General features: G+C 50.6%; 103 protein-coding genes (1 of these 103 cut by a window edge). 44 read left to right on the top strand and 59 right to left on the bottom strand.

The window, feature by feature from the left end:
* Both zapD and yacG read left to right on the top strand, forming a co-directional pair.
* Positions 1-482: the 3' portion of a cell division protein ZapD gene (gene zapD, locus EJN92_RS13610; RefSeq protein ID WP_126128330.1), read on the top strand. The gene continues 274 nt to the left of window position 1, outside the view; 482 of the gene's 756 nt are visible here — the last part of the coding sequence; the start codon falls outside the window, past its left edge; it ends in the stop codon at positions 480-482.
* A 31-nt stretch (positions 483-513) separates the two neighbouring features.
* A complete protein-coding gene (yacG, locus tag EJN92_RS13605) occupies positions 514-705 on the top strand; it encodes a DNA gyrase inhibitor YacG (RefSeq protein ID WP_126128329.1) in 192 nt (63 codons plus the stop codon).
* Positions 706-735: 30 nt separating this feature from the next.
* Here yacG and EJN92_RS13600 read toward each other — a convergent pair whose 3' ends face one another.
* From EJN92_RS13600 to EJN92_RS13535, 13 genes are all read right to left on the bottom strand, one after another.
* Positions 736-2,295: a sigma-54-dependent transcriptional regulator gene (locus tag EJN92_RS13600; RefSeq protein ID WP_126128328.1), complete on the bottom strand. Its 1,560-nt coding sequence runs from the start codon at positions 2,293-2,295 to the stop codon at positions 736-738.
* Positions 2,296-2,310: 15 nt separating this feature from the next.
* Complete coding sequence (locus EJN92_RS13595; protein ID WP_126128327.1) at positions 2,311-2,910, bottom strand: hypothetical protein; 600 nt, start codon at positions 2,908-2,910, stop codon at positions 2,311-2,313.
* Positions 2,907-4,202, bottom strand: coding sequence for a D-amino acid dehydrogenase (locus EJN92_RS13590; RefSeq protein ID WP_126128326.1), 1,296 nt, complete (start codon positions 4,200-4,202; stop codon positions 2,907-2,909). The genes EJN92_RS13595 and EJN92_RS13590 overlap by 4 nt, the downstream gene beginning before the upstream one ends.
* Before the next feature lie 97 nt (positions 4,203-4,299).
* Positions 4,300-5,454 carry an alanine racemase gene (gene alr / locus EJN92_RS13585; RefSeq protein WP_227869539.1) on the bottom strand — a complete coding sequence of 385 codons (1,155 nt, stop codon included), beginning with the start codon at positions 5,452-5,454 and terminating at the stop codon, positions 4,300-4,302.
* Positions 5,455-5,918: 464 nt separating this feature from the next.
* The gene (locus tag EJN92_RS13580) at positions 5,919-6,674 is read right to left on the bottom strand and encodes a substrate-binding periplasmic protein (RefSeq protein WP_126128325.1); all 756 of its coding nucleotides are present in this window, start codon (positions 6,672-6,674) and stop codon (positions 5,919-5,921) included.
* A gap of 657 nt (positions 6,675-7,331) precedes the next feature.
* Positions 7,332-7,718, bottom strand: a complete 387-nt coding sequence (locus EJN92_RS13575; RefSeq protein WP_126128324.1) for a VOC family protein — start codon at positions 7,716-7,718, stop codon at positions 7,332-7,334.
* Between the two features lie 40 nt (positions 7,719-7,758).
* Positions 7,759-8,076 carry a YdeI/OmpD-associated family protein gene (locus EJN92_RS13570; RefSeq protein WP_126128323.1) on the bottom strand — a complete coding sequence of 106 codons (318 nt, stop codon included), beginning with the start codon at positions 8,074-8,076 and terminating at the stop codon, positions 7,759-7,761.
* A gap of 751 nt (positions 8,077-8,827) precedes the next feature.
* Positions 8,828-11,503, bottom strand: a complete 2,676-nt coding sequence (locus EJN92_RS13565; RefSeq protein WP_126128322.1) for a bifunctional diguanylate cyclase/phosphodiesterase — start codon at positions 11,501-11,503, stop codon at positions 8,828-8,830.
* A gap of 1,049 nt (positions 11,504-12,552) precedes the next feature.
* Positions 12,553-13,173 (bottom strand): tyrosine-type recombinase/integrase, encoded by a 621-nt coding sequence (locus tag EJN92_RS13555; protein WP_126128321.1) that lies wholly within the window; start codon positions 13,171-13,173, stop codon positions 12,553-12,555.
* 432 nt (positions 13,174-13,605) lie between these two features.
* The gene (locus tag EJN92_RS13550; protein ID WP_227869538.1) at positions 13,606-14,283 is read right to left on the bottom strand and encodes a peroxiredoxin-like family protein; all 678 of its coding nucleotides are present in this window, start codon (positions 14,281-14,283) and stop codon (positions 13,606-13,608) included.
* Between the two features lie 41 nt (positions 14,284-14,324).
* On the bottom strand, positions 14,325-15,263 hold the full coding sequence (locus tag EJN92_RS13545) for a DMT family transporter (RefSeq protein ID WP_126128320.1): 939 nt from the start codon (positions 15,261-15,263) through the stop codon (positions 14,325-14,327).
* Positions 15,264-15,302: 39 nt separating this feature from the next.
* Positions 15,303-15,839, bottom strand: a complete 537-nt coding sequence (locus tag EJN92_RS13540) for a carboxymuconolactone decarboxylase family protein (RefSeq protein ID WP_126128319.1) — start codon at positions 15,837-15,839, stop codon at positions 15,303-15,305.
* 53 nt (positions 15,840-15,892) lie between these two features.
* Complete coding sequence (locus EJN92_RS13535) at positions 15,893-16,642, bottom strand: SDR family NAD(P)-dependent oxidoreductase (protein ID WP_126128318.1); 750 nt, start codon at positions 16,640-16,642, stop codon at positions 15,893-15,895.
* 117 nt (positions 16,643-16,759) lie between these two features.
* Between EJN92_RS13535 and EJN92_RS13530 the strand changes: the two genes are divergently transcribed.
* Positions 16,760-17,686 carry a LysR family transcriptional regulator gene (locus EJN92_RS13530; RefSeq protein ID WP_126128317.1) on the top strand — a complete coding sequence of 309 codons (927 nt, stop codon included), beginning with the start codon at positions 16,760-16,762 and terminating at the stop codon, positions 17,684-17,686.
* A gap of 75 nt (positions 17,687-17,761) precedes the next feature.
* Complete coding sequence (locus EJN92_RS13525; protein WP_126128316.1) at positions 17,762-18,313, top strand: chlorite dismutase family protein; 552 nt, start codon at positions 17,762-17,764, stop codon at positions 18,311-18,313.
* A gap of 521 nt (positions 18,314-18,834) precedes the next feature.
* On the opposite strand, the gene tnpC is transcribed toward EJN92_RS13525, so the two are convergent.
* From tnpC to tnpA, 3 genes are read right to left on the bottom strand one after another with little or no spacing between them, the layout of a single operon-like run.
* On the bottom strand, positions 18,835-20,400 hold the full coding sequence (gene tnpC, locus EJN92_RS13520) for an IS66 family transposase (protein ID WP_126126216.1): 1,566 nt from the start codon (positions 20,398-20,400) through the stop codon (positions 18,835-18,837).
* Positions 20,401-20,453: 53 nt separating this feature from the next.
* Positions 20,454-20,801 (bottom strand): IS66 family insertion sequence element accessory protein TnpB, encoded by a 348-nt coding sequence (gene tnpB, locus EJN92_RS13515; protein ID WP_126126595.1) that lies wholly within the window; start codon positions 20,799-20,801, stop codon positions 20,454-20,456.
* Positions 20,798-21,199 (bottom strand): IS66 family insertion sequence element accessory protein TnpA, encoded by a 402-nt coding sequence (tnpA, locus tag EJN92_RS13510; RefSeq protein ID WP_126126596.1) that lies wholly within the window; start codon positions 21,197-21,199, stop codon positions 20,798-20,800. Before tnpA ends, tnpB begins: the two co-directional genes overlap by 4 nt.
* Positions 21,200-21,408: 209 nt before the next feature.
* Between tnpA and EJN92_RS13505 the strand changes: the two genes are divergently transcribed.
* Together EJN92_RS13505 and EJN92_RS13500 are read left to right on the top strand one after the other, a co-directional pair.
* Entirely contained in the window at positions 21,409-21,813 is a 405-nt protein-coding gene (locus tag EJN92_RS13505) for a thioredoxin family protein (protein WP_126128315.1), read from the top strand.
* Positions 21,814-21,817: 4 nt separating this feature from the next.
* Positions 21,818-22,522 (top strand): cytochrome c biogenesis CcdA family protein, encoded by a 705-nt coding sequence (locus tag EJN92_RS13500; RefSeq protein WP_126128314.1) that lies wholly within the window; start codon positions 21,818-21,820, stop codon positions 22,520-22,522.
* Positions 22,523-22,607: 85 nt separating this feature from the next.
* Here EJN92_RS13500 and EJN92_RS13495 read toward each other — a convergent pair whose 3' ends face one another.
* Positions 22,608-23,438, bottom strand: coding sequence for an AraC family transcriptional regulator (locus tag EJN92_RS13495; protein ID WP_126128313.1), 831 nt, complete (start codon positions 23,436-23,438; stop codon positions 22,608-22,610).
* Positions 23,439-23,550: 112 nt separating this feature from the next.
* Here EJN92_RS13495 and EJN92_RS13490 point away from each other — a divergent pair, with 112 nt between their 5' ends.
* The 3 genes from EJN92_RS13490 to EJN92_RS13480 all read left to right on the top strand — a co-directional run bounded on the left by EJN92_RS13490 (position 23,551) and on the right by EJN92_RS13480 (position 25,312).
* Positions 23,551-24,096 (top strand): carboxymuconolactone decarboxylase family protein, encoded by a 546-nt coding sequence (locus EJN92_RS13490; RefSeq protein ID WP_126128312.1) that lies wholly within the window; start codon positions 23,551-23,553, stop codon positions 24,094-24,096.
* 51 nt (positions 24,097-24,147) lie between these two features.
* Positions 24,148-24,609: a YHS domain-containing (seleno)protein gene (locus tag EJN92_RS13485; protein WP_126128311.1), complete on the top strand. Its 462-nt coding sequence runs from the start codon at positions 24,148-24,150 to the stop codon at positions 24,607-24,609.
* An 82-nt stretch (positions 24,610-24,691) separates the two neighbouring features.
* The gene (locus EJN92_RS13480; RefSeq protein ID WP_126128310.1) at positions 24,692-25,312 is read left to right on the top strand and encodes a uracil-DNA glycosylase family protein; all 621 of its coding nucleotides are present in this window, start codon (positions 24,692-24,694) and stop codon (positions 25,310-25,312) included.
* Positions 25,313-25,871: 559 nt separating this feature from the next.
* On the opposite strand, the gene EJN92_RS13475 is transcribed toward EJN92_RS13480, so the two are convergent.
* From EJN92_RS13475 to queA, 11 genes are all read right to left on the bottom strand, one after another.
* Positions 25,872-26,324 carry a GNAT family N-acetyltransferase gene (locus tag EJN92_RS13475; RefSeq protein WP_126128309.1) on the bottom strand — a complete coding sequence of 151 codons (453 nt, stop codon included), beginning with the start codon at positions 26,322-26,324 and terminating at the stop codon, positions 25,872-25,874.
* Positions 26,325-26,337: 13 nt separating this feature from the next.
* Positions 26,338-26,766, bottom strand: a complete 429-nt coding sequence (locus EJN92_RS13470; RefSeq protein ID WP_126128308.1) for an NUDIX domain-containing protein — start codon at positions 26,764-26,766, stop codon at positions 26,338-26,340.
* Between the two features lie 117 nt (positions 26,767-26,883).
* Positions 26,884-27,759 (bottom strand): ATP-binding protein, encoded by an 876-nt coding sequence (locus EJN92_RS13465; protein ID WP_126128307.1) that lies wholly within the window; start codon positions 27,757-27,759, stop codon positions 26,884-26,886.
* Between the two features lie 33 nt (positions 27,760-27,792).
* Positions 27,793-29,031, bottom strand: coding sequence for a bifunctional glutamate N-acetyltransferase/amino-acid acetyltransferase ArgJ (gene argJ, locus EJN92_RS13460; protein ID WP_126128306.1), 1,239 nt, complete (start codon positions 29,029-29,031; stop codon positions 27,793-27,795).
* A 153-nt stretch (positions 29,032-29,184) separates the two neighbouring features.
* Complete coding sequence (locus tag EJN92_RS13455) at positions 29,185-32,271, bottom strand: efflux RND transporter permease subunit (protein WP_126128305.1); 3,087 nt, start codon at positions 32,269-32,271, stop codon at positions 29,185-29,187.
* Complete coding sequence (locus EJN92_RS13450; protein ID WP_126128304.1) at positions 32,268-33,506, bottom strand: efflux RND transporter periplasmic adaptor subunit; 1,239 nt, start codon at positions 33,504-33,506, stop codon at positions 32,268-32,270. Before EJN92_RS13450 ends, EJN92_RS13455 begins: the two co-directional genes overlap by 4 nt.
* Positions 33,507-33,676: 170 nt before the next feature.
* Positions 33,677-34,615 carry a protein translocase subunit SecF gene (secF, locus tag EJN92_RS13445; protein ID WP_126128303.1) on the bottom strand — a complete coding sequence of 313 codons (939 nt, stop codon included), beginning with the start codon at positions 34,613-34,615 and terminating at the stop codon, positions 33,677-33,679.
* Between the two features lie 14 nt (positions 34,616-34,629).
* Entirely contained in the window at positions 34,630-36,531 is a 1,902-nt protein-coding gene (gene secD, locus EJN92_RS13440; protein ID WP_126128302.1) for a protein translocase subunit SecD, read from the bottom strand.
* 133 nt (positions 36,532-36,664) lie between these two features.
* On the bottom strand, positions 36,665-36,988 hold the full coding sequence (yajC, locus tag EJN92_RS13435) for a preprotein translocase subunit YajC (RefSeq protein ID WP_126128301.1): 324 nt from the start codon (positions 36,986-36,988) through the stop codon (positions 36,665-36,667).
* A 139-nt stretch (positions 36,989-37,127) separates the two neighbouring features.
* The gene (tgt, locus tag EJN92_RS13430) at positions 37,128-38,261 is read right to left on the bottom strand and encodes a tRNA guanosine(34) transglycosylase Tgt (protein ID WP_126128300.1); all 1,134 of its coding nucleotides are present in this window, start codon (positions 38,259-38,261) and stop codon (positions 37,128-37,130) included.
* Position 38,262: 1 nt separating this feature from the next.
* Positions 38,263-39,342 carry a tRNA preQ1(34) S-adenosylmethionine ribosyltransferase-isomerase QueA gene (gene queA / locus EJN92_RS13425; RefSeq protein ID WP_126128299.1) on the bottom strand — a complete coding sequence of 360 codons (1,080 nt, stop codon included), beginning with the start codon at positions 39,340-39,342 and terminating at the stop codon, positions 38,263-38,265.
* 311 nt (positions 39,343-39,653) lie between these two features.
* Between queA and recG the strand changes: the two genes are divergently transcribed.
* The 9 genes from recG (at position 39,654) to EJN92_RS13380 (ending at position 48,486) form a co-directional block, all read left to right on the top strand.
* Complete coding sequence (gene recG / locus EJN92_RS13420) at positions 39,654-41,726, top strand: ATP-dependent DNA helicase RecG (protein ID WP_126128298.1); 2,073 nt, start codon at positions 39,654-39,656, stop codon at positions 41,724-41,726.
* A 63-nt stretch (positions 41,727-41,789) separates the two neighbouring features.
* Complete coding sequence (locus EJN92_RS13415; protein ID WP_126128297.1) at positions 41,790-42,287, top strand: GNAT family N-acetyltransferase; 498 nt, start codon at positions 41,790-41,792, stop codon at positions 42,285-42,287.
* A 109-nt stretch (positions 42,288-42,396) separates the two neighbouring features.
* The gene (locus EJN92_RS13410; protein ID WP_126128296.1) at positions 42,397-43,320 is read left to right on the top strand and encodes an SDR family NAD(P)-dependent oxidoreductase; all 924 of its coding nucleotides are present in this window, start codon (positions 42,397-42,399) and stop codon (positions 43,318-43,320) included.
* 272 nt (positions 43,321-43,592) lie between these two features.
* Positions 43,593-45,221, top strand: a complete 1,629-nt coding sequence (locus EJN92_RS13405) for an ATP-binding protein (protein WP_170174903.1) — start codon at positions 43,593-43,595, stop codon at positions 45,219-45,221.
* A 178-nt stretch (positions 45,222-45,399) separates the two neighbouring features.
* Positions 45,400-46,344: a LysR substrate-binding domain-containing protein gene (locus tag EJN92_RS13400; protein ID WP_126128294.1), complete on the top strand. Its 945-nt coding sequence runs from the start codon at positions 45,400-45,402 to the stop codon at positions 46,342-46,344.
* A gap of 116 nt (positions 46,345-46,460) precedes the next feature.
* Positions 46,461-47,327 (top strand): 4-hydroxybenzoate octaprenyltransferase, encoded by an 867-nt coding sequence (gene ubiA / locus EJN92_RS13395; RefSeq protein ID WP_126128293.1) that lies wholly within the window; start codon positions 46,461-46,463, stop codon positions 47,325-47,327.
* Between the two features lie 145 nt (positions 47,328-47,472).
* Complete coding sequence (locus EJN92_RS13390; RefSeq protein WP_126128292.1) at positions 47,473-47,781, top strand: ElaB/YgaM/YqjD family protein; 309 nt, start codon at positions 47,473-47,475, stop codon at positions 47,779-47,781.
* Between the two features lie 3 nt (positions 47,782-47,784).
* Positions 47,785-48,162, top strand: coding sequence for a phage holin family protein (locus tag EJN92_RS13385; RefSeq protein WP_126128291.1), 378 nt, complete (start codon positions 47,785-47,787; stop codon positions 48,160-48,162).
* A gap of 3 nt (positions 48,163-48,165) precedes the next feature.
* Complete coding sequence (locus EJN92_RS13380) at positions 48,166-48,486, top strand: YqjK family protein (RefSeq protein WP_126128290.1); 321 nt, start codon at positions 48,166-48,168, stop codon at positions 48,484-48,486.
* Positions 48,487-48,552: 66 nt separating this feature from the next.
* Here the strand turns inward: EJN92_RS13380 and proC are convergent, their stop codons facing one another.
* Positions 48,553-49,380, bottom strand: a complete 828-nt coding sequence (proC, locus tag EJN92_RS13375; protein WP_126128289.1) for a pyrroline-5-carboxylate reductase — start codon at positions 49,378-49,380, stop codon at positions 48,553-48,555.
* Positions 49,370-50,074, bottom strand: coding sequence for a YggS family pyridoxal phosphate-dependent enzyme (locus EJN92_RS13370; RefSeq protein WP_126128288.1), 705 nt, complete (start codon positions 50,072-50,074; stop codon positions 49,370-49,372). The genes proC and EJN92_RS13370 overlap by 11 nt, the downstream gene beginning before the upstream one ends.
* Positions 50,075-50,121: 47 nt before the next feature.
* Here EJN92_RS13370 and EJN92_RS13365 point away from each other — a divergent pair, with 47 nt between their 5' ends.
* The 3 genes from EJN92_RS13365 (at position 50,122) to EJN92_RS13355 (ending at position 52,875) form a co-directional block, all read left to right on the top strand.
* Positions 50,122-51,165: a type IV pilus twitching motility protein PilT gene (locus EJN92_RS13365; protein WP_126128287.1), complete on the top strand. Its 1,044-nt coding sequence runs from the start codon at positions 50,122-50,124 to the stop codon at positions 51,163-51,165.
* Positions 51,166-51,259: 94 nt separating this feature from the next.
* Positions 51,260-52,396 carry a PilT/PilU family type 4a pilus ATPase gene (locus EJN92_RS13360; RefSeq protein ID WP_126128286.1) on the top strand — a complete coding sequence of 379 codons (1,137 nt, stop codon included), beginning with the start codon at positions 51,260-51,262 and terminating at the stop codon, positions 52,394-52,396.
* The gene (locus EJN92_RS13355; RefSeq protein WP_126128285.1) at positions 52,393-52,875 is read left to right on the top strand and encodes a glutathione peroxidase; all 483 of its coding nucleotides are present in this window, start codon (positions 52,393-52,395) and stop codon (positions 52,873-52,875) included. The genes EJN92_RS13360 and EJN92_RS13355 overlap by 4 nt, the downstream gene beginning before the upstream one ends.
* 249 nt (positions 52,876-53,124) lie before the next feature.
* Here EJN92_RS13355 and EJN92_RS22010 read toward each other — a convergent pair whose 3' ends face one another.
* Positions 53,125-53,259 carry a hypothetical protein gene (locus EJN92_RS22010; protein WP_265415630.1) on the bottom strand — a complete coding sequence of 45 codons (135 nt, stop codon included), beginning with the start codon at positions 53,257-53,259 and terminating at the stop codon, positions 53,125-53,127.
* Here EJN92_RS22010 and EJN92_RS13350 point away from each other — a divergent pair.
* Positions 53,195-53,896 carry a ZIP family metal transporter gene (locus EJN92_RS13350; protein WP_407701558.1) on the top strand — a complete coding sequence of 234 codons (702 nt, stop codon included), beginning with the start codon at positions 53,195-53,197 and terminating at the stop codon, positions 53,894-53,896. The genes EJN92_RS22010 and EJN92_RS13350 overlap by 65 nt on opposite strands.
* 45 nt (positions 53,897-53,941) lie before the next feature.
* On the opposite strand, the gene EJN92_RS13345 is transcribed toward EJN92_RS13350, so the two are convergent.
* From EJN92_RS13345 to EJN92_RS13335, 3 genes are all read right to left on the bottom strand, one after another.
* The gene (locus tag EJN92_RS13345) at positions 53,942-54,793 is read right to left on the bottom strand and encodes a sulfurtransferase (protein WP_126128283.1); all 852 of its coding nucleotides are present in this window, start codon (positions 54,791-54,793) and stop codon (positions 53,942-53,944) included.
* A 161-nt stretch (positions 54,794-54,954) separates the two neighbouring features.
* Positions 54,955-55,875 carry a DMT family transporter gene (locus tag EJN92_RS13340; protein ID WP_126128282.1) on the bottom strand — a complete coding sequence of 307 codons (921 nt, stop codon included), beginning with the start codon at positions 55,873-55,875 and terminating at the stop codon, positions 54,955-54,957.
* A 45-nt stretch (positions 55,876-55,920) separates the two neighbouring features.
* A complete protein-coding gene (locus EJN92_RS13335) occupies positions 55,921-57,036 on the bottom strand; it encodes an aromatic ring-hydroxylating oxygenase subunit alpha (RefSeq protein ID WP_126128281.1) in 1,116 nt (371 codons plus the stop codon).
* A 640-nt stretch (positions 57,037-57,676) separates the two neighbouring features.
* Here EJN92_RS13335 and EJN92_RS13330 point away from each other — a divergent pair.
* Together EJN92_RS13330 and EJN92_RS13325 are read left to right on the top strand one after the other, a co-directional pair.
* Positions 57,677-58,609, top strand: a complete 933-nt coding sequence (locus EJN92_RS13330; RefSeq protein ID WP_126128280.1) for a lipase family alpha/beta hydrolase — start codon at positions 57,677-57,679, stop codon at positions 58,607-58,609.
* Between the two features lie 59 nt (positions 58,610-58,668).
* Positions 58,669-59,628, top strand: a complete 960-nt coding sequence (locus EJN92_RS13325) for a lipase secretion chaperone (RefSeq protein WP_126128279.1) — start codon at positions 58,669-58,671, stop codon at positions 59,626-59,628.
* A gap of 110 nt (positions 59,629-59,738) precedes the next feature.
* Here the strand turns inward: EJN92_RS13325 and EJN92_RS13320 are convergent, their stop codons facing one another.
* Complete coding sequence (locus tag EJN92_RS13320) at positions 59,739-61,952, bottom strand: DUF1631 family protein (protein ID WP_126128278.1); 2,214 nt, start codon at positions 61,950-61,952, stop codon at positions 59,739-59,741.
* Between the two features lie 496 nt (positions 61,953-62,448).
* Here EJN92_RS13320 and EJN92_RS13315 point away from each other — a divergent pair, with 496 nt between their 5' ends.
* From EJN92_RS13315 to dxs, 3 genes are read left to right on the top strand one after another with little or no spacing between them, the layout of a single operon-like run.
* Positions 62,449-62,703, top strand: a complete 255-nt coding sequence (locus EJN92_RS13315) for an exodeoxyribonuclease VII small subunit (RefSeq protein ID WP_126128277.1) — start codon at positions 62,449-62,451, stop codon at positions 62,701-62,703.
* Entirely contained in the window at positions 62,700-63,596 is an 897-nt protein-coding gene (locus EJN92_RS13310; protein WP_126128276.1) for a polyprenyl synthetase family protein, read from the top strand. The genes EJN92_RS13315 and EJN92_RS13310 overlap by 4 nt, the downstream gene beginning before the upstream one ends.
* A gap of 3 nt (positions 63,597-63,599) precedes the next feature.
* Positions 63,600-65,489 (top strand): 1-deoxy-D-xylulose-5-phosphate synthase, encoded by a 1,890-nt coding sequence (gene dxs / locus EJN92_RS13305; protein WP_126128275.1) that lies wholly within the window; start codon positions 63,600-63,602, stop codon positions 65,487-65,489.
* Positions 65,490-65,682: 193 nt separating this feature from the next.
* On the opposite strand, the gene EJN92_RS13300 is transcribed toward dxs, so the two are convergent.
* Positions 65,683-66,234 (bottom strand): cob(I)yrinic acid a,c-diamide adenosyltransferase, encoded by a 552-nt coding sequence (locus EJN92_RS13300; RefSeq protein ID WP_126128274.1) that lies wholly within the window; start codon positions 66,232-66,234, stop codon positions 65,683-65,685.
* 193 nt (positions 66,235-66,427) lie between these two features.
* Between EJN92_RS13300 and EJN92_RS13295 the strand changes: the two genes are divergently transcribed.
* Positions 66,428-67,315 (top strand): LysR substrate-binding domain-containing protein, encoded by an 888-nt coding sequence (locus EJN92_RS13295; protein WP_126128273.1) that lies wholly within the window; start codon positions 66,428-66,430, stop codon positions 67,313-67,315.
* On the opposite strand, the gene EJN92_RS13290 is transcribed toward EJN92_RS13295, so the two are convergent.
* The 6 genes from EJN92_RS13290 to EJN92_RS13265 all read right to left on the bottom strand — a co-directional run bounded on the left by EJN92_RS13290 (position 67,296) and on the right by EJN92_RS13265 (position 75,701).
* A complete protein-coding gene (locus EJN92_RS13290) occupies positions 67,296-69,638 on the bottom strand; it encodes a putative bifunctional diguanylate cyclase/phosphodiesterase (RefSeq protein WP_227869537.1) in 2,343 nt (780 codons plus the stop codon). The genes EJN92_RS13295 and EJN92_RS13290 overlap by 20 nt on opposite strands.
* Before the next feature lie 115 nt (positions 69,639-69,753).
* Positions 69,754-70,656, bottom strand: coding sequence for an aldo/keto reductase (locus EJN92_RS13285; protein ID WP_126128271.1), 903 nt, complete (start codon positions 70,654-70,656; stop codon positions 69,754-69,756).
* A gap of 173 nt (positions 70,657-70,829) precedes the next feature.
* Complete coding sequence (gene alaC / locus EJN92_RS13280; RefSeq protein WP_126128270.1) at positions 70,830-72,167, bottom strand: alanine transaminase; 1,338 nt, start codon at positions 72,165-72,167, stop codon at positions 70,830-70,832.
* 228 nt (positions 72,168-72,395) lie between these two features.
* Positions 72,396-73,049: a DsbA family protein gene (locus tag EJN92_RS13275; protein WP_126128269.1), complete on the bottom strand. Its 654-nt coding sequence runs from the start codon at positions 73,047-73,049 to the stop codon at positions 72,396-72,398.
* A gap of 76 nt (positions 73,050-73,125) precedes the next feature.
* Entirely contained in the window at positions 73,126-74,256 is a 1,131-nt protein-coding gene (locus EJN92_RS13270; protein ID WP_126128268.1) for an anhydro-N-acetylmuramic acid kinase, read from the bottom strand.
* A 77-nt stretch (positions 74,257-74,333) separates the two neighbouring features.
* Positions 74,334-75,701 carry a M23 family metallopeptidase gene (locus EJN92_RS13265; RefSeq protein WP_126128267.1) on the bottom strand — a complete coding sequence of 456 codons (1,368 nt, stop codon included), beginning with the start codon at positions 75,699-75,701 and terminating at the stop codon, positions 74,334-74,336.
* Between the two features lie 253 nt (positions 75,702-75,954).
* Between EJN92_RS13265 and tyrS the strand changes: the two genes are divergently transcribed.
* Genes tyrS through EJN92_RS13250 form a run of 3 tightly spaced genes read left to right on the top strand, consistent with a single transcriptional unit; the run spans position 75,955 to position 78,340 of the window.
* Positions 75,955-77,214, top strand: coding sequence for a tyrosine--tRNA ligase (gene tyrS, locus EJN92_RS13260; protein ID WP_126128266.1), 1,260 nt, complete (start codon positions 75,955-75,957; stop codon positions 77,212-77,214).
* The gene (dtd, locus tag EJN92_RS13255; protein ID WP_126128265.1) at positions 77,211-77,678 is read left to right on the top strand and encodes a D-aminoacyl-tRNA deacylase; all 468 of its coding nucleotides are present in this window, start codon (positions 77,211-77,213) and stop codon (positions 77,676-77,678) included. The genes tyrS and dtd overlap by 4 nt, the downstream gene beginning before the upstream one ends.
* A complete protein-coding gene (locus EJN92_RS13250; RefSeq protein ID WP_126128264.1) occupies positions 77,675-78,340 on the top strand; it encodes a histidine phosphatase family protein in 666 nt (221 codons plus the stop codon). Before dtd ends, EJN92_RS13250 begins: the two co-directional genes overlap by 4 nt.
* A 73-nt stretch (positions 78,341-78,413) precedes the next feature.
* Here the strand turns inward: EJN92_RS13250 and EJN92_RS13245 are convergent, their stop codons facing one another.
* A complete protein-coding gene (locus tag EJN92_RS13245) occupies positions 78,414-79,265 on the bottom strand; it encodes a response regulator (protein WP_126128263.1) in 852 nt (283 codons plus the stop codon).
* 308 nt (positions 79,266-79,573) lie between these two features.
* Entirely contained in the window at positions 79,574-80,902 is a 1,329-nt protein-coding gene (locus EJN92_RS13240) for an NAD(P)/FAD-dependent oxidoreductase (protein WP_227869536.1), read from the bottom strand.
* A 439-nt stretch (positions 80,903-81,341) separates the two neighbouring features.
* Here EJN92_RS13240 and dusB point away from each other — a divergent pair, with 439 nt between their 5' ends.
* The 5 genes from dusB (at position 81,342) to EJN92_RS13215 (ending at position 85,767) form a co-directional block, all read left to right on the top strand.
* The gene (gene dusB, locus EJN92_RS13235) at positions 81,342-82,352 is read left to right on the top strand and encodes a tRNA dihydrouridine synthase DusB (protein WP_126128262.1); all 1,011 of its coding nucleotides are present in this window, start codon (positions 81,342-81,344) and stop codon (positions 82,350-82,352) included.
* A 141-nt stretch (positions 82,353-82,493) separates the two neighbouring features.
* A complete protein-coding gene (locus EJN92_RS13230) occupies positions 82,494-82,727 on the top strand; it encodes a Fis family transcriptional regulator (RefSeq protein ID WP_126128261.1) in 234 nt (77 codons plus the stop codon).
* A 33-nt stretch (positions 82,728-82,760) separates the two neighbouring features.
* Positions 82,761-84,326 carry a bifunctional phosphoribosylaminoimidazolecarboxamide formyltransferase/IMP cyclohydrolase gene (gene purH / locus EJN92_RS13225; RefSeq protein WP_126128260.1) on the top strand — a complete coding sequence of 522 codons (1,566 nt, stop codon included), beginning with the start codon at positions 82,761-82,763 and terminating at the stop codon, positions 84,324-84,326.
* Between the two features lie 147 nt (positions 84,327-84,473).
* The gene (gene ruvC / locus EJN92_RS13220) at positions 84,474-85,016 is read left to right on the top strand and encodes a crossover junction endodeoxyribonuclease RuvC (protein ID WP_126128259.1); all 543 of its coding nucleotides are present in this window, start codon (positions 84,474-84,476) and stop codon (positions 85,014-85,016) included.
* Positions 85,017-85,218: 202 nt separating this feature from the next.
* On the top strand, positions 85,219-85,767 hold the full coding sequence (locus EJN92_RS13215; protein ID WP_126128258.1) for a carboxymuconolactone decarboxylase family protein: 549 nt from the start codon (positions 85,219-85,221) through the stop codon (positions 85,765-85,767).
* A gap of 108 nt (positions 85,768-85,875) precedes the next feature.
* On the opposite strand, the gene EJN92_RS13210 is transcribed toward EJN92_RS13215, so the two are convergent.
* A complete protein-coding gene (locus EJN92_RS13210) occupies positions 85,876-87,045 on the bottom strand; it encodes a cupin domain-containing protein (protein WP_126128257.1) in 1,170 nt (389 codons plus the stop codon).
* Positions 87,046-87,491: 446 nt separating this feature from the next.
* On the opposite strand from EJN92_RS13210, the gene EJN92_RS13205 reads away from it, so the two are divergent.
* Entirely contained in the window at positions 87,492-88,061 is a 570-nt protein-coding gene (locus tag EJN92_RS13205; protein WP_126128256.1) for a recombinase family protein, read from the top strand.
* 233 nt (positions 88,062-88,294) lie between these two features.
* On the opposite strand, the gene EJN92_RS13200 is transcribed toward EJN92_RS13205, so the two are convergent.
* Positions 88,295-88,771 carry an Lrp/AsnC family transcriptional regulator gene (locus EJN92_RS13200; RefSeq protein ID WP_126128255.1) on the bottom strand — a complete coding sequence of 159 codons (477 nt, stop codon included), beginning with the start codon at positions 88,769-88,771 and terminating at the stop codon, positions 88,295-88,297.
* Between the two features lie 150 nt (positions 88,772-88,921).
* Between EJN92_RS13200 and kynB the strand changes: the two genes are divergently transcribed.
* The 3 genes from kynB to kynA all read left to right on the top strand — a co-directional run bounded on the left by kynB (position 88,922) and on the right by kynA (position 91,822).
* Positions 88,922-89,584, top strand: coding sequence for an arylformamidase (gene kynB, locus EJN92_RS13195; protein ID WP_126128254.1), 663 nt, complete (start codon positions 88,922-88,924; stop codon positions 89,582-89,584).
* 65 nt (positions 89,585-89,649) lie between these two features.
* Entirely contained in the window at positions 89,650-90,906 is a 1,257-nt protein-coding gene (gene kynU, locus EJN92_RS13190) for a kynureninase (RefSeq protein ID WP_126128253.1), read from the top strand.
* 55 nt (positions 90,907-90,961) lie between these two features.
* Positions 90,962-91,822 (top strand): tryptophan 2,3-dioxygenase, encoded by an 861-nt coding sequence (kynA, locus tag EJN92_RS13185; protein ID WP_126128252.1) that lies wholly within the window; start codon positions 90,962-90,964, stop codon positions 91,820-91,822.
* Between the two features lie 334 nt (positions 91,823-92,156).
* Here the strand turns inward: kynA and EJN92_RS13180 are convergent, their stop codons facing one another.
* The gene (locus EJN92_RS13180) at positions 92,157-93,113 is read right to left on the bottom strand and encodes a hypothetical protein (protein WP_227869535.1); all 957 of its coding nucleotides are present in this window, start codon (positions 93,111-93,113) and stop codon (positions 92,157-92,159) included.
* Between the two features lie 211 nt (positions 93,114-93,324).
* Positions 93,325-95,529 (bottom strand): OsmC domain/YcaO domain-containing protein, encoded by a 2,205-nt coding sequence (locus EJN92_RS13175; RefSeq protein WP_126128251.1) that lies wholly within the window; start codon positions 95,527-95,529, stop codon positions 93,325-93,327.
* 626 nt (positions 95,530-96,155) lie between these two features.
* Here EJN92_RS13175 and EJN92_RS13170 point away from each other — a divergent pair.
* On the top strand, positions 96,156-96,737 hold the full coding sequence (locus tag EJN92_RS13170; protein WP_126128250.1) for a PEP-CTERM sorting domain-containing protein: 582 nt from the start codon (positions 96,156-96,158) through the stop codon (positions 96,735-96,737).
* 123 nt (positions 96,738-96,860) lie between these two features.
* Here the strand turns inward: EJN92_RS13170 and EJN92_RS13165 are convergent, their stop codons facing one another.
* The 5 genes from EJN92_RS13165 to EJN92_RS13145 all read right to left on the bottom strand — a co-directional run bounded on the left by EJN92_RS13165 (position 96,861) and on the right by EJN92_RS13145 (position 102,391).
* Entirely contained in the window at positions 96,861-97,397 is a 537-nt protein-coding gene (locus EJN92_RS13165) for a DUF2058 domain-containing protein (RefSeq protein ID WP_126128249.1), read from the bottom strand.
* A gap of 188 nt (positions 97,398-97,585) precedes the next feature.
* On the bottom strand, positions 97,586-98,275 hold the full coding sequence (locus EJN92_RS13160) for a GNAT family N-acetyltransferase (RefSeq protein WP_126128248.1): 690 nt from the start codon (positions 98,273-98,275) through the stop codon (positions 97,586-97,588).
* 79 nt (positions 98,276-98,354) lie between these two features.
* Complete coding sequence (locus EJN92_RS13155) at positions 98,355-99,599, bottom strand: multifunctional CCA addition/repair protein (protein WP_126128247.1); 1,245 nt, start codon at positions 99,597-99,599, stop codon at positions 98,355-98,357.
* 24 nt (positions 99,600-99,623) lie between these two features.
* Positions 99,624-100,340 carry a glutathione S-transferase family protein gene (locus EJN92_RS13150; protein ID WP_126128246.1) on the bottom strand — a complete coding sequence of 239 codons (717 nt, stop codon included), beginning with the start codon at positions 100,338-100,340 and terminating at the stop codon, positions 99,624-99,626.
* 59 nt (positions 100,341-100,399) lie between these two features.
* Complete coding sequence (locus EJN92_RS13145; protein WP_126128245.1) at positions 100,400-102,391, bottom strand: lytic transglycosylase domain-containing protein; 1,992 nt, start codon at positions 102,389-102,391, stop codon at positions 100,400-100,402.
* Positions 102,392-102,426: 35 nt separating this feature from the next.
* Between EJN92_RS13145 and EJN92_RS13140 the strand changes: the two genes are divergently transcribed.
* Both EJN92_RS13140 and EJN92_RS13135 read left to right on the top strand, forming a co-directional pair.
* Positions 102,427-102,999: a 5-formyltetrahydrofolate cyclo-ligase gene (locus tag EJN92_RS13140; RefSeq protein ID WP_126128244.1), complete on the top strand. Its 573-nt coding sequence runs from the start codon at positions 102,427-102,429 to the stop codon at positions 102,997-102,999.
* Positions 103,000-103,515: 516 nt separating this feature from the next.
* Positions 103,516-106,335 carry a M16 family metallopeptidase gene (locus EJN92_RS13135; protein ID WP_126128243.1) on the top strand — a complete coding sequence of 940 codons (2,820 nt, stop codon included), beginning with the start codon at positions 103,516-103,518 and terminating at the stop codon, positions 106,333-106,335.
* A gap of 167 nt (positions 106,336-106,502) precedes the next feature.
* On the opposite strand, the gene EJN92_RS13130 is transcribed toward EJN92_RS13135, so the two are convergent.
* From EJN92_RS13130 to EJN92_RS13105, 6 genes are all read right to left on the bottom strand, one after another.
* Entirely contained in the window at positions 106,503-106,919 is a 417-nt protein-coding gene (locus tag EJN92_RS13130) for a rhodanese-like domain-containing protein (protein WP_227869534.1), read from the bottom strand.
* A gap of 331 nt (positions 106,920-107,250) precedes the next feature.
* Positions 107,251-107,829 carry a 1,6-anhydro-N-acetylmuramyl-L-alanine amidase AmpD gene (gene ampD / locus EJN92_RS13125; protein WP_126129914.1) on the bottom strand — a complete coding sequence of 193 codons (579 nt, stop codon included), beginning with the start codon at positions 107,827-107,829 and terminating at the stop codon, positions 107,251-107,253.
* Complete coding sequence (locus EJN92_RS13120; RefSeq protein ID WP_227869533.1) at positions 107,819-109,324, bottom strand: sigma-54-dependent transcriptional regulator; 1,506 nt, start codon at positions 109,322-109,324, stop codon at positions 107,819-107,821. The genes ampD and EJN92_RS13120 overlap by 11 nt, the downstream gene beginning before the upstream one ends.
* A 6-nt stretch (positions 109,325-109,330) precedes the next feature.
* Positions 109,331-111,079, bottom strand: a complete 1,749-nt coding sequence (locus EJN92_RS13115; protein ID WP_126128242.1) for a two-component system sensor histidine kinase NtrB — start codon at positions 111,077-111,079, stop codon at positions 109,331-109,333.
* Positions 111,080-111,090: 11 nt separating this feature from the next.
* Positions 111,091-111,351 (bottom strand): PP0621 family protein, encoded by a 261-nt coding sequence (locus tag EJN92_RS13110; RefSeq protein WP_126128241.1) that lies wholly within the window; start codon positions 111,349-111,351, stop codon positions 111,091-111,093.
* Entirely contained in the window at positions 111,348-112,157 is an 810-nt protein-coding gene (locus EJN92_RS13105; protein WP_126128240.1) for a cytochrome C assembly family protein, read from the bottom strand. The genes EJN92_RS13110 and EJN92_RS13105 overlap by 4 nt, the downstream gene beginning before the upstream one ends.
* 296 nt (positions 112,158-112,453) lie before the next feature.
* Here EJN92_RS13105 and EJN92_RS13100 point away from each other — a divergent pair, with 296 nt between their 5' ends.
* Positions 112,454-115,273 carry a valine--tRNA ligase gene (locus EJN92_RS13100; protein ID WP_126128239.1) on the top strand — a complete coding sequence of 940 codons (2,820 nt, stop codon included), beginning with the start codon at positions 112,454-112,456 and terminating at the stop codon, positions 115,271-115,273.
* Positions 115,274-115,343 lie beyond the last annotated feature (70 nt).

Here is a 115,343-nt window from a genome sequence, read left to right as displayed (position 1 = left end):
TAGACAGGGTCAGTAGCGCATTGATGGCCTGCACAGGAAAAACTGGGCAGAGCATACGCGACAATGAATGGCTGATGAGCATACGTGGTCGCACCATCATTCCTGGCGGCGCTTGCGAATTTGACCTGCCTAGCTATCACGCTTGGCAAAAAAACTCGGCAGAAAAGCGTTTTGCCGACATTTCTATGTGGTTTGCGCCGATAGCTCCCTTATTTGATGCCATCAATGTAGTGCTGCGCTTGCTGCGTGAGTCTGGTGTTACCACTAAAGTATTTGCACAATCAGGTAGTTACCAGCAAATGTTACAGGGAAAAATGTATCAATTATTACGCGTAACCCTACAACAAGAGCTCAATGTCATTCCTGAAATTTCAGCGAATAAATACATGCTCTGGATACGTTACATGTCGCAAGGCGGCGATATGAAGCCAAAAGCCTTTGACGGTGATATTGCGTTTGATCTTACTCTGTGTAATTTCTAATTTTCATTCTTATTTTTGATTTTTTATTTTCATGGCTACCATCGTTGATTGCCCGACTTGCGGCGCTAAAGTTACCTGGGGCGAAGTAAGCCCGTTCCGTCCGTTTTGTTCGAATCGCTGCAAGCAAATTGACTTAGGCGCTTGGGCGGAAGAAAAATACACAATACCGGCAGTGAACCTACCAGAAGATCCAGAATCAGGAATTGATGGCGATCCTGCCTAAGCGGCAGCGCTAACGCAGCGATCTGGCTGATTAGCGCTTTTGCGGTATCCCGTGTTTGCGCAATTTGGCCGCAATCATAGAGTGGGAGGTGTCTAGGCGTGACGCCAATTTTCTGCTCGAAGGAAACTGCGGATACAGTTTTTCTAGCAAAGCTGATTCAAAAGCGTTCACCGACAATTCCCAACTTTCGGCGGCATCCAGATGCACCTCTTCGGCACTAATACTCCCCTCGGCCCAGTCTAAATCTGCGGCATCGAGTATGCGCTGATCCGACATAGTAATCGCTCGGAATACCACGTTTTGCAACTGCCTTACATTGCCAGGCCAGCGATTCGAAACCAGCGCAGCACAAGCAGAAGAATTGAGTCTGCAAATCGGTTTTTGTGCCTGAGTACAAGCACGCGCTATAAAATGTCTGGCAAGCAGCAAAATGTCATCTGGGCGCTCGCGTAGTGCCGGCATTTCAAGATGCAAGACATTCAGGCGATAAAACAAATCCTCCCTGAACGCACCTTCTTGCACCATCTTGCGCAGGTTACGGTGAGTGGCGCTGATGATGCGCACATTCACCTTGACCTCCTTATCACCGCCGATACGCCGGAATTTTCCATCATTTAGAAAGCGCAGCAATTTCGCCTGCAGATACATGGACATCTCGCCAATTTCATCCAGAAACACAGTGCCGCCATCGGCCATTTCTATCAAGCCTGGCTTACCACCGCGCTGCGCACCGGTAAACGCTCCCGCCATATATCCAAACAATTCGCTCTCGGCCAAACTCTCGGGTAAGGCCGCGCAATTTAGCTCCAGAAACGGCGCAGCACTGCGACTACTACTGCCATGACAGGCCTGCGCCAGCAATTCTTTTCCGGTGCCAGTCTCACCAGTGATCAGCAAGGGTGCATCGACCACCGCGACGCGCGCAGCACGTATTTTTAAAGAACGAATTTGTTCGGATTCACCAATAATCAAGTGAAAACCGCTACCCTCAGAATGCTGGATCGCATGTAAACGCTCGCCTATGCGCTTAGGCGCGTGCAAGGTCAGCAGCGCACCGACGGCCTGTCCCAGACTCGCCTGACCATCTGAAAACGGCTCGGATACGGCAGTCACATCCATTAAGAAGGGTTCGCCATTCATGATGACTTCGCGCGAGGCGACCCGAAAGCCATTGCTGATCAATTCGTCTTGGATAGCGCCATCTTCCAGCAATTCTTTCAGGGTTTTGCGGCACAAGGCCTCTTCGCTGATACCCACGACCGCGGCGGCGGCGGCGTTGGCGATCACCACGCGGCCCAGCGCATCAATCGCGATCACCGGGTCTTCCATGACGGCCATCATGGTGTCGAGATTTAAACGCCTGCGTATGCCGGGTAAAATATCCAAGACCTCGATTTGACCAACTCCAGCCAATTGATCGCAGTCTTGCTGCAATGACGGCAGCATGGCCACACTCAACTCTGGGATGTCGATATAGATGTTCGGTGGATCGACTTCAACCGCCAACACATTCAATCCACGCCGCGCCAATACTGCCAAAATTTCATGCGCGATCCCGACCCTATCGGTGAATTGTATGTTGACGCGCATCGCTAGGCTTTCAAATCAAAATGACTCAGGCATGTACGCACGCGGTCGCGCGTTATGACTACGAAAACTAGTCACTGATGCCAAGCCCCGTAAGCGGCTCAAATCAAATTGCTCTAGCTGTTGCAAGACCGCACGATTGACCGTCATTTTGACCTGCATCATGAGCAAATCCACACTGTTTTGGCTAGCACTACGGATTTTAGCCGCCAACTGAGGACTAGACTCAAACTCAGCACCAGCGGCCGATGCAAGAGCTGCGGCTTGCTCCGCCGCAGCAGCTACAGCCTTGGCTAAAGCACGCTCCTCTGCCAGACAAAAACAGCGATAGATATCAGCCAGAGTAATGATTCCGTTACAGCCACGGCAGTGCCAGGCATCTTTTTCCTTGGCGTCACGCGCCACCAAGCCATCCTTGCTCAGGGTCGCCAGTATCGAACGTATCAGTCGCGGGGTTTTACCGGTAGCCTGCACCAGACTTGCGATGTTGGCAGTGCGCGGCATCACCATCACGATCTGCGCCAGCAATTCTATGGCGGTATAAAACCGCATATTCAAACTAGGATCGGCAAAAATCTCTGTGCTTGAAAGTAATTGCTCGCGCTCGATCAGCTTCATGCTTGCAACTCGCTGGAAAGGATAATCGGACGGTTCACACTACCATATCTATCCATGAACAAGCCTTCGGTAGAAATCGCCGGGCGTTTGCCAGAGACCACGTCGGCGATAAACTGGCCAGAGCCGCAAGCCATGGTCCAACCCAAGGTGCCGTGTCCGGTATTCAGGAACAAATTACGGTATGGTGTAGGTCCTACGATAGGTGTACCATCTGGCGTCATAGGCCGTAAGCCAGTCCAGAATTCGGCTTTTTCTATATCACCGCCATTCGGGAATAAATCAGTCACAGAATGCACCAGCGTTTCTTTGCGAGCGGCACGCAGATCGAGGTTGTAGCCAGTAATTTCAGCGGTTCCACCGACCCGTATGCGGTCACCGAGGCGGGTGATCGCCACTTTATAGGTTTCGTCCATGACAGTCGATTCTGGTGCACAATCAGCATCAATAATCGGCACCGTGATCGAATATCCCTTGATCGGATACACAGGGATTTTAATGCCTAATTCACGCAGCAAGATAGGCGAATAACTGCCCAGGGCCAGCACAAAACTGTCGGCAGTCACATCACCAATCGAGGTTTTCACTGAACTGATTTTATCGCCGTTGGCGACTAATTTTTCTATGCTGACGCCATATTTAAACTTGACGCCCAAGCCCTCGGCCAACTGCGCCAGACTTTGGGTAAATTTAAAACAATCGCCAGTCTCGTCGCCAGGCAAACGCAAGGCGCCGACAAACTTATGCTGCACATGTTTTAACGCTGGCTCGACCTTTAAGCAAGCCGCTTTATCTAATAATTCGTAAGGTACGCCGTAACGTTCCAGAATCGCGATATCGGTCGCTGCCGCATCGAGCTGCTTTTGATCGCGGAATAATTGCAGCGTGCCCTGAGTGCGCTCATCGTAATGAATGCCGGTATCGCTACGCAATTGCTGCAACACATCGCGGCTGTATTCAGCCATGCGCAACATGCGGCCCTTGTTGATCTCGTAGCGTTTGGTGGTGCAATTCATCAGCATCTGCGTCACCCAACGCCACATCTGCGGATCCAGACTAGGGCGTATCGCTAAAGGGCTGTGGCGCATCATCAGCCACTTGATCGCTTTCAGAGGGATGCCAGGGCCGGCCCATGGTGCAGAATAACCGGGCGAGACTTCACCCGCATTGGCGTAACTGGTTTCCAGACCAGGTGCCGGTTGGCGCTCCAGCACCGTGACTTCATGCCCCGTCTTGGCCAAATAATAAGCCGATGCTGTACCAATCACGCCTGCGCCTAAAATAACGATCTTCATTTTTCTTGCTCCTAAGAACGACTTAAAGTCGTGGTATTTTTATTCTTAATTAATTTAATATTTGTGCTGGCTAAAACCAAATCGCGCTTACGCCACCTCAAGTAACTTCGCCCACATAGCGACGCTGATAACGCGCCCCCAGACTAGTCAAGATCTCATAGCCTATGGTGCCAGCGCGTGCCGCCACCTGATCCACAGTATTGTTGGCGGAGATCAGATCAACCAAACTACCTGCCTGCAAGTGTTCCAGCGGCACCTGGCTAACATCTAAGGTGATCGTATCCATAGAGACATTGCCCACCATAGGAGCCTCAACACCAGCAATATGCGCCACCCCGCGGTTACTCAGACTACGCAACCAACCATCGGCATAACCGACCGCCACCGTTGCAATCCGGCTAGGCTGGGCACTTTGCCAGGTCAGGCTATAGCCAACCCCGGTTCCAGGCGCCAGCTCACGGGTTTGTATGATGGCACCTTGCAAACGCACTACCGCTTGCATAGGATTGGCAGCACCAGCCACTGGCGCTACGCCATACAAAGCGGCACCAGGGCGCGCCAGATCAAAATGAAACTCGGCACCTAAAAATATACCCGAAGAATTCGCCAGGCTGGCACCGCAACCAGGAAATTGTGCGCGCAGCGCCTTGAACGCTGCTAATTGCTTTTGATTCATAGGATGCGCCTGATCTTCCGCGCAGGCCAAGTGACTCATCAAATAACGCACATCTATACCACGTAAAGCATCCGTATCAGCCAGCAATCCCTGTACTTCCTGACCCGACAAACCCATGCGCGACATTCCGGTATCGAATTGCATGATGGCAGGCAAAGCGCTCTGGCGCGCAGCCGCTAAAGAGCTCCAAGCAGCAATTTGTTCGCGGCTGTTTAACACCGGAATACAACGGTGCTCGATAAATTCAGGTTCATAACCACGCGGAGCGCCATGCATCACATAAATCGCAACCGTTTCTGGCACATGCGGGCGCACAGCAATCGCCTCCTCCAGATGCGCCACGAACAAATGTCGACAGCCCTCAGCCACCAAGGCCTGCGACACCGGTAGCACACCCAGGCCATACGCATCCGCTTTGACCGCCGCACCACATAGTGCGCCATCGAGCTTATTCTGTAGCAGGCGATAATTACTTCTGATCGCCCCTAAATCTATCGTTAACAGTGCTCCGGCACGCCCCGCATCTTGCTGCATCTTCGCTCCCCCCATGGTGATCAAGCGCTCAAATTTTTTCATTGTAAAAACTCGCAATAAACAGCGAGTTTGCCTATTCATAGCAAGCAACGTGCCAACAAAATAATAATGAAGCAATTCAAGCACTTAAAAAAAACATGTCGTTTTAGAGTGCATCCTCTGTATTGTTTTCAATACAGAATCCCAAAAAGAACCACGTACCCCCAGAGTATATGTCTATGTCGTCATAAAAACAGTACACTGTATCAATATCATTACAGTGTATTGATATTGATACGAAATAGACCGCTATAGCATCCATCCTATGTAGCGAAAAAATAGCTAGCTCGTTTCCACGAGTATCTGCTCGCCACCCAAAACAGGCATATTAGCCCGCCAAATATTGTCAAAAAAGATGCACATATTACGGACTTGCCCCAGCACGTCCACTGTGGACAACCCGTATTGCTTTATCTATTTATATCGGGAAGCAGACATGACCGCATCCCTGGATGAATCGGCAGGTTTTAAGGCATGCGCAGCTTAAAAGTTTGTGCCATTTTAGATAATTCGCCGCTTTCTCTGAGTCGCGTGAATAAGCTATCGAAGCGCACACGGAGCTGATCGCAGCTAACTTGCTTACAATAGGCAAAATATCCATCCTGACTATCGATGACGTTGGCGACGGCACTAATCTCTCCTGCCAACTCCAGGCTATTTAGCAGTGCCTCGGTATTGCGCACATTGCTTGCTAATACATCGATATGCTTAGCTTTTAGCATTAAGAGGGCATTGCGCAGAGAATTTGCCGACTCTATCTTCAGCGTTTTGCGCTGCTCCTCAAACTGAGCGCCGTATGCCCAGCCATTGATGACACCAACACGCTTGTCCTGCAAGGAAGAATAGCGCCCATCCCATTGAAACTTAGCCAGTTTTAGCGCGTAAAACACCATATCATCACGATAGAATGGCTTCTCGGCAAACACAAAACGAGTCTCCCGTTGCGTCGTTTTATACGGTCCAACCAGTATCTGAGCCTGATTAGCCTCAACCATTTTTTGTGCCCTGGCCCAGGGAAGAATCTGAAAACTGAGCGTATCGCCATTTTGCCTGGCTATGCTACGTAGTATCTCCACGTCTAAACCGGTAAACTCACCGGTCTCATTGCGCTCATAAATCTGTGCGAACTCAGCCCCCACAACTAAAATATCGGCAGCCGAACTAGGCTGAACACCCCAGATCCAACAGGCGACGATGACAAAAGCCTGAAAAGCTACGCGCATATTTCACTCGCTATTTAAGCTAAACATCTGGTTTAGTAGGCTCGCTCCAGCGTCGTGCTGAGTGGGTTTCCGCAAGAGTCATAAACCGCAGTCTATCGGCATTTACCAATTTACAATAGCAGCATTTTCCAGCCAGAAGCGGCGCTTTCAATGCGCACCAGAATCTCGCCGACTTCAAGCCCGCAAGCTTTTAGTGTGGTTCTAGAGAAAGCCTGGTAAGGGAAGGCCTAAATATATAGCCCTAAATGGGGAGTATCTGCATCAATCAAGCGCTTACGCACAGAGAACGTGCGCAATGTAAAAAAAAAGGCGATACTCTCCCCTAGTGTGTATTCGCATCAAATAAGCCACCGACGTGCATAATAAACCTGCCACTTTTCTGCATTTAAAGCGGCCAGCGAATGGCATTTCAAAACAGCCACCAAGTTGCATCAAAAAACCATGCATTTACATTCCAAACCAGCATTTAAATTGAAGATGGCGTCCGATGGGCAACAACAGACTGAAAGGAGACGGTCGCGGCTCGAAAATCTGGTGTCTTAACGTTCGAGCTAAGCTGGCGCCACCCAGCGTGACACGCCGTTGGTGCTCAGCTTGAGCGAGGCGTAAGGCCGCAATTCGCGGAGTTGACATGCATGTGAAGCGTTCTTATCACGCTCAGTATGGACCATTGATCAGGCGCTGCGATAGCCACCAAAGATTGCCGAATTGATCTTTGATGCCGCCTTGTCTGTCCTGGTATGGCATGTTGGCTACGTCCATGATCTTCGTACCCCCAGCGGCGATTGCTCTCTGCATGGATTCATCCGCGTTCTCGACGTAGAGATAGTAGGAAGCTGGCATGGCTGGGAAGCCGTTTGATGCTTCGCTGACCATCACTGTGGAAGTGCCGAGACGAACCTGTGCATTTGCTATTCGATCGCCATTCATGTGGCGGCCAATTTCGATGCCTCCAAGCCCGTGAACGAGGAACTCAATGAAGCGATCTGCACCTTCAACGAAGAAGTAGGGCGTTACGGTATTGAAACCTGGTGGGATAAGCATAGGACCTCCAGTCGAGATATGTGTTGGTGTTGGTTTAATTTTACTTTGCCCCTGACTTATAGGGCTTTTTATCCATTAAAACGTCCTGCTGCCACTTGCTAGGCTTCTTGTCCGTCCGATGAATACACCCTACCCAACAGCATGGCCGCTTCTTTCCGTCGAGCAATTCCTCGACAGCACGAACAATTCGTTTTGTTCTAGTTTTTTCTTGTTTGGCGTCTTCAACCCAGCAAATAAATTCGTTTCGGCCGATTGGTGTCAACTCTTCCCAGATATTTATTACATCTTTTTCAGTTAACGTTCTGGCAAAATCAAAAGGTAATTCGTGTACAAGCCCCCCAGAAATTTTTGATTTCATAAATAAAACCTATCATCAACAGTTTAAAATTTTTTGCTACAAGCTTCCATTCCAGAAAAGCCAAAACTTCAATTTTCAAATTTATAGATTCTGCTTTTGTGATTTTTCCTTTGTGTTTTTACGCTAAGAGTTGACTGCTTAATCCAGACTGTTTGCTGCCGGTCGGCGATGTCCTGTCAACAGCAGGCCAGTGCCCTGAAGAGACATTCGCGATGGCGTAGAAAGGTCAGGCCGCGGGCCGTTACCTACCAACTGACGCATTGGCGCAAGTTTGGAGGGTAATTGTTGGCGCTCGCCAACACCGGCTCACTTTCTCAATTTCCTTCGTACGCGGAACGAACGCGACAAGCAGCTTATGGTTAAGACCCAAGACGAATCTGCAGCACCCTGCAAGGCGCGTAAGACCAGAAATGCCTCGGAGAACCGCGCTATTGTGAAAACCTCGCCGCGAATCCTGTTGTTGGTGGATGACGAATGTGGAATCTTCGCAGCCTTGCAATGCCTGTTACTCCGTGATGGCTATTGCCTCTGACGGCACACTGTACCAAGACGGTCAAAAGATGTTGGGGCGCTGAGAAAACCGGAGACTCTGAAATTTTCGTGGATTAGGGCTTACAATGTGCGGTAGGTTACACCTATCAGGGGTGACGAATAATCCCATCAGCAATTTCATTGTCCAAATTAATTCTATTGCAATTATTCGTTTTTTAGAAGTGCTTTATCGGAAAGCTAATTGCCACAAAATTTAAACTCAAATCGCAACAGACGGCATCAAATATCGTTGCAGCATTAGTTCCGACATTGTTTCAGGTGTTACGGGACGAGAAATAAAATACCCTTGTATTTCATCGCAACACAATGTGCGTAGTATTCCAAGTTGCTCCAACGTTTCCACGCCCTCTGCGACCACTCCCATGTTCAAGGCATGCGCCATTGAGACTATCGCCTTAAAGAAAATTTCACCTTCCCGTGATTTTCCCAGTTCACTAGTAAATACACGATCAATCTTTAATACATCCATTTCTAGTCTCTGCAGTTGCGAGAGCGAAGAATAGCCAGTGCCAAAATCATCGACTAATAGTTTTATACCTAGAGACCTGATGGCGGCTAGCTCTGCAATAATCGCATTGTCCTCGCCCATCATGGCTGATTCAGTAATTTCTACCTCAAGTAATGTCGCATCGATCTCATATTTTTTTAAACAAACATTGAGTTTTTTTTGTAGATCTCCAGCGTGAAATTGTCGAGCAGAGACATTAATCGAGACCGGGACTAATGGTAATTGTTGATTCTTCCAGTCCGATATTTGGGAGCATGCTTTTTCCATAACCATGTCACCAAGAGCAAGGATTAGTCCGGTACTTTCCGCTATTGGGATAAATTCTATTGGAGAAATGAGTCCACGCTCTGGGTGTATCCAGCGGATTAATGCTTCCATGCTGATCATTTCGCCACTTATCGTATTGACGCGTGGTTGGTAATGCAATACGAACTGATTCAACTCAATTGCCTGCACCAGCGCTTGTTCCATTGCAAAACGCGCTTTAATATTTGCATACAATTCAGGTTTGAAAAAATTGTAATGTCCTTTACCAGCTGCCTTGACCGAATACATTGCGATGTCCGCATTCTTCAGTAACGTATCGGTATCGTCGCCATCTCTAGGATAAAGACTGATGCCGATAGACGCACCAATATTATGCTTTTCTCCGCCCAACCAAAAAGGTTGAGAAAACGCTTCGGCTATCCGTTCAGCGACACGTGCTGGCTTACTTTCTCTTTGTACAGGCTCCAAGATGACAACAAATTCATCACCTCCGATACGAATCACGTTGTCGCTTGGACGTAATACCGATTGTAGCCGCGATGCCACCGACTTTAATAGATGGTCGCCCGCTTCGTGTCCTTGCGTGTCGTTTATATTTTTGAACCCATCCAAATCGATAAATAGCAGCGCCAACATATGCTGGGCCGTCTTGGCTCGCGAAATGGCGTGTGGTAGAAAATTCAATAGCCAATGACGGTTGTAAAGCCCAGTGAGCCCATCACTATTGGCTAAGCGCTCGAGATCACGCTCGGATTCTTTCTTTGCACTGATATCTTGTATCGTTACTGCCAATCCAGTACCGGAACGCGCTAGGCGTCGTCTTGCCCACACCATATTCAGAGAACTTTCATCCGGCAATTCGTATTCATCTTCATAAAACCCTGTTTCCATGGCCTTAGAGTAAATATTTAACAATACTTTGAAATAGTTTTCGCCGTTTAGGGAGGATAAGTTGACGCCAATCAATTCTTCGCGATTGAAGCCAAAAAACAATGCACCTCTCGCATTGCAGTCAACTACTTGAAAATCGATGATTTTGCCGCGTAAATCACGTAAGGCATTCATCATATAAAAGCCGTCATCAGTTCCCTCGGTCGCAAGTCGGTATGTATCACTGATTTCTCTGGCTTGATATTTCCTCAATGCAAGTCGGGTAGCCATGGTGGTCGCCACCACGGCGAACAAAAGTAGAAATAAACTGCCCACGATCGCATAGTTTTTACTAACGATCCATCCAGAGCGATTCGCGTCGAGTAATTCTGCTTCAGACAAACCAACCAATGCCTTTAAGGAATAACTTGATAGTTCCTGCCAACCAAGAATGCGGGACTGCTGATCAACGAAAGTGCTCAGGCCGGAGAAAAATTTTGCTCCAGACGATGCACTTGTATTTAATTCTGAGACAAACGCCTGGCCACTGCCTGAATATAAAGTGTCTCCAATCCGGGAAGTCCCTATCTGATCATCGCTGCTAAGCAATGCTAACAAACCCATTTTGCCCAAACTTTGCTGATCGTAGAAAGTCAAAAAATAGGAAGGGTCGATGGATATCACGACTACGCCATCAAACGACTCATCTTGAGCTTCAATTCTTCTGGTAAATTGAATGACTAGCCTGCCAGAGCTATCGATAACTGCAGGTAGCCCTATCTGCATCGCACTTGAATTATTGTTTTTATGAAAATAAAATTGACCGCGTAAAGTTGTATCTTGCCATTTTTCCATAGGAGCTGTTGATGTTACGGGTCGACCTAATTTATCGAGAATTGCCACCACAGCAAACTGCGGTGCGACGAACATTCCCCTTTGCCTTAAGTTCTCTAGACGCAATTTTCCGTGAGAACTTTCCCAATCATATTTGACATTCATACTAATTTGGTCAATTTGCTCGACTGCGCGATTAAGATATTGCGCATAGGCGCGGGACGATAATGTGACGTCCTTTAGCGCATTGGCACGCAAGATTTTTTTGTCTTCATCGATTTTTGAATACAGAACTCCCCACAGTGTTACGGTCAGAATGCCGCAAATCAGTGGCCAGACAATAATAGAGCCTAAGCTCTTTTGTAAAAAATGATAACTTTTTACTTGTATCGACATTTGTACGGTCTACGCAGATAGCAATGAAATTTCATCAGCAAAATTGAATATAAGCTTAGAGAAAAAGTCACCATATCATAGTTCCGTAGGAGATTAGCTCAAAAAAATTCCACTAATTTTAGTATTTAAGCGTTGTAATAGTAAGAATTTTACATGTACACATTTGTAAATTATTATGTGCAAAGTAATACGTCTGTTTCTAGAGGGAAGATTAACAATAAAAATTGTTGATTTTATTTGATCCACAGTGAAGAAAATATATGACCAATGACTATCAGCGCTTTGGAGTACCAACTATTAACATATATGCAGCAAAAAAAATGGCAAAAACCAAATCTTACAAAGTGCACAGTTACGTGCCTAGTCGCAAAGAAGTAGCAAGTTTGAACATAAAAGAACTTACGGAAATTTTGACCGGATGGATGTGTAACAGTCCTACAGAAATAATTCCCAGTCGGACGCAAATTGCGGAAGTGAAGGACATTTTACTAACGAGGCCAGATTTATCTCAATTAACAGGCCTGATCACCATGTGTAATTATTACATAAATGGGGAGTGATCTATATTAGACAGTTTTCCTCTGCCTCCATAAAACCACCGGCACGCTAATCGAGCTGCTAGTTGTTTTTTCCTGTTTTGCGGTTCCCCTCAATACTTCAGGTCTGGAACGATTGTTACTAAACGACCGTGTTCTTAGTATCAAGGTCTGCGACCTGAGCCGGAAGAGCCAGTTGACAGTTAATCGAATGGTTACTTGCTGGCGGACGCGGTCGGTCAGGTGACCGCCCCGACAGTCGCCTTCCGCCCCATATCCGCATTCGAATCAAATCATTGTAATTCCCGAGGAGAGCATTCGGGATCATTCACAGAGTATATGATTGGTCACATAGTCGTTGTGCATCGCATTATTATCTCTTTGCAACAAGACAGAAAATATTGACGTTACAAGTGCGCCGTATTTGCGCGTTTTTACGCAGCAACTAACACCTTAGGCGACCGGAGCGCGCACCGTGCGGCAATATCTTTGAAAATATTGCCGCACAGATGTTTACACCTCTGTTTGTTCCGCAATCTCAAGGGCATCATCAACCTCAATGCCCAAATAACGCACGGTGCTTTCGAGTTTAGTATGGCCAAGCAAAAGCTGCACCGCACGTAAATTTTTTGTCCGGCGATAAATCAAGGTCGCTTTGGTTCGACGCATCGTATGTGTGCCATACGCGACTGGATTTAATCCTATGGAAGTGACCCAAGATTGAACGATCCTTGCATATTGTCGCGTTGAAATATGAACTGATTTTTTTAGCCTACTTTGAAATAGACATTGATCCGGCGTCAGGTGTGCCTTGTTGATCAAAGCTAAAAGTGAGTCCCTGGTCGATTCCGTAATTTCGAATTGAACTGGTACTTTGGTTTTCTTTTGCATGACAATAGCGCGCGACATGATTCTTTGCCCTTGGGCGACATCACAGACGCGTAAATTGACCAGATCACAACCACGCAACTTACTATCGATCGCCAAATTGAACATCGCCAATTCCCGGGTGCGTAGAGCAAGCTGAAGGCGAATTCGGATTGCCCAGATTTCTTTCAGTTTTAAGGGCAATTTTTGACCGACTAATTTTCCTTTGTTCCAAGATGTTTTATGTTCAACTGTGTTTGAGTTCATGACGATTCTCCTTCTTCAAAATAGAGATGATCATTTTGAACTTATTTTGCGATACGAGTGAACGCGCTAAAAAATTAACTCCACCATGGCATGACTTGAAGGCTACCCTAACCGACAAAACAGATTGAAAGAAGTCAGTCACGACTGGATTGAAAAAACTTAAGGACTGAAAGGAAATTGCCCGCCCTTCAAAAATTAAGCGAACACGCCCCTTTTAATTGATGGGTATGTTTTCCGGCATTGCTGCCGTTTGCTTCTCTGGCGCTACTTCGAAGACATTGCTTTAATACGCCGGCCGACACCTCCTGCTAGTTGCGCCGCCTAACTTAACGTAACACCTAGTCAGGAATGAAGACAGTGAATTCTGCTGAGTATGGTAGCAAAATTGTCGATGATTTTATCTCGACAAATTAGCACTAAAAAACTGGTCTATCAATCTGGCAAAGCACTTGATACCAGTAACCGAACCAGGCTGATTACCTCTGCTGGTTCTGCACGACTGCGATAGTCGGCATCCACGTGAGCGAATTGAATGATGCCCGATTGGTCAATTACAAACGTCGCGGGGATCGGCAGTACCCATTGACCATTGCCATTGAGCTCAGGGAGGTTATTTTCAACAGAACCATACAACTCCACCAGTTCTGGTGGCAGCGTGAATTCAATGCCAAAACCCCTTGCTGCTTCCATTGCGGAATCACTCAGAACAGAAAACGCAAGTTCATTTTTTTCTGCCGTGCTCATAGAATTATCCGGCGTTTGGGGCGAGATTGCCACCAATGTTGCACCGAGCTTTCTCAGTTCGGCGGTGTGCTTTTGCCAAGCGCGCAGCTCCAGATTGCAATATGGGCACCATGCTCCCCGATAGAATATAGCAACCAGCGGGCCGCTTTTCCATAAGTTTTCAAGATTGATCAATTTGCCTTTCGCGTCGGGTAGGGTCGCATTAGGAGCCCTATCGCCAACTTTTTTTGCGCTCAATTCAATGCCAGTGTTTTTGAGTTTGGTCGTTGCGCCTTCCATCATCGCGAGGCGTTCTGGCGCGACACGGCTAGCGAAGCCTGCTTTATAGGCTGCGAGTTCAGTTGAGAGAAATGTGTCGGTTTGCATATTGAATTCCTAAAAGTTGAATAAAGTAAAAATTGCCAAAACTAGCTCTTACGAACGCCAGTGACAGCAAAGAGGAGCCCTGCGATGACGATGATCAATCCTAAGATTTCAAAGGTGCCTGGCTTGTGCCCTAGAATGGGCCACGCAATGAGCGCCGCGATACCCGGTGCCAGTGCAGGGAATACAGCAGCACGCGTTGGCCCTAGGATGGATACCATCTTGGCGTAGGTGAAGAGTGTGCCGGTTCCGGCAATGACACCCTGGATCAACGCTTCGGTCCAGAATACCTCACTGCTTGCTTCGATCAGACCTTTTGCCCCTGTTGCCCACAAGTAAACGGGAACATAAGTGACAAGTGCTGAAAACGCGATGACTGATGTGGCAAGCAAAGGATCAAGGCTATGCTTTCTCAGAAGAACGCCAAAGTATGCCCACAAGGTTCCGGCTGCGATGAACATCGCATCACCCATCAACGTTTGATTTGTAAAACTTGCTTGATCAATTCCCGACACCAGCACCAGACCAAATACCACAACAGCAATGCCCAATGCCTTTCTATGAGTAATGCGGTCGCGCAGGACTAAAGCGCCAATCAACATTCCCATTACGCTCATCGCAGCAAAGGGAAATACTGCGGCATGACTAGACGGCGTGAACTGAAGGGCGCCAAACATAAGCAAGCCAAATGGCGTTCCAGCCAACATTGACACTGCAATCCAGACACGCCATTTTTTGGACAAAACAGTGCGTTGTTTGATCAATGCCGTCAATAGCACGGGCAAGAGGACAAGTCCTGCAATTCCAAAGCGCAGTGCTGTCAAATCGGGCGACGAGAGCCCTCGTGCAATTCCCCATCTGGCATAAACCGTGTAGAGCGCGCCAATGCTGGCTGCCAACAACCCAACGGCAATCCCTGTGGCAAGTCTTGCCGCGTCACCCGATAGTGATACCGCTGAAGGTGTGAGTGTTGTGTTGTTCATGCTGCGCTCCGATAATAGGTCGATGGGTCGATGGGTTGATTAGGCGAGCTCAGGAGCGGCAGGAAAATCCACAGGAACTTGGGTTGTCGAGTGCAAATAGTTGCTCACGATTTTGTCACCGATGATGACGATGGCATCGACCAGGTTTTCTTTCGTCCAACCAGCGGCAAAGAATTCGAGGACTAGAGCTTGATCGACGTGGCCACGGCTTTCAGTGATTCCTTTTGCCAGGCGTGCAAGTGCGTCGAATTTGGTGTCGAAACTGGCGCGACCATGACGGATTTCGAGAATTTGTTCATCTGTGAAACCGGCCATTTTGCTGAGCATGGTGTGTGCGGCCAAACAGTAACGGCATTCATTGACCTGACTTACAACGAGATTGACAACCTCACGCGCTTTGCCAGACACGCTACTTTTGGCATTCTGGAAAGTCATATAGCTTGCCAAGGCTGTTTCGGAATGGGCAAACGTGGCATAGAGATTGGGCACCATGCCTATCGCACTTTTGAGGTTATCAAAAATAGCTTGATTGGTGGCAGATACTTCTTCACGGGTCGGTACATTGATGATAGTCATGATGATTTCCTGTTGGGTAGTGAAAATGCTAGAGTGAAATTTATAAGTCTGGTTTATTGAATGGTGAAGCCACCGTCAACCGCGATCGATTGGCCGGTCAGGTAAGTGGCCTTGGATGACGCCACGAAGAGGATCGTCTCAGCAATTTCATCGACAGTTGCGGCACGCTTTAATGGAATGCCTGACAAGAAACCGGCTTTCTGGCTTTCATCCCGACCGACAAATCGGTCGAGCATGTCGGTTTGGACTGGTCCTGGCGCAACTGCGTTGACACGAACGCCAAACGCGGCGCCTTCCAATGCGGCACTTTTGGTCAAGCCTTCCACTGCATGCTTGCTTGCAACATAGACCGATGCACCTGCCACGCCGACCTTTCCGGCAATGGAAGAGAGGTTGACGATAGAGCCGTGTCCCTGCGCCTGCATTGCGCGCATCTCGTGTTTCATAGACAGCAGCGTACCGAGAACATTGGTCGAAAATGTCGCATGTACGTTTTCTGCCGTTTGTCCGGTGATTGGACCTAATTCACCTTCGGTGCCAGCATTGTTCACGGCAATGTCTAGTTGACCAAAAAGGCTGACTGCCTTTTCGATAAGCTTGCTGACATCGGCTTCGTTAGCGACATCGGCTTTGACGAATTCTGCGTTTGCACCAAGCGTTCGTAATTCGGCTGCCAGCGATTGGCCCGCCACTTCATGCCGGCCGCTGACGACCACATTGGCACCTTGTTTTGCAAAAGCGATGGCAGTTGCTCGGCCGATGCCTGTAAGCGCACCTGTAATTAGTACTGTAGGTTGTTTCATATTGATTCCTTGTCGGGTTTGGTTGTTAAGAGCATGAACTATGACTCATTTCAAAAAGTTGATATAGACTGTGTTTTGTCATATCAATTAGTCGATAATGGAATAAATGGAGACGTCATGGATAAGCTTTCGGCAATGAAAACTTTTGTGCGTGTGGTTGAAGCGGGCAGCTTTACGGCGGTAGCAGACGAGATGCGGTCGACTCAAAGCGCGATCAGCAAGCAGGTTGCGGCTCTGGAAAAAGAATTGGGCACCAAGCTGTTAATCAGAACAACGCGATCGCTCTCGTTATCAGAAGAGGGCACCCGCTATTTCGAGCAGGCACGCAGGCTTGTGGGAGAGATCAATGAGGCTGAATCCGATTTGCGCCAAGGCGAAGGTCAACTAAGCGGCTGGTTACGAGTAGCCGCCTCGGTAGGATTTGGCCGTCTCAAACTCATGCCTTTAGTGAGTACATTCATGAATACCCACCCGGGTGTAAAAATCGACTTGCGACTCAATGACGGGTTTATCGATTTGGTTGAGCAAGGAATTGATGTCTCGGTACGTATCGGCGATTTGCCTGACAGTGGGTTGATCGCTCGCCGCATAGGCACTTCGCAACGTATGCTATTGGCGCATCGTGACTACTCAAAAACCTTGCCAAAAGGGCTCAATGTACCAATGAATCCGGAAGACTTATCCAGCCACAATTGTATTGTCTATACCGAACTGGCCACACGCAATCTGTGGACTTTCGAAGCCGTTGCGGGAGCTTCAGAGCCTACTGGCACTCGCAAGACACTTCGCGTGGGGGGGCGTCTGCAAACGAATAGTAGTGAGGTGATCCGTTATGCAGTTAGCACCGGGATGGGCATTGGCTATTCGCCGACATGGCTTTTTGAGTCTGAGTTGGCGAGTGGCGAGGTGATACGTGTTATGCCTGGTTGGCAATCTCCGCCAGCGCCGATCCACATGGTGAGTCCACCTGAACGTAAGCACTCGGCAAAGGTTAAAGCGTTTGTCGAGCACGTTGCCTCTGCATTGGTGACGAATCGCGATTGACGTTTTCTCGTTTCGTTAATATTATCGTGCCACGATCCCGTCGCCTCTGCACTGGTCATACAAGGAGAACCATCGATGAAAAATTTTTATTCATTTGTCGGAAGTGATGTCGGCCTGTGGAATGTCACCAACCAAAATACTATTGTAGGGTCAGCACTTGAATCGGTGCAGAGGATTGAAGTCATCAATTCGCCACTGAATAAATTGACCGAACAAGGTGTTTGGGCATTGCAGGGTTTTACCAGCAATGTCCGTTACGCAAATCGAAATGAAATTGTAAAACTTCAAGCAGCACAAGAAGGTTTAAACAGAAATGCATCTGTGTGCGCTGCGCTTATTCCTATCAAGAAAAATGCTCAATGGTGGGCTATGTCTCAGGATGAACGACGATCCATTTTTGAAGAGCAATCGCATCACACCGAAATTGGGCTAGGCTATCTTCCCGAAATCGCTCGGCAATTACATCATTCGCGTGATCTTGGGGAACAATTTGATTTTATAACCTGGTTTGAATTTGCCCCGGAACATACAGAACTATTCAATCAATTACTTGCGCAATTGCGAGCGACAAAAGAATGGCAATTTGTTGATCGTGAAATTGATATTCGTCTGGAGAAAAAGGCGTGATCATTCACAATTGTGCCCCCAAACGCACGCCAAGTTTTGTAAAACATCGGCCACATTTCGAACTGTCTAAGGAACCGCCAATTCAGTCGGCATTTGCTTTACAACGACATTGACGACCTCTAGTGCGGTATTGGGCACGATGGCTCGGCATCTGCCTTGATAGCGCGATGCGCAGGACGTCAATCAATACCACCTCAAAAAGCCGGTCAAGCACATTTTTTTGTCCGAGTTTTTCATCAAAAGCCTCATAAAAAGTAGGCCAAGTAAGGCATCAGCGCCTTTGAAACTGTTCTTGATGGGGGAATCAGTTCTGCAACGCTAGTTGTCGGTTCAAATTTTAGAGTCATACCTTGTCGTAAGCTTAAGCTTGCCCTCCAATGTGTCTTTAATTAGATGTATTGGAGGGTTTTTTTATGAGTGATTCATTTCTCCCCTAAGACGCCGATGGAATCAAAAATGCGTTGGATGTCGATTTACGTAAGCGTCCAACAGATCCGTCTAGCATTTATTCCTAAAGCGCATTAACAAGGCAGCGGTAGCAGTTCATCAATCCGGCTGTTTGGATGCGTCGGTAATTTTTCGAGTGTGCCTTTAAGCCATGCCAAAGGTTCTATGCCATTGGCTTTCGCGGTGGCGAGCAGGCTTTGAATGGCGGCAGCTTGTCGGCCTGCTCGTTCAGAACCGGCGAAGAGCCAGTTCTTTTTGCCAATGGCAATAGGGCGAATGGCGTTTTCAATCGGATTATTGTCGATTGGCAGATGACCGCTATTGGCGTAGCGTTCAATCGCGCTCCAGCGTTTGAGGCTGTAGTCGATGGCTTTGGCGAGACTGCTGCCATCGGCGCTCTGTTGGCGTGTGTGAATCAGCCAGGCATGCATCGCTTTGAGTTCTGGCAGCGCCTGTGTAGCACGTCGTTGTTGTCGTTGTTCGATACTGTCGCCTTTACCCTCGGCCTCAATGTGATACAGCTTTGCAATGCGTGTAAGTGCCTCATTGGCAATCGGATGCCCATTGGCGGCGTGCAGGTCGAAGAATTTGCGACGGGCGTGCGCCAGGCAGGCCAGTTCGGTGATGCCCAGCGCGAACAGGGCTTTGTAGCCGGCATAATCATCCACCATAAGATGGCCTTGCCAATGCCGCAGAAACGCGCGCGCATGACTGCCACTGCGTCCGGTTTGGAAATCGAACACGATGATGGCAGGCTGGTCTTCTAAGGCATTGCTGCGATATGCCCATAGATAGGCACGCTTGGTCTTACCATTGCCGGGGTCGAGCAGCGGCACCGGGGTTTCGTCGGCATGCAGCACTCGTCCTTGCTTGAGTATTTCTGCCAACCGGTCACTGAGCGGTTGCAGGGCGACGCCAATACGTCCTACCCACTCGGCCAGTGTGGAGCGGGCAATGCCAACACCGTGTCGACTGCTGATTTGCTCAATCCGATACAGTGGTAAGTGATCGAGATATTTTTGAATTACCACCCATGCCAATAATCCTGGTGCCGCCAGACTACGATCGATCACTGCCGGGGGAATGGCTGCTGCGGTGACTGTCTCACAAGCGCGACAGGCGTATTGAGGGCGAATATGCCGATGCACAAAGAAGCGTGCTGGTTCGACGTCGAGTTGTTCACTGATGTCTTCACCGATCTTGATCAGGTCTTTGCCGCATTGAGCGCAGGTGCAGCTTTCTGGCTCATGACGATGTTCAATGCGCGGCAGTTCCGCTGGCAGTGGCCTACGTCCGGTAGGGCTTGGCTTACGTGGTGTTGTCGCTGAAGATAATTGGGCAAGCTCGGCCTGCATCGCAGCCAGGTCGCTTTGTTCGCACTCTAAAAACAGGTCGCGTTGTTGTACCGTAAACGCTTCGGCTTTTGCGCTGAATTTGAGACGTTTGTGATACGCCAGTTCTAAAGTCAAGGCTTGAATTTTGCATTCTTTGACGTGAAGATCGTGCTCCTTGCGACGTAATTGATCCTGCAAAGCAGCCTTCTCCGCCTGTGCCAGTCCGGCCCCATTCAACTGCGCCATCACCCATTGAGTCAGTGCGGGGTCAGCGTTGAATTGGGCGAGTTTGGTGGCGATATCCATGCACGAAAGTATACCTCGCCCGACCGAAAGTTAACAGGGGGAGGCATCCCTTTTTATACGCGCCAATTCGATTGTGGCGGCGCGTTAAGTCGGGGCCAGTCAACGCCCGTGGTGAGCCATTGCCATTCTTCGTTCGACAAGACACACGCCGCATCATGGCTCTGCGGCCAGACGAAGCGACCTTTGTGCAAGCGTCGCATACATAACCAAACACCGGTGCCATCCCAGATCAATAGCTTGATGCGGGTGCTATTCTTGTTACGAAATGCATAGGCACTGCCATCGCAAGGTGGCTTACCCAAACTTTCTTGTACATGCAGGGAAAGTCCGTCAACACCGCTGCGCATATCGATCGGTTCGACAGCGAGATACACCTGTGCCGGAGTCAGTGGCAGGCTCATGGTAGTTGCCGCAGCAATTGCGCCAACACGGGTAAGTCAACATGGTTAGAAATAGTCACCTGCCAACCGGCCGGGCTGCACAAGACAATCTCGGGAAGTGATGCCCTGATCGACACCGGCACCAACTTGCAAGGCTTCATGGCTGGCCGCGGCGATGTCGATGCGATTGTCGTGAGGGAGGTGTGCTTAGCTTGAGAAACTACTGGCGATTTTACAGCGGGTGTGGCAAGTGTGACACTCTGATCAATAACGATGGAAGCGAGGCGTTTGCGCCAGGTATAAAACGTTGAATAGCCGATGGCTTCACGTCGACAATACGCGCTCAGTGATAAGCCGCTCTCAGCCCAGTGCTGCTGATGCTTAGTCCAAAACGCCACTTTGAGAGGATTGAAATTCATGCTAACTCCAGATCATTGAAAGAGTCGAGTGTCACTTATATCGTTATCGATTTCCAGATGGTTGCGTTGGACGCTTACATTTGATCGCACTGTAAGGATTCATGAAATGGCTCGACCAATCAGGAATGCGCACAGTTGTTACCACTTGAAGACATCATTGGGTGACAAAGGTGCCTCAATTTAATCCCTTAATATTGAATGAGACTGATATGACCAACTTCCTCAAAAAGATTCTCTCCGCTTTCGCGCTATGCTTAGTTTTTTCAAATGCATATGCCTTAGATAAGGAGCCGTTCACGCAAGCGCGTTTTGATGCACTGCAAGCCTCTGGCGCAGTCGTGTTGATTGATATCTATGCGCCTTGGTGCCCAACTTGCAAACAGCAGCAAAAAGTGTTCGAGCAATTCCGCAATGCGAATCCTGACAAAAAATTCACCATTTTAGAAGTCGACTATGACAAAAGTAAAGACGTCGTGCGTCAATTCCGAGCACCCCGTCAGTCCACCTTGTTACTGTATCGCGGCAACAAACAACACTGGTTTGCCGTTGCTGAAACGCGTGTTGAGGTGATCTCTGCAGAGATCAATAAAGCCATCGACTATAACTACAATTAATTCTATGTCACTCGAATTTGCCTCCGTTAGCATCGCCCTTGTGGCTGGTGTGCTTAGTGTCCTATCACCATGTGTTTGGCCTTTGGTCCCGATCGTGATGACGTCCGCCAGTGGTCAAAGTCGCTTAGGGCCAATTTATTTAGCGCTTGGTTTGAGTTTGTCATTTGCCATCGCTGGTGCTTTCTTATCTTTTATCTTGCTCAATTTGGGATTGAACCCTGATGCCTTCCGTTCCGTCGCCGCGGTATTGATGGTATTGGTGGGCTTAATCTTGGTAGTCAAACCTTTAGCAGATTGGATCAATCAGCAAATGTCCATGCTCAGTAGTCGCTTTGATATCGGCAACAGCTCAAATAGTCTGGGACAGTTTGGTGTGGGTTTGCTGCTGGGCTTAGTGTGGTTGCCTTGCGTTGGCCCTACCTTAGGCGCTGCGATTGCTGTGGCGTCGATAGGCCAAGACTTGGGTATGGCATTTCTTGTGATGTTCGCCTTTGGTATCGGCACTGCTTTTGCTTTACTGCTGGCAGCTTTTGTTTCAGGGCAGGTGCTGAAGCGAGTTCGCCCGGGTTTATTCAGTCGTGTGGCGAGTGCAAAAATTGTATTGGGCTATCTACTCATTGTGCTTGGCGGCATGATACTCGTGGGATTAGATAAAACTCTTGCGATTTACGCCAATCAAATGTTGCCTGATTGGGCGATCTCTCTTTGATATCTACAACATTGACGACCTCTAGTACGGTATAGGGTAGTATCTTTTCTTTACTAGGAGCGTCGATTTTATTTAGCTTGACTAACTACTCCACCAACCCATTGCGCCACGTGGTCGGGGATTCACCGATAACAATCTTAAACGCACGTAAAAATCCCGCCTGGCTTGCATAGCCAACCCGTTCGGCCACCAATTTCAAGGGCACACCTTCGCGTATCATTGCCTGTGCCAGCGTGACACGCCAGCGTGTGAGGTAATTTCCTGGCGAATCGCCGACTTCATTTTTGAACGTTACCGCAAAACTGCTGCGTGACATGCCCGCCAGATTCGCTAGCGTATCGAGTGACCATTCGGTTGCCGGGTTTGCATGAATTGCGGTGAGTGCCTTGCTCAGTTGCGGGTGCAGCAAACTACGGAACAAGCCTGGCTCAGCATCTTGCCTTGATAGTGCAATGCGTAGGACGTCAATCAGTACGACCTCAAAAAGCCGGTCAAGCACGTTTTGTCGCCCTGGTTTTTGATCGAAGGCTTCGCTAAAAAGTAGACCAAGTAAGGCATCGGCTCCTTTGAAGGCGCTTAATGGGCATTCAAACCGCGCCGGCAGTGCAAATGAAATCGGATTGAAAGCCTTATGCTCGAAGTGCATTGAGGCGCAGACCAGATCGGCGCCACTATTCGGGTCGGTCTGAAAACTATGGTTAAGCGGGCGCGAATAAAAGATCAGTGTCGGTTCGCTTAACGTTGTTGCATACCCCGTTGAATCATGAAGTTTTACGCTACCGGCGCGCAGTAAATGCAGAAAACCAGTGCCATGTTCAGTGCCAAAACTGGCATTGCCGCAAAGGTTGCCTGAATAGAACAAGCGTGCTTCTGCCTTGAAGTGCGCAAGCAGCGGTGTGAGCGGGTCTGAAGTCACTCTGGACGATTCGTATGTAAATGAAGATTTTTGTTTAACAATCGAATTTAAGTATAACTTATTCTTTGTCCTGTCGTTCACCCTCGAACGATCACTTTAAAAGGAAACAACCATGACTTACATCGCCACTCTCGATTTGAACAATGCCGACGCCGCTACCGCTGCCACATTAAATGCAGTAAAAGCAAAAATTGGCATAATCCCCAATCTTTTCGCCACCTTGGCAAAATCTCCAACGGCATTAAATAGCTTGCTTGGCATGAATGAAACGATAGCGAATGGTGCCTTGTCTGCAAGCGAGCGCGAAATCATTGCATTGGCCACATCGCAAGCGAACAGCTGCCACTACTGTGTTAGCGCGCATACCTTACTGGGTAAAAATGCCGGCTTGAATGCGCAACAAATGTTGAGTGCACGCGCTGGCAATGGTAGTGAAACGCGCGCTGGAGCTATAGCAGGCTTTACAAAAGCACTGGTTGAGCAGCGTGGTCACGTTGATCCGGCAACGCTTGATCAATTCAAAAGCGCGGGTCTGTCTGAGGCCGATTTATTGGAAATCATCGTCAATGTCGTCGCCACAACTTTGACTAATTACACCAACAATGTTGCACGTACCGACATCGATTTCCCTGTCGTTCCATTGCAATTAGCTGCGTAATTTACTTTTGTCACCAAACCCTTTTCACCGATTTACGATTGGAAAAAAACCATGAACATCATTAAAAAATCAATTTTTGCATTGACCGCATTGTTAGCCTTTGCATCAGCGGCCCCAAGTTTTGCCGATAACAACACGGATAACATTATTGGTGCGGGCGGTTACGATTTGACGTCGTACCATACTCAGGAAAAACCGCAACGCGGCAACGGCCATCACGTTGCGGTTGTTGACGGCGTCACCTATCAATTTGCCACTGACGACAATAAGAAAACGTTTGAGGCGACACCGGCAAAATTTCTTCCTCAGTTTGGTGGTTATTGCGCTTTCGGCGTCTCGGTCAGCAAAAAATTTGTTGCCGATCCTGAGCAATTCGATATTGTTGATGGCAAACTGTATTTGAACCTGGATTCAAAAACGCGTTCGATCTGGTTGCAAAACGTTTCCGGACGCATTACTGATGCGAATTTGAACTGGAAAAAAATAGCGACTAAAAAACCGCAAGAGCTGTAAGCTGATGCGAGCCGCCCCGTTTGGGCGGCTGTCTTCCTGCAAAAATTTCGCTCAATATGTCCATGTGATATGTCCACAAAATATGCCTTCAATACGCAAGCCAGCTTCCGCCAAGACTATCCCAATCACGTTCGCACGAATGGTGGGTGAAGTTCGCGCATGCACCTTGTGTTCAGCGCATTTGCCGCTAGGGCCGCGGCCAATTTTTCAATTAAATCCGGCGGCGACGATACTTATTGCCGGCCAGGCACCGGGTAAAAAAGCGCATGAAAGCGGCATTCCGTTTAATGACCCCAGTGGTGATCGTTTGCGCAACTGGATGGGTATCGACCGCGACACTTTTTATGATGATAAACGCATCGCGATTCTGCCGATGGGCCTGTGTTTCCCCGGTACGGCTGCGGGTGGTGATTTGCCACCGCGCCCGGAGTGCGCAGCCCAGTGGCGCCAGAGGCTGCTCGACAGTTTGCCCAACATACGTCTGACGCTGATAATCGGTAGCTATGCGATGGATTGGCACGCGCAAACTGGCAAAAAACAAAGTGTCACCGAGGTAGTAAAAGCTTGGCGGAAGCGTTGGCCGACGATGTTGCCGCTACCACATCCAAGCCCACGCAATCAGCGCTGGTTGCGCAATAACCCTTGGTTTGAGCAAGAGGTTATTCCTGTCCTTCGCGAGGGTGTTGCACAACTCATTAATTGATGAACTTTTAGGTTCGATTTCTTTTTAATGGGCAACCCATCATCTGATAAAAAGTTGTGAAAAAACATCGAAATAATTGTCTTAGGGCTTAAGTTTAGCCAACAAATAAAGAGTTACTCTTGAATTCTTTTCAGACAGTTTTAGATTCGAATTCTACGATGGTGAAACTTGACTTATGTCTCGTAAGGAAATGTCATCTCTTGTGATTAGGCGTGACCACCATATCAAAAGTGTTACGTAGGATTGCATAAAGTAGCCCGTCGATTGCCAAAAATCAGGAAAACTAACAACCCGTGCCGAAAATTCGAATGTCAACTAACGCCCCAAACGAGCCTGTCAGGTTTCCGGTAAGTTGCCACACAAGCGCGTTTTATTTTATGAAGTAAATTTGGATTGAAATGAGTGGCTACCTTGAGATGCCAAAACATGGCTGGTTTACTTTGCAAACAGGTGGCAGGTTTGTCGTGCAAATCGGTGACTTATTTGATGCAAATACACACCCCTAGTATAAAACTTATCCAGGAAAGTAGTGGCGCCGAGCAACACTCGCGCACCGCCTTTACGCTAGCCGTTTGGACAGACAAACTGAAACCGGATTGCCCGCATATTTAGCGAAATTCGGGATGGCCGTGTAGCCATGTTTGGCATAAAAATCGAGGGCGTGCTGATTGACGCGTCGCGTAGCAAGGCACAACTCGGCATACCCCAGCGCCAGCGCTTGTTGCTCTAGATGCGCCAGGATCGCGCTGCCCACACCTAGAGTGCCGGGCACGGCGTACATGCGTTTTAATTCTGCACTCTGCTGTGTCATAGGCCGCAATGCGCCACAGCCCAACAGCGCGCCGGCAGCATCGCGTGCCACCACGAACAGAGCACGTGCGCCACGCACATCATCGGCATCGAACGAGGAAGTACCCGGGTCACCCGTGATCTGACTCAGACGCGCCGAGAGTGCTGCCATCAGTGTCATGGCATCGGGCGTGGCGGGATCTTCAGCAGCTAGAATGAACATACTGGGCCAGCAATCAAACAGGTGCGGTGTACATGGCAGGCAAAGTGGCGTAGCGCTCCAGGTCGAGCCACTCTAACAAAGGTATGGTAGCGGGTAACAAGGGCGTGACGCCGACCGCACCTTGCCAGGCGAAGGCTTGACCTTCCAGGCTTTGCGGCTCGCCCTGCCAGTGGCGCGAGATATAAAAATGCAGGCGCACGTGGGCGTGTGGATACACGTATTCGACGCCGCACCAGGCTTCAGCACTAAGGATATGGATGCCCAGTTCTTCGACAAATTCGCGCTTCAAGGCATCGAGTATGCTTTCATCCGGCTCGACTTTACCGCCGGGGAATTCCCAATAACCTTCATAGGGTTTACCAGCCGGACGCTGACCGAGTAAGACGTCGCCGTTCGGTTTGAGCAAGATGCCGACTGCCACATTCACAGGAATTTTTATCATCAAATAATTTAAAGATAGGGGGAGTATAGGAAAGTATGCGGCTATCGCGCATATGTCATATGCGCGATAGCCATTGATACTGCCATACCCCTAGTGAGTATATGTTTAAAAAGTGATTTAAACGGCAGCTTCGGCAATCCGCCCGGCGGTGTCGCGGGCAAACTGCCAGGCGACACGACCGGAGCGTGAGCCGCGTTGCAAGGCCCAGCGCAGCGCATCGCCACGCGCTGCCTCTATCTGCGCTGCATCGCAACCCATACTGGCTAGCCAGTAGGCAACAATATCCAGATAATCATTTTGCTTAAACGGATAGAAGGAGACCCACAGACCGAAACGTTCAGACAGCGAGATTTTTTCTTCTACCGTTTCACCGGGATGCAAATCGCCCTCATCGCTGACATGGTAGCCGGCGTTATCCGACATTTTTTCGGGCAGCAGATGGCGCCGGTTCGAGGTCGCGTAGATCAATACATTATCCGATTGCGCCGAAATACTGCCATCAAGCGCCACCTTTAGGGCCTTGTAACCGGGTTCGCCGTCTTCGAAAGAGAGATCGTCGCAAAAGATGATGAAGCGCTCGGGCCGTTCCGCCACCAGATCGACGATATCCGGCAAATCGCACATATCGGCTTTATCCACCTCGATCAAGCGCAAGCCTTGACTAGCGAATTGATTCAGGCAAGCCTTGATCAAGGAAGATTTTCCGGTACCGCGGGCACCGGTCAGCAACACATTATTGGCAGGTTTACCGTGTACAAACTGACGCGTGTTTTGCTCTATCTGGGCTTTTTGCACGCTGATATTTTGCAGATCGTCTAGCCCTATCACAGAGACATGCTTGACCACTTGCAGGAAGCCCTGACCACCGCGTTTGCGCCAGCGAAAGGCATTGCCAACGCGCCAATCCGGCAACGCGGTAGGCGCTGGCAAGATGGATTCGAGGCGGCTAAGCAGATGCTCGGCACGCATTAAAAATTGATCCAGTTGGCTCATGATATCCTTGGCTAAATAATCGCTGATTCCTGATCAAGAACGATAATCGGCATTGATAGAGACATAGTCATGCGACAGATCGCAAGTCCAGACCGTGGTTTTAGCCTCACCGCGTCCCAGTTTGACGCGTATCGTGATTTCGCTTTGCTGCATCACGCGCTGACCGTCTTCTTCACGGTAATCAGGATTGCGGCCGCCGCTCTTGGCCACCAAGACCTCATCGAGATACATATCGAGTTTACTGACATCCAGATCGTTGACGCCGGCATAGCCGATCGCCGCCAGGATGCGCCCCAGATTTGGGTCAGACGCAAAGAAGGCGGTTTTTACCAGCGGTGAATGGGCGATAGAATACGCAATCTTGCGGCATTCTTCCAGATCACGCCCCTCTTCCACTGCAATACTGATAAATTTAGTCGCGCCTTCACCATCACGGATAATCATGTGTGCCAGTTTTTGCGACAAGGCATTGACTGCTGTCGCCAATGCCAGATATTCGGGTGAGTCGATCTCGGTAATTTCCAGCTCAGAAGCACCGGTGGCGATCAGCATGAAAGAATCATTGGTCGAGGTGTCGCCATCAATCGTGATGCAATTAAAAGATTGATCAGCCGCTTGCTTGACCATATGCTCCAGCACCGATTGCGAAACCTTGGCATCCATCGCCAGATAACCGAGCATGGTCGCCATATTCGGCTTAATCATGCCGGCGCCTTTACTGATACCTGTCATGGTGACGGGGATGCCGTTGATCACGACGTAGGACGAGGCCGCTTTGGGTTGGGTATCGGTAGTCATGATGGCTTCGGCCGCCGCATACCAATTGTTTTCGCTCAGGCACTCAAGTGCAGCAGGCAAACCGGCGATCAGCTTATCGACCGGCAAAGGCTCGAGGATGACGCCGGTAGAGAAAGGCAAGATCTGGGCTGGCTCGCACTCCAGCAATTCGGCCAGTGCCGAGCAGGTGGCGTTGGCCGCCGCCAAACCAGCGTCGCCGGTACCGGCATTGGCATTGCCGGTATTTACTACCAAAGCACGGATAGGCGCATCGCTCATGTGCAGGGCATCCAGATGCGCCTTGCACACTTGCACCGGCGCGGCACAGAAACGATTGGTGGTAAACACGCCTGCCACCGTCGCCGTTGGAGCCAGCGCCATCACCAGCACATCTTTACGATTTGGTTTCTTGATGCCAGCCTGAGCAAAGCCCAGACGGATGCCAGCGATAGGTTTTAAGTCCGCCGCGACCGGCAGTGGAGAATTAACAGCCATGATAAATATCCTTGCAATGAGATCAATCCATCATTGTAGGGCATTTTTAAATCTGTTTTGTTACATTAGCGTGCGGCCTGCAGAGCTTTAACTTTGCAGGCTGACTCCGCTGGCCGATCTGAGATCAATCACATCAAGATCTGAATAAACTGATCAGGCATGCTGCGCGGTAATCGGGCCTTTGCCGCTGTAACGATCCAGCACTAGATAAATCACCGGCGTGATGAACAAGGTGATCGCCTGCGAGAAAATCAAGCCGCCGACCACCGCCAGACCCAATGGCTGGCGTAACTCAGCGCCCGCCCCCAGGCCGAACGCGATCGGCAGCGCACCGACCAAGGCGGCAAGGGTCGTCATCATGATAGGACGAAAACGTTGGATACAGGCTTCTCGGATCGCCTCGGCTGGCGTCATGCCCTGATGCCTTTGCGCATCCAAGGCAAAATCAATCATCATGATGGCGTTTTTCTTGACGATACCGATCAACAGCAAAATACCTATGGTGGCGATCAGGGTCAGATCCTTATCAAACATTTTCAGCATCAAGAGCGCGCCCACAGCCGCCGACGGCAAACCTGCCAAGATCGTTAAAGGATGGATATAACTCTCGTACAGCACGCCCAGCAAGACATAGATGACCAGCAAGGCAGCGACGATCAAGACCACTTGGCCGGACTGAGAATCTTTAAACACGGCGGCATCGCCACCATACGAAGTAATCACCGAGACTGGCAATTTCAATTCTTCGCGATACGCTTCTATCTTATTGGTGGCGTCACCCAAGGCGGTGCCGGGAGCCAGGTTAAACGACACCGTCACGGCCTGCAATTGACCAACATGGTTAATCGCGGTCGGGCCTACGGTGCGTTTGATGGTGGCGAAACTGGCGAGCGGCACCAGTGCCCCGGTGTTGGCGCGCACATAGATGCCCTCAATCGCAGATTCATCTTGCTTGGCTTGCGGTGCCACTTCCATGATCACCATATAGCTATCGACGCTGGTGTACATGGTAGACACCTGACGCTCACCGAAAGCACTGTAGAGGCTAGACCTGACGCTATCCATATTCACCCCCAAGGCGCTGGCCCTATCCCTATCTATGCTCAAAGATGCTTGCAAGCCTTTGAGCTGCGAATCGGTGGTGACATCTTTAAAGCCGGGGTCAGTGCGCAATTTATCTTGCATTTTTAAGGCCCAGTCACTCAATTCACCGGCCTCTACGCTTTGCAAAATATATTGGTACTGGCTCTTACTAGGGCGACCACCCAGTTGTAGATTTTGGGTAGGACGCAAAAACACATTAATGCCCGCCACCGCGCGCAATTTAGTCCGCAAACCGTCCACCACTTCCTTCATAGGCTTACGTTGATCGCGCGGTTGCAAGTTGACGAACATGCGTCCGTTATTTTGCGCGCCGCTGCCGCCATTAAAGGACGAGGCGGTACGCACATTTGGATCGTCACGGATAATCTTGGCCACTTGATCCTGCAAGATCACCATCGCTGGGAACGAAGTATCCTCAGCAGCCTCGGTCGAGACTTGTATCTGGCCTATGTCTTCTTCCGGAAAAAAACCTTTGGGAATGGTATTGAACAAATAGGCAGTCGCCACAAAGGTCAATACAGCGACGATCAGCACGGCAGTACGATGGCGCAAGGCCAGATCAAGACCACGCGTGTAAGAGCGCAAAGTCGCATTAAAACCGCTCTCAAAACTATGCGTGATCGCTCCCATCCAGCCCGACGGCGGTGGCATCTGATGTTCGCTCTTCAAAAACTGGCTAGCCAGCATAGGCACCAGCGTCAGAGACACGAAGGCCGACACCACAATCGCCAGACTAACGATCACGGCGAACTCATGAAACAATTGGCCGATCACACCCGGCATAAAAAAGATAGGAATGAAGACCGCTATGAGCGAGGTAGAAATTGAAATAATCGTGAAACCAACTTCACGCGAACCCTGTAAGGCCGCCTGAAAAGGTTCCATACCCTGCTCCACATGGCGCATGATATTTTCTAGCATGACGATCGCATCATCGACCACCAAGCCCACCGCCAAGGTCAAACCTAATAAGGAAATATTATCCAGCGTATACCCAAAACCGGACAGCAAAGCGATCGCACCGATCAGCGACACCGGCAAAGACAAAGTAGGAATCAGGGTTGCCACCATGCGGCGTAAAAACAGAAAGATCACCACCACGACCAAGCCTATCGTCAGCAGCAAGGTCAGATTCACATCATGCAGCGCATCACGCACCGAGGCAGATCTGTCATTGGCTAACATAATATTCACAGAGCCGGGCAATTGCGCTTTAAAGCCAGGCATAGCGGCCTTAATAGAATCAACCACCTTAACGGTATTGGCATCGGTCTGGCGCTGTATCGCCAGCATGATGGTGCTTTCGCCATTGAAGTTGGCGGCCGTCTTCACTTGCTCGTAACTATCCTCAACTTGCGCCACGTCGCGCAGGCGCACCACTTGCCCGCCCTTATTGCTGACGATCAGATTGGCAAATTCGGCGGCGTTTTGTAACTGCTTATTCGCCATTAAAGTCAGGGTTTGCTTATCGCCTTCCAGCGTCCCTACCGGTGTATTCACATTCGCGGCGCGCAGACTGATAGAGAGTTCATCGAGCGTCAAATTACGCGCCACCAGAGCATCCGGCATAACGCGAATTCTGACCGCATAACGCTTAATCCCGAAGATATTCACTTGCGCCACACCATCTAAAGTGGAGAGGCTAGGTGAGATCAGATGCTCGGCATAACTGGTCAACTCAGCCAAGCTCAAAGAGGGCGAAGTCATGGCGAGGATCAGCACCGGCGCATCGGCAGGATTGACTTTGCGATACGAAGGCGGCGCCGTCATATCTTGCGGCAGCGAGCGCTGCGCCCGCAGCAAAGCGGCCTGCACATCGACCGCAGCGGCGTCAATATTCCGGTTCTGGTCAAACTCCAGAGTCAGCGAGGTTGAGCCCAGCGTATTGCTAGAACTGATAATCGACAAGCCAGGGATAGTGGCAAATTGCTTTTCCAGCGGCAAAGCCACCGAGGTCGCCATGGTTTCCGGACTAGCGCCGGGCAAGCCAGCAAACACACTGATGACCGGCGTGTTGTAACTAGGTAAGGCAGCCACAGGGATGAAACGATACGCCAATACGCCCGCGACCACGATTGCCAAATTCAGTAGCACCGTCATCACAGGACGGCGAATAAACAGCTCGGACAAATTCATGATGCGCTCGCGCTGGCAGCACTAGAAGCGGGCTTAGGTTCAGGCTTGGAACCCGCCTTATTGTCTACCTTATTTTCCACCTTGGCATCGGCGCCTCTTTCCTTGACCTGCATACCGGGGCGAAGATTTTGCTTGCCATCCAAAATAACTTTGGTACCCGCAACGATTCCACTTACCACAGCATCCTTGCCATAGCTATGCAGCAAATTGACCTTGCGCATGGCGGCCTTGCCTTCCGCATCAACGATATACACAGACTTCTCTTTCGGTCCTATGATGATGGCGTCTTGCGGCACCACGATAGCGTCTTTCAAGGTCAACACGCTCAGTTCTACATTCGCGTAGGCACCTGGCCACAATTTCATTTCTTTATTCTCAAACACCGCTTTTACTTTGACCGTGCCAGAGGCCGCATCCACCATATTATCGACAAATTGCAAGCGCCCCTTAAATTGGCTCTGCCCATCCGGCAAACGCGCCAGCACAAAGCTATCGCTACGTTTCATGCTCTCTAAAGCGTCTTGCAAATTGCGCTGAGGCAGTGGGAAGGTGATGGCGATCGGGTCCATCTGCGTAATCGTTAGCAGCGCAACGCCACTCGCATTGGCCTGCACCGAAGATCCAGTAAAAACATTGATAGCGCCGGTACGTCCAGCGCTGGGAGCGAGGATTTTATTGTAGCCGAGTGCCACCCGCGCGGCAGCGATCGCCGCCTTATCCGACGCGATTACAGCTTGCTGTGCCTGCACTGCAGTCTGACTGGCATCGACGACACTTTGCGCCAGAAATTTTTTCGAGAACAGGTCTTTATTGCGCTCCAGATTGCGCAGATTATCGGCCAGCGTCGCCATGTCTTTGTCCAATTGCGCTTGCGCTTTGGCCAGATTCACCTCATCAATACGGCTATCCAAAGTAAACAAGAGCTCACCAGTGCGTACAAACTGTCCTTCTTTGATATTTACCTTGCTCACCGTGCTATTAACCTGAGCCCGCACTTCGACCGTATTGAGTGCAGAAATAAGACCGTTGGCGCTCAGTAACAATGGGTAATCGCGCTGCTCGGCCACTGCCGTCGTGACGCTGACCGGTTTATTGTTAGGGCCGCCAACCAGATTTTTCCCGGGCATATTTTTATCTGCCGCAGCGCCACCCTCGGGTGTACGTGTGCCGTAGTAGCCAGCACCGGCGACTGCCACAAGCACAGCCGTGATCGTGAAATTTCGTAATTTACTCATCTTATAATTATCCTGTACCGGCGCTGTGCCATTTTGAGCTGTTTAGACCGGAATGTTATGCAAAAGTTCTACCAAGGCAAGATCCTAACAAAGAAAAAGCCAGCACACAGGCTGGCTTTTTCTTTTTATACTTTATGTTACTAAACTAAGTCTTAGTTTCTAGTGCTTATTTACACCACAGCGCCATCGGTATCATCTTTTTCTTTGATAGGCTTGATCAAATCTTCACGCTTCACGCCCAGCCACATGGCAATCGCTGCCGCCACGAACACCGAAGAATAGATACCGAACAAGATACCTATCGTCAAGGCGATTGCGAAGCCGTGCAAAGTAGGTCCGCCAATTAACAACATCGACAACACCATGATCTGGGTACAGCCATGCGTAATCACAGTACGTGAAATAGTGCTGGTAATGGCATTGTCGATCACCTCGGTCACCGAAGTCTTGCGCTGCTTGCGGAAATTTTCACGGATACGATCGAAAATAACCACTGATTCGTTCACCGAATAACCCAATACCGCCAACACCGCTGCCAGTACCGAGAGATTAAATTCCCATTGGAAGAAGGCAAAGAAACCCAGGATGATCACCACGTCATGCAAGTTGGCGATGATCGCAGCGACTGCGTATTTCCATTCGAAACGCAGCGCCAGATACGCCATCACGCCAACGATCACCATCAGCAAGGCGCGCAGACCATCATGCGCCAACTCATCACCCACTTGTGGACCGACGAAGGAAACACTCTGTTTTTTGACGTCAGCATCCTTGGCCAGCAAAGCATTAAATACTTTATCGCCTTGCTGTGCCGTGGTCAGTGCCTTATCTACCGGCAAACGTATCAATACCCTTGAGGCTTCGCCAAAACTTTGTACGTTGGCGTCAGCGATCCCCAAACTATCGATAGTCTTACGCACGTTTTCCAGATTGGCGGGCTTGCTATAACTCACTTCCATCAAGGTACCACCGGTAAACTCTACCGATAAATGCAGACCTCTATGCAGTAGAAAAAATACTGCAGCAACGAAGGTTAACGCGGAAACGACATTAAAAATCAGCGCATGGCGCATGAAGGGAATGTCTTTTTTAATCCTAAATAATTCCATGATGAAGCTCTCTTTTATTCAGTGCGCACTGCAACTGCGGATTGTTCGGTGGTTGCGGTCGGCTTCCAGATTTGTCCTATTGATACAGAGTTGAGTTTTTTCTTACGACCGTACCAGAGATTAACCACGCCACGCGAAACGAACACGGCAGAGAAAATCGAGGTCAAAATACCCAGGCAATGCACCACAGCAAAGCCCTTGATAGGACCGGAACCGAACATCAACAAGGCCAGACCAACGATCAATGTGGTCACATTAGAATCCAAAATAGTCGCCCAGGCTCTGTCGAAACCAGCCGAAATTGCCGCTTGCGCGGTAGCACCGCCACGCAACTCTTCACGAATACGCTCATTGATGAGCACGTTGGCATCAATCGCCATACCCAGAGCCAGCGCAATCGCTGCCATACCTGGCAAGGTCAGGGTCGCCTGCATACCGGACAGCAAAGCCACCAGCAACAGCAAATTAAACGACAAGGCCAGTACGCTGAAGAAACCAAACAACATGTAATACCCAATCATGAAAATCGAGATCGCGGTAAAGCCATACAGCGTTGAATTAAAACCTTGCTTGATATTCTCGGCACCAAGTTGCGGGCCTATAGTGCGCTCCTCTATGATTTCCATGGGAGCCGCCAGCGAACCGGCGCGTAACAACAAAGCCAGATCGGAAGAAGCCGAGGTCGAACCCATGCCGGTGATATTAAAACGTGCACCGAGTTCATCCTGGATAGTGGCAACGGTGAGCAACTCGCCCTTGCCTTTTTCAAACAAGACAATCGCCATTTTTTTACCGATCTTGCCGCGCGTACCTTCGCGCATCTTACGACCACCATCGCCATTGAGATCGATACTCACTGAAGGCTGCTGGTGCTGATCAAAACTGGCGTTGGCACCAGAGATATAGTCACCGGTAATCACAGGATCTTTATACAGAATCGCTGGCCCACCACGGCCTACTTTAAACATTTCTGAACCAAAAGGTACGGCAGTATTTTCATCGACCATGCCGATCACAGTTTCATCGACCAGACGCACTTCCAGCGTGGCAGTTCTACCGATCAATTCTTTGGCGCGTGCCACGTCTTGCACACCGGCCAACTCGACCACGATACGATCCGGGCCTTGCTGCTGTATCAAAGGTTCAGACACACCCAGCTCATTGACACGTTTGGATAAGGCTGTGATGTTTTGTTTCACGCCCTCTGTCATGATTTGCTTCATGGCTTCTGGCTTCATGCTCACTTGCAACAAGAAATCACCGGCCTCAGTACCGACCACTTCCAGCGAATTAGCGTCCTTCATTTGATCTTGCAAAACTGCCTTGGCTTTCAGGCGGGTTGCTTCATCCCGAAATTTTATGCTGACCACGTCGGCTTCGCGGCTAATGCCCGCATGCCGCACTTCTTTTTCACGCAAGACTGAACGCACACTCGCTTGCAGATTCTGCACCTGCTTGGCGACCATCGCCTTGGTGTCAACCTGCATCAAAAAGTGTACGCCGCCCTGCAAATCGAGGCCCAGCACCATAGGCAAGGCACGTATGCTTTGCAACCAGTTAGGCGTGTTCGACAAGAGATTGAAGGCGACAGTGTAAGTAGGATCGGCCAAATCTGGATTCAGGGCTTTTTCCAAAGCGTCTTTGGCTTTGAATTGGGTGTCGGCATCGGCAAAGCGTGCGCGTACCGTTCCCTGTACACCATTATTCTCGTAGAACAAGCCTTCAGTCTTGACGCCCGCTTGCTGTAAAGCTTGTTCAGCGCGGCTGACCATACCACTGTCGACCTTGACGGTAGATTTGGCACTGCTAATTTGTACCGCAGGCGCTTTACCAAAAAAATTCGGCGCAGTGTACAAGGCGCCAAACAGCAGCGCAATCAGGATAATGATGTACTTCCAGAGGGGGTAGCGATTCATAGTGGTTCAGAATAAGTAGTGGTTTTAAAATGCCGACTTAAGCTGACTTAATTAAGCTGACTTAATTGAGCTGGCTTAAATATGCAAAAACGCAGCCCGAAAAAATCCGAGGCTGCGTCAACCAGTGTGCTGATTAAATTGCCTTGATACTGCCCTTAGGCAACAACATGGTAATGGCGCTTTTTTGCACTAGAATTTCAGTGCCACTGCTAATTTCAATGGTGACATAGGCGTCCGCGACCTTGGTCACTTTACCCAAGACACCGCCGGCTGTGACGACTTCGTCGTTTTTCGCCAGTGCATCCATCATAGATTTTTGTTCTTTCTGACGTTTCATCTGCGGACGTATCATCAGGAAATACAGCACCACAAACATCAAAATAATTGGCAAGAAACTCATCAGATCACCACCTGCGCCGAATGGCGAGGATTGTGCGTATGCATTTGAAATAAACACGTTAAAGCTCCAGTAATTGTATAAAATTTGTTATCGGATGTGACTCATTCGACCACCAGCACCGTATATTGTGCCGTTTCAGCCAAATTAAAGTCTAGCGTCCATCCTTACAGCAAAGCGCCACATTCTAGCATTCGGATTACACGCCACGCGCTCTATCTGCGCGAAACTCTGCGACAAACTCAGGAAAACGCTCATCATCGAGGGACTGGCGTATCTTTTTCATCAGATCGAGGTAGTAGTGCAAGTTATGGATGGTATTGAGACGCGCCCCCAGAATTTCGCCAGTACGATGCAAATGATGCAAGTAAGCGCGTGAAAAATTCTTACAGGTATAGCACTCGCAAGTCGCATCCAGCGGCTCTTTTTCCTCTTTGTAACGGGCATTTTTAATTTTGACGTCGCCATAGCGGGTAAAAATCCAGCCGTTGCGCGCATTGCGGGTAGGCATCACGCAATCGAACATATCGATACCATTGGTGACACCGGCCACCAGATCTTCCGGGGTACCGACACCCATCAGGTAATGCGGTTTATTTTCTGGCAGCTTAGGGCCGATATGTTGCAAAACACGCATCATGTCTTCTTTTGGCTCGCCCACCGACAAGCCACCGATCGCGATTCCGTGAAAATTCATTTCATTGAGACCAGCGAGCGACTCATCTCTGAGGTTTTCAAACATACCGCCCTGCACGATACCAAACAGCGCATTCGGATTTTCGCCACGATTGAACTCGTCGATAGAGCGTTGCGCCCAACGCAGAGACATGCGCATCGACTTTCCGGCTTCTTCCGTGGTAGCAGCACGGCCGTCGATCTCGTAAGGGGTGCACTCGTCAAACTGCATGACGATGTCAGAATTTAAGCTGCGCTGTATCTGCATGGAGATTTCTGGCGACAAGAACAGGCGTTCACCATTAATCGGTGAAGAAAACTTCACGCCCTCTTCGGTAATCTTGCGCATCGCGCCTAGTGAAAACACTTGAAAGCCGCCGGAGTCGGTCAGGATAGGTTTATCCCAACCCATAAAATCATGCAGACCACCAAATTTATTGATGACGTTCATGCCCGGACGCAACCACAGATGGAAGGTATTGCCCAGGATGATGTGCGCGTCTATCTCTTTGAGCTCCAGCGGTGACATCGCCTTCACCGAGCCGTAAGTGCCGACCGGCATGAAGATAGGCGTTTCGATGACGCCATGGTTGACACGTACACGGCCACGCCTTGCGGCCGAGGTTTTGTCTTTTTTGATTAAGGTAAACTCTAGCATCTTATTCTTTGTGTTCTGGTGAATTGTCGGTGGAACTAAAGGCCGAACTGCTGGCATTGCTTAACAGCATGGCGTCGCCATAACTGAAAAACCGGTATTGCTGCTTAATTGCATGGCGATACGCTGCGCGGATGCGATCATACCCTGCAAACGCCGAGACCAGCATCAGTAAGCTTGATTTTGGTAAGTGAAAATTGGTGATGAGCCGGTCTACCGTCTTAAACACATAGCCGGGCGTGATAAATAAACGGGTATCGGCACTGCCGGCCTGCAATTGCCCGCTTTGCGAAGCAGACTCTAGCGCCCGCATGCTGGTCGTGCCTACCGCCACCACCGCTTTGCCGCTGGCTTTGGTAGCGCGCACTGCCGCCACGCTCTCCTCCGAGATGGTGTACCACTCGCTATGCATGTTGTGATCGGCTAAATTTTCAGTACGCACCGGCTGAAAGGTGCCAGCCCCTACGTGCAGAGTAACGTAGGCAAAATTAATCCCTTTGGCGCGGCAGCGCTCTAGCAAAGCCTCATCAAAATGCAGACCGGCAGTAGGCGCGGCCACCGCACCGGGCACGCGTGAATACACGGTTTGATAGCGCTGCTCGTCAAAATCGTCGGCATCATGCGTAATATACGGTGGCAAAGGCAGGCGGCCATGCGCCTCGATCAGCTCAAACACATCGCTAGGGAAGTTCAGTGTATAAAACTCACCGGCGCGTTCGCCAACAATGACGTCAAACTGATCGGCCAGACGTATTTTAGTTCCTGCCGGCGGCGACTTTGAGGCCCGCACCTGCGCCAGTACGGCGCGTTGTTCGTCGGTGTTAGCGAGTACGCGCTCCACCAGCACCTCGACTTTGCCACCGCTTTCTTTAACGCCAAAGAAACGCGCTTTCAAGACACGGGTATCGTTAAAGACCAGCAAATCGCCGGCAGTCAGGTGCTCGAGTACATCGGCAAAACTTTGGTCGCTTAGCGTATCGGTCCCCACATGCAACAGGCGCGAAGCCGAACGCTGCGGCAAGGGCAGTTGCGCGATCAAGGCTTCAGGCAAGACAAAATCAAAATCGGATAAAGAATACGTCATGGAAATTATCTAAAAAAATACGGCAAAAGGAAATCTAAAAGCGGATGCGCATACTGCATGCGGCCTACAGGCCGAAAATGCCCTGGAAACCGCATGGATATTGCGCACCTAAAAAATATTCAGGGGAAAAACACCAGAAAAACGCTGTAAATATATGATCAAAAGCGATACACTGTATAAAAAACCAGTAGAATACTATTCTTATTAGCAAGAATACCTGCCAGATTTGCTTTTAAGGCAAAAGTCAGACTATTCTCCACTGCTTATTCGCCACTTATCGCTATTTAATTACGCCCGCTATTTTACACGTCATGACGACTGCCACGCCTAGCAAGACTGAGAAAGCCCGTCCGGCCAAGCCAGCCGCCACGCTGGAACAGAAATTTGCACGCTTAGGGATGCGTAGCGATATGGATTTTGTCTTGCACCTGCCGATGCGCTATGAAGACGAAACCGAGATCGTTTCTATGCGCGATGCCAGCTTGCGCGGTGGCAGTATGGTGCAGATCGAAGGCGTGATCACAGAATGCGATATCCAATACCGGCCGCGACGCCAGTTGGTGGTGACGATAGCCGACGACACCGCGCAAGTGGTGCTACGTTTTCTGAACTTTTACGGTAGCCAAACCAAGCAAATGGCAGTCGGCGCCAGAGTGCGGGCGCGCGGCGAATTGCGTCACGGTTTCTTCGGCGCAGAAATGGTACACCCTGGCTACAAGATGGTGAACCAGGGCGCAGCGCTGCCAACCGCCTTGACGCCCGTGTATCCGGCCGGTGAAGGCGTATCGCAAACCGTCTTGCGCAAGGCGATCTTGCAGGCCATGAGCAAGGTCAATTGGCAAGACACCTTAAGCCCAGCTCTGCTGAGCCGACTCGGTCTGGATGGTTTCGAGGCCAGCGTCAAACTCCTGCACAACCCGCCAGCCGAAGTCGATCAATACAGTTTGATGGAGCATAGCCACCCAGCTTGGGAGCGCATGAAATTCGATGAGCTATTGGCGCAACAACTCTCACTCAAACGCGCTCAGGCAGCACGCCGCAATAAGGGAGCGACCGCCTTGCCCGTGGTGGGTGAATTGTCAGCGGCATTTTTAATGAATCTGCCGTTCGCGCTAACCCAGGCACAAGAGCGTGTGTTGGCCGAGATCCGTGCCGACCTAAAACAAGATTATCCTATGCAACGCCTGTTGCAAGGTGACGTAGGTAGCGGCAAAACCATCGTTGCGGCACTGGCGGCGGTGCAAGCCATCGATAGCGGTTTTCAAGCTGTCTTGATGGCACCGACCGAGATTTTAGCGGAACAGCATTTCCGGAAATTAGCGCAATGGCTAGAACCCTTAGGGATCAAGAGCGCCTGGCTGACCGGCAGTTTAAAAAAGAAAGAAAAGGAGCTGGCTTTAAGCCTGATCGCCTCGGGTGAAGCACAACTGGTGATAGGCACGCATGCGCTGATACAAGACACCGTGCAATTTGCCAAGCTCGGTTTAGTGGTGGTGGATGAACAGCATCGCTTTGGAGTCGGCCAGCGCCTGACCCTACGCAATAAAGGCGTGGCCGGCCAGGTGCCGCATCAACTGATGATGTCGGCCACACCGATACCGCGCACATTAGCGATGACCTATTACGCCGATCTGGAAGTATCGGTGATCGATGAATTACCGCCTGGCCGCACGCCTATCGTGACGCGCATGGTGGATCAGCAAAGACGCGAAGAAGTGATCGCGCGGGTACACGCGGCGGCACTGGACGGCAAACAAGCCTACTGGGTGTGCCCGCTGATAGAAGAATCGGAGGCACTGCAACTACAAACCGCCACCGACACCTACAGTATGCTGGCGGAAGCACTGCCCGATTTAAGGGTCGGTCTGGTACACGGCAAACTCAAGCCGGCCGAGAAACAACTGGTGATGGATGCGTTTATCCGCAACGAAGTGCAGGTACTGGTTGCCACCACGGTGATTGAGGTCGGGGTCGATGTACCGAATGCCAGCCTGATGGTGATCGAGCACGCCGAGCGTTTTGGGCTCTCGCAATTGCACCAGTTGCGTGGCCGGGTCGGGCGCGGTGCCGCTGCCAGCGTTTGCTTGCTGCTGTATCAGGGGCCACTGGGCGGCACCGCCAAACAAAGGCTGATGACCATGCGCGAAACCACCGACGGTTTTGAAATTGCCCGCAAAGATCTGGAACTACGCGGCCCCGGAGAGTTTCTCGGCGCACGCCAATCTGGCGAAGCCATGTTACGCTTCGCCAACTTAGAGACCGATCAATGGCTAGTCGATAAGGCGCGCGCACTCGCCATCGAATTACTACAACATGATCTGCCCACGGTAGAGGCACATTTGCAGCGCTGGCTGGGGCAAAAAGAAGAATTTTTACGGGTGTAGTTGCGTTTAAATCTGAAGTTCTGCAACTCCCTATTTCCTTCAAAAAATTAAGCAGGAACACCCATGCAAGCAATTCGCCTCATCACTATAGTCAACGCCGATCTAAACAATCCACACCATGCCGCAGCAGTTGTGGAATTACTCAACGACTATGCCTGCGATCCTATGGGCGGCGCTGAGGCACTTTCGGATTTTTGCCAGACCAACTTGGTGAGTGAACTAAAAAAACGCCAGAATATCCACGTAATCTTAGCCTGGGTCGATGGGGTGGCGGCCGGTCTGAGTATTTGCATAGAAGGATTTTCCACCTTTGCTTGCCAGCCCTTGCTGAACATTCATGACATCGCGGTTAGTGCGCGCTTTCGCGGACTAGGTATCGCCAAACAGATGCTGGCACACTTAGAACAGATCGCCCTCTCGCGTAATTGTTGCAAAATCACACTAGAAGTCTTGCAAGGCAATACACCCGCCCACGCTCTGTATTCAGCGCAAGGATTTGCAGGCTATCAGCTTGCCCCCTCTCTGGGCGGTGCCATCATGATGCAAAAAAAATTAAGCTAAGCCTATAAATAAAATAGCACGTCCGTTTGAATTTTCTCAATTCAGGACGTCTTACAGGCTAAAATAGGGCATACACAAACCCACCAAACTAGCCAGCGCGAGGAAAAAAATGAGTCATACGAATATCGATTTTACCGGCCGAGTCGCCATTATCACAGGAGCAGGTGGTGGACTGGGGCGCGAGCACGCACTAGCGCTGGCCAAGCGCGGCGCGAAAGTGCTGGTCAATGATTTGGGCGGCGCCCGAGATGGCTCCGGCGGCTCTTCAGCCGCTGCCTTGGCGGTGGTAGAAGAAATCAAAAATATGGGTGGGGAAGCGATTGCCAACGGTGCCTCGGTCACCGATTTTGCTGCGGTCGAAGCGATGGTGAAGCAGGCCATGGATACCTGGGGCCGCGTCGACATCCTGATCAATAATGCGGGCATCCTGCGCGACAAGAGTTTTGCCAAGATGGAGCTGGACGATTTTAAACTGGTGCTCGATGTACATTTGATGGGCGCGGTCAATTGCTGCAAAGCGGTCTGGCCGGTCATGACGGAACAAAAATATGGCCGTATCCTGATGACCACCTCGTCTTCTGGCCTGTATGGCAATTTCGGCCAATCGAATTACGGCACCGCGAAAATGGCCCTGGTGGGATTGATGCAAACCCTGTCTATCGAGGGTGCGAAATTCGATATCCGCGTGAACAGTCTGGCACCGACTGCCGCCACCCGCATGACCGAAAATTTATTCCCGGAAGCCATGCTGCAAGCCTTGCAAGCCTCAGATGTGGTGCCAGCCATGTTGGTGCTAACCGCAGAAAATGCCCCGACTCGTACCATCTTATGCGCCGGTGCCGGTAGCTTTGAAGCTGCGCATATCACCATGACCAGCGGTGCCTGGATAGGGCGCGGCGACGACGCAGCAGAACAATTAGCCGCACAATTGGCAGGCATTAAAAATCGGGATGGCGAAATCGTTCCGGAAACCGGTCTGGCCCAAGGACACCATGAGCTGACCCGTGCCATGAGCCAAACCCATCCGGATTAGTCGCCAAAACCATACCGTGATCGCCTTACCCGACGCAACACCAAGGCCATAATGGGCACGCCGCTAGCGCTGCCTAGTGTTCATGCTGTTGCGTCATTTTTAAAGCCCTACCCTATTTCTACATTTGCGACTAAGATTAGCGATGACAGGATGCACGCGTGCCCGGTCTAAGCTGAGCCTAGGCCCTGGTTCTGAGCATGCAGCAAGCATGTTCTGCAGACAGTCTTAGTCGTCATATCGTTACCTACAGCCTTACCTACAGCAATAGCACTATGAGTAAGATTTTCCTTAAAGTAATCGCCAGCTACTGTCTGTTTTTAGGCCTATTGATCACGATTGCCGGCTTCGGAGTGTATAGCGTTGCCAGCTTACACAGCGCCAATCAGCGCGTAATCCATGAGGACGTGGCGATAGGCATGGCAGCCAAAGACCTGCGTTTTTCAATTTCGCGCGTCCGTCAAAAAGAAAAAAGCAGCTTCATCTCGATCGGACGCCAATTTGACCCACAACGTAACGATCATGTCAGCCAGGAGATGAAAGGCTACAACCTGTATGTAGAGATACTGATAGAAGACATAGACAAATTATCTAAGCTGCCTATCTCCCAAGCATCGCACGACTTTCTGGTCAACATGAAGGACGAAACCAGGCTATATCAAGCCGAGATGAACACGATTTATCAGGAAATTGAAAAAGGGGAAATTCTATCCGCGCGCGATGCCGATGACAGACTCCTGCCCTACAAAAAATATATACGGGATAACCGGGAAGGCATACAGGAAATTTTTGAGCAATCCAAAAACAATGCGGAGCGTGCGACGCTGCAATTAGAAGCAAGCTCAAAAAAAATTGAAACCACGATTTTGTTTTTGGCTGGAACCGCCACGTTGCTCGGCCTGCTAGCCGCGCTGTACACCAGTCGCCTGCTGGCGCGCTCCGAAAAAACCAATGCGCAACTCAATCAAGAGTTAGAACTAAGGGTAAAGGCACGCACCCAGGCTTTACAGGAAAGTAATCAAAACCTCAAAAAAACCTCGGCACATTTGGAAGGCGCAAAAGACGAGTTGGTCAAAAACGAGAAACTGGTGTCGCTAGGCTCCTTGGTGGCAGGTGTCGCACACGAACTCAATACACCGATAGGGGTAGCCGTATTAAGCGCTACCACGCTGCAAGACGATGTCAGAGATTTTAAGCAAGCGCTGGAACAAGGAATCAGCAAGAGCGCTCTGACGCGCCACTTAGATCACAGCGCTGAGGGGCTCAGGCTGATTACCAATAATCTGAGCCGGGCAGCGCAATTGATAGGCAATTTCAAAGAGTTCTCGGTCGATCAAACCTCAGAACGACGCCGTAGTTTTTGTCTGGCTGAAGTGGTTGCTGAAGTCGTGCTTAGCTTAGGCGCTACGCTCAAAACCAGTACCCACAGCTTACAGATCGCGATACCGGAAAATATAGTCATGGATGCCTACCCTGGCCCCTTAGGTCAGATCTGCATCAACCTGATTAATAATGCCTTGATCCATGGTTTGGAAGGGCAGGAGCAGGGCAGCATACAGATTAGCGCGCAACAGATCGATGAGAAATATGTAGAACTACGCATTAGCGACAATGGCAAAGGCATGAGCGCGGAAATCGCTGCACATGTCTTTGATCCATTTTTCAGCACCAAAATCGGACAAGGCGGCAGCGGTCTGGGCATGCATATCGTCCAAACCATCGTCAACAAATACTTCGGCGGCAGCATCAGCTTGAGTACCCAACCTGGCATAGGCAGCACCTGGATACTGCATTTAAAAAACCTAGCACCAGTCTTTCAGTCTGAGGTGAGCGAATTCGACTTCCAGGCTAGTGCTAAGGAATCGCCGCCAGAACCAAATAAGCCCGCTCCCAAGCCAGTATAAGTTTCTTTATTCGCAAGCATGAAAAATAAATACTCCCCATCAGTATGCTTATTTTTAATACATATCGCGCAATAAGCATAAGCGATTAAAAATATACTCCCATGATTTCATGCAATTTATGGAAAACACCAATAACTGTTTGCTGACGCATTGAATTGACTGTGCCACACTGTACAACATGACACTCACAGAATTAAAATACATCGTGGCAGTCGCCCGCCACAAGCACTTTGGGCACGCGGCAGAAGCCTGTTTTGTCGCGCAACCTACACTCTCGGTCGCCATCAAAAAACTCGAAGATGAACTCGGCGTCACCATCTTTGAACGCGGCGGCACTGAAGTTTCCAGCACCCCTTTGGGCGCGCAAATCGTCGCGCAAGCTGAACGCGTTTTGGAGCAAACTGCCGCCATCAAAGAAATTGCCAAGCAAAATAAAGATCCCTTAGCTGGTCCTTTCCGGCTGGGCGTGATCTACACCATTGCACCTTATCTACTGCCAGCGCTGGTCAAAAATATGATCACGCAAGTGCCGCAAATGCCGCTGATCTTGCAAGAAAATTTTACTGTCAAATTGATGGAGTTACTGCGTCAGGGTGAACTCGATGCCGCCATCATGGCCCTGCCCTTACCAGACCATGGCATGATGGTGCAAGCGCTGTACGATGAACCGTTTATCGTGGCACTTCCCAAAGACCATGCCTGGGCTGAGCGCAGCGAAATTTCTACAAAAGAACTCAAAACCGAAACCATGCTGCTACTGGGCAATGGACATTGCTTCCGCGACCAGGTGCTGGAAGTTTGTCCGGAGATGTCGCGTTTTTCTACGAATGGCGATGGCATCACCCGTACCTTCGAAGGCTCCTCGCTGGAAACCATACGGCATATGGTCGCCTCAGGCATAGGTATTACCGTGCTGCCTATGGCCTCGATCAGCAAACATGATGCCAAGGATGGCATGCTACGTTATTTGCCGTTTAGCGCCCCAGTACCAGACCGTCGCATCGTGATCGCCTGGCGCAAGAGCTTTACCCGTCAAGCAGCGATAGAAGCGATCCGCCAGGCAGTACTAAGTTGCGACTTGTCTGGCGTCACCATGCTGGACATCCCTGCCTGCGCGCAATAAGCACAGCAGCGGCTCAGTCTGCCGCGCTTTATCATGCAGCTGTCCCATCCGGCAGCTCGCTAGCGTTTATAATTCACCACAATTTTACTCGCGGGCACCAGCCCCCTTACCTCTCCATGTCCTTGATCTTTACGCGACTCGCGCTGTATTTCAAATTACTCCGCCTCGATAAACCCATAGGCATTTTATTGCTGCTTTGGCCGACTTTAGCGGCCATCTGGTTCGCATCCGACGGCAAGCCAGCATGGCATATCGTCGCGATATTTTCTTTGGGCACAGTATTGATGCGCTCGGCTGGATGCGCCATCAACGATTATGCCGATCGCGATTTTGATAAGCACGTCAAACGCACCGCCGAGCGGCCACTTACCAGCGGCAAGATCAAGAGCTGGGAAGCGCTGGTATTAGCTGGCCTGCTAGCCTTATTTGCGTTTGCCTTGATACTTCCGCTCAATAGTTTGACCAAGCAACTCTCGATCGCAGCCGTCGCCATCGCCGCCAGTTACCCGTATTTCAAACGCTTTTTTGCGATACCTCAGGCCTATCTTGGCATCGCATTTGGCTTTGGCATCCCTATGGCATTTGCTGCGATACAAAACAGCATCCCTTTGATCGCCTGGATCTTGCTAGTGGCGAATATTTTTTGGGCTATCGCCTACGACACCGAATACGCCATGGTCGATAAAGACGATGATATAAAAATCGGCATCCGCACTTCAGCGATTACCTTTGGCCGCTACGACGTAGTTGCTATCATGCTCAGTTACGTTATGAGTTTTGCGCTGATCTTATATGCTGGCTGGCAATTTGGTTTGCGCAGCTGGTTTCTAATTGGCATGCTGAGCGCGTGTGCCTGCGCGATCTATCACTATCGCTTAATCAAAGAACGCGATCGGATGTCTTGCTTCGCGGCATTTAGGCATAACAACTGGTTGGGTGCAGCCATTTTTACAGGAATTGCGCTCGATTACGCTCTGAAATAATACGCAAAAATGCCTCTCATTTTTTGATTTTTAGCAAAATGTAGATTTATTGAGCTGTCGCAAACATTGTTAATGAACTATGCTTACACTTAAGTTATAAATTTAACGCAAGCATTTCTTCCACCGCAAACCGAAAGGACGCATCATGAGCTCAGCAGAAAATCACAAAGAAAAACTTTTGCATGATTTAAACCAGGTCATACGCGATGCGGAAGACTTGCTCAAGCATTCAGAACAAGCCGCTGGTGATGGTTTTAAATCGGCTAAATCAAAGTTTGAATCTACCCTCAGAAACGCCAAATCAGAAGTGGCCCGTATCGAAGACATGGTGGTCACCCGCAGTAAAGATGCGGCACGTGCTACCGATGTGTATGTAAAGGAAAATCCTTGGCAATCGGCTGGTATTGCCGCAGGTGTAGGCTTACTGGTCGGCTTACTCATCAGCCGGAAATAATTCATGGCGATCGTCGATTCTGTCGGACGCTTGGCGGGCACTTTAGTTGGCATCCTACACACCCGACTAGGTTTGATCGCGGTGGAGGTGGAAGAAGAAATGTCGCGCTTTTCTTCCTATCTGCTGTGGTCGCTAGTCGCCTTATTTTGTGGCGGCATTGCCGTCTTACTTGGCGTGTTATTGGTAGTCGCGCTCTTTTGGGATACCCATAGAATCGAGGTCTTATTGACGCTGATCGCGGTATTTACGGCGAGCGCACTGATACTGGCGTGGCGATTAAGCAAGGCCCTCAAAAACAAACCTAGATTACTGGCGTACTCTTTAAACGAGTTAAGCAAGGATGTCGCGAACTTACGCGGCGACGCCGGGCAAGCACACTAAACCATGTCAACTCTATCGGAAAAGCTCACTCTTAGACGCCAGACCCTGCTAGCAAAAAGTCAGGCAGAACGCATGTTATTGGGGCAGCAGGTCGCGCAGATCAGGCAAACCTTATTACTGGCAGATCTAGGTCTGCAGATCGTCAAAAAAATCAAACACCGTCCGCTGATAGGCTTGGGTTTAATTGTCGCGACCTTTGCGATCAAACCCGCCAGGATGTTGGTCATGCTAAAAACCGGGCTGACGGTTTGGCAAACATGGCAAAATGTTGCGCCGGCATTGAAGCAAATGCAAAACGACGCCGCCGCTAAACAATCTCAATAAAGATCTCCGCCATCACCAGGCCTAGTCACTGAGTTTGGGCACTGAGTTTAGGCACTGAACTAGGTGCTAGGCCTGCGCGCCAAACTCATCCCCTAGCTCTTTACCGCGTGCCGCAGCCGCTTTGATCGCCAGCACGATGCCGGATTTTATCTGACTCTGATCCATGCTAGACAAGGCCGCGTACGTGGTCCCGCCTTTGGAGGTGACCTTTTCACGCAGCGTCGCGATCGGCTCACTCGAGTGCGCAGCCAGTTGCGCAGCGCCTCCAAACGTGGCAAGTGCCAATTGCGTGCCTTGTGCCGCACTTAAACCCAGTTCGACTGCAGCCTGCTGCATCGCTTCCATAAAATAAAACACGTAAGCCGGACCGCTGCCTGAGACCGCAGTCACGGCATCAATCAAACTCTCATCAGCCAGCCAGAGAGTTTCGCCTACCGCTTTCATGATGTCTTCGGCTGCTTGTTTTTGCGCGCCATCCACACCTTCCAAGGCAAACAATCCGGTAATTCCGCGACCTATCAGTGCCGGCGTATTTGGCATACTGCGGACAATTTTGTCATAGCCTTGCAACCAGCGTGAGATGTCGACCGCGCGTATGCCAGCCGCAATCGAAAGCAATAATTGCCCCTTCAGGTAAGGCTGCAACTGCGTCACTACTTCCCGTAAATTTTGGGGTTTGACCGCCAGTATCAGCACATCCATGGCCTCTAAGGAGGCGTCCATTTGCAAGGCAGTCATCACCCCAAATTGCCGCTTCATTTTAGCCAGTGAATCTTGATTCAGATCAACCACATGGATATATTCTGGAACCGTCAATTCCTCCAGCAAGCCACCGATCAAGGCATTCGCCATATTGCCGCCACCAATAAAGCCAATTTTTAATTTATTCTGCATATGTTCTTTTCCCAAAAATCGCGCTACCTATACGCAGCATGGTACTGCCTTCCGCAATGGCTGCATGCATGTCGCCACTCATCCCCATCGAGAGGGTGTCGACCGGCACTCCCTGCTCTAATAAATTTTCTTGCAGCTTACGTAACTGGGCAAACGCAGCTCTTTGCGTCGCCTCATCATCACTCGCCTCCGGTACCGCCATCAAACCGCGCAGACGCAGTCCCGGCATCGCTGCTACAGCACGCGCTAAAGGCAAAACTTGCGCTGGCTCTACTCCGCTTTTACTTTGCTCCGCACTGATATTTACTTGTAGGCAAATATTAATTGCTGGCAATTCGGATGGCCGTTGATCGGATAAGCGTTGCGCGATTTTCTCTCTATCAACAGCGTGCACCCAACTAAAATTCTCTGCAATCTGGCGCGTCTTATTACTTTGTATCGGGCCTATGAAATGCCATTCAAGTTGTAACTCAGGCGCCAGGCGCTGTAGCTCCTGCATTTTCTCGATTGCTTCCTGTAAATAATTTTCTCCAAAGCATACTTGTCCGTTTCTCGCCGCCTCTAATACCGCGCCGGCTGGAAAGGTCTTGGAGACCGCTAATAAGCTGATTTCTTTTGGATCTCGGCCAAATTTATCGGCGCAAGCGCTCAAATCAGCACGCACAACTTGCAAGTTGTCAGAAATTAAGGACATAATCGGGATACTCAGCGCCTACTCAAATATTTTCATCGGAATTATAAATGGACATTTCAGAATTACTGGCATTTTCGGTCAAAAATAACGCCTCCGATCTGCACCTATCTTCAGGTCTTCCCCCCATGATACGTGTACATGGCGATGTCCGGCGCATCAATTTGCCCGCATTGGAACATAAAGATGTACATGGTCTGATTTATGACATCATGAACGATTCCCAGCGCAAGCACTATGAAGAGAATCTGGAATGCGATTTTTCTTTTTCAATTCCTGGTTTGGCGCGTTTCCGTGTCAATGCATTTAATCAGGAACGTGGTGCAGCAGCAGTAATGCGGACCATTCCATCAAAAATTCTGACGCTAGAACAATTAAATGCACCAAAAATTTTTGCTGATTTCGCGCTCAAAGCGCGTGGCTTGGTTTTGGTAACCGGGCCTACCGGTTCGGGTAAATCAACCACCCTCGCTGGCATGGTCAACCACATCAATGAACATGAGTACGGGCATATTTTGACGGTGGAAGATCCGATTGAATTCGTCCATGAATCAAAAAAATGCCTGATTAATCAGCGCGAAGTCGGGCCACACACGCATTCGTTTAACAACGCCTTGCGCTCGGCCTTGCGCGAAGATCCGGATGTGATTTTGGTCGGTGAGTTACGCGATCTGGAAACCATACGTCTGGCCCTAACCGCAGCAGAAACCGGCCACATGGTGTTCGGCACACTGCATACCTCGTCGGCCGCCAAAACCATAGACAGGATAGTCGACGTCTTTCCGGCAGAAGAAAAAGAAATGGTGCGCTCCATGCTTTCTGAATCTCTGCAAGCGGTAATCTCGCAGTCACTGCTCAAAACCAAAGATGGCTCGGGTCGCGTTGCCGTGCATGAGATCATGGTTGGCACACCAGCGATACGCAATCTGATACGCGAAGCAAAAATCGCCCAGATGTATTCTGCCATCCAGACCGGTAGCAATGTGGGCATGCAAACTCTGGATCAAAATTTAACTGACTTGGTGAGACGCAATGTGATCTCCGCCAGTGCCGCGCGCGCTGCCGCCAAGATCCCAGAGAATTTCCCGGGCTAAGCCAAACTTTTACGGTGCGTGCCGCGCAAACCATCGCGGCACGCATCCGTCTTATACAAATACCGCAGCTACCTAGCAACAATAAGGAAGAAAAATGGAACGCGATCAGGCCACCAAATTCATGAACGATCTGCTGCGCCTCATGCTCAGCAAGAATGGCTCAGACTTATTTATCACCTCCGATTTTCCACCCGCTTTCAAAATCGATGGCAAGGTCACGCCAGTTTCAAATCAAGCGCTATCGGCTTCGCACACGGTCGATCTGGCGCGCGCCATCATGAATGATAAACAGTCGGCAGAATTTGAATCGACCAAAGAATGTAATTTTGCGATCAATCCAGCTGGCATGGGGCGCTTCCGTGTTTCCGCCTTTATGCAGCAGGGTAAAGTCGGGATGGTGATGCGTACCATCACCACCGCCATCCCTAAATTTGAAGATCTGGGCCTGCCCGAGCAATTAAAGGAAGTCGCCATGACCAAGCGTGGCTTGGTGATCATGGTCGGCGCCACTGGTTCAGGAAAATCCACCTCGCTGGCGGCGATGATAGGCTACCGCAATGCCAACAGCTACGGTCACATCATCACGATTGAAGATCCAATTGAATACGTGCATCCGCATAATAATTGCATCATCACCCAGCGTGAAGTCGGGATCGATACCGCCGACTGGGGCGTTGCGCTGAAGAACACCTTGCGCCAGGCGCCAGACGTGATACAGATAGGCGAAATTCGTGAACGCGAGACCATGGATTTTGCGATTGCCTTTGCCGAAACCGGACATCTGTGCCTGGCGACTCTGCATGCAAATAGCGCCAATCAAGCACTCGATCGTATCATCAACTTTTTCCCTGAAGACCGGCGTCAGCAATTGCTGATGGATTTATCCCTGAATCTAAAAGCCATCGTGTCGCAGCGCCTATTGCCGCTGAAAGCGAAAAAAGGCCGGGTCGCTGCGATCGAGATCTTGCTCAACTCTCCTTTGATTTCTGATCTGATTTTTAAAGGCGACGTCCACGAGATCAAAGAAATCATGAAAAAATCCGGTGAATTGGGCATGCAGACCTTCGATCAGGCGTTGTTTGATTTGCATGAAGCCGACATGATTACCTATGAAGATGCGCTACGTAATGCCGACTCCGTCAATGAACTACGACTGTCTATCAAATTACGCGGCAAAGAAGCCAAAGGCCGCGATTTATCAGCGGGCACCAGCCATCTGGGCATACTATGAGCGCCTTAGCGTTTAGCGCTGATAATTTGCAAGGGCAGACGGTAGACCTGCAGCAGTATGCCGGCAAACTGGTTTTAATCGTCAATACTGCCAGTAATTGCGGCTTCACACCGCAATACAAGGGCCTGGAGGCGATCTATCAACAGTTTCGCGATCAGGGGGTAGAAGTGCTGGCCTTCCCTTGCAATCAATTTGGTCACCAGGAACCGGGGGCTGCGGATGAAATCGCCAGTTTTTGTGAAAAGAATTACGGAGTGACTTTTCCACTGTTTGCCAAAATTGATGTCAATGGCAAAAATGCTCACCCGCTTTACCAATACCTCAAACACCAGGCGCCCGGTCTATTGGGCAGCGAAGCGATCAAATGGAATTTTACTAAGTTCCTGATACGCCAAGATGGCAGCGTCTACAAACGCTATGCACCGCAGACCACACCGGCAGAATTGATTTCCGACATACAGAGCTTGCTGTCGCTATGAAATAAATTCGGAGCACCCCGCCATGGCGCATATTCCATGCGCCTGTCCGGCCATACTGCCCCGCAGCCCGCATGGGATATGCGTCTTCAGCCTATGCTTAGTTTATTTTTTAGCGCAATCGCCTAGCAATTGCACTGATGCCCTCCTGTTTGAGCGATGCACAAACATGACTGCGGTTTGCACAAAAGCCCAGTCTATGTTCTAATTTGCAACCCAGTTGCAAATGCACGAAAATTCGAGGTTTAAAATTCATCCCACGCTCATCTCCATCCTCCTTGCCACCGCCATTGCTGGCGTGTTGAGCATTTCCGCAGCCGCCATTTTTTCCTTTTCGCTGCTCTCCAAAATGGTAGAGCGCATGGTCAGCCTATCGGTGGGGATCATGTTATCGACGTCTTTACTACATGCCTTACCAGAGGCATTTGAGTCTGGCACCGATCCGCGCTCGTTGTTTGCCTGTTTATTGGGCGGCTTGCTGGCCTTCTTTTTACTAGAAAAATTTGCGATTTTACGTCACTCTCACCATCATGAAGGCGATGGACATCATCATGAACACGGTCATGATGCGCATGAGGCTGGCAAGGCTGGCTGGATGATTTTGGTCGGTGATGGCATGCACAATTTCACCGACGGGATACTGATAGCCGCTGCCTTTCTGGCTGACCCAAAACTAGGCTTAGTGACCGGCTTAGCCATCATCGCCCACGAAATCCCGCAAGAAATCGGCGACTTCATTGTCTTGCTGAATGCCGGATTTTCACGCACCCGGGCGTATATCTACAATCTCATTTGCAGCCTGATGGCGGTGGTTGGTGGCGTGCTCGGCTTTTACATGCTGGAGGATGCCAGCAATCTGATTCCCTACGTCCTGGTATTTGCCTCATCCGGCTTCATTTATATCGCCGTCAGCGATTTAATGCCGCAAATGCAAAGACGCGCCACTTTACGCGAAACCGTGCCGCAAATTGGCCTGATCGCCTGTGGCGTCATTTTAGTGCTGTTCGTAACTGGACACCACTAATTGTAGAGATAGGGGCTGCTCGCTCACGCAGCGCCCCCGGCAGACTTAGCTCCCTAGCGCAACTGGTCGCTCTGCGTGCGCGCACCATTCACTCCATGAACCTGGATATAAACTAGCACCGGACAGGCCCGCCACTTCCAAAGCCAGTAGATTATGGCAAGCAGTAACACCCGAGCCGCACTGCATGATGGCCTTACTGCTATCAGTCAGCAGCGCGCTCCATTCTTGCTGCAATTGCTGGGCAGATTTAAAACACCCATCGGCTTGCAAATTATCTTTAAAAAAACGATTCTTGGCGCCGGGAATATGTCCACCGACCGGGTCCATGCTTTCGTTTTCACCACGATAACGATCCGGTGAGCGTGCATCGACCACCAGTTTTGCCGCAGTATCTAGATTCGCGAGCACTTGCTCAACACTGACCTGGCTAACCAGGCTAGGCAGCGCTTGGATGGCGCCAGGCGCGCTCTGCGGTGAGTTTTGAGTCAGCGCTAAGCCCTGCTTGCTCCACGCCGCTAAGCCGCCATCTAAGACCGCCACCGCGGCATGTCCAACCCAGCGCAACATCCACCACAGTCTGGCCGCATACATGCCACCGTGCGCGTCATAGGCGATCACCTGAGTATCCTCATTAATGCCCCAAGCGCGCAGACATTGAACGAATTGCTCTTTATCCGGCAGCGGATGGCGGCCTTTAAAACTACCGTCGGCCGCCAATTTACTGCCAGATAAGTGCTGATCCATATGGGCAAATTGGGCGCGCGGTAAATGTCCGGCAGCATAAGCGCTCAGCCCAAGACTGGCGTCCATTAAATCGTGCCGGCAATCAAGAATGACGCTGCTCGGCTGCTCGATGATGCCGGCTAATTGCGTCGCAGATATTAAGGTCGTATACATTCAGGCTCCCATTTTGAAATTCAGTTGGTCAAAAAAAGTGCAGCTAAGCTTTGCCACAAAATACACTATGCGGTACATCAAGACAAATTTTTCGCCGCGCAAACTTAACTCAGTGGAAGACAGCAACGCACCGGGTCTTGTAGCTAGGCGCGGCTAGCGTCTTATTCAGAAAGTATAGAATCAGCCGCGACTTTAGGCCTTATGCCGCGATGATTATAATAAGTGGCGAGCACGCCACTGGCGAGTATCACCACGATGCCTAACCAGCTCATGAGATCCAAGGCGTCGTTCCAAATCAACACATCCCAAATACTCGAAAAAATAATCCCGACATATTGTAAATTCGCAGTCACCAGGGTATTCCCTAAACGATAGGCGCGCGTCATGGCGACTTGGGCACTGGCTGCAGTTAGTCCTATCACCAATAGCAACAGCACGCTGTGCGTTTGATGCGGCTGCCATGTCTGTGAATGTGGCGCTGCGCCGATTAAACCACTCAACATGGTTCCGACCAGACCAGCGACCGCACAACTAGCAGAAAAATAGAAAACCACGCGCGCCTCAGGCTCGCCCATCAAGCCCATCTGACGCACCTGCAAATAAGCGACGGCAGCCAACATGCCTGAAATCAGGGCAATGATGCCGCCCATGATTTGGTCGGCATGCATAACCGGACGTAACAGCAAAATCACACCGACAAAACCACAGGCGATCGCCAATAATAAACCCGACTCTAGTTGCTGCTGCTTTTTTAGATAAGCGCCACCGCACAAAATAGCCGCCAGCCATATTGGTGACATGTAATTGAGCGTGACCGCCATCGCCAATGGCAAGCGAGCTATCGCGTAAAACCACAACCAGAGCGCGGCGACACCTATTGCGCCACGCCATAGGTGATGTCCGAACATGCGAGTACGCAAAGTTTGCCCCTGCCAGTACAGCAAAGCGAGCATCAACAACATGCCTATCACGCCACGATACGCCACAATTTCGGCGGTACTGTAATAGGAAGAGGCCAGCTTAACGCACACCCCCATGATAGAAAACAATAAACTCGCCAGTAACATCCACAAAGATTGCATATTCCTCGCCCAAAAAAAAAGGAGCGCAACGCTCCCCTTACGATCTTAAAATTCTATTTTTCTTCGATACCATTCGTGGAAATGCTGCATGCCATCTTCCATCGGCGACTGGTACGGACCGACTTCACTGACTCCACGATCAAACAAGGCCTTACGCCCGCTATCCATACGTATTCCTATTTCATCGTCTTCTATGCAAGTTTCCATATACGCGGCGCGTTCGGCCTCGATAAACTCGCGCTCAAACAAGACGATTTCTTCCGGATAATAAAACTCAACAACATTTTTTGTTTTACCGGTCTCAGTCGGCCACAAGGTAGAAACCACCAGCACGTGCGGATACCATTCGACCATAATATTGGGGTACAAGGTCAACCAAATCGCGCCATATTTCGGCGCTTCGCCATTGCGATATTTTAAGACCTGCTCTTGCCAGGCGCGATATTTTTCCGAGCCCGACTTGAGCAAACCATTGTTCACGCCCACCGTTTGCACGCTGTAATCTTCGCCAAACTCCCAGCGCAAATCATCACAGGTGACGAAGCTACCCAAGCCAGGATGAAAAGGCTCAACATGATAATCTTCCAGATAGACTTCAATAAAAGTCTTCCAGTTGTAATCACATTCATGCACCTCGACGTGATCTAGCAGATACCCACTAAAATCAATATCTTGAGTGACGCTGAGTTGCGCCATTTTATCCATGACGTTGTAACCATTCTGCTCGAACAACAGCCCATTCCAGTTTTGCAGTGGGGTCTTAGAGAGGTTCAGACAAGGCGTATCAGTGAAGTGCGGCGCACCTATCAATTCACCTTTTAAGTCATAGGTCCAGCGATGCAGCGGGCAAACAATGTTTTGTGCATTGCCGCGGCCAGTGGTGCCAGGGCCGCCAAACATCAAGGCCTGGCGATGACGGCAGACGTTCGACATGAGCTCTATGCCTTGCGCACTGCGCACCAGCATGCGGCCCTCATTCTCGGAAACCAGCGTAGCAAAGTCGCCGACATTGGGCACCATCAATTCATGGCCGACATAACGCGGGCCAGATTGGAAAAGTTGCGTGATTTCGCGCTGCAATAACGCTTGATCAAAATACACGTGAACCGGAAGTTGCGCGTCAGAACGCGCGAGTTTGGAAAAAGAAGCCAGATCGGACATCCCCACCCCCCAAATTAATTTACACCAACCTAAAGGAGAAAGAATCCATAAATACCAGTTTTCTTATGAACCAGGAACGCTCGTAAGAAAATTCAAAAAAACTTGAAGAGGAAATTTTGGACAGAACCCAGCATTATACCCGAATCGAAAATTTACGTTCACGCCCAGATCAAGCCTTAGCCATTTTCCTAGGTTTTACCGAGAAAATCCTGCTGCTCCAAATTCGGTTTTCTAACGCAGTGTGCAAATTTTAATAGCCAGTCCAAAAGCTAGAAATTTCCACCACCTGATTTTCCTGAATAGCTCAAGTCGTAACAAATGCTTACATTGATAGAGATTAAAACCACACATCGAGGCATACCCCTGATTTTTAGTGAATTTAGTCTAATTTCAAAAATCTTGATTTATTTATGACCCATCTAGCAGTAACAAATGAATATAGAGATTTTTCAGGGCAATTATTTTCCAGAGCATAAACGAAAAAATAATTCTTTTTACACAAGCCCACACCTTGCTCAAAAAATAAGCACGAGCTATCTTTTATTTTATTAAAAACGAGTTAAGGGAGAGTTTGCAAAGGGTGAGGATAAAAGCCCTGTTTCATTTCAAATAATAAATAACTATACGAACGAGACAAAAAATGAATAAGCAATTTTTTAAAAAAGTCGCTGCACTAGCTCTTAGCACCGCAATCTTACCGGCCACGGCATGGGCTGGTACTTACACTGCCACAAAATACCCCATCGTTCTGGTGCATGGCCTGTTTGGATTCGACAATATTGGACCTGTAGAATATTTTTATGGTGTCTCCTCTGCCCTAAGAGCTGACGGCGCCAAGGTCTACACCACTCAGGTGGCCGCCGCCAACAGCACAGAAGTGCGTGGCGAGCAATTACTCCAACAAGTCAAACAAATCATCGCCGTCACTGGCAGCGGAAAAATTAATTTAATCGGGCATAGTCATGGGGGCCCGACCGCGCGTTATGTGGCATCGGTCAGGCCAGATCTGGTGGCATCAGTCACCTCCATCGGTGGTGTCAATCGCGGCTCTAAAGTCGCTGATTTCTTAATGGGTATAGCACCAGTAGGCTCACTCAGCAACGCCGTCATCGTCTCAATTACCAATGGGCTGGCGACGGTTATCAACTTTTTATCCGGCGGCAAAGGCTTAACTCAAAATTCTCAAGCCGCGGTTAACTCTTTGAGCACTGCTGGCTCCTTGAAATTCAATGCGGCCCATCCTGAAGGCGTGCCTACTAGTAGCTGTGGTGAAGGTGCCTATCAAGTCAATGGCGTAGCGTATTTCTCATGGAGTGGAGCCAAGCCATATACCAATGCATTCGATATTCTAGATCCGGCTTTGGCACTGACCTCCTTAGCCTTTGGCTTTGAAAAAAATGACGGTCTGGTATCAAGCTGTTCTTCGCATTTGGGTAAGGTAATTCGCGATGATTACGCAATGAACCATTTAGATGAAGTCAATCAAACGATAGGTCTGGTGAATATTTTTGAAACCAATCCGCTAACACTATTTCGCCAGCAAGCGAATCGCTTGAAGAATCTAGGACTATAAATATTAGGTAGAAGGTTTCAAAGAAAAGTTAAAAGAAACTACACCGGAACAATTCATTCATGAAAAGCAAAAAAATTGGTTTTACTTTGCTGACGTCAATCCTAGTGCTTGGCGTCGCATCTTTTTTGTATTTAACATCGGCACCAAGCGACACCGATACAGATGCCAAGGCCGAGAAAAAATCCCTACCGAATAAGGATATGTTTTCTTTCGTCAAATCGATGCAGGGGACGCACGCTGATGGCGCGGCAAACCAAACTGGCGATACGCTAACAATCGATGTAGAGCTGAGGCGTATGTTTGACTACTATCTCGCCGCTATCGGAGAGAAAAATCTGTTAGAAATACGCTTAGAAATCGAAAAAGAACTCGACAAATCTTTAGGCACTCAGGCGGCCATGCAAGCCAAAGAAGTGCTGGCACGTTATTTAAGCTACAAGCAAGATTTAGTTGTACTGGAAAATACCCCAAATCTGGCAGGTCGTAGCACCAAGGCCATGAAGCTAAGACTACAAGGCATGCAAAATTTACGTTCCCGTTATTTCAATCAAAGCGAAAATACCGCCATGTTTGGCGCCGATGACGCTTACGATACCGATGCCATCGCTCGCTTCGAAATCAGCGAAGACAGCACACTGAATGAAGCACAAAAAACCGTCAAATATCAGGCTTTAGATGCAGCCATGCCGAACGCCTTGCGGGAAGAAAAAGAGGCTCCATATAAAATCTTACGCCTAGCGGAAAATGTAGCGCAACTCCGTCAACAAGGTGCCAGTGACGACGAAATTTATCGTATGCGAGCGGCGAATACATCGCCCGAGGCCGCTGCCAGACTGGCCGCGCTTGATGTGGAGGAAGATCAATGGAAAAACCGCATTGCCGCGTATTTACAAGAGCGCAAACAATTACTGGACATTGGCAAAACAAATCCTAGCGCTTCGTCTTTAAACGAATTACAAATCCTACGCGACAAAAGCTTTAACTATATCGAACAGAAACGTTTGGCAGCCTATGAATAGGCAATACCGCTATTTTTAGGAGGGGTGAAAAATTCGAGATGATCGCTAAGAATAGCGATTCGTTGACAAGAAATCTGACAATTGCTTACTTCTAGAACAGGTTTAAAAATTTATTCTGACGCCACTTCTTCTTGCACTGGCAGCTCGTCCAGTGCTTCCACCAAGGCACGATCAACCACTTTATCTAATACCAGAATTTGCGCGCGTCGCTCTCGGAAACTTTGTTCCAATTCTTCGGTCGAGACCGAGAACGATTTCTCTTTTTGACTCGAAGTAAAGATGTACAAACTGCGCATAGGGCTAACCCAAGCCAGTCTGACATTATGTGTGCTGTCATCCTTGCGGGTAAATTGCAGCCAAACTCCGCGTTCAAGACTGGCGACGATGCCAGTAAAATCATCGGCCGCGATTTCAGCTGGCTGCCCAGCCTCCTCTTGCGCACGTTTTTCCAAACGACGCTCGGCCGCCTGCTGGGCGACTTCTACCGCGATTTCCAACTGACGTTCTGGGGTCAAATCTAAGGGAGCACGAACGATAGAAGCGTGGCACTCCGCCAACTCTGAAAAGAACTGTAGTTGATCAGACTCTTCCCATTTAATCAGACTCAACCATTTATTTAGTCGCACCAAGATAGTCGGCAAGCGACTCACCATTTCTTGACGTTCTTCCAAATTAATTTTTGGCTTCACGCTCCAAATCAGATCATCCATGGTCTTAATTGCGTCTGCCACCGCTTGCGGTTTATCGTCCTTAACGCTGTAGGCAAGCGTCAATACTTTGATCCAGCGATTTTCGAGAAAAGTTTCCACAAAAGCCAGCACTTCTCCGGTGCGTACACGCAGAGCGACTTCATTTTTTGCAGCGTAATTAGCCTGTTTGAATTTTTCTTTTTTCAGCGCCTGTGTAATCGGCAGCTGCAAAGCCTGTTCGTTTTCTGCTTCTTCTTTTGCGACGTATTTTTCCAGATCAGCAACGACACTATCAAAGGTATCAACTTGCTGATCAAACTCTCTTTGCACGCGACTGACGTTCTCCTTCATCGCCAGGTATAAAGGGTCGCTCTGGCCTTTATCCTGATCGATAGAAACACTGTGCTTGGACAGCAGGTCGATCAGGCGCCGTGCCGGATGCGCATCATGAAAGAAAAATTCTTTATCCATCAAGGCGGCCTTCAATACCGGCACCTGCAATAGAGAAATCAGTTCTTTAATCTGAGTAGGAATATCTTGGTTGCGAAATACAGTGTCAAATATTTTTGAGAGTAAATCTAGCGTATGCTTTTCGACGCCATTATTTGCCAACTCTGGCATCTGCTCGCGTATCTGCGATAAACGCATAAATTCTTGCGTACCAGTGGCCATTTGAGAAATGGCCATATTTTTTTGCAGATCAGCTAGATATTGGAATAGTTTGGTATCCACAGCACGGGATACCTGCACCTCTGCGCCAAATTGTGGGGCGCCGAAATGATTCTGCTCGGAGCCGGAATGTAGGGCTTGGTTGGCCGAAAAATATTTCCTCAGCTTTTGCGCGACATGACTATTTAGAGTCTCAGTTTCTGCTTCAGCTTCAGTTTCAGTTTCGCTATCGACTTTGGCCTTTACACTGCTGGTGGTTTTCTTGACGCGATACGATTCCTGCAAATCAGGCAAAATACCCTGACTTACCAAAGTTTCATTGAGCGCGCGATAGATGGGTGCCAACTCAAACAGGATGTCGGTACGTAGCAAGGAGAAAATTAAATGATGAGCAGCGGAGTCGGGGATGAATTCACACCAGACGGCTTGCATGGTCTTTAGGAAAATATCTGGACGAAATGGATTTTGCGCAATTCCGACGCTATCACAGTCCATTAATTTTGCCAGTCGCATATTCAGCGCAGTGAGCTCCTCAGCACAGCCTAACTCTAGGGTTCGACTTACCCGCGCTAAGGCCAGCTTGGTATCCATTTCTTCGTAGCTGATCAAAGTCAAGGCAACATCTGGCTGGTTAAGCAAAGATTCTGTCTTGGTTTGTAAGGCCTCTATCTCTTTACGAAAATTCGCTTCTATTGCCGCCGAAGCAAGGTAATAAAAAGAGTAGCCATTTTGTTTAAGTAACTGGCCTGCGTGAAAACTCAGGCTAGCTTCTTTAGAATCATTCGATTGCTCTGAGGCTGCCAGTAAGGCGTTCGCCAATCTAGCTAAAAACGCATCGATTTGCGCGACTGTCATATGCGTTGCCTGTTGCATCAAGACGTGCCAAATTTCCGCCGGTGTCTTTAACACTCGCGGATGAATTTCAGCTGAGATACCACTCGGTTTTTTAGTTGAGGTCGGTAACATAATGACACTTCTTCACGCTTACTTGCAACGATGATTAATTTACAAAATTGCCTTTAAAATCAATTAGCTTACAGCTTTACTATACTACGCAAAACGGGTTTCTCGAATTTGACTTTACTATATACGAATAATTTCCACATGGAAACGCTTGTATCACAATTTTCACTTCTTTACAGCACTATTTTAAGTATTATCGCTGTATTGCCCTGATGCAAAAAGCCAAGAAGTGTAACCACTTGTAAAGCCTAGTGGAAACATATTTTTAGCACAATACAAAAAATATCAAGAGAAAAACACTCTCCCTATAAGCGCCACATAACAAGAGTAAATTCGCTATCCTAAGCGAAAATTGCTACACGAACATGAATTCCCAAGAATTCCCCTCTAAATTTCTGCTTGATGATGTCAATCTAAGGATCTGATTGATTACTCCACACGCAGGAATAGCTTTGCTCTAAAATGCAGGGTTGAACTCCTTTTTCACCTGCAAGCGATTATGTCAAAAAAATTACCCATCACTAGCGCACCGGCATCATTTGAAAATGCCATGGCCGAGCTATCCGAGTTGGTCGCGCAAATGGAAGCTGGCGATTTAGCGCTGGAGGCCTCGGTCAGCGCCTATCAAAGGGGTTCTGAACTCATTAAGTATTGTGCGGATCAACTCAATAAAGTGGAGCAGCAAGTCAAGGTACTGGACGCCGGCTTACTCAAACCCTACGCCAGTGACGACAGCCAAGAGGTTCAAGCATGAGCACGCAACTGGCGGAATTCCAGACGTGGATGAAAACGACGCAAGTCGAATTTGAAATCGCTCTGGCAGATTTGCTTCCTGCCAGCACCACATTGCCGACCCGCTTACATGAAGCGATGCGCTATGCCGCCTTAGATGGCGGAAAACGGGTGCGCCCGCTCTTGGTATATGCCGCCGGTCGCCTATTCGATGCGCCGCTGCACTTACTCACGCGTGCTGCAGCGGCTTTAGAAATGATCCATGCTTACTCGCTAGTGCATGACGACATGCCCTGCATGGATGACGATGCACTGCGCCGTGGCAAGCCGACAGTACACATCAAGTACGATGAGCCCACCGCGCTCTTGGTCGGCGATGCCTTGCAAGCACAGGCCTTCCTGGTCTTGGCGGAAGGTGATGCCAGTGCCGAGGTTAAATTACCGATGCTGCAATTACTGGCAACAGCGGCCGGCTCGCGCGGCATGTGCGGTGGCCAGGCGATCGACCTTGCCAGTGTCGGTTTGGCGCTGAACGTGGAAGAACTAGAGCATATGCACAGACTAAAAACTGGAGCACTGTTACGCGCCTCGGTCTTGATGGGTGCGATGAGCGGCAAAACCCTGTCCACAAGCGAAGTAAGCGCACTAGACGTGTATTCCGCGGCCATCGGTCTGGCGTTTCAGGTAGTCGATGACGTTTTAGATGCCACCGCAGATTCGGCAACCTTGGGAAAAACCGCAGGCAAAGATGCGGCCGATAATAAACCTACCTATGTTTCACTCCTGGGATTAGACGCCTCCCGTGCGCTAGCGGACAAACTCTGCCGTGATGCGCATCAGGCCTTATTGCCATTTGGCGAAAAAGCTCAGCTACTGCGCGAGCTGGCAGATCTGATCGTGCAGCGGAAAGCTTAAGCTATGACACTCCAGACTAATTTACTCCAAAATATCAATACTCCGGCCGATCTGCGCAAACTGACGCGCGCGCAATTGCCACCGCTGGCCGACGAGCTACGAGATTTCGTGATCGACTCGGTCTCCAAGACCGGCGGCCACCTATCTTCAAATCTGGGTACGGTAGAGCTGACGATCGCCCTGCACTATGTCTTTAATACGCCGGAAGACCGTCTAGTGTGGGATGTCGGCCATCAAACTTACCCGCATAAAATTCTGACTGGCCGGCGCGATCAGATGCACAGCTTGCGTCAATACGAAGGCGTTTCCGGCTTTCCGCGCCGCGCAGAAAGTCCTTACGATACCTTCGGCGTAGGTCACTCCTCGACCTCGATTTCGGCTGCCTTAGGAATGGCGCTGGCCGCCAAAACCAAGGGTGAGAGCCGTCATTCGGTGGCGATCATCGGCGATGGTTCCATGACCGCCGGCATGGTGTTTGAAGCCATGAACAATGCAGGTGTCTATGACGACATCAATATGCTGGTGGTACTTAACGACAACGACATGTCGATCTCGCCGCCGGTAGGGGCCTTAAATCGCCATCTGGCACGCCTGATGTCGGGCAAGTTTTACGCCGCCGCGCGCAATGTCGGCAAGTCGGTCTTGCCTTCGCCGGTACTGGAACTGGCGAAGCGCTTTGAAGAACATGCCAAGGGCATGATAGTCCCGGCCACCATGTTTGAAGAATTTGGCTTCAACTATATCGGCCCTATCGACGGCCATGATCTCGATTCGCTGATCCCTACCCTGCAAAACATTAAAAACCTCAAGGGTCCGCAATTTTTGCACGTGGTAACCAAAAAAGGTCAGGGCTACAAACTGGCGGAAGCCGATCCTATTTTGTATCACGGCCCCGGCAAGTTCAATCCCGCCGAAGGCATCAAACCGGCCAGTACACCGGCCAAGCAAACCTACACCCAGGTATTCGGCAAATGGTTGTGCGACATGGCAGCGCAAGACAGCAAACTGGTAGGCATCACGCCGGCCATGCGCGAAGGCTCGGGCATGGTCGAATTTGAACAAAAATTCCCCAAGCGCTATTACGATGTCGGCATCGCAGAGCAACACTCGGTCACCTTCGCGGCCGGGATTGCCTGCGAGGGTCTCAAACCTGTGGTGGCGATTTATTCGACCTTCTTGCAACGCGCCTACGATCAATTAATTCATGACGTGGCTCTGCAAAATCTGGACGTCACCTTCGCGCTTGACCGTGCCGGACTAGTCGGTGCCGATGGTGCCACGCATGCTGGCAATTACGATATCGCCTTTTTGCGCTGCATCCCGAATATGATCGTGATGGCGGCCTCAGACGAAAACGAATGTCGTCAGATGCTCACTACCGGCTACCACTACCCGGGACCGGCTGCCATACGCTATCCGCGCGGGGCCGGCATCGGTGCCGTGGTAGAGCCGGAACTGACTAGCCTGCCTATCGGCAAAGGCGAACTGAAACGGCAAGGCAGCCGTATCGCGATTCTGGCGTTTGGCTCCATGGTGCATCCTGCACTTAAAGCCGCCGACAAACTCGACGCCAGCCTCGCCAATATGCGCTTCATTAAACCGCTCGATGTCGATCTGCTCAAGTCACTGGCTGACAGCCACGATGTGCTGGTGACAGTAGAAGAAGGCTGCAGCATGGGTGGCGCTGGTTCTGCGGTGGCCGAGGCACTGGCCGCAGCGGGGATCTGTAAGCCGCTGCTGATACTCGGTTTGCCGGATAAATTTATTGATCATGGCGATCCTGCGCTCTTGCTCAGTCTATGCGGTCTCGATGCCGCGGGTATCGAAGCCTCTATCCGCGAGCGCTTTACCGCCGAACTCAGTTGCACACCCAAACTGGCAGCCAATAGTTAAGCCGCTGAGCTTTTGCTTAGCTTCCCAGCACTCAAATAGAAAAGCCAGCGAGATTCAATCTCGCTGGCTTTTTTACTGGAAATATCAATATACTCCCACCTGTATATTTTAACAGCGCACATAATACCTGCGCAAACAGCCTATTTTCATTCAAATAATGGGGAGTATATGAAAACTGCGCCCCAAGCGCAGATCAGCGCTGGCGCTCTTTTTCCCAGATCACATCGCTGCCGCCGGCATAGCGATTAAGCACCCGCGACAACACAAACAACAGATCCGACAGACGATTCATGTACTGACGTGGCGCATCATTGATAGGCTCGCTCTTGCCGACGCTGACGATCACACGCTCGGCGCGCCGGCACACGGTACGGCAGACATTGGCGATGGCGGCGGCACGTGAGCCGCCCGGCAAAATGAAGTCGCGTAAAGGCGGCAGGTCGGCATTGTAAAACGCCAGCAAACTATCTAAGCGCGTCACCTGCGCCTCAGTAATCATGGTGTAGCCGGGGATGCATAATTCACCGCCCATATCGAACAGATCATGCTGTATCGAGACCAGCTCATGCCGCATCTGCGCCGGAATATCCTCACAGATCAACACGCCGATCTGCGAATTAAGTTCATCGACATCGCCCATGGCGTGTACCCGCAGCGCATCTTTATCGACACGGCTGCCATCACCCAAGCCTGTGGTACCAGCATCACCGGTGCGTGTTGCTATTTTTGAGAGTCTATTGCCCATAATCGCCAATTTTTAAACAGGAAGTCGGAAAGCATACGTGAAATCGGCTGCTTACGCATCATAATAGAGCATAGACCGAAAGCGCCGAGTTTTGCAGCAGCTAAGCGCAACATAAGACTTAGCAGCATGCAGCGAAATAGCATGAATGCAGCGTCCAGCAAGCGCATAAAAATTTATTTAATCTGGAATAATAATGGCAACACGACTCCCCCCGGTACACGCACTATCCGCCTTTGAAGCCGCCGCCAGGCATAGCTCTTTTGCGGTAGCCGCCGAAGAACTCTGCATTACCCCGTCGGCACTCTCACATCGCATCCGCTTGCTGGAAGAACATTTATGTGAACGCGTTTTCGTGCGCGAAGGTCGTAGTGTTACCCTCACCGAGTTTGGTCGCCGTTATCTCGATGTGGTCAGAGTCGCCTTGCGCACTTTAGCCGAATTCCCCTTGCCCAACAAAATCACGCAGAATCAGTTACGCGTCAAAGTCACCGTACCACCGACCTTTGCGCGCTATATGTTTATGCCTAAACTGGCTGAATTTACCCGCCAGTATCCGCAAATCGAAATCGAGATTTTTCTGTTCGTGCCGCTCTATGATTTGAGTCTGTCTGAGAGCGACGTCGAGGTGCGCTTCGGTGCCGGTGAATACCCCAATTTGGTCACCAAAAAGCTGTTCGTCGAACCGGCCTTTTTGGTCGCCAGCCCAGCCTACCTGAAGACTATCGCTCCGATTAAAACCCCGAACGATCTGCGCCACGCCACGCTGTTGCGGTCGGCACTAGAGCCTTGGCAACCCTGGTTTGAGGTGGCGGGTTTAGATTGGCCGGAACCGACTAGCGGCTTACGCATCGATGATCTGGGTTTGCTACTGGAAGCGGTCAAACATGGTCATGGTGTGGGCTTAACGCGTCAACATTTCGCGCAGGATCTGATCGCCAGCGGTGAGGTGGTACGCCTGTTCGATACCCAACTAGACGCACCACCGCATGCCTATTATCTGGTGCATGAAGCACAAGCGATCATGCGTCCGGAAGTCCAATTATTCATAGATTGGATGCAGACTAGCTATCAGCAAGACTAGTCTGTTTCACATGTTCTGGTTTTGCATGCTGCTGCAACCATGCGTCCACCGCGATCGGGCGAGAATATAAATAGCCTTGTAAGCTATCGCAAGCACTCGCGACCAGGAAATCAGCCTGCTCGCGGGTCTCCACGCCTTCTGCCACCACGCGCAAACCCAGATGTTTCGCCATCGCCAAAATCGCCTGCACGATGGCGGTGTCGCTGCTGTCTGTGGGTGTGTCGCGAATAAAGCTCTTATCGATTTTTAGTTCATACAAGGGCAGACGTTTCAGATAGAACAGGCTGGAATAACCAGTCCCAAAATCATCGATAGAAAAACGTATCCCCATCTGACACAATTGGCGCATGCGTATGATGGTTTCTTGCAGATTGTCGATCAACAAACCTTCAGTGACTTCAAAAATCAATGCCCTGGGGTCGGCCCCGCTATCGCTCAGCGTAGTGCGCACTTTATCCACAAAATCGCTCTGGCGAAATTGCTTGGGGCTGACATTAATCGACAGAGGAAAATCCCAGCCCTGCGCCCGCAACTTGAGCGACACCAGGCAGGCTTGCTGCAAGACCCAATCACCTAACTGCACAATAATCCCCGATTCTTCAGCCAATGGTATGAACTCTGCCGGTGACACTGCGCCACGTAGAGGATGGGTCCAGCGCATCAAAAGCTCGGCGCCGCTAGGCACACCCAAGCTATCCACCTGTGCTTGTATAAACATCTGCATCTGCTCGCTGGCGATGGCGCCTGCCAAGTCACGCACCATGGTGAGCCGGTTCTCGACTTCGGTCTGCATGCTTTCTTCAAAAAAGGCGATCTGATTGCGCCCGGCCATTTTTGCGCGGTACATGGCGGTATCGGATTCACGCAAGAGATCTTCTTTGGTTTGTCCCGGCTTAGGCATTAAAGTCACGCCTATGCTGCAAGCACAGGTATAAGTTTGCCCATCTATCCCGAAAGCTTTAGCAATCTCAGCACGAATTTTTTCAGAAATGCTTAGTGCGATTGCGGCAGCGGTATGGCTCTCTTTTGCCAGGTTCGCTATCAAAACTACGAACTCATCGCCACCGATACGCGCTACAGTATCTTCTTCGCGCAGTAAATTACTCAAACGTTTCGCCACCGCGCTGAGCACCGCATCACCGGTGGCATGACCGCGCGCATCATTGATAAATTTGAAGTGATCGAGATCAATAAACAGGACTGCGCTAAACATGCCACTGCGTTGCGCCGTCGCCAGCAAGACGCCTATCCTGTCGAGCAGCAAACGGCGATTTGGCAAGCCCGTCAAAACGTCAAAATACGCCAGTGAATGGATATCTGACTCGGCTTTTTTTCTGGCGGTAATATCGCGCCCTACCATTACCTCATGGGTAAATTTCCCTTCATTATCGGCCACTGGCTGCACCACCACCTCCAACCAATACTCGCTACCGGATTTGGTATAGGCGATTAGTTCTGCGTGTACCCATTGATGTAGCGCAATTGCTTGGCGTATCCGCAACAGCTCTTCCGGCTGCGTGTTCGCTCCATGAAAAGCTCGCGGTCTACGCCCCACCACATCGGCACTGGTGTAACCGGTCTGCAGCTCAAATGCTTGATTCACAAAAACAATCCGTGACTCGCCATCCGCCTCTTCACTGGCACACGAAATCACCACCATATCACTCAATTGCGCTACCGCTGCCGAGATCAGGCGCAAGTCTTCATTCGCGCTACGTAAGGAGTCCGTCACCAGGCCCTGGTCTTTTAAGGACTTTTCCAGGCGCTGCAACAGCACTCCGCAAGAAATCGTAATGACCGAGCTAATCAGTGAAAAATTTAAAGTAATCACCGCCCAGCGCAACAAGGGTTTGTCGGCCAGCCCGGCCAGATGAATATTAATATCGAGAAAATAGCCGACCAACATCAAGGCAAAGGCATTCACGATCAAACAGTAGACCGCGGGTCGCAAACCCAATAACAAGGCCGCCATGACTGGGAAGGCCATCAAATAAATTTGCCCGACCGGACCGACTGCCCTTAAGAAAAATATGCCAAGAAGAAATAGCAGGAGTAGAAAATTCCAGGCTCTGGCAACATAAGACAAAGTTGTTGAGCACAGGATAATCGCGAGCCAGGCAATCGCCACGATGTCCATGACGATCACAGCCCACAAGCGATCGCTAATCGCCATAAAAACACTGGGTATGGCGGTGGCGGTGCCAAGTAATAAGGTCGCCACTAAGATGGCAGAGAACACCTCTTCACGCCAATGTTGAATATCATTGACGGGATGTCTGGCGCGAAAAAACTGCTTGCGTATGAACTGAAAAAAAGTTTTCAAGGCTAAGGCTCTCAGGAGAGACATCGCTAGGGAAAAACACATTTTCACTACGGAGTTACTTTACTTTATACGCTTACCAAAGACTATTTGCCAGTCTCTTCTTGCCCTAGACAGGTCAATCAACCGAACGCCCAGCCGAAGCGCACCACAAGGCAAACCACTGTTCACGATTCAAGCTGATGGCAGTCGCCGCCACCGCTTCACGTATGGCTGCAATACGCCCGGAGCCGGTCAGCACTAGCGGTTTAGCCGGATGCTGCAGTACCCACGCCAAGGCCACGCTCGCTTCTGTCGCCCCTAGCTCGGCGGCAATCGTCGCCAAAGCCTGCCGTACGCGTACACCTTGCTCACTCACATCGTTCATCAGGCGTCCGCCCGCCAGCGCCGACCAGATCATAGGCGCGATGCGCAAGCGCTGACATTGATCGAGGCTGCCATCGTTTAAAGGCGCCATATGCAGCAGCGACAGCTCGATCTGATTGGTCACCAGCGGAATGCGCGAGGCGAGTAAATCAAACTGAGCTGGAGAAAAATTCGACACGCCAAAATGTCTGACCTTGCCACTTTGCTGCAAAGTATGGAAAGCTTCGGCGATTTCATCGGCATCCATCAAGGGATCGGGGCGGTGTATCAGGAGTAAATCAAGCTCATCTATTCCCATTCTGCGCAAAGAATTTTCGGCCGAGGCGATGATGTGCGCGCGACTGGTATCGTAGTGCTGAATCTGATGTGTTGGTCGATGTGGCGACCGCAGCTTGATACCGCATTTGCTGACGATCTGCAGCCGCTGGCGCAATTGTGGTGCCAGCGCCAGCGCTTCGCCTAGTAAAGCCTCGCTTTGATAATCGCCATAAATATCAGCTTGATCGAGCGTGCTAATGCCCAATTCCAGCGCCTGCTCCAAAAAGCTGAGCCGCTGTTGCGGTGACATAGACCAATCAGCCATGCGCCACAAGCCGAGCACGATACGGGAAAAATGCGGGCCTAGTGGCGCGATCTGTAAGGCTGGTGTTTGCATGCCGTTTGTCTCGTTTTAATTGTGAAAGTCCAGGTCAGACTTGTTCCTGTAAGGATGCTGTCAAAGCCAGTCGCAGTGTAACCCACTCTTAGTCCGTGTCTATCCTTTCGAACTGAAAACCACACAGACACTGGACCTTGCTGCGTCAGTGTGGCTGCGACCAATTGCTGCGCTTATGCGCTGGGCTGCGGCGCGGGTAGTAACTCGTCCTTGAACATGGCTTTTAAACCGCGTAAGGCCTGGCGACTACGGGCTTCGTTTTCGATTAAGGCAAAGCGCACATACTCATCACCATAATCGCCAAAACCTATGCCGGGAGAAATGCAAAGCTTGGCTTTTTCCAGCACCAGCTTGGCAAATTCCAGAGAGCCGAGATGACGATATGGCTCAGGAATGCGCGCCCAGATATACATCGAGGCCTTAGGTATCGCGACCATCCAGCCCATCTCATGCAAGCCCTTGACCATCACATCCCGACGTCGCTGGTATTTATCGCAAATCTCTTTGACGCAAGTCTGATCACCTTCCAATGCCGCGATGGCCGCCACCTGTACCGGCGTAAAACTGCCGTAATCATGATAGCTCTTGATGCGTGCCAGGGCCGCTACCAGCTCCTTATTGCCGACCATAAAACCGATGCGCCAGCCCGCCATGTTATAGCTTTTGGAGAGTGTAAAAAACTCGACTGCGACATCGCGTGCGCCCTCAACTTGCATGATGGAAGGCGCTTTCCAGCCATCAAACACGATGTCGGCATAGGCCAGATCGTGCACGACTAGAATATTGTGTTCTTTCGCCAGCTTGACGACACGCTCAAAAAAATCAAGTTCTACACATTGCGCGGTCGGGTTCGACGGAAAGCCAAAGATCATCATCTTGGGTTTTGGGTAGCTTTCGCGTATCGCGCGCTCGAGTTCATCAAAAAAATCTACGCCCGGACTCATGCGTATCGAGCGTATGTCAGCTCCCGCAATCACTGCGCCATAAATATGAATCGGGTAACTAGGATTAGGCACCAGTACGGTGTCGCCCTTATCGAGGGTCGCCAGCATCAGATGCGCCAGCCCCTCTTTCGAGCCTATGGTGACGATCGCTTCTGATTCAGGATCGAAGCTGACATCGTAACGCGACTTATACCAATGCGTGATGGCGCGGCGCAGACGCGGTATGCCTTTCGACGCAGAATAACCGTGCGTATCCGGCCTTTGTGCCGCCTCCACTAACTTGGCGACGATATGTGGCGGAGTGGCGCCATCGGGATTGCCCATGGACATGTCGATGATATCGACACCGCGTCGGCGCGCCGCCATTTTTAATTCAGCGGTGATATTGAAGACGTAGGGAGGCAGGCGATTGATGCGCGAAAAGCTGTACTTGGGAAGACTAGGAATGGCGACTGCCGCATGCGCGACCGAAGTATAGTATGCATTAGAACTTGGAGCTGAGCTTGGAGTTGAGTTAGCAGATGCAGTAGCTGCACCCCGGCCCGGCGGAGTAAGAGTTTTTGTCATGATAGATTGTACGTAAGCGCCCGGAACCGTCCGAGCGACGTTGAAGCTAATGCTTCGCTGACAATACTAAAGCTAAAAACTCTTTTTGACTAGGCTAAATGCAAAATCAAATTAGAGTAGGCCCACCACGCATATTCCATGCGCCTTTCAAGCCAGGCAGGCTGGAGAAGCGCATAGAATATGCGCGAGCGGCCTATGACATTTTTATTTTTTGAGTACGCCGCGTAACTACTCAGCTGCCGGTATTTGTGAAAGTGCGGTGATGAGATTGGCCGTCTTGGTATAGCCGGAAGCGATCATATGCAAGCCGTCTGATTTCACCAGCAGTAAGGCCGGGAAACCAGAAATCCCCCAGCGCTGCACTTGCTCGAAATCATGCGCGGTCTCGCTCATGGTGGCGGGCGCGCTCAGGGTTTCATAAAAACTCTGGGCGTCAAAACTATCGGTATCTGCCGCTAAATTCAATGCTGCGCTGGCCACTTGCGCCAGCACCTGCAGATCGGTGACATCTTGGCCTTCGGCATAAAACGCATGCTGGATCGCATGAAACACCGTCAACAAGGATTTACCGGGCAGCTCATCGTCCAGGATGCGCGCGGCCACCACGGCACGGCAGGCTGGCTCAGTGTCGTAGATAAAGTGAGGCTGCGCCATGCTATTGCGGGTAAAAGGCAGGCCGCTAGCCTGTTCCACATGCTGCCAATGTCCTAGAATCATGGCTCTTTTTTCGGCGTCCATGACGTCCTTGTTATAGGCACGCAAACCGCCGAGCACAATATCAATACGCGCCTCCGGCATAGCCTCTAGCAAAGCCAGTAATTCAGGACCAAAGCCGTAACACCACGAGCACATGGGATCGGCGATATACAAAAATTGTGTCATTGAGTTTCCCTTTTTGCGATCAATCTTTTTGCTATCAATCAAAAGCAGATTGTATCGAGTTTACAACTCCTGCATTTTAAGCCGGGTACAGCGCACCGAGTATGCGCAGGCCTTTGGCTCCTGTCACCTCCGGCAAATTGCCGGGCAAGCGCAGCGTAAATCGCTGTGCCAGCCAGGCAAAGGCCAGCGCTTCTACATGATTCGGTGAGACCCCCAGCGCTTGCGTGCTGGCGACGCTGGCCAGGCAGCCTCGTTGTTGCAACTGTCGCGCAATCTCTTGCATGAGGCGTGCATTGTAAGCACCGCCGCCGCAGACATACACGGCGTTCGCCGCAGGCGCGTGTTGATAAATCGCATCGGCCAGCGTGACGGCAGTGAAGGCGCACAAAGTCGCCTGTACGTCGACCGCAGCGACGCTGCTAAAATTCGCCAGCTTTTGCATTAGCCAATCGGGTCTGAACAAATCGCGGCCGGTACTCTTGGGTGGCAATTGGCGCAAAAATTCTTCATCGCACAAGCTAGCCAACAAGCCCGTATCAATCTGTCCCAGCGCTGCCCAGCTACCGTTTTCATCATAGCTTTTACCCTGATGCTGGGCGATCCAGGCATCCATCAACACATTCCCCGGGCCGGTATCGAAACCGCTGGTATTGCCATCGGCATGCAGAATACTGATATTGCTGATGCCACCGATATTGAGCACGACCCTGGTCTCGCCTTCCGCACCAAACACGGCTCTATGAAAGGCCGGCACCAGAGGCGCGCCCTGACCACCAGCTGCGACGTCGCGACTACGCAGATCGGCAATCACATCGATGCCGCACAACTCAGCGAGTAAAGCAGGATTATTCGTTTGCCGCGTAAATCCCAGCTCAGGTCTATGCCGTATGGTTTGGCCGTGTGCGCCGATTGCCCTCACCTGTTGCCGTTGCACTTGCGGCGCCTGTCGTAATAGTTCATTCACACATACCGCATAGTGCTCGGCCAAGGTATTTGCCAACAACGCTTCACGCTCTATCTCGTTGGCACCTGCTTGCTGCAAGGCCATCGCATCCTGCCGGAAGCTAGGCGAGAATGGCTGATAGGCCGTGGCCAACAGTCGCATCGCTCCGGCAACGTCCGGCAACTCAACTAAGACGCCGTCGACCCCGTCAAGACTGGTGCCTGACATCAAACCTATATACAGACTACTGATGGAATTGTGCATAAAGTAAAAAGCTCACAGAATAAAAAAAGGCCGAACAGCAAGTTCGGCCTGTTAGCTTAACTAGGCGAGTACCGCACCTAGCGGGACGCCAGCCTCATGATTTCGGCCTGACGTTCAGGACGCAACAGCGCGAATCTATGCGACATATCCGCTGCGACTTCCTTAAAACGCGGCATGTCATGCGATGCCAGCGGCGCAGCATTCGGGATGCTGACCGACAAAGGATCACGCGGCTCATTGCCAACTCTAAACTCATAATGTAAATGCGGGCCAGTCGACCAGCCGGTAGTGCCGACATAACCTATCACCTCGCCCTGGCTGACTTTACTGCCTTTACGAATACCGCTGGCAAACCGGCTCATGTGGGCGTAGGCAGTACTGTAATTGGACCAGTGCTTGACCACCACCAAATTACCGTAACCACCGCTAGGGCCGACTGACTCAATCACGCCATCACTGGTCGCACGTATCGGCGTGCCCGTGACTGCCGCGAAATCGACGCCGGTATGACGCTTCCACTGCCCAGAGATAGGATGGACGCGCATGGAAAAACCGGAAGAGACGCGGGTAAATTCCAAAGGCGATTTCAAGAAAGCTTTTTTCAGTGACTTACCGTCAAAACTATAGTAACCACCATTGCCGCCAGCCTCATCAAACCAGACCGATTGAAACAGTTTTCCGACATTGCTAAATTCACCAGCCAGGACTTTCCCGGTTTTGACGAATTCACCATTTTGCCAAAAAGTTTCATAGACCACGTTGAAATGATCGCCGCGCTGCAAATAGCGGAAATCGACGTTAGTCTCAAACATGCTAACGATTTGATTGGCGACGTTGTCTGGGATTTGCGCCTCATCGGTGGCGGCAAACAAGGATGAGCGGATATTCCCGGAGCGCATTTCTACGCGGCGTTCTAATTTACTCAACACTTCTGCGGCGCTGAGCTTGCCGGAAGCATCGCGCGTCACCATCAGGGTGCGGCTGGGTTTATCGGTTCCGTCTGGCAGGCTTGCTTGTAACCACTCCAATTCACCTTCATCGTTAGTCTGGGCGCGTACCGATTTACCGGCTTTCACCTGCAACACGCCTTTGGCGGTGGCATCAGTCTTGATAAAGTTATTGGCCTCATTGTCATCGATACCCAGGCGCAGCATTAAGGCGCCCAAGGTATCACCGCGTAAGACTTTTTCTTCTCTGACGAAATGCTGCTCGCTGGCTTCCAGCGCGGCAATTTGATCGTCAAGTTTTGGCAAGTCCAAATCTTGGATGATTTTTTTGACAGGTAAATCCGCTGCGTCCGGGGCAATAGGTGCCACACCGACTGCGCCAAAGGCACATACGGCAAAAAACAAAGCGGAGAATGAGATGATGCGCGAAGTGCGCGTGGTTCCTAACAACAGCCTGCTGCCAGAAGCTAAATGAGGTAATTTATCTATTGGACGCATGCAATAAGTTAAAATTGACGATGTTGATTAAAAACATTTGATTTCCACCCTCTTAGTTTTACTGAATTTATATATTTTAAGTCTATAAATTAAAACAAGTTCTGTGGCAAATCAAAAAAGCTAGTGCAAAAAGTTCGCCTGATTGTAACAAAAAATCGACCGAACAAACAAAAAAACGATCGCTGATTATGGATTCAGAATATGAATGCTGCCAGTGGTGTTACAAAATAAGTTGATCCTGGTTAAGTAAATAATGACATCTACACAAAATTCCACCAAAAATACGCCCTCTTCCAAAGTTCTGCCTTTATCCGATGCCGTGCAACACGCGCTGGCCGTGACCAAGCGTGGCGTTGATGAATTGCTCATAGAATCAGAATTCGCCCAAAAACTGGCGCGTAGTGAGCTGAGCGGCAAACCCTTGCGCATTAAGTTAGGTCTGGACCCTACCGCACCTGACCTGCATCTGGGCCACACCGTGGTCTTGAATAAAATGCGTCAGTTGCAGGATCTTGGTCACAATGTGATTTTTTTGATCGGCGATTTCACCTCCATGATCGGTGATCCATCCGGTCGCAATGTCACGCGCCCACCGCTGACACGCGAACAGATAGAAGAAAACGCACAAACTTATTTCAAGCAAGCGGCTCTGGTGCTGGATGCAGAAAAAACCGAGATCCGTTACAACTCGGAATGGTGCGATCCTTTAGGCGCACGCGGCATGATACAACTGTCGTCCAAATACACGGTGGCGCGCATGATGGAACGCGACGATTTCACCAAGCGCTTTAAGGCTGGCACCCCGATTTCCGTCCATGAGTTCCTCTATCCATTGATGCAGGGTTACGATTCGGTGGCATTACATTCAGATCTGGAACTGGGCGGTACCGACCAGAAATTCAACCTATTGGTTGGACGTGAATTGCAAAAGGATTACGGCCAAGAGCAACAATGCATTTTGACTATGCCGCTGTTGGAAGGTCTGGATGGCATAGAGAAAATGTCTAAATCCAAGAATAACTACATCGCCATCACTGAGCCTGCCAACACCATGTTCGCCAAGATCATGAGCATCTCGGATCAGATGATGTGGCGTTACTATGAGTTACTGTCATTCAGCTCGCTGGAGCAAATCGCGCAATACAAAAAAGCCGTCAGCGAAGGCCAGAACCCGCGCGACATCAAAGTGGCGGTAGCGCAAGAGATCGTCACCCGCTTCCATAGCAGACAAGCCGCCGAGGATGCGCTGAGCGATTTCGTAAATCGCTCAAAAGGTGGCATTCCCGATGATGTGGCTGAGCTGAGCCTGACTGGCGCGCCACTAGGGATTGCACAATTACTCAAGCAAGCCAATCTGTGCGCCTCCACCTCTGAGGCGATGCGCATGGTCGATCAGGGTGGCGTGCGTATCGACGGCGCAGTGATCAGCGATAAGCATTTGCAAGTGCAGGCTGGCACCGTGGTGGTACAGGTAGGCAAGCGCAAATTTGCCAAAGTGACTTTGAGCGCATGATCGCTCTTATACAAAGAGTCAGCCAGGCCAGCGTCGTCGTCGGTGGTGAAACCATAGGCGCGATCCAGGCCGGCTTACTGGTCTTGTTGTGCGCCGAGCGTGGCGACAGCGAGCAGCAAGCCGATGCTCTATTGAAAAAACTGCTGGCATATCGCGTCTTTAGCGATGCTGCAGGCAAGATGAATTTAAGCGTCAGCGACGTCGCTGGTAGTCTGCTGCTGGTACCGCAATTTACCCTGGCAGCCGACACCAATTCTGGCACACGCCCTTCATTTACACCTGCGGCCGCACCTGAATTGGGACGGCAATTATTCGACTATTTCGTCAGGCAAGCGCGGGCCAAACAAACGCAGGATGCAGTACTCGCACAAGTAGAGACCGGCCAATTTGGTGCCGACATGCAGGTCTCACTCACCAACGACGGCCCCGTCACTTTTTGGCTACAGATCAAACCTAAGGCATGACAGAAATTCTTTTAATACGCCATGGCGAAACCGCCTGGAACGCCATCAAAAAACTGCAAGGCCACCTCGACATCCCGCTCAACGCAGAAGGCACACGTCAGGCCAAGGCTTTGGCGGCTGCCTTAGAAAACGAAAAACTCGACGCGGTTTTTTCCAGCGATCTGCAAAGAGCGGTGCAAACCGCAGGCGAGATCGCCCGTCTGCAAGGCGTCAGCACACGCATAGACGCCAATTTGCGCGAGCGTTGCTTTGGTGGTTTTGAAGGCATGCTGTATAGCGAATTACCGCTGCGTTATCCAGAAGCGTATGCGACCTGGCGTTCGCACGAACCGGACAGCCAATTCCCGCCGTCGGCAGCAAACAATGTCGGCGAAAGCATACGGCAGTTTCAGCTGCGTACGATCAGCGCAATTACCCATCATGCGCGCCAGTTTGAGGGAAAGAAAATTGCGATCGTAGCGCATGGTGGTGTACTCGAATGCGCCTATCGTGCGGCGAAAGATTTACCATTGCACGCACCGCGCGAAATCACCATTTACAACGCCAGCATCAATCGGTTTAAATGGGATGGAGCGAAGCTCAGCCTGATACAGTGGGGTGACATCAGCCACCTGGAAACCACTGCAGCCTTAGACGAGTTCAACCAGGACAAAGTCGCTTAACAAATAAAAAAGCGGAAATACCTCTCGATATTTCCGCTTTTTCCATTCAGCGCGAATCTAGAAAATTTTCGACTTAGCTTCTGGCGCTAGGCAAGAACCGTGCAATCGTCGCCAACAAGTCATCTTCAGGCACAGGCTTGCCAAGATAAGCATCACAGCCAGCCCAATTGCCACGGAATTTATCGAACATAGAATTTTTGCTGGTCAACATCACCACCGCAGTTTTCTTGGTATCGCTATTATTTTTGATACGCTTGCACACTTCGTAGCCATCGATGCCTGGCATCATGATGTCAAGGAAGATGCAGGTATAGGTTTTGGCTTGCGCCATTTCTATGGCCTGTTCACCGTTCTCGGCGAAATCCACGTCAAAATGAAATGGTGCCAACTTGATGCGCATAAAAGCGCGCACCGTTGCGCTATCGTCGACCACCAACACCGATTCATTCAAGACCGGCGAAGTAAGCGCGGGCGCGGGCGCACTCTGTTCTATTTTATCAATAGTGCGGCGATAGGTTTGTCCATCCCAATTGGTATCGGTCTCTTTTTCGCGTTTGCTACGCTCCAGCAAGGCATTCGTCATGACCTCATCGAGATGCTCAAACAAGCGCATCCAATGTATCGGTTTTTGTACAAATGGCCAACCAACCGAGACTGGTTCACGCCCTACCAGCACGGCCGGTGAATGCACATTCGGCGCGTGTTCGCGCATGGCGGCTAAGGCCACAGCATTATCCGCATTGATCAGATAAATGTCGGCGCGCGGTTCATCGGCGGTGGGCGTGATGTAGCAAAAATGGCGACGCCCGGTCAGGCGGAAAGTGGACGCCAGCATATTTTTTTCAGCGTCAGAAAAACCTATCATTTCAAGGGTAAAACGACGACTACCGTCTGGCGACTCCGGTGTGGGATTAATTTGACTCATCGTTGATGACCTCGTTGAACAGATATATATTGCAATTGCCTAAATGATAATGTAAAAATCACAAATAAACCACTTCTTTATTAGTTACTGACATGAAAAGAAATATACGGCAAGCCCAGTAAAAGTGCAAAATTAGCTGTATCAAATCGGTCGCTACAAAGACCAGAATCAAAAAACCGACTTATTTAACAACAGACCTAGGTCACCATCACCCAGCAGAACTGAAATGCCTTACGCATGCGCCATGCGCTCTGCAGCCTATTTTCCTGCCACGAGGCGCATACAATATGCGCCTACCCATTCCAACATCAATGCAACTTAATCCGTGGATTGCGCACCCTGTCTATAGTTTCAGCCCAAGTCGAGAGCCAGGTATGAAACAAGCCGTTCACCGCAACCTGATGGTGCTTGTGTAGAGACCAGTACATCCATTTAGCCAGGGTTCCTTCTATAAAGACCGAACCGCTGGCAATCGCTCCCATCAAACTACCGACAGTACTGTAATTACCCAGCGACACCAGGGAGCCATGATCTTTGTAGCTAAATTCCAGCAAGGACTTGCCTTGCAACATACGCACTAAAGATTTGGCCAGCATGCTCGCTTGCTGATGCGCCGATTGCGCGCGCGGCGGCACCATAGGCAAGCCCTCGCCCTGCGGACAAGCACAGCAATCGCCCAGCGCAAACACCGCAGGATCACGACTACTCTGGAGCTGACGATTAACCACCAGTTGGTTGATGCGATTAGTCTCTAGCCCGTCAATCTCTTTCAAGAAATCGGGTGCCTTAATACCGGCAGCCCACACCACGATGCCACTAGGAATAAACTTCCCACTGGCCATCATGACGCCCTCCTTACTCACCTCCATCACCTGCTCATTGGTATGCACTTCAATTGCGATACTGCGCAATTCTTTGGCAACCGCATATGACAGGCGTTCTGGTAGCATCTGCAAGAGACGTGGAGCGGCATCGACGATGACGATCTTCAAATCTTTTTCTGGATGAAAGTTTACCAAGCCATAGCTAGACAAAATTTTCGTCGTCATATGCAATTCGGCCGCCAGCTCAACACCGGTAGCACCGCCGCCGATAATCGTGACGGTAAATCTACCTTCACCCGCCCCTTGTGCCTGCGATTGGGCGCGCAGACAGCAATTAATCAGTTTCTTATGAAAGCGTTCTGCCGCGGTCAAAGAATCGAGCATGATGCAATTTTCACGGGCACCCTTGGTGCCAAAATCATTGGTCTGACTGCCCAAGGCAATCACCAGCGTGTCGTAAGCCAAGGCCTGTCGCGGCAATAGCTCTTCACCATTTTCGTCTATGGTAGCCTCTAAATAGATTTCCTTTTTGTCCCGATTCAAGCCATCCATGCGCCCCAGTCGAAACTCAAAACCATTCGTACGCGCCAAAGCAAAATACTCGCGCTCATCGGCATGACTATCTAAAGTACCGGCGGCCACCTGATGCAACAAGGGTTTCCATAAATGGGTACGACTCGCGTCGACCAAAGTAATTAGTGCTTTTTTCTTGCGCCCTAATTTTTTCCCCAAACGAACTGCCAGTTCCAAACCTCCGGCACCACCACCGACTATGGTAATGCGATGCATCACTTCCTCAGACAAAGACCCCATGATTCACTCCAAAATTTAAAAACGTATTTCATCCATCACGAGGGCAGACTTGATATGGATGAGATGCGTTCTTGCTTGCACTATGCGCAGATAGAAATAGGACTTACGCAAAATTGTCCCAGCCTGGCGTGCCGCCGAAGAAAGTACTTCAGTAAGGCAAGGCGGATACAACGACGCGGGGACGGTCTTGCGTAAGTCCTAAGAAAGGCGAGCCAAGTATATACAGGAAAGTGTAGCGAGTGGTTACCTCGCGCCACACAATTTCGTTTTGGTACTCTCTCTCTAATCTTAATTTTATTTGCTACATGTTGAAATCAACTATCAGAAATGAAGCCCAAATAGAAAAAAATATTCTTTAAATTTCGCTCTATTTTGCTAAATTATTAGGCAGCATTTCAGGTAGAATAGCGCTTCCCCAAGATTAACTCCCAATTCCATCGTGCACATCGGCCCTTATCAGCTGCGGAATAATATTTTTGTCGCGCCCATGGCTGGCGTGACCGATAGACCTTTCCGTCAATTATGTAAAGAGTTGGGCGCAGGCTATGCAGTGTCAGAAATGGCGGCGTCTAACCCCAAACTCTGGGACACAGAAAAATCTTCACGCCGCACCAATCACGAAGGTGAGATGGAGCCTAAGGCGGTACAAATTGCCGGCGCCGATCCGCAGATGCTGGCTGACTGCGCCAGGCACAATGTAGAGCGCGGCGCGCAAATCATCGACATCAATATGGGTTGCCCGGTTAAAAAAGTCTGCAATGCCTGGTGTGGCTCGGCTTTATTGCAAGATGAAAAACTGGTAGCGCAGATATTAGATGCTGTCGTCCAAGCGGTTGATGTACCGGTCACCTTAAAATTTCGCACTGGCTGGGATCGCGCCAACAAAAATGCACTGGCCATCGCCCGCATCGCCGAATCCGCTGGCATCGCCATGCTCACCTTACACGGCCGCACGCGCGCCGATGGCTACAAAGGTGATGCCGAATACGAGACCATCGCTGCGGTCAAATCGCGAGTGACTATTCCGGTGGTGGCAAATGGCGACATCACCACGCCAGAAAAAGCCAAATATGTTTTACAAGTGACGGGTGCCGACGCCATCATGGTTGGCCGCGCGGCCCAGGGTAGACCTTGGATCTTTAGAGAAATAGAGCACTTCCTCCAAACCGGCACACATCTGCCGCCACCACTTGTATCCGAGGTGAGCCGTCTGATGGATGCACACTTGCGCGAACACTATGCGTTTTACGGTGAATTCATGGGCGTACGTACCGCCCGTAAGCATATCGGTTGGTATGTGCAGGATCTGGTGGGCGGCGAAGCATTCCGGCAAGAGATGAATTTACTCACCTCTTGCGATGAACAATTAAACGCAGTAAAAATGTTTTTTGATAGTCGTGCCGGTGAGCGGTTACAATACCGCCCCGCTGAAGAAAAGTTAGCAGCCTAAGTAATTGTAAGCCAGCAGTAACTTAAGACCTGTAAGGTATTGGCTAAAAATTAATACGCTTACCAAGTCGTCAGAGAATAATAACAAACAACGTGAGCCTCAAGAAATTGCAGCCCACTAGCATGAATAGAAGAAAACAGCATGAGCAAAGATAGCATACAAGAAGCCGTCCACAAAAATCTGGACAAATATTTCCGCGATCTAGGCGAGCAACCAGCCTCGAACATCTACGACATGGTGGTGTTAGCGGTCGAAAAACCGATGTTGGAAATGGTCATGACGCGGGCGGAAAGCAATCAGTCACAGGCTGCCGATATGCTGGGCATCAACCGCAATACCTTGCGCAAGAAGCTGCAGCAGCACGGCTTACTCTAATTTCATCCTTCCTTATTGTCACGATTGCCCACCATGATCAAACAAGCCCTCATCTCTGTTTCCGATAAAACCGGCATCCTTGAATTCGCCCGCGAACTCTCCGCGCGCGGCGTTAAATTGCTGTCCACCGGCGGTACCGCCAAGCTTCTGGCCGACAACGGTCTGGCGGTGACTGAAGTGGCCGATTACACCGGTTTTCCTGAAATGTTAGATGGGCGCGTGAAAACTTTGCACCCTAAAGTTCATGGCGGCATTTTGGCGCGTCGCGATTTTCCTGAGCACATGGCCGCGCTTGAGCAGCACAATATCCCGACCATAGACATGGTGGTCGTCAATCTCTATCCTTTCCAGCAAACCGTTGCCAAGGCTGAGTGCTCGCTAGAAGACGCGATCGAAAACATCGACATCGGGGGCCCGACCATGTTGCGCTCTTCTGCAAAAAATCACAAAGACGTTGTAGTGATCGTTGACCCTAGCGACTACCAGGTTGTACTCGATGAAATGAGCGCAAACCAAAATGAAGTTAGCTACAACACCAAATTTACGCTGGCTAAAAAAGTGTTCGCGCACACCGCACAATACGATGGCGCCATCACCAATTACCTCACTAGTTTAGGTGAAGACAAAGCGCACACAACGCGCAGCAATTTCCCGCAGACGCTGAACCTGCACTTTGAAAAAGTCCAGGAAATGCGTTACGGCGAGAACCCGCACCAGGCTGCTTCTTTCTACCGCGATCTGAATGCCTTCGATGGCGCCTTAGCCAATTACACGCAGTTGCAAGGTAAAGAACTGTCGTATAACAATATCGCCGATGCCGATGCCGCATGGGAATGCGTCAAATCATTTGAAGCCTCTGCCTGCGTGATCGTCAAGCATGCCAATCCTTGCGGCGTAGCGGTTGGTGAAACACCATTTGAGACCTACAGCAAAGCACTGCAAACGGATCCGACTTCTGCCTTCGGCGGCATCATCGCGTTTAACCGCGAACTCGACGGCAAAGCGGCAGAAGCGGTCGCTAAGCAATTCGTCGAAGTCTTGATCGCACCTTCGTTCACTGCAGAAGCCTTGCAGATTTTCGCTGCTAAGCAAAACGTACGCGTACTGCAAATTTCGCTGGGCAGTGCCGTCAACAACTACGACTTCAAACGCGTAGGTGGCGGTTTACTGGTGCAAGCACCAGATGCTAAAAATGTCTTGCAAGCAGATTTGCGCGTAGTCTCAAAACTGCAGCCGACACCACAACAAATGGCCGACATGATGTTCGCCTGGCGCGTGGCTAAATACGTCAAGTCGAATGCCATCGTATTCTGCGCCAACGGTATGACCTTGGGCGTGGGCGCAGGCCAGATGAGCCGTATCGATTCAGCGCGTATCGCTTCTATCAAAGCGCAAAACGCTGGTTTGAGCCTGAGCGGCTCTGCCGTTGCTTCAGATGCCTTCTTCCCGTTCCGTGATGGACTGGACGTCGTAGTCGATGCCGGCGCAACTTGCGTAATCCATCCGGGCGGCTCCATGCGCGACCAGGAAGTGATCGATGCCGCTGACGAACGTGGCGTCGTCATGATCTACACTGGCATACGTCATTTCAGACATTAATAGCATTTGCGACGAAATAGCTGGTGAGCGTCTCTGAAAATCGTAGCGAGCGACTCAAGCTCGGACTAAGAAGCGCAACCGTACTTCGGTACGGTGAGCATCGCAGGTTCGAGATTGTGTCGCGCAGTAGATTTTAGAGACGATCAAATGAAAATTCTCGGCATCGACCCTGGCCTGCGCACTACCGGTTTTGGCGTCATCCATAAGCAAGGCAGTAAGCTCAGTTATATTGCCTCGGGCACTATCAAGACCGCTGACGGCACCCTGCCGGAGCGCCTCAAGACCATACTCTCGGGTGTATCGGAAATCATCCGCACCTACCAGCCCGATTGCGCCGCCATAGAAAAAGTCTTCGTCAACGTCAATCCACAATCGACGCTATTGCTGGGTCAAGCCCGTGGTGCGGCGATTTGTGCGCTGGTCAGTTTTGATCTGGCAGTGGCGGAATACACCGCGCTGCAAGTTAAACAAGGCGTGGTCGGTCACGGCAAGGCCAAGAAAGAACAAGTGCAGGACATGGTGCAGCGCCTGCTGATGCTGTCCGGCTTACCCGGCAGCGATGCCGCCGATGCCCTCGGTGTGGCGATTTGCCATGCGCATAGCGGCGACACTTTAGCGATGTTGGGTGCGCTAGCGCCTGAGCTGGCAAAAAAAGGCTTACGCGTAAAAGCTGGTCGCCTGATCGGCTAATTCCCCCCTCGCAAAATTCAGATCATCCGCATCTATTTACACGCAACCTGGACAGACTATTTCACTTAAAGAAACAATCAATTGTAATTTACAGATATTCTTAATTTCCTTGATAGCGCACATACTCTCTTCACTTGCTCAACACTGCTGAGTAAGAAAACGAACTGAAGCTCATTTAGCCAGCCAACTCAAGGAAATCATCATGACCCGTATGTCTGTCCCAACTATAGAACTGTCCCCTGCCGCCTCTTTGCCCCTGCTCGATGCAGTAAAAAAACAACTAGGCGTGGTGCCTAATTTGATGAGATTGGTAGGCAATAGCCCTGCCGCACTGGAAGGCTATCTGAGCCTGAGCGGTGCGCTGGGCAAAGGGAGTATCGGTGCAAAAACCGGCGAGCGTATCGCCTTAGCGATCGCCGAAATTAATCGTTGCGACTACTGCCTGTCGGCACACACCTACCTGGCAAGCAATGTCGCCAAACTCGATGCAGCAGAAATCAGCGCTAATCGTCATGGCCAGTCTGGTGATGCCAAAGCCGATGCCGCAGTACGTTTCGCCGCCAGTGTTGCCGTCGAACGCGGCCATGTTTCCGATACCGCGGTCGCGGCCGTCAAAGCAGCAGGCTTTACCGATGCGGAAGTGATAGAAATCGTCTTACACGTGGCGCTCAACACCTTGACCAATTATGTCAATTCTGTGGCGCATACTGAAATTGATTTCCCTGTCGTGAATGCCTATTCACAAGCCTAAACGCAGGCCTGAACGCAGGACTAAACACACGCTAGAAAACGACAAAGCCACTCGTCAGCCTCACTGACGAGTGGCTTTTAGCTTAAGCACGACGGACTATGCGCTAAGCTATTCGGCAAAATACCAATAACCGGCATTCACCCAGCGCGTCAATGCGCTGAGCAGCGCACTTGACTCAGCTGCTATCAATGCGTTCTGTGGAAGCAAGTCCTTCAAGCTCGCATAACTCAAACTTTCCTGGTCACACAGCGCGCACACGGCGTCCCTCGCGGAGGCACCAAATTCATAGCGTTCGCCGTCGATATAACAGACCCCGGCCGCCACCGTCTGATCCAGGTAAAAACAGCGTAGACCGCCGATGCGCTGCATAGGCTGCAGCATCAACTGCTCGAGTAATTCAGTTTCGTCGTAGGGGTTTTCCAGGACTTGCAGATCGAGCTGACATTTGGTCTTGGATAAAAAACTACCGGAAAAATCGGCCAGCAGATTATCGTCGTCCAATAGCGCCTGCATCTGCGCCTTAATCATGGAAAAATCGCTGACATTAATTTGCCCCTGATGCTGGTGAACAGGGCGCTGAGGGTCGCTAATCAGCGCATTGCCCAATTCATTGTCGATCAGATAGTCGGCCAGACCGCTGAGCATGTCGCGTGCCGATTTGCTTCTAAATCCGACCGAAAAGCTCATCGATTCTTCCAGCGATACACCATCATGCGGAAAACCTGGCGGGATATACAAAATATCGCCGGGTAACAGTTCGACATCGATGATGGGTTCAAAAGGATCGGTATGCAACAGAGCTGCGTGCGCGGCAAACTGGCGGTGCTCGCCACGATCGCCAACCCGCCACTGACGGCGGCCTGAGCCCTGACAGATAAACACATCATAGAGATCGATATGCGGGCCGACGCCACCGCCCGGCGTCGAATAACTGATCATCACATCATCGAGTCGCCACTTAGGGATAAAAGAAAATGGCTGTATCAGTTGCGCCACTTCCGGCGACCAATGATTGACCGCCTGCACGATCAAGGTCCAGTCGCGATCGCCCAGATGCTCATAAGATTCAAACGGTCCGAATTGTGCCTGCCATTGACCTTCTTTTCGGTAGACCAGACGCGACTCGATATTCTCTTCGCAGGCCAGTCCTGCCAACTCATCGGGGCTAATCAGATTCTCGAAATCGGCGAAACCTCCACGTAGCACCACCGGCTTTTGCTGCCAGTAGTGCGCCAGAAAATGGTCTAAAGAAAAATCAGCGAGATGAAGGCTTAACATTGTGAGTAGTCTCAAATAAAAATAGGGATCACCAGCTTTTATCATTATTTTGCTCACGCCCCCTTCATCCAGATCAAGGAAAATGCAATTGAGCGCTTGCTAGTGCAGGTTTGACGAGCATGAATATCTGTATAGGCTGCGCACCATTTTTTGACAGTTCAAAAAACTTGCTCTTTACACGTGCGCGCGCTGCACATTTTGCACAATAAAATCTCTGAAAAGCTCAGATTTGCACCAAGTTGACGCGCGGAAACTATTATTAATTTTCCTTATAACGCTTATATAAAAAAAGATCTTTTTGCCGACTATTTAGCACGGTATATTTGCCGAAATTCAGCGCATCTCTCATAGGGAAAACTGAAAAAAATTAGCATCACTCCACAGAAAAATTTCCCGCATTTGACACCATCAAGGTGGGACGAATAGTTAGAAACAACGAGCACATCATGAGAATTTTCGCCTACAACCGCATCAGTAAAAAAGACAGTAACCTGGACAAACAAAATGCCGAAATCGAGCAGGCTGGTTTTAAGGTGGATTACTGGTTCAAGGATGAAGGCATCAGCGAGAAAACCAGCGCCAGCAAGCGCCCGCAATTTAACGCCCTGCTCGCGCAAATACGCGATGGCGAAACCATGGTGGTGTCTAAACTCGATAGACTAGGACGCGATGCCATCGATGTTGCGCTCACCATCAAAACTCTGGCGGCACGCAAAATCCAGGTGATCGTACTGCAATTAGGTAAACTCGATATCACCTCAAAAGCGGGCAAACTGATGCTCACCATGTTGAGCGCAGTGGCCGAACTAGAAACCGATGCGCGCCTCAAGCGTAGTCCCGCCGAAGTGCTCACCGTCAAAGCGCAGGGAAAAATTCAGAAGAGAAGCAGCGCACTCAGTGAGCAACAAAAGCAGCAAGTCATAGAGCGACTCAATCTGGGCGAATCGGTGAAAGAAGTATCGCGCTTCTTCGGCGTACCACGCATCAACATCATGCGTATCAACGCCACGCTGTAAGCCTGCTTTTCAAAATAGAAAAGGAGCTTCTAAAAACCCTTTAATCGGGATGCAACGCAAGGCGCAAACCGGAGCAATACGTCGGTATTGCGAGGATTTGCAACGCCGCGATGCGCCCGAGTATGGGGTTTTTAGAAGCTCCCGAAAAGCTACCCGCAATCCCCATGCGCCTTGCAGGCCATAATCGAGCCACAGGCCGCATGGTGATTGCGCATAGCAATTCTGATTCAAATCTACTCCGCTGCCAGCAAAGCTGGCGCGATCGCGCTGCTGTCCTTGAGGGTTTGCAGCACAATATTCGAGCGTATATCCAGCACACCGGTAGTTTTATAGAGACGCTCCAGCACGAAAGCTGAATAGTGTTTTAGATTGCGCGCACGCACTCTGAGCAGATAATTGGCGTCGCCCGTAATGATGTAAGAGCCGACCACTTCCGGCCAGCTTTGCAAAGCTTGCGAAAAATTCTCATGCCATTGTTCTACATCGCGCCGCATCGTCACCTGTACGAAAGCATCCACCTCCAGTCCCAGCACCGTGGTGTCTAAAACCGCGCTGTAATGTTTAATCACGCCGCTCTCTTCCAGCATGCGTACGCGCCGCAGACAGGAAGATGGCGACAAAAATACTTTCTCGGCCAGCTCTTGATTACTCATGCGACCATCACCTTGCAGGCACTGCAAAATCTTAAGGTCAGTTGCATCTAATTGCATATAGAATTTTCCACCAGATTATTATCAATAATTCGCAATATATTCTAAAGAGTCTGAATTTACTACCTCATTTTGCAAGAAAACATCATTGATTTCAGCATAAAATACTTAGCAATTCATCTCGCAATTTCAGCCTACGGAGTCATCAGCATGAGCACCAACGTAAGCCACAAAGTAAGTCACACTGAGCAGCGTATCTGGGATATCACGCCGCCCATCGCCACTGGCATACCGGTCTGGCCCGGCGACAGTGAATACAGCGCCGAGACCACCTGGCAGATCGCCGACGGTTGCCCGGTCAAGGTCAGCAAGATCAGCATGTCGACTCACACCGGAGCCCATTGCGATGCGCCCTCGCATTACGATGCCGACGGCAAGGCTATTGATGAAGTCGACTTGCAGACCTATATCGGCACTTGCCGCGTGATCAACTGCATAGGCGTGCAACAGGTAGAGCCGCAGCATATCGCCGCCTTTTTAGCCGAGCTACCGCCACGCGTCTTGCTACGCACTTACCAAAGTGCGCCACAGATGCGCTGGGATGCCGACTTCCCCAGCATCCACCCAAGCACCATAGAATTGCTGGCGCAGCACGGCGTGCGCCTGATAGGCATAGACAGCCCTTCGCTAGATCCGCAAGACTCCAAAACTTTAGACAGTCACCTGACCGTCAAAAAACATCAGATGGCGATACTCGAAGGCATAGTTTTAGATGCGGTAGAAGCTGGCGACTATGAACTGATCGCCCTGCCCCTGAAACTGGCCGGGCTAGACGCCAGCCCGGTACGCGCCATCCTGCGTGCTCTGCCTTAACTTAATTCGACCCACATTCGACCCACATTCAAACCAAACTCGCACCAAACTCACAAGGACACACCATGCCTACACTGACCCGCCAGCATTGCCTAAGCCTCGATCAAGAAGATAGCCTGGCACCACTGCGCCAGCAATTCTCGCTGCCGCAAGGCGTGATTTACCTCGATGGCAACTCGCTCGGTGCCATGCCGAAAGCCGCATTAAGCCGCGCCCAGCAAGTGATACAGGCCGAGTGGGGTAACGACCTGATCAAGAGCTGGAACACAGCCGGCTGGTTTGAGTTGCCATCGCGCCTCGGCAATTTACTCGCGCCGTTAATCGGTGCCGATGAGGGCGAAGTGGTCGTTACCGATTCGACTTCGATCAACCTGTTCAAGGCGCTGGCCGCCGCGCTCCAGATGCAAGCGGCCAACCCGGCAACAGCGGCGCGTAAAGTCATCATCACTGAACGCAGTAACTTCCCTACCGATATTTATATGGCAGAAGGTTTGACGCGTTGGCTGGATAGAGGCTACCGCCTGCATCTGGTCGACAGCGCCGAAGAACTGGACAGCGCCATTAATAGCGACACCGCCCTGGTAATGCTGACCCACGTCAACTATCGCAGCGGAGCCTTGCATGACATGGCCGCCATCACGGCGCACGCGCATCGTCAGGGTGCTTTGATCTTATGGGATCTGGCCCATTCGGCCGGTGCCGTGCCGGTAGAATTAAATCGTGCTAAAGCAGATTTCGCGGTTGGCTGCACTTATAAATATCTGAATGGTGGCCCCGGCTCGCAAGCTTTTATCTGGGTGCCAAAACATCATCAGGCCGCCTTCCATCATCCCTTAAGCGGCTGGTGGGGTCATGCGGCACCGTTCGCGATGCAGCCCTCGTTTGAAGCGACACCGGGGATACGGCGCGCCCTGTGCGGCACCCAGCCTATGGTGTCATTGGCGATGGTGGAGTCTGGCCTGCAGGTTTTTGCCCAAACCACTATGCAGGCGATACGCGCCAAATCCCTGGCGCTGACCGATCTGTTTATTGCACTGGTAGAGAGCCGTTGCGCCAGCCATCCCTTGCAACTGGCGACGCCGCGCATGCATGCGCAGCGCGGCAGCCATGTCAGCTTTATTCATCCGCATGCTTACGCAGTGATCCAGGCCTTGATAGGGCGCGGCATCATCGGTGATTACCGCGAACCGGGCATCATGCGTTTTGGTTTTACCCCGTTGTACACGCAATTTGTCGATGTCTGGGATGCGGTAGAAGGCTTGCGCGATATTCTCGACCAACAGGACTACCAGCCCGATGCCGCGCGCAATGCCGTGACCTAAGCAGAGCCAAATCTGATACGCGCAGCTTCACTATTACTAGAAAATTTTAACCATCATGACTACCGACAATAAAGAAAACACCGCCGGCAAATGCCCTATGTCCTGGCATGGCGCCAAAATGGATTTTAAAGACGACATGAGCTATGGCGATTATCTCGGTCTCAATCAGATACTCTCGGCCCAGCATCCGCTCTCGCCAAATCATAATGAAATGCTGTTCATCATCCAGCACCAGACCAGCGAGTTGTGGATCAAATTGATGCTGCATGAGCTGCACGCAGTACGCCAGCAAATGCGCCTGGGTAATTTACCGCCGGCCTTCAAGATGCTGTCACGCGTGGCCCGCATCATGGATCAGTTGGTGCATGCCTGGGATGTCTTGGCCACCATGACACCAAGCGAATACACCGCAATCCGCCCGTATCTGGGCGCGTCTTCCGGCTTCCAATCGCACCAGTACCGCGAGCTAGAATTTTTACTCGGGAATAAAAATGCCGCCATGCTGACGGTGCATGAAAAGAACCCGGAGGCGCATGCCAGCCTAAGCGCCGCCCTGCACTCGCCTTCGATTTATGACGAAGCCATCATGCTTTTGGCGCGTGACGGTTTTGCCATCGACGCTGAGCGCCTGGAGCAAGATTGGACGCAAGACATGCGCGCCAACGAATCGGTGAAAGCAGCCTGGCTCAAGGTCTACCAAGCCCCGGAACAGCATTGGGCATTTTATGAATTGGCCGAAAAATTGGTCGACATGGAAACCGCTTTCCGTCAATGGCGCTTCCGCCATGTCACCACCGTAGAGCGCATCATAGGCTTTAAGACCGGTACCGGCGGCACCGCGGGCGTGAGCTATCTGCGCAAGATGCTAGACGTAGTCTTGTTCCCGGAATTGTTTTCACTACGCACCGCCCTGTAATTGAGAAGAGCACTGGCTGGCGGCGCATACGCCATGCGGTGCGCAGGCCAGGCAGGCTGGACGCGCATATTCCATGCGCCTCACCAGCCTGTGTGCCTGAAGAAGCGCATGGACTATGCGCGCTGACTGGGGTGCCTATACAGATTTATACTGCGCAATTACCAGACATTTGCATTGTTTAAATTATCTTAGACCTTGAAACCGCGGTAGGGTGCGCCATGCGCACCGCTGGGTAAAGATCAAAAGCAGCCAGAATTTTGCATGCTTTGATCGGTGCGCATGGCGCACCCTACGAGATACGCACGCTACGCTTACTAAATCACCATGCAGAAACTCAACTCGCCATCAAATTTTCCAGAGAAACTACCTGATCAAAGTTTGGCCAGTCCTGGCGTGCACGTGCCAATGTTCCTTGCATGAATTCATCTGGCTGATACCTTGGTTGTACGTCCGGCAATTGGTCAAATGGTGCTTCCATCAAAGGATGGTCAAGGACTGGATTTGGCAGGCCAATGATTTTCCGCAAGCGGAATAACATGAGGATTTCGATCGGTGTGCGTATCAGTGTAATGTCGCTGAAATCATAAAAGGTCTTTGAGGTTTCACGGTTGGCTTGATGAGTGTGGCGGTCGCAGGCCGCAATCAACCATGGCACCAACACTTGCGGATCGGGATCACGCCAGCGTTCAAGCAAGCCGTTGTAGATTGGTTCGTCATACGCATACGGCGGCCAGTTGTGCGAAACATCACCACGCCAGTCGGCGAACAGGCGCAGCATGAATGCTTGACCGCGACGATGTTCGTCTTCATAGGGTTGAATCAGGTAGTAATTCCGGTTGAGCGCCGCATGCGTTAGATAACCCTGATAGGTTGCTTCTCTTTCCCAACCCAACAGGAAAGCATAGGCCATATGTACGGCGACATTAGCCATGTTCATCATATGTAACCCGTTGGGATGCTCAGGAAATCTGATACGAAATTGTTGGTGCCAAAAAAAATCCAACTTATCAGCAAACAGCCTATATGCCGTTGACTCGGCCAGCGTGCGCAGCCACGGTTTGCCGTCCAGCGCCAGTGCGGTCGCCTCAACCTGACGTTGTCGACCAACTCCGAGATAGGCATTGTCCCGTATTACATTATTCGTATTCTTGACGTCGAGCCTGGCATTGTATTCCAGCGCTTCGTCCATCGAGCGAACCATTACATTTTCATTTATATCCTTCACAATCGCCTTGCGTTTACGCCACGCCGACGCGATTCCTAATGGCTTAATTTCACTCAGTTCCGTCATGACTTCTTTTTCCACGTGTTAATGACGACTTTGGTAGCTCCAGCCATGTAGGGTCGGAGCGCTTTTTGTGCCCACGCGGAATAGCTCTTAAAATTTATCGCATTACACCAGCGTCACGCGTGGGCACAAAGGCTGTGCCCACCCTACGATTCCGCTCCCGAATTGCCCTGTTTGAACATGGCGATCGCAGATGCCGCTACGACGGGTAAACCTAGCTAGCCGCACCCGTCCACTTAGCCCGCGCCACGTGCAACTTCTTGTAGCTATCAATCAAACGCTGATGTCTATCCAGGCCCTCCAGCTTCATGCTGGTTGGCGTTAAACCGAAGAAGCGCAGGTTGCCGTTGACTGATCCCAGCACGGCGTCGATGCGCTCCTTGCCAAACATGCGGCGGAAGTTGGCTTCGTAATCGGCTAGCTCTAATTCCTCATCAAGCATGACTTCTAACACCACGTTCAGGGCTTGATAAAACAATTTGCGCTCGACGGTATTGTCGTTGTACTGCAAGAAGGCTTGCACCAACTCTTGCGCATCCTCAAATTGTTCCAGGGCCAAATTAATCAGCAGTTTTAATTCCAACACGGTGAGTTGACCCCACACCGTGTTCTCGTCAAATTCTATGCCTATCAAGCTGGCGATGTCGCTGTAATCATCTAGCTCGTTATTTTCTAAAGCTTCAAGCAGCGCTTCTAGCGCCTCATCGTCTAGCGTGTGCAAATTTAAAATATCGCTGCGGAATAATAGAGCTTTGTTGGTGTTATCCCAGATCAAATCATCGACAGCATACACCTCTGAATAACCGGGCACCAAAATCCGGCAAGCGCTCGCGCCGAGTTGGCCGTACTCCGCCACGTAGACTTCTTTACCCATCTGCTTGAGTATGCCGAACAAGGTAGCGGCTTCTTCGGCGTTTGAATTTTCGCCTTGGCCAGAGAAATCCCACTCAACAAATTCGTAATCGGCTTTGGCACTGAAAAAACGCCAAGACACGACGCCGCTGGAATCAATAAAATGTTCGACAAAGTTATTCGGCTCAGTGACGGCGTTGCTGACAAAGGTGGGTGCCGGTAAATCGTTGAGTCCTTCAAAACTGCGACCTTGCAACAATTCGGTCAGGCTACGTTCCAGCGCCACCTCTAAGCTTGGGTGCGCACCGAACGAGGCAAACACACCGCCAGTGCGCGGGTTCATTAAAGTGACGCACATCACCGGGTATTGCCCACCGAGTGAGGCATCCTTCACCAGCACCGGAAAGCCTTGTTCTTCTAAGCCCTGTATGCCTGCCAGTATGCCGGGGTATTTCGCCAACACGGCTTGCGGTACATCCGGCAAGGCGATTTCGCCTTCTATAATTTCGCGTTTAACGGCACGTTCAAAAATCTCGGACAGACATTGCACCTGCGCTTCGACCAGAGTATTACCGGCGCTCATGCCATTACTGGCATACAGGTTTTCGATCAGGTTGGAGGGGAAATACACTAGTTCGCCATCCGACTGGCGCACATACGGCAGCGAACAAATACCGCGCTCGGCATTGCCAGAATTAGTGTCGATCAGATGTGAGCCACGTAATTCGCCATCCGGGTTGTAAATCTCCAGGCTGTACGCATCCAAAATCTCTTTGGGTAAGGCGTCGCGTTTGCCAGGTTTAAACCAGCGCTCGTTCGGGTAATGCACGAACGCTGCGTTGGCAAGGTCTTCACCCCAGAACGAGCCTGCATAGAAATGATTATTACTGAGGCGCTCGATATACTCGCCCAAGGCCGAGGCCAGGGCGCTTTCTTTGGTCGCGCCTTTGCCATTGGTAAAACACATAGGCGAGTGCGCATCGCGGATATGCAGCGACCACACGTTAGGAATGATATTGCGCCACGAGGCGATTTCTATTTTGATGCCCAGGCCCGCCAACAAGCCGGACATATTGGCGATGGTTTGCTCCAACGGTAAGTCTTTACCGAGAATATAGGTGGCAGCATCGGCAGTAGAATTTAAGCTCAGCAAAGCCTGCGCATCAGCATCGAGACTCGCTACTTCTTCGATCACAAAGGTTGGCCCCTCCTGCACCACTTTTTTCACCGTGCAGCGCTCGATAGAACGCAAAATTCCTTGCCTGTCTTTATCAGAAATATCGGCGGGCAATTCAACTTGAATCTTGAAGATTTGCGCGTAACGGTTTTCCGGATCAACAATATTATTCTGCGACAGGCGGATGTTTTCTGTAGAAATATTGCGCGTGTCGCAGTACAACTTCACAAAATACGCCGCGCACAAGGCCGATGAAGCCAGAAAGTAATCGAAAGGCCCAGGCGCTGAGCCATCGCCTTTGTAACGGATAGGCTGATCAGCGATCACCGTAAAATCATCGAACTTGGCTTCCAGACGAAGCTTATCGAGAAAGTTGACCTTAATTTCCATGAGAATTCCAAAAAGAGCGTTAAATTTGAGTTAAGCGCTATTATCCTAGATTCCTCGCCTGGCAGTTTAATTTCGTCTTGGGCTTGCCGGAAGTGTAATGCGATGGCGGATGGGCGCGCTTTCTTGTGCCCACGCCAGATCACTGGTATTGCTGAGTTGCTTGCGGCGGTTCCGTCTCACTCATGAAGAAATCAAAAACACCCCGGCCCAGCGCGCATAGCCGATGCGGCTTTCCGGCCTATGTGCTTGAAGAAGCGCATGGAATATGCGCGCTGGCGGGGTGCCTCTACTGATTTTTTACGGCGCCATTGCTTCGCGTTGTCGTGTTACGCAAAGATTACACCGTAATAGGCCATCTTCGTAATCAACAAGAGCTAAAAGGCGGAGCCCTTCCTAGCTGGCTTTGCTTATGCTCAATGTATAGCCTGACCTCTGCCTATTTAATTAATGTCGAGAAATTTTACACATGAGAAATATTACTTCTTAAGTCGAACGGCTACTCCTTTGATTTGTAAGGATTTTATTACGTCAACTATTTATGGCATGTTAATTGCTGATGTGAGCATTGCAGGAAAAAAATTAAATCACTTAGGGTGCGCTAGCACTCTGACTCACGGAGAATATCGATGACCAAATTTGCAAAACTATTCGCAACAGCCTTAATTGCTTCGGCCGCTGTTGGCGCCCAAGCGACACCGATCTTGATTGATTTCGAAGGCGTTGCGCCTGCACAGAGTCAATTCGCCATTGGCAACAACTATCAGGAAAACGGTTACCAACTAAACAACGGTGCCGGAGCTTCCGACGCAGCAATCATTGGTCAAGTGTCGCAGAACACATCGGGTTCCGACTACTACACCTGGAATTCCCAAACGAACAATCAAGTGTTCTTAACCAATATAGGCGGCTTTAGCTTTTCACTCGGTTCACTGGATGTTGGCAGCAAAAGCGGCGCCACCAAAGCCACTTTCGATATTATCGGCAACTACGCTTCCGGTGGTAGCATCATCTATCATGTGCTGAACGTGAATGCCTTCACAGGCCAGAATCTGACTGGATTTGATGGACTATCGAGCGTGCAGTTCAAATACATTAGTGGAGACTATGGCGCTATCGACAATATCACCCTTAATGTGCCGGAACCAGGCTCATTCGCCTTGCTCGGCCTCGGTCTCCTCGGCTTGGCATTACGTCGTCGTAAAGCTTAATCAAGCTTAGATCGGATTAGTTTAGTAAATCAAAACTCAATAAGACACCCATCTCATTATTTTTCATTGGGTGTCTTGTTGGTGATATGGTCAGTGGTATTGCACTTGACTTTGGCTCGCGAGCTACCAGGTAAAGTCATCCGGGATCTGGAAGGCGGCATACGGATCATCCGCATCGATTTCGGTGGTGGTCTTCTTCACCCGCACCACCAGTGAAGCATCGCGCTCGGCAATTTTATCCGCGATAATCCGGGGCAGCAATTCTGTTTTACCCTCCAGGCACACGATCACCAGTCGGCCAGCAATCAAATGCGTCTGCACCTCTGCTGACACATAAATCTTATCGATCTTGGTACCGTGCGTATAGTAATAAGCGATGTCGCCTGCGCCCTTGCTTTGGCGATTCTTTTGCACCAACTGCACAATTTGCGCAAAAACCGCTTTTTGGCTAGCGGCCGCATCGCGTTGCGCATTCAGTTCGCGCGCGCGTTCGGCATTTTTGCGCTGCACTTCAAGCGCGGCCAGACGCGATTCATCGACGCTCTCGGTGCCAGTCCGGCGCTCAACTTTCTTTTGCTTGGTCTTGTCTTGGTGGGCCAGTTTGGCTTTGTTTTTATCGATGAGTCCCGCTTTTAAAAACTGATCTTGCAATGATGCCATAGTACAACTCCGTGAAATAAGTGCCTCCGGTCCAAGGCAAGACTGCCGACCAATGAGAAGCCGCTAGCATAGCAAAATTTCGTATTCTGCGGCTCAGCATTGTCAGAGCAGTTCATGTGTAGGGATCCGCGCGGCTGACGCCGGGACTTGGCCGCCAATTTAGCTTGGCACGCGCTTATTTTTGCCGTTTATTTCGGGTTCTTGCTATCGCTTTTACTGCCCGACAAATTGCCCAGCCATTTTGCGGCGGCTCTGGCATTGGCTTTGATGCCGTAGTCGATAGCGGCGACCTGCTCTTGCACGGCCTCTTTCAAGACGCTGACGGCATCGGCTGGCAAGACCTTGAGGTAGGCATCGGATTCGCCATATTCGCGGAAAATTTCCATACCGGCTTTTTTGGCAATATGCACCATGGTGTGATTGGAAGACAAAAAATGCATGTAGAGGGTATCGACATCGGCATTGCGGCAGTGGATGGCACCACGCTCGAAGAGTTTAGAGCCTACCCCTTTACCGCGCGCCGACTCCGAGACCGAGACACCAAATTCTGCGAGCCTGTCTTTATCCGAGACATCATCACCTTCCTGACGCGGCGCAAAGGCCAGATGCCCAACGCCCACCAGACGAAAGTTACGGCTGACTACGCCAAACAAGGTATCACGGCTAAAATCGAGACCCTCCACATATTTCTCTACCATCTCGTCGGGCAGATGGGTGCCGAAGCGCAATAGTCTGTCGCTGGCTTTGAGACCGAGAAAATGCTTGAGGATGCGATGCCTATCGCGCTCCGACAATTCTTTGACGAACACGGTGTATTGGGAAGAGGCTGGCACATCGCCAGGCACTTTGCCTTCGGGGAAAATATCAGAGCTATGCATACAGAGGTCTTCCTACAAATACTGAGAATTTGTGCACTGCACAAGACATTGTAAGTGAGATCACCACCCTATGCAAAACTTATTCAAGCAACTTTGATCTCCGACAAAATTCTTGCACTGCAGCGATCCTTGCCTCGCGTATCGCTAAGGCGATTTTTTGAGGTTGTCCCGCGTGTGCTTGTGCTACCGCACCGGCATTAACTGCCTGCGCCGCCGCCAAGGCCGCAATCAGATACGCCGGTTGCGGAAAACGTATATCGACCAGACCGGCACGCCCAAAACAATCGCACTCGGCAGCCTTAAGCATATCAAAAAAACGCTGCGGCTTGCGAAAAGCATCGTTGCGTTCAAATAGTTCCTGCAAGGTGGCCGGGCGCATTTCCAGAGCGCGGCCGACATTGCCGTGATCGCGCGCCGTCATGATGGCTAGATCGCGGCACTCACCCGGCACTTTGAGGCGCTGGCAAACAGCCTCGACCAGGGCCACACCGCGCTGCTCATGGCCGTGATGACTAGGCCATTTTTCCGGATCACTGCTACCCTTGCCCAGATCGTGCATCAAGGCGGCAAAACGGATCGCTAAAGTATGGCCTTGTTGCGCCGCGTAATCGACCACCAGCATGACGTGCACGCCGGTGTCGATCTCAGGATGATATTTGGGCGGTTGCGGCACACCCCACAGCGCATCAAGCTCAGGCAACAGACGCTTGAGAGCGCCGCACTCACGCAAGACTTCAAACATACGTGACGGACGCGCCTCCATCAGGCCACGCGCCAGCTCTTGCCAGACGCGCTCGGGCACCAGAGCATCGACCTCACCGGCCGCCACCATCTCTTGCATCAAAGCCATAGTCTCGGGCGCGACGCTAAAATTATTTGGCGCGACTGAAAAGCGTGCGGCAAAGCGCGCCAGTCTTAAAATGCGTACCGGGTCTTCGGCAAAGGCGCTAGAAACATGACGGAAAATTCGATCTTGCAGATCTTGCTGACCGTGAAATGGATCAGTCAAGTGCCCAGCTTCATCCTGCGCAATGGCGTTCACCGTCAGGTCACGGCGTATCAGATCTTGTTCCAGCGTCACGCTGGCGTCGGTGTGGAATACAAAACCTTTATAGCCAGCGGCGGTCTTGCGTTCGGTGCGTGCCAAGGCGTATTCTTCGTGGGTTTTCGGATGCAGAAACACCGGAAAATCCTTACCCACCGGCGTATAGCCCAAAGCCAGCATTTGTTCTGGCGTCGCACCTATCACCACGTGATCACGGTCTTGCACCGGCAGACCGAGCAAGCGATCCCGTACCGCACCGCCGACGATATAGGTTTTCATTCTTTTATTTATTTATTTATTTATTTACTTATTTGAAGGGAAATCATACTTAGGCTGATGATCAGCTTCATTAAGTGCATCTCGTATCCATTCAGCCACGGCCGGGTGCGCCTGCACTCTTTCTATATACGCTTGCAAGGCGGGGGCCAGCGAGACGTTATAGGTTTTAAAGCGCATCACCACGGGTGCAAAATAGGCGTCGGCGATACTAAAATCGCCAAACAAGTAATGATGGGCACCGTAGCGCGACAGGCAGTCTTCCCAGATTTCGCTGATGCGCCCGATATCTGCCTGAGAACCGGCGTTGCGGCCCTTACCAGAAAAATCGGCCTTAATATTCATAGGCATGGAAGCACGTAAATCGCTAAAACCTGCATGCATTTCGGCGCAAATACTGCGCGCGATGGCACGCGCCGCCACATCTTCCGGCCACAGATTTTGCAGTGGAAATTGCTCTGCCAAAAACTCACAGATCGCCAGAGAATCCCAGACCACCACGGGATCGGCCAACAATACCGGTACCCGTCCTGCCAGCGAATACTCGGCGATGTGCGCCGAGGTAGTCGGCTGATCCAGCACGATGTGTATCTCTTCAAACGGGATGGTAAACGCCTTCATCACTACCCAGGGGCGCATAGACCAGGATGAATAATTTTTATTCCCTATGACCAGTTGCATAGCCGGTTTTTTTGAGCCGCTCAGTACGGCTTCCAGCGTGGTCTCTAATTCTGTATCTTGCATGATTACCTCAAGCTCAAAGTTTTGCTCTATTTAAAACTTATTTTTTCGGGCTTACGCACTCAAGGCAGATCGGCGTCCGCCGCCGACATGCCCTTGGGCACCACCACACCGAGGCGTGCTTTCAGTGACTGCGGTTTTTTTTCAAAAATAGCGGCATAGTAAGTCGCGTTCGAGAGTACGTTTTTAACGTAGCCGCGGGTTTCCGAAAACGGTATGCTTTCCGCAAAAATCGCGCCTTCGACTGGCCGTGTCAAAGTCGAGCGCCAGGCTCGTGGCCGCCCCGGTCCTGCGTTATAAGCCGCCGAGGCCAAAGCTTGCGAACCGCCCAGATCGGTCAAGACCATATTCAGATAACTGGTACCTAAGACGATATTGGTTTCTATGTCGTTAACTTGATTCGGCGTAAAACCTTCCATCCCAATTTTTTTGGCGACATAGCGTGCTGTCGCTGGCATCAATTGCATCAAGCCCGAGGCACCGACATGCGATTTGGCATTCATGATGAAACGCGACTCCTGGCGTATCAAGCCATACACCCATGCCATATCCACGCCCAAAGCCTGGGTGGTTTTGTACATACTGTCGTTAAAGGGGGTAGGAAAACGCTGGCCGAAATCATTTTCACCCTTGGTCTTATCCGAGGTGCTGACCATTCGATCAAGCAGATTATTCTGGCGCGCTAATTCTGCTGCAACCAGATGCTGACGTTCGTTCATTTTGCGCAGTTCCCAGTTCCATTCGCGGGTACCTTCAAAACGTAGGTTCATGGCATAGAACTTCAAGGCCCTTTGCAAATTTTCGTTTTTCGCGACTGCCGCCATCTCGTCCATAGTCGCCGGCTTTGCGGTCAAAGGCACACCAATTTTCTGGCCACGTTCTTCCAGCGCCAGCTGTCCGTAAAAATGAAATTGATCAGCGATGCTGGCAAACAAGGCTTGTGCTTCTTCTTTCTTGCCCTCTGCCATTAGGGCGCGACCTTGCCAGTAAATCCAGGCGGGATCATTTTTTAAGGCCGCGGACATGCCAGCAATTCCGAATTTCACCATGGCCCAATCGCCTTCCCGCAAAGCCGAGCGAACCCGCCATTGAGAGGCCTCTTGCGACAAAGTCGCCGCGTCGGCTCTATGCCAATATGCCAGTGCTTCCGGTTTCAGCTTAAGTGCAGCCTGTAAAGCGATATGCGCCCAGCCTTGAGCGCGCTCGGTCTCGGAGAATTTAGCGCTGTATTGCGACAAGGTGTCCGCCGCCTCATCAGGATCGGTCTTGGCTAAGCGCCCCAAAGCAATCAGATACAGCTCATGCGCCGCTTTACCCGAGGCTGGCGCTTTTTTGAGTAAAGTTGCGGGTTTATCGATCGCTTGCGTGACGCTTTTCTCTGCCACATCGAGTAACTTGGCGATGCGCAGCGCCAGCGGCATGGCTGAATTTTCGGCCGCCATGCGCATCTGCGTCCAAAGGTCAGACTCAGAAAACTGGCCCTGCTCGGACAAATACGTCAACAATGAATAACAGCCAACGCCATAGTCGCGCGGCGCCACCAGCAAGGCACGCGCCTCGGCCGCTACTTTTTGCTGTTTGATGGCTTTTGACAACAAGGCATAACACTTCAACTGGGTGTCATCGGCCACCACAAATTGTGGATATTGCTGATCGAAAGTATCCCACTCGCCACGATGCGCCAGCACCAGCAACCAGTCATTACGCAGACGATCGGCAATTGCGCTGCCTTCGTAGCGACTGAGAAAATCTTTGACTTCGGTATTCGAAGCCGAACGTATCCGTGTTCTGAGCACGTAATAATCGACATACGAAGGAATCTCATACTGTCGTAATGCACCCGCGTATTCTTGCGCAGAGCTGGCGTCGTCATGCATAGCGGCATCGCGCAAGGCCATGAATCTATCATCGTCAGTGACAAAAGTTTTCGCGACTTTCGCCGCCAGCGCTTCTGACTGCGGTAGCAATGCTGCTAACATGGACAAACTTAGCTGAAAACTGAGGCACAATGAAGCACGCAGAGTCAGACGTGCAATTTTTTTCGGTAAAAACATGATCTACGGCTTTCTTTCTTTATCTTATTAACAGTATGACACAGCCACCCTTACTCAGTCGCCCTGCTCTACGCAAAAATCTGTTGGCATTACGTCGCAACACAGCTCCCACTATGCGGCAGCAATGGGATAGTGCCATCGCGCAAAATTTACTCGCCTGGTGCAGCCTACATCGTCCAACTAGTCTGGGCCTATTTTGGCCGATACAGGCCGAGCCCGACTTGCGCGAGATCTATCCAGAGCTACAAAAAATGGGGATACAGTTGGCCCTGCCTTTAGTACAGGAAAAACAGCAGCCATTGCTATTCCTAGAATGGCAAAGTGGCGACGCCATGGATACGGATGAATACGGTATCCCGGTGCCACAGCAGCGCGAGCGCAGCCTCATTCCGCAAGTGCTGCTGATCCCCTGCGTTGGCTACAATCGCGATAAATTTCGTATGGGCTATGGCGGTGGCTACTATGACCGCACTCTGGCAAAGCAACCGCGCCCCCTGGCGCTAGGCATCGCCTACGCGCAAGCGCAAGCCGATTTTGCGGCAGAAGCACATGACATCGCGATGGACGAGATTCTGACCGAAAACGGAAAACTAAAAGGGAACTTCTAAAAACCTAAAAAGCAAAAACTTTTCTCGCCGCAGAGGCGCAGAGGACGCAGAGAAAATCTTGGTTTTTCCCTCTGCGTCCTCTGCGCCTCTGCGGCAAAGCCTTTTCTTGTGAGTCGCAATCATCACGGTTCGTCGATTTTTAGACGTTAAAAAACCAATACGCATATTCCATGCGCCTTAGCGCGGCTTTTCGGGCTGTGGAGCGCATGGAATATGCGCATAGCGTTTTGAGAACTTCTAAAAACCTAAAAACAAAAACTTTTCTCGCCGCAGAGGCGCAGAGTACGCAGAGAAAACCTTGGTTTTTCCCTTTGCGTACTCTGCGCCTCTGCGGCAAAGCTTTGTCTTGTGAGCTGCTAGCATCGAGACTCTTGGGGTTTTAGAAGATCCCTTTTCGTTTTTGCTCAAATTAGGTTTTCCAGTGACAGTAATTCATAATTTAAAGTAAAAAGCAGATTGCCAAAGTTGGCGTTTTAGCATATTTTCCATGTTCGTTCCCATTTTAGGAAAAACTCCGTGAAATTGCTTACCGTACTCATGCTTAGCGCTGGCATCCTGTCTCCAGGATTGGCTTATTCTCAAATTCCAGCCGATGCTGCCCCTCCGCAATTGAGCAGAAGCGCGGCGCTGGCTGCACCAGTCAAAGTGACCACGGTGGAGGGCATTACCGAATATCGCCTGGCTAACGGCCTGCGCGTCATGTTATTTCCTGATCCTAGTAAAGCCAGTTTGACGACCAATATTATTTACATGGTCGGCTCGCGTCATGAAAATTATGGCGAAACCGGCATGGCGCATTTACTCGAACATCTGCTGTTTAAACCTAGTGCCAATTTTGGCGTAAAAAAAGGCACTAAGACGCCGGTCGAAGTGCTCAATGCCATAGGTGGGCAGTTCAACGGCACCACCTGGTATGACCGCACCAATTATTTTGCGACCTTCCCTGCCAATGACGACAACCTGCGTCAGATGCTGGCACTGGAAGCGGATCGCATGGTCAACGCAGCGATCGATCAAAACGACTTATGGAACACCAAGACCAATAAGGGCGAAATGACGGTGGTACGCAATGAGTTCGAAATGGGTGAAAGCGACCCTATCGCTGTCACCACAGAACGGATACAAGCGGTCGCCTACGACTGGCACAACTACGGCAAATCGACCATCGGTGCGCGCTCCGATATCGAGCAAGTGAATATCCCACGCTTGCGCGCTTTTTATAAAAATTTCTATCAGCCGGATAATGCCGCCCTGATGGTGGCGGGCCGTTTCGACGAAGCCAAAGTACTCAAGCAAGTCAATGAACTATTCGGCCGCATCCCTAAACCTAGCCGCGTGCTGCAACCAACTTACACTGCCGAACCGACTCAGGATGGCGAACGCGCTGTGACCGTAAGGCGTAGCGGCGGTACCCAATTCATAGGAGCCGGTTACCATGCGGCACCGTCTGGTCACCCAGATGCAGTGGCACTGTCACTGCTCAGCCGCATTTTGGTCGATGCTCCTAGTGGGCGTCTGCATAAAGCCCTGGTAGAAACCAAATTGGCGACGCGCCTGGAGCACGATCCGGTCAGCAATCTGGAGCCTGGTTATCGTATCTTCGGTGCGGTGGTGGCCAAAGAAGGCAATCTGGATCTGACCCAGGACGCCATGCTCAAGGTCTTAGAAAATCTGAAAACTCAGCCTATCACCGAGGCCGAAGTCGCACGCGCCAAACAGCAAATCAATAAGGGCATAGAACTGGCGATGGCCGATACCGCCAATTTGACGATCGCCTTGACCGAATCGATGGCAGCCGGCGATTGGCGTCTATTTTTCCTGCAGCGCGATCAGATGGAAAAAATGGATGCTGCCAGCGTGCAAGCGGCGGCCGTCAAGTATTTAAAACCATCGAATCGCACCCTCGGCCGCTTCATCCCTACCGACAACGCAGACCGCACCGAAGTGCCAGCCAAGACCGATGTGATGGCAGCACTCAAGGCTTATTCGGGGCGCGCAGCAGTAGCGCAGGGCGAGGCCTTCGATACCAGTCCTATGAATATAGAAACGCGCACGCAAAGGTTCACTCTACCAGGAGGTTTAAAGGCCGCACTCTTGCCTAAGAAAACCAAGGGCGCGACGGTCAGCGCCACCCTGCAATTACGCCTAGGCAGCGAAGACAGTCTGAAAGGAAAAGCCCAGATCGGTGAATTTGCCGCATCCATGCTCTTGAGCGGCACCGATAGACTGTCGCGCCAGGAAATTAAAGACAGCTTTGATCAACTCAAAGCGCAAGTGAGCATCAGCGGCAATGCTGAGGGTATTACCGCCAACATCACCAGCACCAAAGAAAATCTGCCGGCAGTGATCGATCTGCTCAGTGAAGTCTTGAAAAAATCGAACTTCCCTGCCAAAGAATTTCAGGAGCAGCAACTGGCGGCGATCAATCGTGCCGAACAAGAAATCCCAGAACCTGAGCCTTTGGCATCAAACGCCATGGCGCGTCTGATCGATGCTACACCGGCTGGTCACGTGCGTCACGTCGGCAGCTTGCAAGAGCAATTGGCCGAGACTAAGGCGGTCACGGTCGAGGCTGTCCGGGCCTTCCATACTGCCTTCTACGGCGCGAATAACGCAACATTTTCGGCGGTTGGCAATTTTGATGAGATCGCACTTAAGGCGCAATTAGCATCGCGTTTTGGCATGTGGAAATCGACGCAGGCCTACGTGCGGATCCCGCGCAGCATCAAGACCGTGGCTGGTGCCAAGATTGCGCTGGAAACCCCGGATAAGGCCAATAGCATGTTGCTGGCGGTGCAGCCTTTGACGATCAACGATAGTGCCTCAACCTATCCGGCACTGCTGATCGCCAACCACATGCTAGGTGGCGGTGCCTTGCGCAGCCGTCTGGCCGATAGAATCCGCCAGAAAGAAGGCTTGTCTTACGGTGTAGGCTCGCAACTCAATGTTCCCGCCTTAGATCCAGCAGGCATGTGGGTGGCCTACGCTATCAGTGCCCCGCAAAACACCGCAAAAGTAGAAGCGGCATTGCGCGAAGAAGTACAAAGAGCACTGAGCAGCGGATTTACCGAAGAAGAATTGCTGGACGCGAAAAAAGCCTGGAAACAATCGAATGAAGTCAACCGTACTTCCGATGCCAGCCTGGCGCAACGCTTAGCGAGCTATCTGAAGATCGACCGCAACATGTTGCATGATAATGAGTTAGAAGCCAAGGTTGCAGCGCTGAGTCTGGCGCAAGTCAACGACGCCTTACGTCAAAATCTGAAAGCGGTGAACATCTCGGTGATCAGCGCGGGGGATTTTGCAAAAGCGGCCAAGGATGGCGCGAGTAAATAACATGCGCTGGTTTAGCTAAACTTGGCGAAATTTAGCGAAGTTTAGCTTTAGCAGCTGCAGTGTCATGAATAAAAAAGCTGGATACGTCGCCGTATCCAGCTTTTTTTAATTTCTACAATTTTGCTTTGAGTGCGATCCAAATCAGATCAAGGTAAGCAAACCAGGCACTATTCTTTAGTCGATTTGGCAGCGCCCGTGATGACCGGCAATCCCGATTTTTGCCAGGAAATCATACCGCCTTCAACATTCGTCAAGGAAGTAAAACCAGCCACTTCCAGTAAGGCCTGCGCCGCTGCCGAGCGCCGCCCGGAGCGACAGATCAACACCACAGGACGGCTCTTATCCGGTCCCAGTTCCTGTAAGCGCTGCGGCAATTGCCCCAAGGGTATCAAGGTACTATTTGGCACATGCACCTCGGCATATTCATCGACCTCGCGCACATCAAGCAGTAAGGCGCCGCCATTTTGCAAGCTGGTCACCTGTAAAACATCTACCGATTTCGGGCTCGCCGCCGAGGCCGCATGGCTAAAGCCAACACTAAATAAGATCCCTAGCATGAGGGCATAAATTTTTTTTGATTTCATGTCAGCACCTTAATCAAAGAGACATTCTGCTGGCTATCCAAAGAACTAAGAGCAGCCAAGTAGCAAGAGCTTGCTCATGCTTAATACCAATATAGTAACGCAAGCAATACGACAGATGTGAAAAATGCACATTTGTCTATTTCAGCAGGGTGGTGAAGCTAGCATATGCTGATTTTAGAAGTCTCCAAAACCGAAGGCGCAATATCCATGCGGCTTCCAGACCGATTTGCTGCCAGCAGCCGCATAGAATATGCGCCTGCTGAATTAGAAATTGATGTGATTCAACACCCCACACTAGGCTGCCAAAGACAGAAAGCTAGCGACACACCGATTAGTCTTGCAACAGAGTTTGCAAATGCTGCCAGTCAAAACAAGGGCCGGGGTCGGTCTTTCTGCCTGGCGCGATCTCATTGTGACCAACGATGTGCTGTATCGCAAAGCGCTGCAGCAAAGCCCGGCACAGTGCGGCTAGAGTTTGATACTGCTGAGCCTCAAACGCGATCTCGTCACTACCTTCCAACTCTATGCCGATAGAAAAGTCGTTACAGCCACTGCGCCCCTCAAATGCAGATACACCGGCATGCCAGGCGCGCGCCAAAGTCGACACACATTGTAAAAGTGAGCCATCGCGCAAGATCAGGAAATGCGCAGACACCTTGAGTTCGCGCAAGTCATTAAAACTAGGATGGAGATCGCAGTTGAGGCGATTTAAAAACAAATCTTGGATATAGCCGCCGCCAAATTGCCCGGCTGGCAAACTAATATTGTGCAGTACGATCAGAGAAATCTCGCTCGCGGCTGGACGCACACCATAATTGGGCGAAGGCAGCTGAGTCGCCCCTGCACACCAGCCATCTTGATCGATAGCCCAGTGCGTGTTTTTTGGTGCGACGCCCTGCTTAGCCAGCATCATTGATTTTCAATTTTTGAATTTGATAACGCAATTGACGGAAACTCACCCCCAGCAACTCGGCCGCCTGAGTGCGGTTGTCATGGGTTTTGAGCAAAGCGCGGCGTATCAGTTCGCGCTCTATTTTCTCTAGATACTCAGGCAGACAACAAGGCAGTTCCGGTGCCGAAAATAGATTCTCTTCTTCAAGCGCGACCAGGTCCGCCATCAAAGGTGGAGGCTGCGCCAATATCTGGGTGAAATCTGCTACTTCGCTAGCCTCAAGCTTCGCAGTCTCGTTGAGCCGGGCGGTTTTACTGCTGCCACTATTGCGGCCATTATTGCGTAAGGCCAGATCAGTCACTTCTATACTGCCATCGTTGGCGAAGGCCACCGCGCGCTCAAGGATATTCTCTAGTTCACGCACATTGCCGGGAAAATCGTATTCACTCAAAGCTTGTAAGGCCGAGGCTTGCAAACTGACCGGATACTCGGTACTGCCTAAACGCTGCAGTATCGCATCGGACAATACCGCGATATCCCCCAAGCGTTCACGCAGAGGTGGCAGATGCAATTCGATGACGTTTAAGCGGTAATACAAATCCTGGCGGAATTTACCGGCGCTGACGCAGGCTTCCAGATTTTGATGGGTGGCGCTAATGATGCGCACATCGACCGGCTCTTCGACGGTCGCGCCCACTTTGCGTACGCGCCGCTCTTGTATCGCGCGCAGTAACTTCACTTGCATCGCCAAGGGCAAATCAGCGACTTCATCGAGCATTAAAGTACCGCCACTGGCCGCCTGAAAAAAACCATCTCTATCGTCGCTCGCCCCGGTGAAAGCACCTTTACGATAACCAAAAAATTCGGCCTCCATCAAGGCCTCGGGGATCGCGCCGCAATTGACTGCGATAAACGCCTTGCCCAGACGTACGCTATTGGCATGAATCTCACGCGCCGCCAATTCTTTACCGCTACCGGATTCGCCGGTAATGATCACCGGCGCCATGCTGCGCGCCAAACGCGCGATCTGGGAGCGCACATCCTGCATGGCTGCCGACTGCCCTATCAGGCAAGACGGGCTCAGTGCATCAGGGGCTTGCGCTTCTTTAGAAATTGCGACTGGCACCTGATTCATCTGCAGCGCGGAGCGGACTAATTTACGCAATTGGTCTAAGGCGACGGGCTTGGAGACATAATCAAAAGCACCAGCTTTAAGCGCCACCACCGCATTGTCGGCACTGCCGAAGGCGGTAATCACGGCGATAGGCGTGTTTTTATACAGGCTACCGACTTCTTCTACCAACTCCATACCGGAGCCATCCGGCAAACGCATATCGGTCAATACCAGGGCGTAGCTGGTCTTCGCCAAATAGCTACGCGCCACCGCCAAGGACTCGGCACTGTCGACGTCCAAGCCCATTTTGATCAGGGTGATTTCTAATAATTCACGCAAATGCGCTTCGTCGTCCACGACTAAAACGCGCATCTGGCTTGAGATTTCGGTAGTACTCATAGGCGTTTATAGTCGATCTGGTAGAGAAAAGTTAATCACGAAACGTCCGGTTGATGCCCCTTCGCCCTTATGCATTTCATCCTGACGATACTCATAATCAAGCAGGGCATGGTTATTCAAACATAATTCGCGCGCCATATACAGGCCTAAACCGGTGCCCTTACTCGAAGTTGTATAAAACGGCTCGAATAAATGTGACCTGACGTCAGAAGAAATCCCCGGGCCATCATCGAGTATATGCAATTCCAGTCGGTTACCGGCACCGAGTTTGGGATACAGGCGAATACTGCCAGGCTCACCACTGGCATAGCGTACCGCATTCGAGAGTAAATTAAGCACCACCTCACGCAAATGCAGGGGGTCAAACACCACAGAAAAATTCATGCCCTCCTCTATGCTAATCAAGTTTTCCGGCAAGGATAAAGTCTCGATAAAGTCATGCACCATGGCGGCAATCTCAGGCATCAGCGGAAATGGACGTATATCGGTCTGCGCCTTGCGTGACAATTTCAAAATATCTTCTATCAGTTGATTCAAGCGTGCCACATTATCATCAACAATTTTCAAGAGACGTTTGCTTTGCACTTCGTTGTTGATATCTTCGTTGAGCAGTGAGGCTGCGTAAGAAATCGACGACAAAGGGTTCCTGACTTCATGCGCAATACTGGCCGTCAGACGTCCCATAGACGCCAGTTTCAATTGCTGCGCCTGATTCTCTATGTCGGATACATTTTGCATAAAAATGATGGTGTAGGCAGCCTTTCCTTGTTTGACTTCGGTCAACTCGGCATGATCGACCATCACAAAACGCAATTTTAAATGCGTCACAAAGTCGGGCCGCTCGGCGCGGCGCTGGGTATCGCGCGACATGGTTTCATTGTGCCGATTATCCAATTGGCGTATCGAGACGAAAGAGGCATCTTCATTCATCAACCACATGGTGGTATGCGAACTATAGCTACGCTGGCGCCTTGCCGCCAGTGCTTCGGCAATCGGCGATAAGGCGGGAATATTACCTAATTTTGCGTCCGCAATTTTCATGCTGGAGGCCAAATCGCCACCTAGCATGTGCTCTGCAGCGGGGTTAATTTCTAGCAAGCGCTCATATTGATCAAGCACCAAAATACCATCACGCATATCGGCAATCACGACCCGATTAATCGCCTGTTGCACCGCCAACTCATTGCCACGCCGTATCGCCAAATCTTCTTGCCGTATCAAATTTCCGGCCAGGCGATTAAGCACGTAGACCACAGAAAAGTAGGCCACGCCATACAGACCGGCCTGAGAAATCGGCATACCATCATCTAATTGCAGGACATGATAAACACCATCCATCAACAAAAACAGTGTCACTGCAGCGGCAAAAAACAGAGCCCAAATTAAGGGACCCAAAATACCGATACCCGCCAGTGGAAACAGAAACAGAATGGCAAAACCGCCCTTGCTGCCGCCCGAGGCCAGATACATCACTGAAATAATCAGGATGTCTAAAATAATTTGAGAGGTTAACTGGAGTAAAAATCGCTTACGGTAATTGGCCTTGATGAGCACGAAGGCAATTGCGATGAGCAAATAGGCGATCGCCGCTAACCGAAACCAAAAATGCTCAACGTACCAAAACTCTTTACCGGTCTTGAGGCTGAGGAAGCTCAAGAGCGAAGTTGCAACCACAACCCGGGAAATGTTTAAAGTTTGCAGCGAGCGCCAGAAGGTGCTGCTAGTCGAGAGAGAATCGGGCGAAATAGTAGCCATTGACTAGAAATTTACGACTGCTCTGCATGCGCAGCGCAACAATAGCTTTTATTCTCTTTAAAAACCGCCTCCGAGGCTGGAAAATACAGCTGGCAACGCTCACAACAGACCATGCTTTCCGCACTGCCAGTGGAGGTGGCGGCAGCACCCGCCTCTGCCTGCGATGCCGCAGATGCTTGAGATGGCTGGTCCGGCCGCGCCAGATTTTGCGCTTTCTTACGCACAGCGAACAGCACCAACACGCCCAAGGCCAACCACATCAAAAATCTCATGCCAAACTCCGGTGCAATAAAACCTCTAAAACAAAACGACTACCAACGTAAGCCATCAACAAGGTCAGAAAACCGCCCAAGGTAAAACTCAGCACGGTCTTACCGCGCCAACCGCGCCATTGGCGACCTGCCAGCAAGATGCCAAACAAAGCCCAAGACAAGAGCGAAAGCAAAGTTTTATGATCCCATTTAAACGCCACACCTAAGACCTGCTCAGAAAAGACCACACCGGAAAATACCGTCAGCGTCAATAAAATGAAACCGATAAAAACCAGGCGAAACAGAATTTTTTCCATAGTCATCAAGGCGGGCAGACGTTCGATGGCCGTATTTAACCAATGCTGGGCTTGATTGCCGCGTAATTTATGCAGATGTGCATCCTGTAAAACCATCACCAACGCATGAAAAGCAGCGATAGTGAGGGTGCTGTAAGCCAGCAAGGCTACTGCAATATGCCAGGGAAACATGGAGGTTTTACCGGCCAAAGTAATCAGATTTCCAGGAAAAAATACCGGTAACACTGCCATCACCGCAGCAACCGGCAGCAGCAAGACCTTCAGGCCATCCAGCGAAAAATTTTGATTTTCCAGCCAATACACCAGTACCGACACCCACATGGCCGCCGACAACATGACAGCGAAGCCGACCCGTAAGCCATCGTCAAAAAACACCGTAAACCACAAAGCACAGCCATGCATTAACCAGGCGAGTGCGCTCAAGCCCGAATTTAAAACACGGCGCGGCCCTGAAATCAGGGCGCAGGCGACATACATTGCTGCCGCCAGAAAGGATAAATAAATTAGCATCGGCTAAGTTTACACCATGTCAGGTAAAAAAATATTGCTTCGCACGATAGAAAAAAGTGCAGTAAGCCCGCTTAGATCAAGGCTAGCTCAGCCATAGTTGCAACTATAGCATTTTTCAAACTTAAAATCATTTGCGCGAGTGCACTCACGAAGTCAGAACTGGGAAATATGAGGTATAGACTCAGCAAGTTCTTCAAGGATTTATTCTCGACAGCGGTTTTTATCTCGGTTTCTAGCAGTGCTAAGCCTAGTGTCATTTATAATCAATGCTTTAGCACACTAACCAGCAAAAAATCATGGAATTAGCCAAGTCTTTTGAGCCAGCCGATATTGAAGCGTACTGGCGTAATGAATGGGAACAACGCGGTTACTTTACCGCCAGCATGGACGAGGCCAAGCCCTCTTTCAGCATACAGTTGCCACCACCGAACGTTACCGGCACCCTGCACATGGGGCATGCGTTTAACCAAACCATCATGGATGGACTGACCCGTTACTACCGCATGCGCGGCCACAATACGGCATGGATACCAGGCACGGATCACGCCGGTATCGCGACCCAGATCGTGGTTGAGCGGCAACTCGATGCACAAAAAATTTCTCGCCATGACCTTGGCCGCGAAAAATTCCTGGAAAAAGTCTGGGAGTGGAAAGAAAAATCCGGCTCTACCATTACTGGCCAAATGCGCCGTATGGGTGCCTCCACTGACTGGAAGCGCGAATACTTCACGATGGATGCGCCGCGCTCAAAAAGCGTGACGGAAGTGTTTGTACGCCTGGTTGAACAGGGTTTAATTTATCGCGGCAAGCGTCTGGTTAACTGGGATCCGGTACTCGGTACCGCGGTCTCCGATCTGGAAGTGGTGTCAGTCGAAGAAGACGGCTCCATGTGGCATATCCGTTATCCGTTTGCCGATGGTAGCGGCCATTTGACGGTCGCTACCACCCGTCCGGAAACCTTACTGGGCGACGTCGCGGTGGCGGTAGATCCGACGGATGAGCGTTATACTCATCTGGTCGGCAAGATGCTGAAACTGCCGCTGACCGATAGAGAAATTCCTATCATTGCCGATGAATACGTAGACAAGGAATTCGGCACTGGTTGCGTCAAGATCACGCCTGCGCATGATCTCAACGATTACGCAGTTGGCCAAAGACATAAACTGGCACTGATCTGCATCATGACACTCGATGCCAAGATCAATGAAAACGCGCCGGCAGCCTACCAAGGCATGGACAGATTCGTGGCCCGTAAGCAAATGGTGGCCGATCTGGATGCGCAAGGCCTGCTCGAATCCGTCAAACCGCACAAATTGATGGTGCCACGCGGCGACCGTACCAATGTGATTATCGAACCTATGCTCACTGACCAGTGGTTTATGGCGATGAGCAAACCGGCCCCGGAAGGCACGCACTTTCCAGGCAAATCTATCGCTGAAGTGGCGCTGGAAAAAGTCGCGAACGGTGAAGTCAAATTCGTACCAGAAAACTGGAGCACCACTTACAACCAGTGGCTGAATAATATTCAGGATTGGTGTATCTCGCGTCAACTCTGGTGGGGTCATCAGATTCCGGCATGGTATGGCGATAATGGCGAAACCTTCGTCGGCCGCGATGAAAATGAAGCCAAAGCCAAAGCCGTGGCGGCTGGCTACACTGGCGCCTTAAAGCGCGACGAAGACGTGCTCGACACCTGGTTCTCCTCGGCCCTGGTACCGTTTTCGACCATGGGCTGGCCGGAACAGACCGCGGACATGAAGCTGTTCATGCCGTCTTCGGTCTTGGTTACAGGCTTTGACATTATCTTCTTCTGGGTGGCACGCATGGTCATGATGACCGCGCATTTCACCGGCAAGGTACCGTTCCACACCGTGTATGTGCATGGTCTGGTGCGCGACTCCAGCGGTCAGAAGATGTCTAAATCCAAGGGCAATACGCTCGATCCTATCGATCTGATCGATGGTATCAGCGTTGATGAACTCGCCGCCAAGCGCACCCTAGGTCTGATGAACCCTAAGCAGGCCGCCAGCATAGAAAAGGCCACCCGCAAAGAGTTCGCCGATGGTATCCCCGCCTATGGTACCGATGCCTTGCGCTTCACCATGGCGAGCTACGCTTCACTGGGTCGTAACATCAACTTCGATCTGGGACGTTGCGAAGGCTATCGCAATTTCTGCAATAAACTCTGGAATGCGACCCGCTTCGTCCTGATGAATACCGAAGGCAAGGATTGCGGTTTCACATCTGGCGACGCCGATCTGGATTACTCACAAGCCGATAAGTGGATCATCTCTACCCTGCAACGCACAGAGATGGAGCTGGAAAAAGGCTTTAGCGACTACCGCTTCGATAATATTGCCTCCGCCATTTACAAATTTGTCTGGGATGAATATTGCGACTGGTATCTGGAAGTGGCCAAGGTACAGATGCAGCACGGCACAGAAGCACAGCAACGCGCCACCCGCCGCACGCTGTTGCGCGTACTCGAAGTGACTTTGCGCATGGCGCATCCAGTGATCCCGTTTGTCACCGAAGCATTGTGGCAAACCGTCGCTCCCTTGGCAGGCAAGACGCTCAATCCGGCGGGCGACTCTATCATGATGCAGGCCTATCCGATTGCCAATCCTGACAATCTAGATAGCGCTGCCGAAGAATGGATGACTGGCCTCAAAACCATGACCGATGCCTGCCGTAATTTGCGCGGTGAAATGCAACTCTCGCCGGCGGTACGCGTGCCACTGTTATTGCAAGCCGCCAATCTTGAGGACAAAGCGCGTCTGCAATCTTTCGCCCCTTATCTGCAAGCACTGGCCAAGCTATCCGAAGTGCAACTGGTCGATGCCTTGCCCGATTCACCGGCGCCGGTATCCATCGTTGGCGCAAGCAAGCTGATGCTGCAGGTAGAGATAGACGTCGCTGCCGAACGCGAACGGATGTCGAAAGAAATCGCCAGACTGGACGCAGAAATTGCCAAGGCGCAAGCCAAACTGGGCAATGAAAGCTTCGTCGCTCGTGCCCCTGCGCAAGTGGTTGCGCAAGAGCAAGAGCGGATGGCTAATTTCTCTGCTACTTTAGAGAAACTACGCGAACAATTTGCCAAGCTGCCTGACGCCTAAGATGCTAAGTGTTGTTTAATTTATCAATTAAAGTAGATGCTCTAATATTTGTGTGCGTGGCGAAAACTGC

The organism is Undibacterium parvum (genome assembly GCF_003955735.1).
Taxonomy (GTDB): domain Bacteria; phylum Pseudomonadota; class Gammaproteobacteria; order Burkholderiales; family Burkholderiaceae_D; genus Undibacterium; species Undibacterium parvum.
This window is presented reverse-complemented; position numbering and strand designations above follow the sequence as displayed.

Bases quoted from the DNA above. Each gene is read 5' to 3' on its own strand.
- yacG (WP_126128329.1), top strand. From the start codon at position 514: ATGGCTACCATCGTTGATTGCCCGACTTGCGGCGCTAAAGTTACCTGG.
- EJN92_RS13600 (WP_126128328.1), bottom strand. From the start codon at position 2,295: ATGCGCGTCAACATACAATTCACCGATAGGGTCGGGATCGCGCATGAA.
- EJN92_RS13595 (WP_126128327.1), bottom strand. From the start codon at position 2,910: ATGAAGCTGATCGAGCGCGAGCAATTACTTTCAAGCACAGAGATTTTT.
- EJN92_RS13590 (WP_126128326.1), bottom strand. From the start codon at position 4,202: ATGAAGATCGTTATTTTAGGCGCAGGCGTGATTGGTACAGCATCGGCT.
- alr (WP_227869539.1), bottom strand. From the start codon at position 5,454: ATGAAAAAATTTGAGCGCTTGATCACCATGGGGGGAGCGAAGATGCAG.
- EJN92_RS13580 (WP_126128325.1), bottom strand. From the start codon at position 6,674: ATGCGCGTAGCTTTTCAGGCTTTTGTCATCGTCGCCTGTTGGATCTGG.
- EJN92_RS13575 (WP_126128324.1), bottom strand. From the start codon at position 7,718: ATGCTTATCCCACCAGGTTTCAATACCGTAACGCCCTACTTCTTCGTT.
- EJN92_RS13570 (WP_126128323.1), bottom strand. From the start codon at position 8,076: ATGAAATCAAAAATTTCTGGGGGGCTTGTACACGAATTACCTTTTGAT.
- EJN92_RS13565 (WP_126128322.1), bottom strand. From the start codon at position 11,503: ATGTCGATACAAGTAAAAAGTTATCATTTTTTACAAAAGAGCTTAGGC.
- EJN92_RS13555 (WP_126128321.1), bottom strand. From the start codon at position 13,173: ATGAACTCAAACACAGTTGAACATAAAACATCTTGGAACAAAGGAAAA.
- EJN92_RS13550 (WP_227869538.1), bottom strand. From the start codon at position 14,283: ATGCAAACCGACACATTTCTCTCAACTGAACTCGCAGCCTATAAAGCA.
- EJN92_RS13545 (WP_126128320.1), bottom strand. From the start codon at position 15,263: ATGAACAACACAACACTCACACCTTCAGCGGTATCACTATCGGGTGAC.
- EJN92_RS13540 (WP_126128319.1), bottom strand. From the start codon at position 15,839: ATGACTATCATCAATGTACCGACCCGTGAAGAAGTATCTGCCACCAAT.
- EJN92_RS13535 (WP_126128318.1), bottom strand. From the start codon at position 16,642: ATGAAACAACCTACAGTACTAATTACAGGTGCGCTTACAGGCATCGGC.
- EJN92_RS13530 (WP_126128317.1), top strand. From the start codon at position 16,760: ATGGATAAGCTTTCGGCAATGAAAACTTTTGTGCGTGTGGTTGAAGCG.
- EJN92_RS13525 (WP_126128316.1), top strand. From the start codon at position 17,762: ATGAAAAATTTTTATTCATTTGTCGGAAGTGATGTCGGCCTGTGGAAT.
- tnpC (WP_126126216.1), bottom strand. From the start codon at position 20,400: ATGGATATCGCCACCAAACTCGCCCAATTCAACGCTGACCCCGCACTG.
- tnpB (WP_126126595.1), bottom strand. From the start codon at position 20,801: ATGAGCCTGCCACTGACTCCGGCACAGGTGTATCTCGCTGTCGAACCG.
- tnpA (WP_126126596.1), bottom strand. From the start codon at position 21,199: ATGAATTTCAATCCTCTCAAAGTGGCGTTTTGGACTAAGCATCAGCAG.
- EJN92_RS13505 (WP_126128315.1), top strand. From the start codon at position 21,409: ATGACCAACTTCCTCAAAAAGATTCTCTCCGCTTTCGCGCTATGCTTA.
- EJN92_RS13500 (WP_126128314.1), top strand. From the start codon at position 21,818: ATGTCACTCGAATTTGCCTCCGTTAGCATCGCCCTTGTGGCTGGTGTG.
- EJN92_RS13490 (WP_126128312.1), top strand. From the start codon at position 23,551: ATGACTTACATCGCCACTCTCGATTTGAACAATGCCGACGCCGCTACC.
- EJN92_RS13485 (WP_126128311.1), top strand. From the start codon at position 24,148: ATGAACATCATTAAAAAATCAATTTTTGCATTGACCGCATTGTTAGCC.
- EJN92_RS13480 (WP_126128310.1), top strand. From the start codon at position 24,692: ATGCCTTCAATACGCAAGCCAGCTTCCGCCAAGACTATCCCAATCACG.
- EJN92_RS13475 (WP_126128309.1), bottom strand. From the start codon at position 26,324: ATGTTCATTCTAGCTGCTGAAGATCCCGCCACGCCCGATGCCATGACA.
- EJN92_RS13470 (WP_126128308.1), bottom strand. From the start codon at position 26,766: ATGATAAAAATTCCTGTGAATGTGGCAGTCGGCATCTTGCTCAAACCG.
- EJN92_RS13465 (WP_126128307.1), bottom strand. From the start codon at position 27,759: ATGAGCCAACTGGATCAATTTTTAATGCGTGCCGAGCATCTGCTTAGC.
- argJ (WP_126128306.1), bottom strand. From the start codon at position 29,031: ATGGCTGTTAATTCTCCACTGCCGGTCGCGGCGGACTTAAAACCTATC.
- EJN92_RS13455 (WP_126128305.1), bottom strand. From the start codon at position 32,271: ATGAATTTGTCCGAGCTGTTTATTCGCCGTCCTGTGATGACGGTGCTA.
- EJN92_RS13450 (WP_126128304.1), bottom strand. From the start codon at position 33,506: ATGAGTAAATTACGAAATTTCACGATCACGGCTGTGCTTGTGGCAGTC.
- secF (WP_126128303.1), bottom strand. From the start codon at position 34,615: ATGGAATTATTTAGGATTAAAAAAGACATTCCCTTCATGCGCCATGCG.
- secD (WP_126128302.1), bottom strand. From the start codon at position 36,531: ATGAATCGCTACCCCCTCTGGAAGTACATCATTATCCTGATTGCGCTG.
- tgt (WP_126128300.1), bottom strand. From the start codon at position 38,261: ATGCTAGAGTTTACCTTAATCAAAAAAGACAAAACCTCGGCCGCAAGG.
- queA (WP_126128299.1), bottom strand. From the start codon at position 39,342: ATGACGTATTCTTTATCCGATTTTGATTTTGTCTTGCCTGAAGCCTTG.
- recG (WP_126128298.1), top strand. From the start codon at position 39,654: ATGACGACTGCCACGCCTAGCAAGACTGAGAAAGCCCGTCCGGCCAAG.
- EJN92_RS13415 (WP_126128297.1), top strand. From the start codon at position 41,790: ATGCAAGCAATTCGCCTCATCACTATAGTCAACGCCGATCTAAACAAT.
- EJN92_RS13410 (WP_126128296.1), top strand. From the start codon at position 42,397: ATGAGTCATACGAATATCGATTTTACCGGCCGAGTCGCCATTATCACA.
- EJN92_RS13405 (WP_170174903.1), top strand. From the start codon at position 43,593: ATGAGTAAGATTTTCCTTAAAGTAATCGCCAGCTACTGTCTGTTTTTA.
- EJN92_RS13400 (WP_126128294.1), top strand. From the start codon at position 45,400: ATGACACTCACAGAATTAAAATACATCGTGGCAGTCGCCCGCCACAAG.
- ubiA (WP_126128293.1), top strand. From the start codon at position 46,461: ATGTCCTTGATCTTTACGCGACTCGCGCTGTATTTCAAATTACTCCGC.
- EJN92_RS13390 (WP_126128292.1), top strand. From the start codon at position 47,473: ATGAGCTCAGCAGAAAATCACAAAGAAAAACTTTTGCATGATTTAAAC.
- EJN92_RS13385 (WP_126128291.1), top strand. From the start codon at position 47,785: ATGGCGATCGTCGATTCTGTCGGACGCTTGGCGGGCACTTTAGTTGGC.
- EJN92_RS13380 (WP_126128290.1), top strand. From the start codon at position 48,166: ATGTCAACTCTATCGGAAAAGCTCACTCTTAGACGCCAGACCCTGCTA.
- proC (WP_126128289.1), bottom strand. From the start codon at position 49,380: ATGCAGAATAAATTAAAAATTGGCTTTATTGGTGGCGGCAATATGGCG.
- EJN92_RS13370 (WP_126128288.1), bottom strand. From the start codon at position 50,074: ATGTCCTTAATTTCTGACAACTTGCAAGTTGTGCGTGCTGATTTGAGC.
- EJN92_RS13365 (WP_126128287.1), top strand. From the start codon at position 50,122: ATGGACATTTCAGAATTACTGGCATTTTCGGTCAAAAATAACGCCTCC.
- EJN92_RS13360 (WP_126128286.1), top strand. From the start codon at position 51,260: ATGGAACGCGATCAGGCCACCAAATTCATGAACGATCTGCTGCGCCTC.
- EJN92_RS13355 (WP_126128285.1), top strand. From the start codon at position 52,393: ATGAGCGCCTTAGCGTTTAGCGCTGATAATTTGCAAGGGCAGACGGTA.
- EJN92_RS22010 (WP_265415630.1), bottom strand. From the start codon at position 53,259: ATGATCCCCACCGATAGGCTGACCATGCGCTCTACCATTTTGGAGAGC.
- EJN92_RS13345 (WP_126128283.1), bottom strand. From the start codon at position 54,793: ATGTATACGACCTTAATATCTGCGACGCAATTAGCCGGCATCATCGAG.
- EJN92_RS13340 (WP_126128282.1), bottom strand. From the start codon at position 55,875: ATGCAATCTTTGTGGATGTTACTGGCGAGTTTATTGTTTTCTATCATG.
- EJN92_RS13335 (WP_126128281.1), bottom strand. From the start codon at position 57,036: ATGTCCGATCTGGCTTCTTTTTCCAAACTCGCGCGTTCTGACGCGCAA.
- EJN92_RS13330 (WP_126128280.1), top strand. From the start codon at position 57,677: ATGAATAAGCAATTTTTTAAAAAAGTCGCTGCACTAGCTCTTAGCACC.
- EJN92_RS13325 (WP_126128279.1), top strand. From the start codon at position 58,669: ATGAAAAGCAAAAAAATTGGTTTTACTTTGCTGACGTCAATCCTAGTG.
- EJN92_RS13320 (WP_126128278.1), bottom strand. From the start codon at position 61,952: ATGTTACCGACCTCAACTAAAAAACCGAGTGGTATCTCAGCTGAAATT.
- EJN92_RS13315 (WP_126128277.1), top strand. From the start codon at position 62,449: ATGTCAAAAAAATTACCCATCACTAGCGCACCGGCATCATTTGAAAAT.
- EJN92_RS13310 (WP_126128276.1), top strand. From the start codon at position 62,700: ATGAGCACGCAACTGGCGGAATTCCAGACGTGGATGAAAACGACGCAA.
- dxs (WP_126128275.1), top strand. From the start codon at position 63,600: ATGACACTCCAGACTAATTTACTCCAAAATATCAATACTCCGGCCGAT.
- EJN92_RS13300 (WP_126128274.1), bottom strand. From the start codon at position 66,234: ATGGGCAATAGACTCTCAAAAATAGCAACACGCACCGGTGATGCTGGT.
- EJN92_RS13295 (WP_126128273.1), top strand. From the start codon at position 66,428: ATGGCAACACGACTCCCCCCGGTACACGCACTATCCGCCTTTGAAGCC.
- EJN92_RS13285 (WP_126128271.1), bottom strand. From the start codon at position 70,656: ATGCAAACACCAGCCTTACAGATCGCGCCACTAGGCCCGCATTTTTCC.
- alaC (WP_126128270.1), bottom strand. From the start codon at position 72,167: ATGACAAAAACTCTTACTCCGCCGGGCCGGGGTGCAGCTACTGCATCT.
- EJN92_RS13275 (WP_126128269.1), bottom strand. From the start codon at position 73,049: ATGACACAATTTTTGTATATCGCCGATCCCATGTGCTCGTGGTGTTAC.
- EJN92_RS13270 (WP_126128268.1), bottom strand. From the start codon at position 74,256: ATGCACAATTCCATCAGTAGTCTGTATATAGGTTTGATGTCAGGCACC.
- EJN92_RS13265 (WP_126128267.1), bottom strand. From the start codon at position 75,701: ATGCGTCCAATAGATAAATTACCTCATTTAGCTTCTGGCAGCAGGCTG.
- tyrS (WP_126128266.1), top strand. From the start codon at position 75,955: ATGACATCTACACAAAATTCCACCAAAAATACGCCCTCTTCCAAAGTT.
- dtd (WP_126128265.1), top strand. From the start codon at position 77,211: ATGATCGCTCTTATACAAAGAGTCAGCCAGGCCAGCGTCGTCGTCGGT.
- EJN92_RS13250 (WP_126128264.1), top strand. From the start codon at position 77,675: ATGACAGAAATTCTTTTAATACGCCATGGCGAAACCGCCTGGAACGCC.
- EJN92_RS13245 (WP_126128263.1), bottom strand. From the start codon at position 79,265: ATGAGTCAAATTAATCCCACACCGGAGTCGCCAGACGGTAGTCGTCGT.
- EJN92_RS13240 (WP_227869536.1), bottom strand. From the start codon at position 80,902: ATGGGGTCTTTGTCTGAGGAAGTGATGCATCGCATTACCATAGTCGGT.
- EJN92_RS13230 (WP_126128261.1), top strand. From the start codon at position 82,494: ATGAGCAAAGATAGCATACAAGAAGCCGTCCACAAAAATCTGGACAAA.
- purH (WP_126128260.1), top strand. From the start codon at position 82,761: ATGATCAAACAAGCCCTCATCTCTGTTTCCGATAAAACCGGCATCCTT.
- ruvC (WP_126128259.1), top strand. From the start codon at position 84,474: ATGAAAATTCTCGGCATCGACCCTGGCCTGCGCACTACCGGTTTTGGC.
- EJN92_RS13215 (WP_126128258.1), top strand. From the start codon at position 85,219: ATGACCCGTATGTCTGTCCCAACTATAGAACTGTCCCCTGCCGCCTCT.
- EJN92_RS13210 (WP_126128257.1), bottom strand. From the start codon at position 87,045: ATGTTAAGCCTTCATCTCGCTGATTTTTCTTTAGACCATTTTCTGGCG.
- EJN92_RS13205 (WP_126128256.1), top strand. From the start codon at position 87,492: ATGAGAATTTTCGCCTACAACCGCATCAGTAAAAAAGACAGTAACCTG.
- EJN92_RS13200 (WP_126128255.1), bottom strand. From the start codon at position 88,771: ATGCAATTAGATGCAACTGACCTTAAGATTTTGCAGTGCCTGCAAGGT.
- kynB (WP_126128254.1), top strand. From the start codon at position 88,922: ATGAGCACCAACGTAAGCCACAAAGTAAGTCACACTGAGCAGCGTATC.
- kynU (WP_126128253.1), top strand. From the start codon at position 89,650: ATGCCTACACTGACCCGCCAGCATTGCCTAAGCCTCGATCAAGAAGAT.
- kynA (WP_126128252.1), top strand. From the start codon at position 90,962: ATGACTACCGACAATAAAGAAAACACCGCCGGCAAATGCCCTATGTCC.
- EJN92_RS13180 (WP_227869535.1), bottom strand. From the start codon at position 93,113: ATGACGGAACTGAGTGAAATTAAGCCATTAGGAATCGCGTCGGCGTGG.
- EJN92_RS13175 (WP_126128251.1), bottom strand. From the start codon at position 95,529: ATGGAAATTAAGGTCAACTTTCTCGATAAGCTTCGTCTGGAAGCCAAG.
- EJN92_RS13170 (WP_126128250.1), top strand. From the start codon at position 96,156: ATGACCAAATTTGCAAAACTATTCGCAACAGCCTTAATTGCTTCGGCC.
- EJN92_RS13165 (WP_126128249.1), bottom strand. From the start codon at position 97,397: ATGGCATCATTGCAAGATCAGTTTTTAAAAGCGGGACTCATCGATAAA.
- EJN92_RS13160 (WP_126128248.1), bottom strand. From the start codon at position 98,275: ATGCATAGCTCTGATATTTTCCCCGAAGGCAAAGTGCCTGGCGATGTG.
- EJN92_RS13155 (WP_126128247.1), bottom strand. From the start codon at position 99,599: ATGAAAACCTATATCGTCGGCGGTGCGGTACGGGATCGCTTGCTCGGT.
- EJN92_RS13150 (WP_126128246.1), bottom strand. From the start codon at position 100,340: ATGCAAGATACAGAATTAGAGACCACGCTGGAAGCCGTACTGAGCGGC.
- EJN92_RS13145 (WP_126128245.1), bottom strand. From the start codon at position 102,391: ATGTTTTTACCGAAAAAAATTGCACGTCTGACTCTGCGTGCTTCATTG.
- EJN92_RS13140 (WP_126128244.1), top strand. From the start codon at position 102,427: ATGACACAGCCACCCTTACTCAGTCGCCCTGCTCTACGCAAAAATCTG.
- EJN92_RS13130 (WP_227869534.1), bottom strand. From the start codon at position 106,919: ATGAAATCAAAAAAAATTTATGCCCTCATGCTAGGGATCTTATTTAGT.
- ampD (WP_126129914.1), bottom strand. From the start codon at position 107,829: ATGCTGGCTAAGCAGGGCGTCGCACCAAAAAACACGCACTGGGCTATC.
- EJN92_RS13120 (WP_227869533.1), bottom strand. From the start codon at position 109,324: ATGAGTACTACCGAAATCTCAAGCCAGATGCGCGTTTTAGTCGTGGAC.
- EJN92_RS13115 (WP_126128242.1), bottom strand. From the start codon at position 111,079: ATGGCTACTATTTCGCCCGATTCTCTCTCGACTAGCAGCACCTTCTGG.
- EJN92_RS13110 (WP_126128241.1), bottom strand. From the start codon at position 111,351: ATGAGATTTTTGATGTGGTTGGCCTTGGGCGTGTTGGTGCTGTTCGCT.
- EJN92_RS13105 (WP_126128240.1), bottom strand. From the start codon at position 112,157: ATGCTAATTTATTTATCCTTTCTGGCGGCAGCAATGTATGTCGCCTGC.
- EJN92_RS13100 (WP_126128239.1), top strand. From the start codon at position 112,454: ATGGAATTAGCCAAGTCTTTTGAGCCAGCCGATATTGAAGCGTACTGG.